At 54.8% G+C, this 114,479-nt stretch carries 107 protein-coding genes, 2 tRNA genes, 2 other RNA genes, 2 pseudogenes and 1 other annotated feature (2 of these 114 only partly in view); of the genes and pseudogenes, 60 read left to right on the forward strand and 53 right to left on the reverse strand.

From position 1 onward, the window contains the following. Positions 1 to 341, reverse strand: partial view of a pyruvate kinase gene (gene pyk / locus NYE85_RS14735; RefSeq protein ID WP_004962140.1) — the beginning only. Its footprint begins 1,102 nt before the window's first position; the window shows 341 of its 1,443 coding nt (coding positions 1-341); its start codon is at positions 339 to 341; the stop codon falls past the left edge of the window. 197 nt (positions 342 to 538) lie between these two features. Continuing rightward, on the reverse strand, positions 539 to 1,411 hold the full coding sequence (locus NYE85_RS14740) for a MurR/RpiR family transcriptional regulator (protein WP_259006336.1): 873 nt from the start codon (positions 1,409 to 1,411) through the stop codon (positions 539 to 541). 380 nt (positions 1,412 to 1,791) lie between these two features. On the opposite strand from NYE85_RS14740, the gene zwf reads away from it, so the two are divergent. The 11 genes from zwf to mdtI all read left to right on the forward strand — a co-directional run bounded on the left by zwf (position 1,792) and on the right by mdtI (position 12,974). After that, positions 1,792 to 3,267, forward strand: coding sequence for a glucose-6-phosphate dehydrogenase (gene zwf / locus NYE85_RS14745; protein ID WP_259005497.1), 1,476 nt, complete (start codon positions 1,792 to 1,794; stop codon positions 3,265 to 3,267). 145 nt (positions 3,268 to 3,412) lie between these two features. Continuing rightward, on the forward strand, positions 3,413 to 4,054 hold the full coding sequence (locus NYE85_RS14750; RefSeq protein WP_259006337.1) for a bifunctional 4-hydroxy-2-oxoglutarate aldolase/2-dehydro-3-deoxy-phosphogluconate aldolase: 642 nt from the start codon (positions 3,413 to 3,415) through the stop codon (positions 4,052 to 4,054). Between the two features lie 289 nt (positions 4,055 to 4,343). Then, entirely contained in the window at positions 4,344 to 7,154 is a 2,811-nt protein-coding gene (locus NYE85_RS14755; protein ID WP_259005498.1) for a transcriptional regulator DagR, read from the forward strand. A 128-nt stretch (positions 7,155 to 7,282) separates the two neighbouring features. Further along, positions 7,283 to 7,723 (forward strand): PTS sugar transporter subunit IIA, encoded by a 441-nt coding sequence (locus tag NYE85_RS14760; protein ID WP_405050689.1) that lies wholly within the window; start codon positions 7,283 to 7,285, stop codon positions 7,721 to 7,723. Between the two features lie 2 nt (positions 7,724 to 7,725). Further along, complete coding sequence (locus tag NYE85_RS14765; protein ID WP_259005500.1) at positions 7,726 to 8,211, forward strand: PTS sugar transporter subunit IIB; 486 nt, start codon at positions 7,726 to 7,728, stop codon at positions 8,209 to 8,211. A gap of 32 nt (positions 8,212 to 8,243) precedes the next feature. After that, positions 8,244 to 8,990, forward strand: coding sequence for a PTS sugar transporter subunit IIC (locus NYE85_RS14770; protein WP_259005501.1), 747 nt, complete (start codon positions 8,244 to 8,246; stop codon positions 8,988 to 8,990). After that, positions 8,990 to 9,850: a PTS system mannose/fructose/sorbose family transporter subunit IID gene (locus NYE85_RS14775; RefSeq protein WP_259006338.1), complete on the forward strand. Its 861-nt coding sequence runs from the start codon at positions 8,990 to 8,992 to the stop codon at positions 9,848 to 9,850. The genes NYE85_RS14770 and NYE85_RS14775 overlap by 1 nt, the downstream gene beginning before the upstream one ends. 7 nt (positions 9,851 to 9,857) lie before the next feature. After that, positions 9,858 to 10,985, forward strand: coding sequence for a D-glucosaminate-6-phosphate ammonia lyase (locus NYE85_RS14780; protein WP_259005502.1), 1,128 nt, complete (start codon positions 9,858 to 9,860; stop codon positions 10,983 to 10,985). Next, positions 10,972 to 11,718 carry a 2-dehydro-3-deoxy-phosphogluconate aldolase gene (locus NYE85_RS14785; protein WP_259005503.1) on the forward strand — a complete coding sequence of 249 codons (747 nt, stop codon included), beginning with the start codon at positions 10,972 to 10,974 and terminating at the stop codon, positions 11,716 to 11,718. The genes NYE85_RS14780 and NYE85_RS14785 overlap by 14 nt, the downstream gene beginning before the upstream one ends. A gap of 571 nt (positions 11,719 to 12,289) precedes the next feature. Further along, positions 12,290 to 12,658 carry a multidrug/spermidine efflux SMR transporter subunit MdtJ gene (gene mdtJ / locus NYE85_RS14790; RefSeq protein ID WP_259005504.1) on the forward strand — a complete coding sequence of 123 codons (369 nt, stop codon included), beginning with the start codon at positions 12,290 to 12,292 and terminating at the stop codon, positions 12,656 to 12,658. After that, positions 12,645 to 12,974 carry a multidrug/spermidine efflux SMR transporter subunit MdtI gene (gene mdtI / locus NYE85_RS14795; RefSeq protein WP_259005505.1) on the forward strand — a complete coding sequence of 110 codons (330 nt, stop codon included), beginning with the start codon at positions 12,645 to 12,647 and terminating at the stop codon, positions 12,972 to 12,974. Before mdtJ ends, mdtI begins: the two co-directional genes overlap by 14 nt. A gap of 59 nt (positions 12,975 to 13,033) precedes the next feature. Here mdtI and NYE85_RS14800 read toward each other — a convergent pair whose 3' ends face one another. Next, positions 13,034 to 13,378, reverse strand: coding sequence for a RidA family protein (locus tag NYE85_RS14800; RefSeq protein ID WP_259005506.1), 345 nt, complete (start codon positions 13,376 to 13,378; stop codon positions 13,034 to 13,036). Positions 13,379 to 13,501: 123 nt separating this feature from the next. Between NYE85_RS14800 and NYE85_RS14805 the strand changes: the two genes are divergently transcribed. From NYE85_RS14805 to rnd, 5 genes are all read left to right on the forward strand, one after another. Beyond that, positions 13,502 to 15,403 carry an ATP-dependent DNA helicase gene (locus NYE85_RS14805; protein ID WP_259005507.1) on the forward strand — a complete coding sequence of 634 codons (1,902 nt, stop codon included), beginning with the start codon at positions 13,502 to 13,504 and terminating at the stop codon, positions 15,401 to 15,403. Positions 15,404 to 15,461: 58 nt separating this feature from the next. Further along, on the forward strand, positions 15,462 to 16,163 hold the full coding sequence (gene tsaB, locus NYE85_RS14810; RefSeq protein ID WP_259005509.1) for a tRNA (adenosine(37)-N6)-threonylcarbamoyltransferase complex dimerization subunit type 1 TsaB: 702 nt from the start codon (positions 15,462 to 15,464) through the stop codon (positions 16,161 to 16,163). 99 nt (positions 16,164 to 16,262) lie between these two features. Continuing rightward, entirely contained in the window at positions 16,263 to 16,853 is a 591-nt protein-coding gene (locus NYE85_RS14815; protein WP_259005510.1) for a Slp family lipoprotein, read from the forward strand. A gap of 207 nt (positions 16,854 to 17,060) precedes the next feature. Beyond that, entirely contained in the window at positions 17,061 to 18,749 is a 1,689-nt protein-coding gene (gene fadD / locus NYE85_RS14820) for a long-chain-fatty-acid--CoA ligase FadD (RefSeq protein ID WP_259005511.1), read from the forward strand. Positions 18,750 to 18,830: 81 nt separating this feature from the next. After that, positions 18,831 to 19,952, forward strand: coding sequence for a ribonuclease D (gene rnd, locus NYE85_RS14825; protein WP_259005512.1), 1,122 nt, complete (start codon positions 18,831 to 18,833; stop codon positions 19,950 to 19,952). Between the two features lie 238 nt (positions 19,953 to 20,190). Here rnd and minE read toward each other — a convergent pair whose 3' ends face one another. Genes minE through minC form a run of 3 tightly spaced genes read right to left on the reverse strand, consistent with a single transcriptional unit; the run spans position 20,191 to position 21,997 of the window. Beyond that, complete coding sequence (gene minE / locus NYE85_RS14830; RefSeq protein ID WP_088499709.1) at positions 20,191 to 20,460, reverse strand: cell division topological specificity factor MinE; 270 nt, start codon at positions 20,458 to 20,460, stop codon at positions 20,191 to 20,193. Positions 20,461 to 20,463: 3 nt separating this feature from the next. Beyond that, positions 20,464 to 21,276, reverse strand: a complete 813-nt coding sequence (gene minD, locus NYE85_RS14835) for a septum site-determining protein MinD (RefSeq protein WP_259005513.1) — start codon at positions 21,274 to 21,276, stop codon at positions 20,464 to 20,466. 25 nt (positions 21,277 to 21,301) lie between these two features. Continuing rightward, complete coding sequence (gene minC, locus NYE85_RS14840) at positions 21,302 to 21,997, reverse strand: septum site-determining protein MinC (protein WP_004962202.1); 696 nt, start codon at positions 21,995 to 21,997, stop codon at positions 21,302 to 21,304. A 136-nt stretch (positions 21,998 to 22,133) separates the two neighbouring features. Between minC and NYE85_RS14845 the strand changes: the two genes are divergently transcribed. From NYE85_RS14845 to NYE85_RS14860, 4 genes are all read left to right on the forward strand, one after another. Further along, on the forward strand, positions 22,134 to 22,403 hold the full coding sequence (locus tag NYE85_RS14845) for a YcgL domain-containing protein (RefSeq protein ID WP_259005514.1): 270 nt from the start codon (positions 22,134 to 22,136) through the stop codon (positions 22,401 to 22,403). An 81-nt stretch (positions 22,404 to 22,484) separates the two neighbouring features. Next, entirely contained in the window at positions 22,485 to 23,585 is a 1,101-nt protein-coding gene (locus NYE85_RS14850; RefSeq protein ID WP_259005515.1) for a lytic transglycosylase domain-containing protein, read from the forward strand. A 58-nt stretch (positions 23,586 to 23,643) separates the two neighbouring features. Next, positions 23,644 to 24,300 carry a fumarylacetoacetate hydrolase family protein gene (locus tag NYE85_RS14855; RefSeq protein ID WP_259005516.1) on the forward strand — a complete coding sequence of 219 codons (657 nt, stop codon included), beginning with the start codon at positions 23,644 to 23,646 and terminating at the stop codon, positions 24,298 to 24,300. Positions 24,301 to 24,493: 193 nt separating this feature from the next. Continuing rightward, entirely contained in the window at positions 24,494 to 24,940 is a 447-nt protein-coding gene (locus NYE85_RS14860; RefSeq protein WP_259005517.1) for a YcgN family cysteine cluster protein, read from the forward strand. Positions 24,941 to 25,216: 276 nt separating this feature from the next. Here the strand turns inward: NYE85_RS14860 and dsbB are convergent, their stop codons facing one another. Together dsbB and nhaB are read right to left on the reverse strand one after the other, a co-directional pair. Beyond that, on the reverse strand, positions 25,217 to 25,747 hold the full coding sequence (gene dsbB / locus NYE85_RS14865) for a disulfide bond formation protein DsbB (RefSeq protein WP_259005518.1): 531 nt from the start codon (positions 25,745 to 25,747) through the stop codon (positions 25,217 to 25,219). 115 nt (positions 25,748 to 25,862) lie between these two features. Next, on the reverse strand, positions 25,863 to 27,425 hold the full coding sequence (nhaB, locus tag NYE85_RS14870; protein ID WP_259005519.1) for a sodium/proton antiporter NhaB: 1,563 nt from the start codon (positions 27,423 to 27,425) through the stop codon (positions 25,863 to 25,865). Between the two features lie 241 nt (positions 27,426 to 27,666). On the opposite strand from nhaB, the gene fadR reads away from it, so the two are divergent. Beyond that, complete coding sequence (gene fadR, locus NYE85_RS14875; protein WP_259005520.1) at positions 27,667 to 28,386, forward strand: fatty acid metabolism transcriptional regulator FadR; 720 nt, start codon at positions 27,667 to 27,669, stop codon at positions 28,384 to 28,386. A 214-nt stretch (positions 28,387 to 28,600) separates the two neighbouring features. Here the strand turns inward: fadR and NYE85_RS14880 are convergent, their stop codons facing one another. Beyond that, positions 28,601 to 30,136 (reverse strand): SpoVR family protein, encoded by a 1,536-nt coding sequence (locus NYE85_RS14880; protein ID WP_259005521.1) that lies wholly within the window; start codon positions 30,134 to 30,136, stop codon positions 28,601 to 28,603. A gap of 219 nt (positions 30,137 to 30,355) precedes the next feature. On the opposite strand from NYE85_RS14880, the gene NYE85_RS14885 reads away from it, so the two are divergent. From NYE85_RS14885 to dadX, 3 genes are all read left to right on the forward strand, one after another. Continuing rightward, positions 30,356 to 30,580 (forward strand): hypothetical protein, encoded by a 225-nt coding sequence (locus NYE85_RS14885; RefSeq protein ID WP_259005522.1) that lies wholly within the window; start codon positions 30,356 to 30,358, stop codon positions 30,578 to 30,580. A gap of 82 nt (positions 30,581 to 30,662) precedes the next feature. Further along, positions 30,663 to 31,967, forward strand: coding sequence for a D-amino acid dehydrogenase (locus NYE85_RS14890; RefSeq protein ID WP_259005523.1), 1,305 nt, complete (start codon positions 30,663 to 30,665; stop codon positions 31,965 to 31,967). Between the two features lie 62 nt (positions 31,968 to 32,029). After that, positions 32,030 to 33,100 (forward strand): catabolic alanine racemase DadX, encoded by a 1,071-nt coding sequence (gene dadX, locus NYE85_RS14895; RefSeq protein WP_259005524.1) that lies wholly within the window; start codon positions 32,030 to 32,032, stop codon positions 33,098 to 33,100. Here the strand turns inward: dadX and NYE85_RS14900 are convergent. The 7 genes from NYE85_RS14900 to NYE85_RS14930 form a co-directional block, all read right to left on the reverse strand. Further along, positions 33,097 to 34,290, reverse strand: a complete 1,194-nt coding sequence (locus NYE85_RS14900; RefSeq protein ID WP_259005525.1) for a multidrug effflux MFS transporter — start codon at positions 34,288 to 34,290, stop codon at positions 33,097 to 33,099. The genes dadX and NYE85_RS14900 overlap by 4 nt on opposite strands. A gap of 96 nt (positions 34,291 to 34,386) precedes the next feature. Then, a complete protein-coding gene (locus NYE85_RS14905; RefSeq protein WP_259005526.1) occupies positions 34,387 to 34,956 on the reverse strand; it encodes a 3'-5' exonuclease in 570 nt (189 codons plus the stop codon). Between the two features lie 29 nt (positions 34,957 to 34,985). Beyond that, positions 34,986 to 36,740, reverse strand: coding sequence for an ABC transporter permease subunit (locus NYE85_RS14910; protein ID WP_259005527.1), 1,755 nt, complete (start codon positions 36,738 to 36,740; stop codon positions 34,986 to 34,988). Then, positions 36,737 to 38,245 carry an ABC transporter substrate-binding protein gene (locus NYE85_RS14915; protein WP_259005528.1) on the reverse strand — a complete coding sequence of 503 codons (1,509 nt, stop codon included), beginning with the start codon at positions 38,243 to 38,245 and terminating at the stop codon, positions 36,737 to 36,739. Before NYE85_RS14915 ends, NYE85_RS14910 begins: the two co-directional genes overlap by 4 nt. Positions 38,246 to 38,256: 11 nt before the next feature. After that, a complete protein-coding gene (locus NYE85_RS14920; RefSeq protein WP_259005529.1) occupies positions 38,257 to 39,030 on the reverse strand; it encodes an ATP-binding cassette domain-containing protein in 774 nt (257 codons plus the stop codon). 2 nt (positions 39,031 to 39,032) lie between these two features. Then, positions 39,033 to 39,842, reverse strand: coding sequence for an ABC transporter ATP-binding protein (locus tag NYE85_RS14925; RefSeq protein ID WP_259005530.1), 810 nt, complete (start codon positions 39,840 to 39,842; stop codon positions 39,033 to 39,035). Between the two features lie 319 nt (positions 39,843 to 40,161). Next, a complete protein-coding gene (locus NYE85_RS14930) occupies positions 40,162 to 40,500 on the reverse strand; it encodes a hypothetical protein (RefSeq protein WP_259005531.1) in 339 nt (112 codons plus the stop codon). 316 nt (positions 40,501 to 40,816) lie between these two features. On the opposite strand from NYE85_RS14930, the gene NYE85_RS14935 reads away from it, so the two are divergent. Next, entirely contained in the window at positions 40,817 to 41,104 is a 288-nt protein-coding gene (locus tag NYE85_RS14935; protein ID WP_259005532.1) for a hypothetical protein, read from the forward strand. A 276-nt stretch (positions 41,105 to 41,380) separates the two neighbouring features. Further along, entirely contained in the window at positions 41,381 to 43,498 is a 2,118-nt protein-coding gene (locus tag NYE85_RS14940) for a TonB-dependent siderophore receptor (protein WP_259005533.1), read from the forward strand. Between the two features lie 60 nt (positions 43,499 to 43,558). Here the strand turns inward: NYE85_RS14940 and NYE85_RS14945 are convergent, their stop codons facing one another. Further along, positions 43,559 to 43,735, reverse strand: coding sequence for a GhoT/OrtT family toxin (locus NYE85_RS14945; protein WP_004962283.1), 177 nt, complete (start codon positions 43,733 to 43,735; stop codon positions 43,559 to 43,561). 365 nt (positions 43,736 to 44,100) lie between these two features. Between NYE85_RS14945 and NYE85_RS14950 the strand changes: the two genes are divergently transcribed. Together NYE85_RS14950 and NYE85_RS14955 are read left to right on the forward strand one after the other, a co-directional pair. Then, a complete protein-coding gene (locus NYE85_RS14950) occupies positions 44,101 to 45,144 on the forward strand; it encodes a YrzE family protein (protein WP_259005534.1) in 1,044 nt (347 codons plus the stop codon). A gap of 173 nt (positions 45,145 to 45,317) precedes the next feature. After that, positions 45,318 to 45,479 (forward strand): YqaE/Pmp3 family membrane protein, encoded by a 162-nt coding sequence (locus tag NYE85_RS14955; protein WP_259005535.1) that lies wholly within the window; start codon positions 45,318 to 45,320, stop codon positions 45,477 to 45,479. Between the two features lie 305 nt (positions 45,480 to 45,784). Here NYE85_RS14955 and NYE85_RS14960 read toward each other — a convergent pair whose 3' ends face one another. Both NYE85_RS14960 and yeaG read right to left on the reverse strand, forming a co-directional pair. Then, complete coding sequence (locus NYE85_RS14960) at positions 45,785 to 47,053, reverse strand: YeaH/YhbH family protein (protein ID WP_259005536.1); 1,269 nt, start codon at positions 47,051 to 47,053, stop codon at positions 45,785 to 45,787. Between the two features lie 109 nt (positions 47,054 to 47,162). Next, positions 47,163 to 49,097 carry a protein kinase YeaG gene (yeaG, locus tag NYE85_RS14965; protein ID WP_259005537.1) on the reverse strand — a complete coding sequence of 645 codons (1,935 nt, stop codon included), beginning with the start codon at positions 49,095 to 49,097 and terminating at the stop codon, positions 47,163 to 47,165. A 444-nt stretch (positions 49,098 to 49,541) separates the two neighbouring features. On the opposite strand from yeaG, the gene NYE85_RS14970 reads away from it, so the two are divergent. After that, positions 49,542 to 50,291, forward strand: a complete 750-nt coding sequence (locus tag NYE85_RS14970; RefSeq protein WP_259005538.1) for a MipA/OmpV family protein — start codon at positions 49,542 to 49,544, stop codon at positions 50,289 to 50,291. A gap of 105 nt (positions 50,292 to 50,396) precedes the next feature. Here NYE85_RS14970 and NYE85_RS14975 read toward each other — a convergent pair whose 3' ends face one another. Both NYE85_RS14975 and gapA read right to left on the reverse strand, forming a co-directional pair. After that, the gene (locus NYE85_RS14975; protein WP_259005539.1) at positions 50,397 to 51,272 is read right to left on the reverse strand and encodes a D-hexose-6-phosphate mutarotase; all 876 of its coding nucleotides are present in this window, start codon (positions 51,270 to 51,272) and stop codon (positions 50,397 to 50,399) included. 103 nt (positions 51,273 to 51,375) lie between these two features. After that, a complete protein-coding gene (gapA, locus tag NYE85_RS14980; RefSeq protein ID WP_259005540.1) occupies positions 51,376 to 52,371 on the reverse strand; it encodes a glyceraldehyde-3-phosphate dehydrogenase in 996 nt (331 codons plus the stop codon). Between the two features lie 347 nt (positions 52,372 to 52,718). Here gapA and msrB point away from each other — a divergent pair, with 347 nt between their 5' ends. Together msrB and NYE85_RS14990 are read left to right on the forward strand one after the other, a co-directional pair. Beyond that, entirely contained in the window at positions 52,719 to 53,132 is a 414-nt protein-coding gene (gene msrB, locus NYE85_RS14985) for a peptide-methionine (R)-S-oxide reductase MsrB (RefSeq protein WP_259005541.1), read from the forward strand. A gap of 58 nt (positions 53,133 to 53,190) precedes the next feature. Then, positions 53,191 to 53,463 (forward strand): YeaC family protein, encoded by a 273-nt coding sequence (locus tag NYE85_RS14990; protein ID WP_259005542.1) that lies wholly within the window; start codon positions 53,191 to 53,193, stop codon positions 53,461 to 53,463. Positions 53,464 to 53,498: 35 nt separating this feature from the next. On the opposite strand, the gene pncA is transcribed toward NYE85_RS14990, so the two are convergent. From pncA to sppA, 3 genes are all read right to left on the reverse strand, one after another. Further along, positions 53,499 to 54,128: a bifunctional nicotinamidase/pyrazinamidase gene (gene pncA / locus NYE85_RS14995; RefSeq protein ID WP_259005543.1), complete on the reverse strand. Its 630-nt coding sequence runs from the start codon at positions 54,126 to 54,128 to the stop codon at positions 53,499 to 53,501. 16 nt (positions 54,129 to 54,144) lie between these two features. Further along, positions 54,145 to 55,161 carry an asparaginase gene (gene ansA, locus NYE85_RS15000; protein ID WP_259005544.1) on the reverse strand — a complete coding sequence of 339 codons (1,017 nt, stop codon included), beginning with the start codon at positions 55,159 to 55,161 and terminating at the stop codon, positions 54,145 to 54,147. A gap of 93 nt (positions 55,162 to 55,254) precedes the next feature. Next, positions 55,255 to 57,108 (reverse strand): signal peptide peptidase SppA, encoded by a 1,854-nt coding sequence (gene sppA, locus NYE85_RS15005; protein WP_259005545.1) that lies wholly within the window; start codon positions 57,106 to 57,108, stop codon positions 55,255 to 55,257. A 161-nt stretch (positions 57,109 to 57,269) separates the two neighbouring features. Between sppA and NYE85_RS15010 the strand changes: the two genes are divergently transcribed. The 5 genes from NYE85_RS15010 (at position 57,270) to NYE85_RS15030 (ending at position 62,464) form a co-directional block, all read left to right on the forward strand. After that, entirely contained in the window at positions 57,270 to 57,821 is a 552-nt protein-coding gene (locus tag NYE85_RS15010; RefSeq protein ID WP_259005546.1) for an NAD(P)H nitroreductase, read from the forward strand. A gap of 278 nt (positions 57,822 to 58,099) precedes the next feature. Then, the gene (gene selD, locus NYE85_RS15015; RefSeq protein WP_259005547.1) at positions 58,100 to 59,143 is read left to right on the forward strand and encodes a selenide, water dikinase SelD; all 1,044 of its coding nucleotides are present in this window, start codon (positions 58,100 to 58,102) and stop codon (positions 59,141 to 59,143) included. Next, on the forward strand, positions 59,143 to 60,261 hold the full coding sequence (gene mnmH, locus NYE85_RS15020; protein WP_259005548.1) for a tRNA 2-selenouridine(34) synthase MnmH: 1,119 nt from the start codon (positions 59,143 to 59,145) through the stop codon (positions 60,259 to 60,261). The genes selD and mnmH overlap by 1 nt, the downstream gene beginning before the upstream one ends. After that, positions 60,261 to 62,183, forward strand: a complete 1,923-nt coding sequence (locus tag NYE85_RS15025; RefSeq protein ID WP_259005549.1) for a DNA topoisomerase III — start codon at positions 60,261 to 60,263, stop codon at positions 62,181 to 62,183. Before mnmH ends, NYE85_RS15025 begins: the two co-directional genes overlap by 1 nt. After that, positions 62,180 to 62,464, forward strand: coding sequence for a YnjH family protein (locus NYE85_RS15030; RefSeq protein ID WP_259005550.1), 285 nt, complete (start codon positions 62,180 to 62,182; stop codon positions 62,462 to 62,464). The genes NYE85_RS15025 and NYE85_RS15030 overlap by 4 nt, the downstream gene beginning before the upstream one ends. 39 nt (positions 62,465 to 62,503) lie before the next feature. Here NYE85_RS15030 and NYE85_RS15035 read toward each other — a convergent pair whose 3' ends face one another. The 9 genes from NYE85_RS15035 to NYE85_RS15075 all read right to left on the reverse strand — a co-directional run bounded on the left by NYE85_RS15035 (position 62,504) and on the right by NYE85_RS15075 (position 66,830). Then, the gene (locus NYE85_RS15035) at positions 62,504 to 62,908 is read right to left on the reverse strand and encodes a pyrimidine (deoxy)nucleoside triphosphate diphosphatase (RefSeq protein ID WP_259005551.1); all 405 of its coding nucleotides are present in this window, start codon (positions 62,906 to 62,908) and stop codon (positions 62,504 to 62,506) included. Positions 62,909 to 62,951: 43 nt separating this feature from the next. Further along, the gene (gene xthA, locus NYE85_RS15040; RefSeq protein WP_259005552.1) at positions 62,952 to 63,758 is read right to left on the reverse strand and encodes an exodeoxyribonuclease III; all 807 of its coding nucleotides are present in this window, start codon (positions 63,756 to 63,758) and stop codon (positions 62,952 to 62,954) included. 102 nt (positions 63,759 to 63,860) lie between these two features. Next, positions 63,861 to 64,433, reverse strand: coding sequence for a TIGR00730 family Rossman fold protein (locus NYE85_RS15045; RefSeq protein WP_259005553.1), 573 nt, complete (start codon positions 64,431 to 64,433; stop codon positions 63,861 to 63,863). A 186-nt stretch (positions 64,434 to 64,619) separates the two neighbouring features. After that, a non-coding RNA gene (locus NYE85_RS15050) (RtT sRNA) lies at positions 64,620 to 64,745 on the reverse strand. Between the two features lie 45 nt (positions 64,746 to 64,790). Then, positions 64,791 to 64,875: transfer RNA gene (locus NYE85_RS15055), tRNA-Tyr, on the reverse strand. Between the two features lie 105 nt (positions 64,876 to 64,980). Further along, positions 64,981 to 65,106, reverse strand: a non-coding RNA gene (locus NYE85_RS15060) — RtT sRNA. Between the two features lie 43 nt (positions 65,107 to 65,149). Continuing rightward, positions 65,150 to 65,234 (reverse strand) — tRNA-Tyr (locus tag NYE85_RS15065). Positions 65,235 to 65,447: 213 nt separating this feature from the next. Next, positions 65,448 to 66,296 (reverse strand): formyltetrahydrofolate deformylase, encoded by an 849-nt coding sequence (gene purU, locus NYE85_RS15070; RefSeq protein WP_259005554.1) that lies wholly within the window; start codon positions 66,294 to 66,296, stop codon positions 65,448 to 65,450. Positions 66,297 to 66,365: 69 nt separating this feature from the next. After that, positions 66,366 to 66,830 (reverse strand): YchJ family protein, encoded by a 465-nt coding sequence (locus tag NYE85_RS15075; protein ID WP_259005555.1) that lies wholly within the window; start codon positions 66,828 to 66,830, stop codon positions 66,366 to 66,368. Positions 66,831 to 66,976: 146 nt separating this feature from the next. Here NYE85_RS15075 and rssA point away from each other — a divergent pair, with 146 nt between their 5' ends. The 5 genes from rssA to NYE85_RS15100 all read left to right on the forward strand — a co-directional run bounded on the left by rssA (position 66,977) and on the right by NYE85_RS15100 (position 72,515). Continuing rightward, positions 66,977 to 67,873: a patatin-like phospholipase RssA gene (gene rssA, locus NYE85_RS15080; protein WP_259005557.1), complete on the forward strand. Its 897-nt coding sequence runs from the start codon at positions 66,977 to 66,979 to the stop codon at positions 67,871 to 67,873. A 105-nt stretch (positions 67,874 to 67,978) separates the two neighbouring features. Next, positions 67,979 to 68,992: a two-component system response regulator RssB gene (gene rssB / locus NYE85_RS15085; RefSeq protein WP_259005558.1), complete on the forward strand. Its 1,014-nt coding sequence runs from the start codon at positions 67,979 to 67,981 to the stop codon at positions 68,990 to 68,992. Positions 68,993 to 69,193: 201 nt separating this feature from the next. Beyond that, the gene (gene galU, locus NYE85_RS15090; protein ID WP_259005559.1) at positions 69,194 to 70,111 is read left to right on the forward strand and encodes a UTP--glucose-1-phosphate uridylyltransferase GalU; all 918 of its coding nucleotides are present in this window, start codon (positions 69,194 to 69,196) and stop codon (positions 70,109 to 70,111) included. Positions 70,112 to 70,151: 40 nt separating this feature from the next. Further along, positions 70,152 to 71,495 carry a UDP-glucose/GDP-mannose dehydrogenase family protein gene (locus tag NYE85_RS15095; protein ID WP_259005560.1) on the forward strand — a complete coding sequence of 448 codons (1,344 nt, stop codon included), beginning with the start codon at positions 70,152 to 70,154 and terminating at the stop codon, positions 71,493 to 71,495. A gap of 9 nt (positions 71,496 to 71,504) precedes the next feature. Further along, complete coding sequence (locus NYE85_RS15100; RefSeq protein WP_259005561.1) at positions 71,505 to 72,515, forward strand: NAD-dependent epimerase; 1,011 nt, start codon at positions 71,505 to 71,507, stop codon at positions 72,513 to 72,515. A gap of 120 nt (positions 72,516 to 72,635) precedes the next feature. Here NYE85_RS15100 and hns read toward each other — a convergent pair whose 3' ends face one another. Beyond that, positions 72,636 to 73,043, reverse strand: coding sequence for a histone-like nucleoid-structuring protein H-NS (hns, locus tag NYE85_RS15105; protein ID WP_004962351.1), 408 nt, complete (start codon positions 73,041 to 73,043; stop codon positions 72,636 to 72,638). Positions 73,044 to 73,742: 699 nt separating this feature from the next. On the opposite strand from hns, the gene NYE85_RS15110 reads away from it, so the two are divergent. Continuing rightward, positions 73,743 to 74,327, forward strand: coding sequence for a thymidine kinase (locus NYE85_RS15110; RefSeq protein WP_039992053.1), 585 nt, complete (start codon positions 73,743 to 73,745; stop codon positions 74,325 to 74,327). A 52-nt stretch (positions 74,328 to 74,379) separates the two neighbouring features. On the opposite strand, the pseudogene NYE85_RS15115 reads toward NYE85_RS15110, so the two are convergent. After that, a pseudogene (locus NYE85_RS15115) lies at positions 74,380 to 74,862 on the reverse strand (transposase); the annotation flags it as partial. Between the two features lie 248 nt (positions 74,863 to 75,110). After that, the gene (adhE, locus tag NYE85_RS15120; protein WP_259005563.1) at positions 75,111 to 77,783 is read right to left on the reverse strand and encodes a bifunctional acetaldehyde-CoA/alcohol dehydrogenase; all 2,673 of its coding nucleotides are present in this window, start codon (positions 77,781 to 77,783) and stop codon (positions 75,111 to 75,113) included. Between the two features lie 501 nt (positions 77,784 to 78,284). Here adhE and NYE85_RS15125 point away from each other — a divergent pair. The 7 genes from NYE85_RS15125 to oppF all read left to right on the forward strand — a co-directional run bounded on the left by NYE85_RS15125 (position 78,285) and on the right by oppF (position 87,085). Then, positions 78,285 to 78,929, forward strand: coding sequence for a YchE family NAAT transporter (locus NYE85_RS15125; protein WP_004962365.1), 645 nt, complete (start codon positions 78,285 to 78,287; stop codon positions 78,927 to 78,929). 786 nt (positions 78,930 to 79,715) lie between these two features. After that, positions 79,716 to 81,350: an ABC transporter substrate-binding protein gene (locus NYE85_RS15130; RefSeq protein ID WP_259005565.1), complete on the forward strand. Its 1,635-nt coding sequence runs from the start codon at positions 79,716 to 79,718 to the stop codon at positions 81,348 to 81,350. A gap of 146 nt (positions 81,351 to 81,496) precedes the next feature. After that, on the forward strand, positions 81,497 to 83,134 hold the full coding sequence (gene oppA / locus NYE85_RS15135) for an oligopeptide ABC transporter substrate-binding protein OppA (RefSeq protein ID WP_259005566.1): 1,638 nt from the start codon (positions 81,497 to 81,499) through the stop codon (positions 83,132 to 83,134). Positions 83,135 to 83,215: 81 nt separating this feature from the next. Further along, positions 83,216 to 84,136, forward strand: a complete 921-nt coding sequence (gene oppB / locus NYE85_RS15140; protein WP_004962376.1) for an oligopeptide ABC transporter permease OppB — start codon at positions 83,216 to 83,218, stop codon at positions 84,134 to 84,136. 14 nt (positions 84,137 to 84,150) lie between these two features. Further along, complete coding sequence (gene oppC / locus NYE85_RS15145) at positions 84,151 to 85,059, forward strand: oligopeptide ABC transporter permease OppC (RefSeq protein WP_259005567.1); 909 nt, start codon at positions 84,151 to 84,153, stop codon at positions 85,057 to 85,059. 11 nt (positions 85,060 to 85,070) lie between these two features. After that, a complete protein-coding gene (locus tag NYE85_RS15150; protein ID WP_259005568.1) occupies positions 85,071 to 86,087 on the forward strand; it encodes an ABC transporter ATP-binding protein in 1,017 nt (338 codons plus the stop codon). Further along, the gene (gene oppF, locus NYE85_RS15155) at positions 86,084 to 87,085 is read left to right on the forward strand and encodes a murein tripeptide/oligopeptide ABC transporter ATP binding protein OppF (protein WP_259005569.1); all 1,002 of its coding nucleotides are present in this window, start codon (positions 86,084 to 86,086) and stop codon (positions 87,083 to 87,085) included. The genes NYE85_RS15150 and oppF overlap by 4 nt, the downstream gene beginning before the upstream one ends. A 59-nt stretch (positions 87,086 to 87,144) precedes the next feature. On the opposite strand, the gene NYE85_RS15160 is transcribed toward oppF, so the two are convergent. Beyond that, positions 87,145 to 87,468 (reverse strand): HI1450 family dsDNA-mimic protein, encoded by a 324-nt coding sequence (locus NYE85_RS15160; protein WP_259005570.1) that lies wholly within the window; start codon positions 87,466 to 87,468, stop codon positions 87,145 to 87,147. 56 nt (positions 87,469 to 87,524) lie between these two features. Then, positions 87,525 to 88,985 (reverse strand): cardiolipin synthase, encoded by a 1,461-nt coding sequence (gene cls, locus NYE85_RS15165; RefSeq protein WP_259005571.1) that lies wholly within the window; start codon positions 88,983 to 88,985, stop codon positions 87,525 to 87,527. Positions 88,986 to 89,230: 245 nt separating this feature from the next. Here cls and NYE85_RS15170 point away from each other — a divergent pair, with 245 nt between their 5' ends. Beyond that, complete coding sequence (locus NYE85_RS15170) at positions 89,231 to 89,407, forward strand: YciY family protein (protein ID WP_071586710.1); 177 nt, start codon at positions 89,231 to 89,233, stop codon at positions 89,405 to 89,407. A gap of 43 nt (positions 89,408 to 89,450) precedes the next feature. On the opposite strand, the gene NYE85_RS15175 is transcribed toward NYE85_RS15170, so the two are convergent. Further along, positions 89,451 to 90,923 carry an MFS transporter gene (locus NYE85_RS15175; protein ID WP_259005572.1) on the reverse strand — a complete coding sequence of 491 codons (1,473 nt, stop codon included), beginning with the start codon at positions 90,921 to 90,923 and terminating at the stop codon, positions 89,451 to 89,453. A gap of 128 nt (positions 90,924 to 91,051) precedes the next feature. Between NYE85_RS15175 and NYE85_RS15180 the strand changes: the two genes are divergently transcribed. After that, positions 91,052 to 91,603 (forward strand): TetR/AcrR family transcriptional regulator, encoded by a 552-nt coding sequence (locus NYE85_RS15180; protein ID WP_259005573.1) that lies wholly within the window; start codon positions 91,052 to 91,054, stop codon positions 91,601 to 91,603. Positions 91,604 to 91,728: 125 nt separating this feature from the next. Here NYE85_RS15180 and NYE85_RS15185 read toward each other — a convergent pair whose 3' ends face one another. Beyond that, entirely contained in the window at positions 91,729 to 92,025 is a 297-nt protein-coding gene (locus tag NYE85_RS15185) for a YciI family protein (RefSeq protein ID WP_259005574.1), read from the reverse strand. A 167-nt stretch (positions 92,026 to 92,192) separates the two neighbouring features. Between NYE85_RS15185 and NYE85_RS15190 the strand changes: the two genes are divergently transcribed. After that, positions 92,193 to 92,846 (forward strand): epoxyqueuosine reductase QueH, encoded by a 654-nt coding sequence (locus NYE85_RS15190; RefSeq protein WP_259005575.1) that lies wholly within the window; start codon positions 92,193 to 92,195, stop codon positions 92,844 to 92,846. A gap of 240 nt (positions 92,847 to 93,086) precedes the next feature. Further along, the gene (tonB, locus tag NYE85_RS15195) at positions 93,087 to 93,839 is read left to right on the forward strand and encodes a TonB system transport protein TonB (protein WP_259005576.1); all 753 of its coding nucleotides are present in this window, start codon (positions 93,087 to 93,089) and stop codon (positions 93,837 to 93,839) included. Positions 93,840 to 93,906: 67 nt separating this feature from the next. Here tonB and yciA read toward each other — a convergent pair whose 3' ends face one another. From yciA to NYE85_RS15215, 4 genes are all read right to left on the reverse strand, one after another. Then, the gene (gene yciA, locus NYE85_RS15200; RefSeq protein WP_039992056.1) at positions 93,907 to 94,335 is read right to left on the reverse strand and encodes an acyl-CoA thioester hydrolase YciA; all 429 of its coding nucleotides are present in this window, start codon (positions 94,333 to 94,335) and stop codon (positions 93,907 to 93,909) included. A gap of 75 nt (positions 94,336 to 94,410) precedes the next feature. Continuing rightward, positions 94,411 to 94,950, reverse strand: a complete 540-nt coding sequence (locus NYE85_RS15205) for a septation protein A (protein WP_102991013.1) — start codon at positions 94,948 to 94,950, stop codon at positions 94,411 to 94,413. Positions 94,951 to 95,353: 403 nt separating this feature from the next. After that, positions 95,354 to 96,106 (reverse strand): YciC family protein, encoded by a 753-nt coding sequence (locus NYE85_RS15210; protein WP_259005577.1) that lies wholly within the window; start codon positions 96,104 to 96,106, stop codon positions 95,354 to 95,356. A gap of 32 nt (positions 96,107 to 96,138) precedes the next feature. Continuing rightward, positions 96,139 to 96,579, reverse strand: coding sequence for a YkgJ family cysteine cluster protein (locus NYE85_RS15215; protein WP_259005578.1), 441 nt, complete (start codon positions 96,577 to 96,579; stop codon positions 96,139 to 96,141). Positions 96,580 to 96,864: 285 nt separating this feature from the next. Here NYE85_RS15215 and ompW point away from each other — a divergent pair, with 285 nt between their 5' ends. Further along, a complete protein-coding gene (gene ompW, locus NYE85_RS15220; RefSeq protein WP_088499705.1) occupies positions 96,865 to 97,509 on the forward strand; it encodes an outer membrane protein OmpW in 645 nt (214 codons plus the stop codon). Positions 97,510 to 97,561: 52 nt separating this feature from the next. On the opposite strand, the gene NYE85_RS15225 is transcribed toward ompW, so the two are convergent. From NYE85_RS15225 to NYE85_RS15250, 6 genes and pseudogenes are all read right to left on the reverse strand, one after another. Beyond that, positions 97,562 to 97,876: a BON domain-containing protein gene (locus tag NYE85_RS15225; RefSeq protein WP_004962417.1), complete on the reverse strand. Its 315-nt coding sequence runs from the start codon at positions 97,874 to 97,876 to the stop codon at positions 97,562 to 97,564. A gap of 101 nt (positions 97,877 to 97,977) precedes the next feature. Then, positions 97,978 to 98,784 (reverse strand): tryptophan synthase subunit alpha, encoded by an 807-nt coding sequence (trpA, locus tag NYE85_RS15230; RefSeq protein ID WP_259005579.1) that lies wholly within the window; start codon positions 98,782 to 98,784, stop codon positions 97,978 to 97,980. Next, a complete protein-coding gene (trpB, locus tag NYE85_RS15235; protein ID WP_259006339.1) occupies positions 98,784 to 99,977 on the reverse strand; it encodes a tryptophan synthase subunit beta in 1,194 nt (397 codons plus the stop codon). The genes trpA and trpB overlap by 1 nt, the downstream gene beginning before the upstream one ends. A 34-nt stretch (positions 99,978 to 100,011) precedes the next feature. After that, positions 100,012 to 101,373, reverse strand: coding sequence for a bifunctional indole-3-glycerol-phosphate synthase TrpC/phosphoribosylanthranilate isomerase TrpF (trpCF, locus tag NYE85_RS15240; RefSeq protein ID WP_259006340.1), 1,362 nt, complete (start codon positions 101,371 to 101,373; stop codon positions 100,012 to 100,014). Between the two features lie 3 nt (positions 101,374 to 101,376). Continuing rightward, a pseudogene (gene trpD / locus NYE85_RS15245) lies at positions 101,377 to 102,972 on the reverse strand (bifunctional anthranilate synthase glutamate amidotransferase component TrpG/anthranilate phosphoribosyltransferase TrpD). Next, positions 102,972 to 104,528 (reverse strand): anthranilate synthase component 1, encoded by a 1,557-nt coding sequence (locus NYE85_RS15250; RefSeq protein WP_259005580.1) that lies wholly within the window; start codon positions 104,526 to 104,528, stop codon positions 102,972 to 102,974. Before NYE85_RS15250 ends, trpD begins: the two are co-directional and overlap by 1 nt. A 28-nt stretch (positions 104,529 to 104,556) precedes the next feature. Continuing rightward, positions 104,557 to 104,657: a sequence feature (Trp leader region), on the reverse strand. 265 nt (positions 104,658 to 104,922) lie between these two features. Between NYE85_RS15250 and NYE85_RS15255 the strand changes: the two genes are divergently transcribed. The 4 genes from NYE85_RS15255 (at position 104,923) to rluB (ending at position 108,540) form a co-directional block, all read left to right on the forward strand. Continuing rightward, entirely contained in the window at positions 104,923 to 105,795 is an 873-nt protein-coding gene (locus tag NYE85_RS15255; RefSeq protein ID WP_259005581.1) for an RNase RNM, read from the forward strand. Positions 105,796 to 105,867: 72 nt separating this feature from the next. Continuing rightward, positions 105,868 to 106,488 (forward strand): L-threonylcarbamoyladenylate synthase, encoded by a 621-nt coding sequence (locus tag NYE85_RS15260; protein ID WP_259005582.1) that lies wholly within the window; start codon positions 105,868 to 105,870, stop codon positions 106,486 to 106,488. Positions 106,489 to 106,600: 112 nt separating this feature from the next. Continuing rightward, the gene (locus NYE85_RS15265) at positions 106,601 to 106,960 is read left to right on the forward strand and encodes a Rap1a/Tai family immunity protein (protein ID WP_259005585.1); all 360 of its coding nucleotides are present in this window, start codon (positions 106,601 to 106,603) and stop codon (positions 106,958 to 106,960) included. Between the two features lie 686 nt (positions 106,961 to 107,646). After that, positions 107,647 to 108,540, forward strand: coding sequence for a 23S rRNA pseudouridine(2605) synthase RluB (rluB, locus tag NYE85_RS15270; protein WP_259005586.1), 894 nt, complete (start codon positions 107,647 to 107,649; stop codon positions 108,538 to 108,540). Between the two features lie 38 nt (positions 108,541 to 108,578). Here the strand turns inward: rluB and cobO are convergent, their stop codons facing one another. Together cobO and NYE85_RS15280 are read right to left on the reverse strand one after the other, a co-directional pair. Continuing rightward, a complete protein-coding gene (gene cobO, locus NYE85_RS15275; protein ID WP_259005587.1) occupies positions 108,579 to 109,169 on the reverse strand; it encodes a cob(I)yrinic acid a,c-diamide adenosyltransferase in 591 nt (196 codons plus the stop codon). A 12-nt stretch (positions 109,170 to 109,181) separates the two neighbouring features. Continuing rightward, a complete protein-coding gene (locus tag NYE85_RS15280; RefSeq protein ID WP_259005588.1) occupies positions 109,182 to 109,943 on the reverse strand; it encodes a YciK family oxidoreductase in 762 nt (253 codons plus the stop codon). Positions 109,944 to 110,337: 394 nt separating this feature from the next. On the opposite strand from NYE85_RS15280, the gene sohB reads away from it, so the two are divergent. Further along, the gene (sohB, locus tag NYE85_RS15285; RefSeq protein WP_259005589.1) at positions 110,338 to 111,384 is read left to right on the forward strand and encodes a protease SohB; all 1,047 of its coding nucleotides are present in this window, start codon (positions 110,338 to 110,340) and stop codon (positions 111,382 to 111,384) included. A 34-nt stretch (positions 111,385 to 111,418) separates the two neighbouring features. On the opposite strand, the gene NYE85_RS15290 is transcribed toward sohB, so the two are convergent. Then, positions 111,419 to 111,670 (reverse strand): YciN family protein, encoded by a 252-nt coding sequence (locus NYE85_RS15290; protein ID WP_259005590.1) that lies wholly within the window; start codon positions 111,668 to 111,670, stop codon positions 111,419 to 111,421. A 425-nt stretch (positions 111,671 to 112,095) separates the two neighbouring features. Here NYE85_RS15290 and topA point away from each other — a divergent pair, with 425 nt between their 5' ends. Next, positions 112,096 to 114,479: the 5' portion of a type I DNA topoisomerase gene (gene topA, locus NYE85_RS15295; protein ID WP_259005591.1), read on the forward strand. 214 nt of this gene lie beyond the right edge of the window; the window shows 2,384 of its 2,598 coding nt (coding positions 1-2,384); its start codon is at positions 112,096 to 112,098; its stop codon lies off the right edge, out of view.

The raw sequence follows: 114,479 nt of genomic DNA on the forward strand, positions 1-114,479 counted from the left end.
TAGTCGATACCGACTTTTTCTTTATCGCCTTCGCCTTTTGCCATGTTGGCATCGAGCAGGAATTTGTCGCCGATGTTCAGGAAGATCTTGCCTTCCTTGAAGGTGGAAACACGAATTTTTGGCCCTTGAAGATCGCCGAGGATAGCCACGTGACGCCCAAGTTTGGCGGCAATTTCACGCACCTTGTCCGCACGAGCCTGGTGATCTTCCGCAGTGCCGTGGGAAAAGTTGAGCCGAACTACGTTGGCGCCGGCGGCAATGATCTTTTCCAGATTATTGTCGCGGTCAGTAGCCGGACCCAGTGTGGTAACAATTTTGGTTCTTCTGAGCCGTCTGGACATGTCTTACTCCGTTGACTGGTGAAGCAAATAAGGTGTTGCGATAAACATCGGATAACAAAACCAGGTGTGAATGCTAATTTAACTACACTGATGTTTCACCCGGGTTACCCGCATGAGCGTATTAGTACGGTACAGACTATAATGCTGCCGATCAAATAGTCGGCATTGATCCTGTTTTCGACAGGTTTTGGTTTCGATTATGCATCGAAATTGTTTGGGATAACCGCGCCCTTATCAAAGCGCGATTCTTTCAGTGCTTCCTTGACCCGCTTCAAGTTATCTCTGAATTTATCCCCTCGACGCAAGGTAAATCCGGTTGCCAGCACGTCAATGAGCGTTAATTGCGCAATCCGCGATACCATGGGCATATAAACGTCGGTGTCTTCCGGCACGTCGAGCTGCAGGGCGAGAGTGGCTGCGTGCGCCAATGGCGTGTCGTGTGAGGTGATGGCGATGACGGTGGCGTCATTATCACGTGCCAGCTGCGCCATTTCCACCAGGTTTTTGGTTCGCCCGGTATGGGAGATAAGCACCACGACGTCGCCTTCGCTGGAGTTCATGCAGCTCATGCGTTGCATCACGATGTCGTCAAAGTAGACCACCGGAATATTGAAACGAAAAAACTTGTTCATGGCGTCGTGCGCTACCGCGGCAGAGGCGCCAAGGCCGAAGAACGAGATCTTTTTGGCCTGGGTAAGCAGATCGACCGCACGATTGATAGCGGCAACATCCAGACTTGCCTTTACAGTATCCAGACTGGCCATGACCGATTCAAAGATTTTGTTGGTGTAGGCGTCGACGCTGTCGTCTTCTTCAACGTTGCGATTTACATACGGCGTACCGTTCGCCAGGCTTTGTGCCAAATGCAGTTTGAAATCGGGAAACCCTTTGGTATCCAGCCGGCGGCAAAAGCGATTGACGGTAGGTTCGCTGACATCGGCCATGCGAGCCAGGGTGGCGATGCTGGAATGTATTGCCGTTTGTGGCGATGCGAGGATCACCTCGGCGACTTTCCTTTCAGACTTGCTCAGGATGTCCAGATGGCTCTGGATTTTTTCCAGCGTATTCATATAACGGGAGTCACTCATGGTTTTTTGCCCCAGAACTGAGATCGATTGGTGGTAACGATTTCAATCAAAGGAGACATCAATGCCGGTTTAATGAAAATATACTACGTGCTGGTAACCGTTGGCAGTAGCGACAGCGCGTTTGCTGGGATTTTTCACCAGAATATGAGCTGTGTCTAACTTTCATAATGGTAAAAGAGTGTCAAAAAAGACAGAAAATTACAGTTTGTGTCATCCTCAGCGGCATTCGTGCCGCCTGATGCTTAACCCTCGGGTTTCTCCGTCTTTTTTTCTGCTTTTGATCCGGGTTTACTGGCCGTAGGCAAAGAGAGTACATTAGTAATGTAAGAAAATTACAAATATCCTGCAACGAGGAGATGAACATGGCGGTAACCTCTACAGCCCAGGCGTGTGACCTGGTTATTTTCGGCGCGAAAGGCGATCTGGCGCGTCGTAAGCTGCTGCCTTCCCTGTACCAATTAGAAAAAGCCGGTCATATCCACCCGGACACCCGCATTATCGGGGTGGGCCGCGCCGAGTGGGATAAAGACGCCTACGTCAAGGTGGTAAAAGAAGCGCTCGCCACCTTTATGAAAGAAGAGCTGAACGAAGAATTATGGGCCACGCTGAGCGCTCGTCTGGATTTCTGCAATCTTGATGTTAACGACAGCAAGAATTTTTCCAAGCTCGGCAAAATGCTGGATCAGAAAAATCGTGCCACCATCAACTATTTTGCCATGCCGCCAAGCACCTTTGGCGCGATCTGCAAAGGGTTGGGCGAAGCAAAATTGAACGCCGAACCGGCACGCGTAGTGATGGAAAAACCGCTGGGTACCGATCTGGCTTCATCACGGGTGATTAACGATCAGGTGGCGGAATACTTCAACGAATGCCAGGTGTACCGCATCGACCATTACCTCGGTAAAGAAACGGTGCTGAACCTGTTGGCGCTGCGTTTCGCCAACTCGCTGTTCGCCTCCAACTGGGATAACCGCACTATCGATCACGTGCAGATCACCGTGGCGGAAGAAGTCGGCATCGAGGGGCGCTGGGGCTATTTCGACCAGGCCGGCCAGATGCGCGACATGATCCAGAACCACCTGCTGCAAGTGTTGACCATGATTGCCATGTCGCCGCCGGCGGACTTGACCACCGACCGCATCCGTGACGAGAAGGTCAAGGTGTTGCGTTCGCTGCGCCGCATCGATCAGACCAACGTGCGTGAAACCACGGTGCGCGGCCAGTACACTGCGGGCTTTGTACAAGGCAAGAAAGTGCCGGGATACCTGGAAGAAGAGGGTGCCAACAAAAGCAGCAATACTGAAACCTTCGTGTCCATTCGAGTGGATATCGACAACTGGCAGTGGGCTGGCGTACCGTTCTATTTGCGCACCGGCAAGCGCCTGCCGACCAAGTGTTCCGAAGTGGTGGTGTACTTCAAGAATCCACCGCTCAACCTGTTCAGCGATTCCTATCAGCAACTGCCGCAGAACAAGTTGACCATTCGCCTGCAGCCGGACGAAGGGATCGAAATCCAGGTATTGAACAAGGTGCCGGGTCTGGATCACAAACACCGTCTGCAAACCACCAAACTGGATCTGAGTTTCTCTGAAACCTTCAACCAGGAGCACGTGGCAGACGCCTACGAACGCCTGTTGTTGGAAACCATGCGCGGCATTCAGGCTCTGTTTGTGCGCCGTGACGAGGTTGAGGAAGCCTGGAAGTGGGTCGACTCCATCATGGACGCGTGGAAGGCCGACAACGAAGCGCCAAAGCCGTATCAGTCAGGTACCTGGGGCCCGGTTGCTTCGGTAGCGATGATTACCCGCGATGGCCGTTCCTGGAACGAGTTCGAATAAACCATCCGCCGGCAGCTGGTCTGCCGGTTTTTTTTGCCTGCAGTATGTGGCTTGAGGGTACGGCCGGAGGCTTGCGACCGATGTCGCAACATCCCGTGGCAGGGACGTGCCATACATTACACCTCACAAAGTGGAGATAACGATGATGACCAATTGGAAAACCAGTGCAGAGCAGATCCTGACCGCCGGCCCGGTGGTACCAGTGATTGTGATCAACAAATTGGAGCAGGCGGTGCCGATGGCCAAAGCGCTGGTTGCCGGTGGCGTGCGCGTACTGGAAGTGACTTTGCGCACCGACTGTGCGATGGATGCCATACGGGCGATCGCCAAACAGGTGCCGGAGGCGATTATCGGTGCCGGCACGGTGCTTAACGCCCGGCAGTTGCAAGAGGTGACCGAGGCTGGCGCGCAGTTCGCCATCAGCCCGGGTCTGACCGCTGAGCTGCTGCAGGCGGCAACCGCCGGTTCGATACCGCTGATTCCAGGTATCAGTACCGTGTCGGAACTGATGCTGGGCATGGATCATGGTCTGCGCGAGTTCAAGTTTTTCCCGGCGGAAGCCAACGGCGGCGTGAAAGCGCTGCAGGCGATTGGTGGCCCGTTCCCGCAGGTGCGGTTCTGCCCAACGGGCGGTATTTCGCCGAGCAATTACCGTGACTATCTGGCGCTGAAAAGCGTACTGTGCATTGGCGGTTCGTGGCTGGTGCCGGCAGAGGCGTTGGAAAAAGGCGACTACGCGCGCATCACCGAACTGGCGCGCGAAGCGGTCAGCGGCGCGTCCGCCTAAGTCTGCCGTTGCTTCAATCGATGCCAATCCTCTGTGATTGGCATTTTTTATGCCTGCTTTTCCGCAGATTTCTGCCTCAAAAGCCGGTTGGAAAATAATATCCCCCGATACCGGGCGTTGCCGGTTACCGGCAGAGCCCGGTATTTTTTACCTGCCTATCCCACAACGTGACACTTTGCAGTGGTTGTTTTCCATCTTCCTGTATTAGGATGACTTTTTCTCAGGTCGATTGTCAGCTTGTCAGTTGCCTTCTTTTCTTCTTAATAATTAATAATAACAATGGGTTAAAATGAAACGTAAAGATGCGGTTCGCCAGGAGCTGGAACGTCTTACCCTTACGCTTAACCGGGAAACCCTTGAACTCAGCGCTGGCGGCTTCGCCGCGGAGACTATCGCTTTCAACCTGGGGTTAGCACGTAACTCCGTCAGTAAAGATCTCAACCAGTTGCACGCTGAGCGGTTGGTGATCAAGGTTAAGTCCCGTCCGGTACTGTTTTTGCACCGGGCAGTCTGCGAGCAGTTGATTGAGCAGTCGCTGCCGGATGACCGGTTGGAAGCCAGGGATTTACTGGCGCTATTACCCGCCAGAACCTTGCCGCAGACAGCCAATGATGACCCTTTTCATGCGGTGATTGGTTACGATCGCAGCCTGCGGCTGTCGGTAGAAAAGGGAAAGGCAGCGGTGCTTTATCCTGGTGGATTGCATGTGTTGCTCACCGGGCCTTCCGGGGTGGGGAAAACCTTCTTTGCCGAGGTAATGCACCAATTTGCCATGACGCAACAGTCACAGCGCCAGATCCCGCTGGTGTATTTCAACTGTGCCGAGTATGCCCATAACCCGGAGCTGCTTTCATCCCATCTTTTTGGTCACAAGCAGGGCGCATTTACCGGTGCGATCGAAAGCAAGCGTGGTCTGATCGAACAGGCTGACGGGGGCTTTCTGTTACTTGATGAAGTACACCGCCTGCCCTACGAAGGGCAGGAGAAACTGTTTTCTATCCTCGATAAGGGCGAATACCGGCCGCTGGGTTCCAGCGACAAAGCCCGGCCCATCAGCGTACGGCTGATTTGTGCCACCACCGAAAGCCCTGACTCAACGCTGCTGCGCACTTTTCTGCGGCGTATTCAGGTGTCGATTGCCATACCGGCACTGCGCGAACGCTCGCTGGAGGAGCAGGTAGAAATCATTACCGGTTTCCTACAGTTGGAGAGCCGCAAGATTGGCCGTATTATCCGCCTGGATAAAGGGCTACTGCTGTATCTGCTGGAGAAACCGCTGAGCGGCAATATCGGCCAACTCAAAAGCGATATCCAGTTTCTCTGCGCCCAGGCCTGGGCTGGCGGCATGGGGCACAATAGCCCAAGATTGTTGCTGGATAAGCGGCTGATGGATGTGCCGCACTCCGCCAGCGCCAGCAGTCGCCTCTTGGTAGATGCGCTGTTTGGTCAGCAGGAGTATCTGGATATCAGTTCGCAGCCGCTGGAGCAGCTCAAGCAGCATCTGAGTGCACTAAGCAACGAGCAGGACAGCGATCTGTTTTATACCTATCTAACGCGTGAATACGTCAATCTGCGCAACAGTAACGTGCCGCCGCAGGAAACCCTGTCGATCCTGAAGAACAAGCTACGCACCATTTTTGAATATGGGTTGTACAGCCGTACCGCTGGGGAAAGCGAAGAGCGGTATTACGGCGGTCAGGTCGAGCAACGTATCACCTTGTTGAGCGGTTGTATCGAACAGGTGTTGGGGTTCTCGCTGCCGCAGAATATGGCAGGCCATCTGCGCAAACATCTGCTGGCGCTGCTGTCCTATGTACAGAAAGGATTGATCCCCAATCTGTACTCCTCGAGCCTGATCCTGGATTACTGCAAGGATGAGTACGACAACGCCAACCAGCTATGCCGCAAAATCAATGAAATCTTCCACATCCAATGCCCATCAACGGAAATCGTCTACCTGTGCCTGTTTTTGAAAGAGTGCCGTAGTTTCCGTCAGCGCAAACAGGTTAGTCCCGACTGTGGCGCCATGTTGATTGGCCACGGCACCACCACGGCCAGCAGTATGGCACACTATGTCAATCGCGTTCTGGAATGCGAGTTGTTTACCGCCATCGATATGCCGTTCGAACAGTCGGTGCATGACACTTTGGAATTACTGATCGCCACACTGCGGGAAAAGCGCTATCAACGCTTGATCCTGATTGTGGATATCGGCTCTTTGGTGCACTTTGCCAGCACCGTCAGCAAACTGTTCCACATCGACGTGCTGCTGGTCCAGAACATCACCATGGGGGCGTTGCTGGAGATTGGCCTGGACCTGACTTATGAAACCAGTGATTTCGCCCCCTTGATGGCGCTGATGGCCAGCAAGGGGATTGTTCATCGGCTTTACGATCAGCGAGAAGATGAGACCGGCAAGGTGTTGGCCATCTCCTGTATCACCGGGATGGGCACGGCGGTGAAGATCAAGAAGGTGCTGGAGGAAAGCTTCGGTGAACTGATGGCGGAAGACACCCGCATGGCGCTGGTGGATTACAACGACGTGCGTAGCCTGGAGCGTTTGCGTCAGGTCATCGGCGGTAACGAACGCCTGGTGGGCATCGTTGGCACCTTCCAGCCCGGTTTGCCAGATATCCCGTTTATCGCGCTGGAAGAGCTGTTCTCCGAACAGGGGCCGGAGCTGGTGCTCAGTCTATTGAACCCGGATCTTGGCAGTGCAGAACGCCAGTTGCAGGTTGAGCGCTGCTCAATGCGCTTCATCAGTGCGCTGACGTTGGAGAGTATTATCAACCATATTTCGGTGCTCAATCCCCAACGTATCCTGCAAGAAATCGAAGCGGTGTTGCACCAGATTTGCCGCTCGCTGGATCTGCAGCCTTCAAGACAGGTGACACTTCGCTTCCTGATCCACTGCTGTTGCATGGTGGAGCGTATCGTTTTAAGCCACAAACCGTTACAGATTACCCTGGATGCTCAGCAGGACATCGACCAACAGGCGTTTTCTGTCATTAAAGATGCGTTTTCGCCGATTGAGCGCGCCTATTTCATCCGCCTGTCAGATGCGGAATATTTTTATATCTACGAGCTACTCTATCGCTAAATCCCCCAATGACGGGCCTTGATGGCCCGTTTTCCCCGAATCTCCCCCGATGTGCCACAAAATTGGCACAGGCATTGCTATGTCTTTAACGCATAGCGTAGCGAGCAGAAATTTTTCGATGACTTTCAATAAATTGCCAGGAGGCCACTTTGGCTGCATTACCACAGATTTTACTACTGACCCACGGCGGCTGGGGCCAACAACTGCGCGAAAGCGTCCGCATGGTGATTGGCGAAACCAGCGGGGTAACCGCTATCGCGCTAATGCCGGTCGACACACTGGCGGAGTTCCAGGCGCGTGTTGAACAGCAGGTGAAGACCATGCCGGCGGGCTCATTGATCCTCACCGACTTTATCGGTGGCACCACCTCCAACGTGGCGGCACGTCTGAGCCGTGACTATGCCATCGGCGTGATTTCCGGCCTGAACGCCACCTTACTGCTGGCCGCCATCGATTTACGCGAACAGGGCAATCTTCTCAACCATCTCGATGAACTGGTTGAACTGGGGCGCAACAGCTGCCTAGACGTAGTTAAACAAATCAAATCAATAACATCAGGGGAAAAATAATTATGGCCAACATCGTGTTATGCCGCATTGACAGCCGTTTGATCCACGGGCAGGTCGTCACCAAGTGGGTTGGGCAGTCACAGGCAAATCGTATCGCGGTAGTCAGCGATGAGCTGGAAGCCGATCCGTTTATGAAAAGTATCTATCTGATGGCCGCTCCGCCGAATGTGAAAGTGGATTGCTATGGCAACCAGGGCTTTGCGGCGGCGTGGCGGGAGAACCAACTGGGAGAGGGCAACGTGTTGGTGCTGTTCCCTAACCTGGCTACCGTGCAACAGGCGGTGGTTGATGGGTTTGAGGTTAAGAATATCCAGGTAGGTGGTCTGGGCGGTGGGCCGACTCGTAAAGCAGTGTTCCAGAACATTACGCTGGATGAGGCGGATGTGACGATCCTGCGTGATCTACAGCAACGCGGTGTGACGGTGTTCTTCCAGACCATCCCGGAAGACAAGCCGCAGGCACTGGCAGATATTTTGAAGAAGTTCTGATATTCGGCATCTGATCGATTAGGAGCAATAACATGGATAACTTGACCGTTGCCATCTGTATGGGGCTGTATTACTGGTTTGCCCGCCTGCGCCTGGGCTATACCCTCTCGGGGATGTTGGTGCAACCAATCGCCATTGCAGTATTCGTCGGCTTCCTGCTGGGGGATATGAAAACGGCAATGATTATCGGTGCCGGTATGCAGTTGGTGTATCTGGGCGTCACCTCTACGCCGGGTGGCAACGTCCCTTCAGATCCGGCATTGGCGGCATGTATCGCACTGCCGATCGCCGTGAAGGCGGGGATGGATCCCAACCTGGCGATCGCGTTGGCAATCCCGTTTGGAGTGATTGGCGTGTTCGTCGACCAGTTACGCCGTACCGTAAACGCCGTCTGGGTGCATATGGCCGATAAACACGCGGAAGAAGCCAATATCAGCGGGATCATGCGTTGCGCCTTCCTTTATCCGGCACTGCTTGGCCTGGTGATTCGCTTTCCGGTGGTGTTCGCCGCCAACTATTTCGGCCAGGGCGTGGTCGAAAAGTTCCTGGCACTGATGCCACACTGGCTGACCCACTCGTTCGAAATCATGGGCGGCATCCTGCCTGCGCTGGGCTTTGCGATCACCATCATGGTTATTGGCAAGAAGAGCCTGCTGCCTTACTTCATTGCCGGATTCTTCGCGGTGTTGTACCTCAAGGTCGACATCATGGCGATGGCCATCTTCGGTACCTGCGCGGCATTCCTGGTTAAAAACATGGCTAAAGGTGAGGAGGCCTGATCATGAGCAGCGACATCATGCAACACGAACTGGTGGAAAAGGCGCGGCAAACCAACGTCCTGACCAAGCGGGACATCACCAAAGCCTGGTTTATTTACTGGCTGGGAGCCGAAGTCTCCAACTCTTACGAGCGTTTACAGAGCCTGATTTTCTGCGCCTCAATGACGCCGATTATTAAGAAGCTCTATCCGCAGAAGGAAGAGCAGGTCGAAGCGCTGAAACGCCACCTGAACTTCTTTAACAGCGAACAGACCTTCGGTGCGGTGATCCAGGGAGTGGCCATCGCCATGGAGGAGCAGAAGACCCGCGGTGAGCCCATTTCCGATTCGTCTATCACCGGGATCAAAACCGGTTTGATGGGGCCGTTGGCCGGGATTGGCGACTCGGTGGTCTGGGCGGCGATTATGCCGTTGCTGATCGCCATTTTCATTCCCTTTGCGGCCAACGGCAGCGCTATGGGCGGCATTATGCCGGTGGTGCTGTATACCGCCATTACCCTGGCGATCAGCTATGGTCTGGCCCACAAAGGCTACACGCTGGGGAGGGAGTCGATCATCGGTCTGCTGCAGGGGGGCAAGATAAAAGAGCTGATCTACGGGGCCAACGTACTCGGGTTGATCATGATGGGGGCACTGTCCGCCAGCTACGTCAAGATCACCACGCCGCTGAAAGTCAGCGCGTTGGAAGGTTCCGAAGTGGTGGTGCAACAGATCCTGGACTCCATCGCCCCCGGCCTGTTACCGCTGGCTGCGGTGTTTTCAATCTATTTTTATCTGGTCAAAAAAGGGCCCCGCTATACCACCATCCTGCTGTCGGTGGTGGTGCTGAGCGTGGTGTGTTCCCTGCTGGGCATTTTGTAACGGAGCAATGATGAACATTTATCAACGGCTCGGGCTGAAACGGGTGATCAATGCCAGCGGCAAGATGACCATCCTTGGGGTTTCTGCGGTGCCAAGCGAGGTAATGGCGGCGGCGGCCGAAGCGGCGTCAGCCTTTGTGGAAATCGATGCGCTGGTGGATCGGGTTGGCGAACTCATTTCTCGGCATACCGGAGCGCAAGATAGCTATGTGACGTCCTGCGCCTCTGCCGGAGTGGCTATTGCCGTCGCGGCAGCCATTACCCGGGGAGAGCCGGACCGGGTGGCGCAGATGCCGTGCAGTGAAGGTTTGGCCAATGAAATCGTTATGCTGCGTGGTCATAATATTGACTATGGCGCGCCGATCACGACCGCCATCCGGTTAGGGGGCGGCAGGGTGGTTGAGGTGGGGCAAAGCAATCTGGCGGCCCGTTGGCAATTGGCCAAGGCCATTACGGCGCAGACGGCGGCGCTGTTTTACGTCAAGTCACATCACTGTGTACAAAAAGGCATGGTTGCGCTGAGCGATTTTGTCGCGCTGGCCGGTGAGGCCGGAGTGCCGCTGATTGTCGATGCGGCCGCCGAAGAGGATCTGCGAGCTTACGTGGCTGCGGGGGCCCATATGGTGGTGTATAGCGGGGCGAAAGCGCTGGATGCACCTACTTCAGGTTTTGTGACCGGCGAGCGGCAATGGATTGCCTGCTGCAAGGCCCAGCATAACGGTATTGCCCGCGCGATGAAGATTGGTAAAGAGAACATGGTGGGGCTGGTGGTGGCGCTGGATCATTATCGGCAACATCAGCCGGACTGGAGCCGCCAATTATCCGCCCTAAATGAATTGGCGCTACAGATATCTGCGCTGTCGGGCCTGCAGGCGGAGATCGAACAGGATGAGGCCGGGCGGGCAATTTATCGGCTACGGGTGAGCGTAGACGCCTCCAAACTGGGCTTGACTGCCTATCAGGTAGAAGAGCAATTGCGTACGGGAGAGGTGGCAATCTATACCCGCCACTACTGGCTGAATCAAGGTATCTTCAGCCTCGATCCACGGGCGTTGCGGGATGATGACTATGGGGTGATCGTGGCGCGTTTGCAGGAAATTGTGCAACAGGCCAGGGGGCAATATGCAACAGCTTGATTTTTACCAGGGGCGCGTGGCTATCAACGTGCTGGCGAAGGATATTCCCAATGCGCTACAGGTACACCATGCCGCCGAAGGACATGCCGCAGTGGGAGTGATCTCGGCGCAGTTCACTGACGTTGAGCAGGGCGTGGCTGAGGTGAAGCGCTGGATTGAGCATATCCCGGCTATTTCCGTTGGCTTGGGGGCAGGATCGGCGGCACAGTTTTATAAGGCAGCAATGATTGCAGCGGCCACGGCGCCGGCACACGTCAACCAAACCTTCACCGGCTGTGGTTTTGCCGCTGGAGCACTGGCGGCGCGAGGTATCAGCAATACCTGCATTAATGCCCTGATCTCGCCAACCGGTACGCCAGGGAAGGTGATCATTTCCACCGGAGTTCACAGCAGCCGGGGCCAGCCGGCGGTGGTGAGCTGCGACAGTGCGGTGGCTATGATCCGCGATCTGGGGGGGCATGCGGCCAAGTTTTTCCCGATGGCGGGGTTATCGTCGTTGGCAGAACTGCGCGCATTGGCGGAAAGCTGCGTACGCCATGGCATGTCCATGATCGAACCAACAGGTGGCATTGATACGCAAAATTTCCGACCAATACTGGAAACCTGCCTTGATGCCGGGGTCGAAAAGGTGATGCCACACGTTTACAGTTCGATCATCGATCCGCATAGCGGAGCGACCCGAGCCGAAGAGGTCGCGTTGCTGTTGGACAGTATCAAACAGATGCTGCGCTAAGGCGCGTGGCGCAGGCTACCGCTGCACCACATGGCGCCGAATTTATCACAAGGCTCAGATGAAGCTCTGAGCCTTTTTTAATTTTTAAAAACATTAACTTTCTTATTTATAAACTATTTTTTTTATCTTAATGTCAAAATACCGGTTTGATTTATTAATTTACCTATGATACAAATATCTCGGTTAAAAATTTTACCTTGATGAGGATATTGAGCAAATCGCACGTGGTGTTACCCGTTAGTGTGCGGCTGAAGATAGAGAACAACATTATGATGATACTTAATCGAACTACCCGCAAAACTTCTCCTTGTCAGCTTTTCCTGTCTGCCATTCTTGCCAGTGAACATCACTGGTGTAGCGAGCTATAGCGCCTTTCTCCCTTAACCGGTAGCTCTGACGTTGCAATTGGTCATACGTCAATGGGCTTGGCCGGGCAAACCATTTTGTTACGTTTGGGTCAGTTTATCCCCAGGGATCTCTGCGTCCGCTGCGCCGACTTGTGCTGCTTGGACGAGATAAATCGGGATAAATACGCCTTTGCGTGCGTTATTCGCCGTTTGGGAGGTTTTTTATGATTTATTGGATTTTTTTAGGCATGGCCATCATGGCTGAAATCATTGGTACGCTGTCGATGAAATATGCCAGCGTCACCGACAGCATCACCGGCCACCTGGTGATGTATGTGATGATCACCACCTCATATGTGCTGCTGTCATTAGCCATCAAGCGGGTGGCGCTGGGCGTGGCCTATGCGCTGTGGGAAGGCATTGGCATCCTGTTTATTACTTTGTTCAGCGTTATGTGGTTCGATGAACCGATTTCTGCACTGAAGGTGGCAGGGCTGGCAATACTGATCGTCGGCATCTTGCTGGTAAAGTCAGGTACCCGCAAGACACCTGACTCGGCGAACGCGCGGGGTGACAATCATGCAACAGCTTGAGTGGTATCACATCGGATTTCTGGCGCTGGCCATCGTGCTGGAAATTGTCGCCAATATCTTCCTGAAAATGTCTGACGGTTTTCGTAAAATCTGGCTGGGACTGCTGTCATTGCTGTCGGTGTTAGGGGCATTTAGCGCGTTGGCGCAGGCGGTAAAAGGTATCGATCTGTCGGTGGCCTATGCGCTGTGGGGTGGCTTCGGTATCGCCGCGACGATCGCCGCCGGCTGGATCCTGTTTGGCCAGCGGCTGAATGCCAGGGGCTGGTTTGGCCTGGCGCTGTTGCTGACCGGCATGGTGATTATCAAACTGGCATGATAAAGCGCCGCCAGGGCGCTGTAATGTGACCGCGGACGGGGGATGCCGTCCGTGGTTTTTTATTGGGCCGCAATGATTTTGATTTCAACCTTGTACTTCGGGTTCATCAATTTGGCTTGCACCGTGCAGCGAACCGGAGCGCTGCCGGGAACCACCCAGGCATCCCATGCGGTGTTCATGGCGGCGAAGTCGGCGCTGTCAGCCAGGAAAATGGTGGCGTCGAGAATGCGACCTTTATCGGAACCAACGCGAGCCAGCAGCACGTCTATGGCTGCCAGCGCATTGGCGGTCTGCGCCGTGGCGTCGTCGTCCAGATTTTCCGGTACGCTGGTGTAGTAGATGGTACCGTTGTGGATGACCGCTTCCGACCAGCGCTGTTCAGGATCAATTCGTTCAATATTCATTCAGTTATCTCCATATCATCATCGCGTCTAGGGTAACACAGCGCAGCGTGGGTTGCTGCACCCTGCACGACGGCGCCGAATGTGTATATAATCACAGTTGAATTTTCCCGGTAGAGAGATAGCGTGGCAGACGATTTCGCAACAGACGGCGCCCTGGCGCAGGCAATCAGCGGCTTTAAACCGCGTGAAGCGCAGCGGTTGATGGCCGAAGCGGTTACCGAAGCGATTAATTTCAAACAGGAGCTGGTGGTGGAGGCGGGCACCGGCACTGGCAAAACCTTCGCGTATCTGGCACCGGCGCTGCGCGCCAAGCGCAAAGTGATCATTTCTACCGGTTCCAAAGCGTTACAGGATCAGCTGTATGCGCGTGATTTGCCAACCATGGCCAAGGCGCTGAAATTCAAAGGCAAACTGGCTCTGTTGAAAGGGCGTTCCAACTATTTGTGCCTGGAGCGGCTGGAACAGCAGTCGATGGCTGGCGGAGAGCTGGCCGGCCAGACGCTGATTGACCTGGTACGCTTGCGCGGCTGGTCTTCGCAAACGGTAGAAGGCGATATCAGCACCTGCAGCGACGTGGCGGAAGACAGTTTCGTCTGGCCGTTGGTGACCAGCACCAATGACAACTGCCTGGGCAGCGACTGCCCGCTGTACAAAGACTGCTTCGTGGTCAAGGCGCGTCGCCGGGCGATGGATGCCGACGTGGTGGTGGTCAACCATCATCTCTTTCTGGCCGATATGGTCGTCAAGGAAAGCGGCTTTGCCGAACTGATCCCCGAAGCGGATGTGATGATTTTCGATGAGGCCCATCAGATCCCGGACATCGCCAGCCAGTATTTCGGCAAGCAGCTCACCAGTCGTCAGTTAATGGATTTAGCCAAAGACATCACTATTGCCTATCGTACCGAGGTGCGCGATTCGGCCCAGTTGCAAAAAAGCGCCGACCGCCTGAACCAGAGCACGCAGGACTTCCGGTTGGCGCTGGGAGAACCGGGGTTTCGCGGCAATCTGCGTGAGGTATTGAACCAGCCCAACGTGCAGCGCGCCTTGGTACTGCTCGATGACGCGCTGGAGCTGTGCTATGACGTGGTCAAACTGTCCCTCGGCCGCTCGGCGCTGCTGGACGCGGCGTTCGAACGCGCCACCCAATACCGGGCTCGCCTCAAGCGCTTGAAAAATATCGACGAGCCGGGCTTCAGTTATTGGTATGAATGTAATTCGCGTCATTTTGTTTTGGCATTGACGCCGCTGACGGTCGCCGAACGCTTTCGCGAATTGCTGGACGACAAGCCGGGTACCTGGATTTTTACCTCGGCTACGCTGTCGGTAAACGAACAGATGAGCCACTTTACCGACAGGCTTGGCTTGAACAAGGCCAAAACGCTGCTGTTGCCCAGCCCGTTTGATTACGCCAATCAGGCGTTGCTGTGCGTGCCGCGCAATCTGCCTTCGCCCAATCAGCCCGGCGGGGCGCGCCAACTGGCGCGCATGTTGCGGCCGATGATTGAAGCCAACCAGGGCCGCTGTTTCTTTTTATGCACTTCGCACCAGATGATGCGCGAACTGGCCGAAGAGTTTCGCGCCACGCTGACGCTACCGGTATTGCTGCAGGGTGAAACCAGCAAAGGTCAGTTACTGGCGCAGTTTGTCGAGGCCGGCAATGCGCTATTGGTGGCGACCAGCAGTTTCTGGGAAGGGGTCGACGTGCGCGGTGATGCGCTGTCGTGCGTTATTATCGATAAACTGCCGTTCACCTCGCCGGACGACCCATTGCTGAAGGCGCGTATCGAAGATTGTCGTCTGCGCGGCGGCGATCCGTTCAATGACGTGCAGTTGCCGGATGCGGTGATTACCCTCAAGCAGGGCGTCGGCCGTTTGATCCGCGACACCGACGATCGCGGCGTGTTGGTAATTTGCGACAACCGCCTGGTAATGCGCCCCTACGGCGAAGTGTTCCTTAACAGCCTGCCGCCAACGCCGCGCACCCGCGATCTGACGCAGGCTATCGCCTTCCTCAAGGCGCAATAGTCGTGACTTTTGTGCTGTGCTACAATGCGCGCCCTGTTTTCTCCCGCCCGAGGTTGGCATGTCCCCGCGAATTTTAGCGATTGATACGGCGACGGAAGCCTGTTCCGTCGCCCTGTGGAATCAAGGCGAAACCCACGCCTTGTTCGAACTCTGCCCACGCGAGCATACGCAACGCATATTACCGCTGGTACAACAGATATTGGCGCAATCCGGTTTGGCGCTGTCCCAGCTTGATGCGCTGGCCTTTGGCCGTGGTCCTGGCAGCTTCACCGGTGTACGTATCGGCATTGGTATCGCGCAAGGGCTGGCATTGGGCGCCGATCTGCCGATGCTCGGTATCTCGACCCTGCAAACCATGGCGCAGGGCGCCTGGCGCATGACCGGCGCCCTGCGCGTGCTGGCGGCGATTGATGCTCGGATGGGCGAGGTATATTGGGGCGGTTTTGAACGCCAACCCGACGGTAGCTGGCATGAAAGCGAACCCGAAGCGGTGCTGTCGCCGCAGCAGGTGCTGGAACGTGCGCAACGGCTGCAAGGTGAGTGGGCGCATGTCGGCACCGGCTGGCAAACCTATCCCGATCTGCTGGCCGGCACGGCAGTTACGCTGCGCGACGGCCAAATGCTGTTGCCGCAGGCCGAGGACATGCTGCCGCTGGCGCTGCATGCCTGGCAGCAGGGTCTGGCGTGCAGCGTGGAAAACGCCGAGCCGACCTATTTGCGTAATGAAGTGACCTGGAAAAAACTACCGGGCCGTGAATAATTGCCTGTTATTGCGCCAACCTTGAATCAAGGATGAAATTGTCTGCAACTTGCTGCCAAAAGCGCAGTCGAAGTTACAGAAATTTCAGGAGATTGCCACATGATAATCCGTACTGCTACCAATAAACTGTCGCTGCTGGCTATGGCTTGCGGCGCGCTGTTGTTATCCGGCTGTGTAACGGTTCCGGATGCGATCAAGGGAAGCTCGCCGACCCCGGTGGTCGATCTTGCGTCGGTGCAAAACGCACCGAGCCTGTTTACCGGTGCCGAGGCGCGCTTTGGCGGCAATGTCATCAGCGTGCACAACGAACAGGGCAAAACGGTGCTGGAGATTGCGGCGGTCCCCCTGGACAGCGGCGCCCGGCCAACGCTGGGCGAACCTTCGCAGGGGCGGCTGCTGGCAACGGTGAACGGTTTCCTGGAGCCGACGGACTTCAAAGGGCAACTGGTCACCGTGGTTGGGCCGATAACCGGTGTGCGCCCCGGCAAAATTGGCGCCACGCCGTATAAGTTCATCACCATGAATGCTACCGGTTACAAGCGCTGGCACCTGACGCAGCAGATCGTCATGCCGCCGGCACCGATGGGGCCATGGGGATGGCGTAGCGGGCCATGGGGGCCGGGTTGGGGCGCAGGCTATGGCTGGTATAATCCAGGGCCAGCACAGGTGCAGACTATCGTTACCGAGTAAGTTACGCGAAGATTTTATTGTGAAAAGGGCGGCTTAGATGCCGCCCTTTTCTTTGGGCGCAAGGATCCGCCGGCAATTAGTGACCTACATCGCAACCTGAATATTGTTTAAAACGCAAACTGGTACGCTGAGTTAAAATATTGTTAAAGTTCGGCTGCGTGTTTGGGGGCTGCGATGATAATTAGTAATGATTTCAGGAGTAATACCTTGGATAAGGTCTGGTTAAAACGTTACCCGGCAGATGTTCCGGCAGAAATCGACGCCGATCGCCATTCCTCTTTGGTTGAAATGTTCGAAAGCGCGGCGCTGCGCTACGCGGACCAGCCAGCCTTTATCAACATGGGCGAGGTCATGACCTTCCGCAAGCTGGAAGAGCGCAGCCGAGCGTTCGCCGCCTATTTGCAAAATGAACTCGGTTTGCAGAAGGGCGACCGCGTGGCGTTGATGATGCCCAACCTGTTGCAATACCCGATTGCGCTGTTTGGCGTCTTGCGCGCCGGCATGGTGGTGGTCAACGTCAACCCGCTTTATACGCCGCGCGAGTTGGAACACCAGTTGAACGACAGCGGGGCGGTGGCGATCGTCATCGTGTCCAACTTTGCCCATACGCTGGAAAAAGTGGTGTTCAAAACCCAGATCAAGCACGTAATCCTGACGCGAATGGGCGATCAGCTTTCCGCCGCCAAAGGTACGCTGGTCAACTTTGTGGTGAAGTACATCAAACGACTGGTACCCAAGTATCATCTGCCGGATGCCATTTCGTTTCGCGCTGCGCTACAACGTGGCCGCCGGCTGCAATATGTAAAACCGGACATCATTAATTCCGATCTGGCGTTCTTGCAATACACCGGCGGCACCACCGGCGTTGCCAAGGGCGCGATGCTGACCCATCGCAACATGCAGGCCAATCTGGAACAGGCCAAGGCGGCCTATGCGCCCCTGTTCCGTGACGGCCAGGAGTTGGTAGTCACGGCGTTGCCGCTGTATCACATTTTTGCCCTGACGGTGAACTGCCTGTTATTCATCGATCTGGGCGGCCGCAATCTGCTTATCACCAACCCGCGCGATATTCCCGGCCTGGTAAAAGAGCTGGCTAAATACCCGTTTACCGCGATGAGTGGGGTAAATACCTTGTTTAATGCGCTGCTGAATAACGACGATTTCCACCAACTGGATTTCTCGACCCTGCGTTTCTCGGTCGGTGGTGGCATGTCGGTGCAGAAATCGGTGGCAGACAAGTGGGAAAAAACCACCGGCAAACATTTGCTGGAAGGCTATGGCCTGACCGAGTGCGCGCCACTGGTGGCCGGTAACCCCTACGATCTGAAACATTACAGCGGCAGCATCGGCTTGCCGGTGCCGTCGACCGACGTGCGCCTGGTGGATGACCACGGCAATGATGTTGCACCGGGCGAACCGGGTGAACTGTGGGTCAAAGGGCCGCAAGTTATGTTAGGCTATTGGCAGCGTCCGGAAGCAACGGATGAAGTGCTGAAGGACGGCTGGCTGGCGACTGGCGATATCGTTACGGTCGATAATGACGGGTTTATCCGTATTGTCGATCGCAAGAAAGACATGATCCTGGTGTCAGGTTTCAACGTATATCCGAACGAAATCGAAGAGGTAGTCAGCCAGCATGCCAAAGTGCTGGAGTGCGCGGCGATTGGCGTGCCGAGCGAGGTTTCCGGTGAGGCGGTGAAGGTATGCGTAGTGAAGAAGGACGCCTCACTGACCGCAGATGAACTGCTGACGCATTGCCGTCGGCACCTGACCGGGTATAAAGTGCCTAAAATTGTTGAGTTCCGCGACGAATTGCCAAAGTCCAACGTTGGCAAAATCTTGCGGCGAGAACTGCGCGACGAGCAGACCAAGCCAAAGGCCGCTGACGCCGCCTGACGCTTTGCTGGTCCCTTTGCATCAACAACGCCGGTGAATGCCGGCGTTGTTGTGTCTGAACCGAAATAAGAGAATGATGTTTTGAATTATACGTTGATCACTACCGACGCCGGATTGCAGCAGGTCTGCGAACAGGCAAGAAAACATGCGCAGATTGCGCTCGACACCGAATTTGTCAGAACGCGTACCTACTACCCGCAGTTAGGCCTGATCCAGTTATACGATGGTGAACAACTCTCCCTGATCGATCCACTGCCAATCAAACAATGGCAGCCGTTTGTCGATCTGCTGGCCGACAGTGCAGTGGTCAAGTACCTGCACGCCGGCAGTGAAGATCTGGAGGTGTTTTTGAACGCCTTCAATACCTTGCCTACCCCGCTGGTCGATACGCAGATCCTGGCCGCCTTTACCGGCAAGCCACTGTCGTGCGGTTTTGCCACTCTGGTGGCGCAATACATGCAGGTCGAGCTGGATAAAAGCGAATCGCGTACCGACTGGCTGGCGCGCCCATTGACCGAACGGCAGTGCGTGTACGCCGCCGCCGACGTGTTTTATCTGTTGCCGATGGCCAGGCAGTTGGTGCAGGAAACCGAACAGGCCGGCTGGACCGCCGCCGCAAGCAGCGAATGCCTGCTGTTATGCCAGCGCCGCAGCGAAACGCTGGCGCCGGAACTGGCCTACCGCGAAATTACCAATGCCTGGCAGCTGCGTGCGCGTCAGTTGGGCTGTCTGCAAAAACTGGCAGAGTGGCGGTTGCGGCAGGCACGCGAACGCGATCTGGCGGTTAATTTTGTGGTGCGCGAGGAAAATCTGTGGGCGGTGGCGCGTCATATGCCGGGATCGCTGGGTGAGCTGGATGCGCTCGGCCTGAGTGGCCCGGAAATTCGCTATCACGGCAAGACCCTGCTGGCGCTGGTCGAGGAAGCCAACCAGATGGACGAAAGCGCATTGCCGCCACCGGTCGTTAGCCTGATCGAGCAGCCTGGCTACAAGAAAGTATTCAAGGACATCAAGGCGGCGATCGTTGCCGTCAGCGAACAAAGCGGCCTCAGCAGCGAGCTGTTGGCATCGCGACGCCAGATAAACCAGTTGCTCAATTGGCATTGGAAATTGAAAACCGGCGACGGTCTACCGGAATTAATCAGCGGTTGGCGTGCGGAATTATTAGCCGAACCTTTGCAGGCTATTCTGAAGAATTATTAATTAAACGATAAAACTAACGGGGCAGGGGAAACAGTCTTTGCTCCGTACATTTGCTGCTGGATTATCTGGCGGGATATTTTTGGACCATTTTCAACTTTAAAGAAAGTTGGCGCGAAATTAACTGGGATTAATCTCAAACAATAAACGCGTGGGAATTACTGTCAAAATACGATTTATCTGGATGCATATACAGTTACCCCCTGCAAAAAATATACAGGGGGTAATTAATGCGTCGCAATCATTTAGCTGCTTCTTCCGATTCCGGCAACGTCACGTTAAGTTCAAGTACCGAAATATCGTCCCCTTTCTGCTCAAACTGAACGTGGAGCATTTCAGGGTCGATCTGAATGTATTTGCAGATTACCGCCAGAATGTCGCGTTTTAAATCAGGCAGATACGGGGGCTCACTGTCCCCGCGACGACGTTCTGCAACGATAATCTGCAGCCGTTCCTTGGCTACACTGGCTGTCGATTTTTTGCGGGACAGAAAAAAGTCTAACAAAGCCATGGTTTATCCCCCAAAAAGGCGTTTCAGGAAGCCCTTCTTCTCTTCTTCGATGAAGCGGAATGGGCGTTCTTCTCCTAACAAGCGGTTAACGGTGTCGTCGTAGGCCTTGCCGGCGTCAGACTCGTGGTCCAGGATAACGGGTTCGCCCTGGTTGGAGGCGCGCAGTACCGATTGATCTTCCGGTATCACACCGACCAGTGGAATGCGCAGGATTTCCAGCACGTCCTCCATGCTCAGCATATCGCCACGGCTAACGCGACCCGGATTGTAACGGGTGAGCAGCAGGTGTTCCTTGATGGCTTCCTTCCCCTGTTCCGCGCGGCGCGATTTTGACGACAGGATGCCCAGAATGCGGTCCGAGTCGCGTACTGACGACACTTCCGGGTTGGTGGTGATAATGGCTTCATCGGCAAAGTAGAGCGCCATCAGCGCGCCGGTTTCGATACCTGCCGGTGAGTCGCAGACCACGAAATCGAAATCCATTTCACCCAGTTCGTTGAGCACTTTCTCAACGCCGTCACGGGTCAGCGCGTCTTTGTCGCGCGTTTGTGACGCGGGCAGAATGAACAGGTTTTCGGTGCGTTTATCCTTGATTAACGCCTGGTTCAGCGTGGCATCACCCTGGATCACGTTAACGAAATCGTAAACCACGCGGCGTTCGCAGCCCATAATGAGGTCAAGGTTACGCAGGCCGATGTCGAAATCGATAACCACGGTTTTCTTGCCTTTTTGGGCCAAGCCGGTCGCAATGGCCGCGCTCGAAGTGGTCTTGCCAACGCCCCCTTTACCCGATGTAACAACAATAATGCGTGCCATGAAATGGATTCCTTGTCAAAAGGGCTTAATTTAAAGGTTGTATGGTTAAAGCGTTATCCAACAGGCTGAGTCGCACTGCCTGCCCGGAATACTCGGACGGGATTTGGTCGCTCAACCAGTACTGCCCTGCGATAGAGACTAGCTCAGCGCCCAGGTGCGTGCAAAAAATCTGACATTGCGTATCACCTGAAGCGCCCGCCAGCGCACGACCGCGCATCGAACCGTAGATATGAATGTTGCCGTCGGCAATCAATTCGGCACCGGCACTGACGCTGCTGGTCACGATTAAATCGCAGTTGCGGGCATAAATTTGTTGGCCGGAGCGGACAGGCGTGCTGATGGTGCGCGTTTTTGCCGGGGCATTTTCCGCTACCGGCGCTACGGCCGGCGGTGCGTCAACGGCCACTTTCTGGCCTTTACCCTCGCTCATCAACGGCAAGCCGGCGCGGGCAATGGCCCGTTTTTGCCGCTCATCCTTGCAACCGCTGATGCCCACCACGCGCAAGCCGGCAGCCGTAACGGCCTGTTGGAGTTCTTTCCAGTTCGCATCGCCGTTAAGCGTAGCAACGTTGATAACAACAGGGGCGTTTTTGAGAAAAGCGGGCGCTTGCTCGACTTTTTCCTGTAACGCCTGGCGAATTACCTCGGGTTGCGAATTATGCAAATGAACAACCGATAGGGTAAAACTGCTGCCTTTTAGCTCAATTGGCGATTGTGACATCTATCCTGACTCAGTCTCAGCAACTTTAAATCCCCGGAATACCACTCGGGGTGCGATATTCCGATGTACTAGAAGCATGTTATAGTCAGAGTTATATCCAGGCAAGATACTGTCCCAATTAAATAGAGTTAAAAAAATGCTTTGTGTGATCTATAGAAGCCCAAAACGTGACCAAACTTATCTTTATGTCGAAAAAAAAGACGATTTTTCTCGCGTGCCGGAAGATTTGCTGAAAAGTTTCGGTACGCCGCAATTTGCCATGATGCTTAATCTTGAAGGGCGCAAAAGATTAGCCAATGCGGATATTGAAAAAGTGAAAGAGGCCTTGCAGCAAGAAGGGTTTTATCTGCAATTCCCGCCGCCGGTAGAAAATTTATTAAACCAGCATCTGACCGGTGGGGAGTAATATTCGTCGGTTGTCTGCCCCGGCCGGGCGACGATGGCCTACAGGTGACGCTCCCGGTCTGCTTTGAGAAGGAACATTGCGATGAAATTGTCAGCTTCCGCCCTGATGATCACCACCCTGATACTGGCAGGCTGTGCCAGCAAGGACAATATCGCGGCGTCTGCGCCGGCAGCGGCGCCGGTGCCGATTGCTCATGCAGCGCCGACCTCAACGGGCGGTATGCTGAAGCCAGCGACCACTCCGGCGGAAACTACGCTGGCGGAGACAGGGCGCGATCCGGCCGAGTTTCCAGCCTATGTCGAGTCGCTGAAGCGCCAGGCATTGGCTCAGGGCATCGATCGGCAAACCGTCGACAGCGCGTTCGCCAATGTGCATTTCGTTGATCGGGTGATCAAGGCGGATCGCAACCAGCTCGAGAAAAAAATAACGCTGGATGTTTATCTGCAACGCGTATTGTCGCCAACGAAAATTCAGCAGGGGCGGCAGTTGCTGCGACAGTACCAACCGCAGTTGGCGCGAGCGACCGCGCGTTACGGCGTACCGGAGCGGTATATCGTGGCACTATGGGCGATGGAAAGCCATTACGGCAAAATACAGGGCAAGGAAGACGTGGTGTCGGCATTGTCGACGCTGGCCTTTGAAGGGCGGCGAGAAGCCTTCTTTAATAAACAGCTGATGGCGGCATTGCAGATCCTTCAGCAGGGGCATGTTCCTGCCGAGCAGTTGACCGGATCCTGGGCCGGAGCCATGGGCCAATGCCAATTTATGCCCAGCTCGTTTCTGACCTACGGTGCTGACGGCGATGGCGATGGGCGTATCGATATCTGGCATAACCTTGATGATGTCTTTGCTTCTACCGCCAACTATCTGGCAACCGAAGGTTGGCAGCCAGGGTTTGGCTGGGGGCGTGAAGTGACGCTACCGTCGGGCTTTGACAGCGGCAATCTGGGGCTGAAAAACGGCCAGGCGCGCAGCGTCAACCATTGGGCGGCGATGGGCATCCGGCAGGCGGATGGTTCAGCACTGCCGAGCGCTACTCTGCGCAGCTGGATCATTACACCGGATGATGCGCAGGGGCGCGCCTTCATGGTTTATGATAATTTCCGTACTATTATGCATTGGAATCGTTCATATTATTTTGCCATCAGCGTGGGCATGATGGCCGACGCTGTCGGACAATAATTCAGCTTATCAGGCCTTGGCCGCCAGATTGCCGGGGCACTTTTGTCAGGAGTCAGGTATGTATCAGCACAGAGACTGGCAGGGCGCGTTACTCGATTTCCCGGTCAACAAAGTGGTCTGCGTGGGCAGCAACTATGCCGATCACATCAAAGAAATGGGCAGTGCCAAATCGGCAGAGCCGGTGATTTTCATCAAGCCGGAAACCGCGCTATGCGATATGCGCCAACCGATAGCCATCCCGAAGGATCTGGGCGCCGTACACCATGAAGTGGAACTGGCGGTACTGATCGGTACGCCGCTCAAACAGGCCAACGAAGACCGCGTGGCCCGGGCCATTGCCGGCTACGGCGTGGCGCTGGATCTGACGCTGCGCGATTTGCAGGCCGGTTTTAAAAAGGCCGGGCAGCCGTGGGAAAAGGCCAAGGGCTTTGACGGTTCCTGTCCGATTTCGGGCTTTATTCCGGTGGCCGAGTTTGGCGACCCGCAGAATGCCGAACTGAAGCTGGTGGTGAACGATGTCGTGCGCCAGCAGGGTAATACCCGCGATATGATTACGCCGATCTTGCCGTTGATCGCCTATATGAGCCGTTTCTTCACCCTGCGTGCTGGCGATATCGTTCTGACCGGCACCCCGCAAGGCGTGGGTCCGATGACTTCCGGCGACATGCTCAACGTGTCCCTGAACGGTAAAACGCTCAACACCCGCGTCATTTAATCGCCGATGCCGCCGTGGCGGCATTATGCGTTCAGCGCTGGTCGTTTCTGGCGGCGATTGACGCGCGAGCCCACCCGCTTCATCACCCTGGACTAATCAGGGGATGATGCCATCGGCATTTGCACGTATAATAACGTCTACACACGCCGCCTGTTCTCAGGCAGAAGTTCAATTACCTATACCGGACGTCAACATGTCACAACTCCCTTTTTGGCAAACCAAAACGCTGGCTGAAATGTCAGAAAAAGAATGGGAATCGCTGTGCGACGGTTGTGGGCAATGCTGTTTGAATAAGCTGATCGACGAAGATACCGACGAAATTTATTTTACCAATGTCGCCTGCAACCAACTGAACATCAAATCTTGCCAGTGTCGCAACTACGAACGCCGTTTCGAGCTGGAAGAAGACTGCATCAAACTGACACGCGATAATCTGGTCACCTTTGACTGGCTACCGCCGACCTGCGCCTACCGCCTGATCGGTGAAGGTAAGCCGTTGTTCCCGTGGCATCCGCTGATCAGCGGTTCCAAGGCGGCAATGCATGGCGAACGTATTACGGTACGCCATATTGCGGTGCGCGAAAGCGAAGTGGTGGACTGGCAGGATCACATTCTCAACAAGCCTAGCTGGGCGCGTTGAGCGACGTTGGCGACAACCTAACTTAAGGTTATGTAAATTAAGCCTCTACGATACGCCGCAGGCTTCATATTTTCGGTAATGTCCGGTAGTTTGGCGGCACCCTAAGCTCGCTTTTGAGTAAAAAACATGAAGATGGTGCGGCTATTTGCCATTGCCGGAGCACTGATCGTGCTGGTTTATTACCTTACCCACTCCTGACGCGTTGTTATGTATAAAACAGCGGGTCATTACCAACAAAAAAGGCGCCAAACTGGCGCCTTTTTTATCGCGATGCGGTTAGCGGCCGAACAGATCACGGCGGCGTGGGCGAACAAACTGGGCGATCAGCACAATGACGGCGATCGCCAGATAGGCAGCGAAAATGCCGACCAGCCACTGCGGCATCTCCAGGCTCAGAAACTGCCACTGACGTACCGAACAGTCACCCGACGCGTGGAATACCGCCGGCAACCATTTGTCCAGCGGCAGCCATGAAGGGAAGCTGACAAAGAAATCACAGGTATTGAACGGCGACGGATGCAACTGGATCATGGTGTGTTTCCAGGCCAGCTGCACGCCTTCCCAGGCGCTGTAAATCCACAGCAGGATGGCGGCGTAGCGCAGCGGCGTCTTCGGCGCAATAGCGCCAAGCAGTGAAGCACCAAGAATGCCAAACAGCGCGCAACGTTCATAGATGCACATGACACAAGGTTGCAATAGCATCACATGCTGAAAATAGAGCGCAACCAGCTCAAGCACCAGCGCCGTCAGCGCCATCAGTAGCCAGGCACCGCGCCCCTGCGAGCAACGGTTAAAAAATTGCAACATATCTTTATTCTTCCATGCAGTAAGCAGTTGAACCGGCAGTGTAAACCAATTAAAACCTGCTGCCAGTATCTGGTGAGTAAATCAGTGCAAAATAAATCACTGCCATAATCGCCCGTCAGTCAAGATGAACGGGGGGTGTGAGCCAGTGCCATTGGGTTAACAGGTCGGTCATCGGTGCCAGGGTATATTCAACGCACAGCAGGCCGATAACGGTCAGTACCAGCGTATAGGGCAGCGCCATCCATACCATGCGGCCATAAGACAGGCGCACCAGCGGCGCCAAGGCCGAGGTCAACAGGAACAGGAACGCCGCCTGGCCATTCGGCGTGGCGACCGAGGGCAGGTTGGTACCGGTGTTGATCGCCACCGCCAGCATTTCAAACTGCTTGAGAGAAATGGCGCCGCTGGTCAGGGCGGTACGGGCTTCGTTGATGTACACGGTGCCGACAAAAACATTATCGGAAACCGAAGACAGCAAGCCATTGAACAGGTAGAACAACACCAGCTGCGCCGACGGTTCGGCCTGCAGCACGAAAGTGATCACCGGGGTGAACAGGTGCTGTTCTATAATAACCGCCACCACGGTGAAGAACACCGTCAGCAGGGCGGTAAACGGTAGCGCTTCCTGGAACGCCTTGCCGATGGCATGTTCGTCGGTCACGCCGCACAGGGAGGTGGCGAGAATAATCACCGACAGGCCGATCAGGCCAACTTCGGCCAGGTGCAGCGCCAGCGCCAGAACCAGCCATACGCCGATCAACGCCTGGATCACCAGTTTGACCTTGTCCTGACGGCTGCGTTTTTCTGTCGCTTTGATGTCATAGTCTTTCAGCACCTCACGCACGCGCTCCGGCAGCGCTGCGCCGTAGCCGAAGACGCCAAAGCGCTCAACCAGCAGACACACCAGCAAACCGCAAACGAAAACCGGTAGCGTAACCGGCGCCATGCGCAGGAAGAAATCACCAAAGGCCCAGCCGGCGCTCTTGGCGATGATCAGGTTTTGTGGTTCGCCCACCATGGTCATAACGCCGCCCAGCGCGGTTCCGACGCCGGCGTGCATCAGCAGGCTGCGCAGGAAGGCGCGGAACTGCTCCAGCGTTTGCTTGCGATCCTCGCCGTCAATATTGCTGTCGTCGCCAACGTCATGCTTGCCGTCGGGCTGGTTGGAGGCCACATTGTGATATATCGAGTAAAAGCCGGTGGCGACGCTGATCACCACCGCGACCACCGTCAGCGCATCCAGAAACGCGGAAAGCACTGCCGCTGCCAGGCAGAACGCCAGCGACAGGCGTATTTTCGAACGGATATTCAACAGCAGTTTGGTGAAGACGTACAACAGCAACTGCTTCATGAAATAAATGCCGGCGACCATAAAGATCAGCAGCAGCAGGACCTCCAGATTATTGGCGATCTCCTCGCCGACGTGAGCGGGACTGGTCATGCCGATGGCCACGGCTTCAATGGCCAGCAAGCCGCCGGGCTGCAGGGGATAACACTTGAGAGCCATTGCCAGAGTAAAGATGAACTCCACCACCAGCAGCCAGCCGGCAGCGAACGGGCTGACCAGGAAAAAGACCAGTGGATTGATCAATAAAAAGGCAATAATGGTCAGTTTGTACCAGTCGGGCGACTGGCCGAGAAAGTTTTTTATTAGCGCACTGCGCGTTGTCATGTCCATGCTGCTTCTACAACCCCTTACCAAATAGTAGTTACTACCCTACCAATGCCGCTTGCCGTGATGCAACCAAGACGCAAAATACCGACGAAAATCGGCACGCTTTGCTTTTTTTGCCTATTTTTTGCCAGGTTATGCACACTTTCGTTTATTGTTTTTCGCTCATGCTATGTCATGCCGGAGCGATCTGGTATGATCAGCAGACTACTAATTCTGATTATCGTCGCTACGGAACGTCAAAAACATGGTCATTAAGGCGCAGAGTCCTGCCGGTTTCGCGGAAGAATACATTATCGAAAGTATTTGGAATAATCGCTTCCCCCCTGGCTCTATTTTGCCCGCGGAGCGTGAGCTTTCAGAACTGATTGGGGTCACGCGCACCACGTTACGAGAGGTTTTGCAACGTTTGGCCCGTGACGGCTGGCTGACCATTCAGCATGGCAAACCGACCAAAGTGAACAACTTTTGGGAAACGTCCGGCCTTAATATTCTGGAAACGTTGGCGCGTCTCGATCATAACAGTGTGCCGCAGCTGATCGACAATCTGTTGTCGGTGCGCACCAACATTGCGTCGATCTTTATCCGCGCGGCGGTACGCAACCATCCGGAACAGGCGCAAGAAGTGCTGGCAAAAGCCAGCGAAGTGGAAGACCAGGCTGAAGCCTTCAACAAGCTGGATTACGAGATCTTCCGCGGGCTGGCATTTGTGTCGGGGAATCCCATTTACGGTTTGATTTTCAACGGCTTGAAAGGCCTATACACCCGCGTGGGGCGTTATTATTTCTCCAATCCGGAAGCGCGCAAGCTGGCGTTGAACTTTTACAGCAAGTTGTCGATGCTGTGCCACGAAAAGATGTACGATCAGGTGATGGAGACGGTGCGTAATTACGGCAAGGAAAGCGGTGCCATCTGGCACAGTATGCAGGGCACCATGCCAAGCGATCTGACGGAAGCACGCCGCTAGAACTGGATTGGCAATCGAAAGGGGCGCACTGGCGCCCCTTTGGTTGCTGACAAAGCAGCAAAAAGCGTGGTTTTTCCTGCTTTGTGGTGATCGGCCGAAATCAATAAATTGATTTCCTGATTTTTGACTTATTGACCTCTACTCGTTCTGTGCAGGAATGAGATTTGTCATCAGTCTGAGGGGCGCACCGGCGCCCCTTTTTTGTGGTGTTCAATTACAGCGTGTTGGGGCGAGGCGGGCAGCGCTCCAGCAACTCAATGCTGCCATCTTCGTTTTGCTGTTCCAGAATCACGTCGAATCCCCACAGGCGATGCAGATGCTTCATTACCTCGCGGCGGCTTTTGTCCAGAGGCGCACGCTCTTGTGGAACATAACGCATGGTCAATGAACGGTCACCGCGCAGGTCAACGTTCCAGATCTGGATGTTCGGTTCGTGATTGCTCAGATTGTACTGAGCTGATAATTCCTGGCGAATCGCCCGGTAGCCGGCCTCGTCATGGATCGCCGCGATCTCCAGATAATTGTTACGATCGTCATCCAGCACGGTGAACAGCCGGAAATCTCGCATCACCTTCGGCGACAGGAACTGGCTGATAAAGCTTTCATCCTTAAAGTCGCGCATGGCGAAATGCAAGGTGTCCAGCCAGTCTTTGCCGGCGATATCCGGGAACCAGTAGCGATCTTCCTCCGTCGGCGACTGGCAGATGCGTTTGATATCCTGGAACATGGCGAACCCGAGGGCATACGGGTTAATGCCATTGTAATAAGGGCTGTTGTACGGCGGTTGGTACACGACGTTGGTATGGCTGTGCAGGAACTCGAGCATAAAGCGATCGCTCACCCGGCCTTCGTCATACAGGTGGTTGAGAATGGTGTAGTGCCAGAAGGTCGCCCAGCCTTCGTTCATCACCTGTGTCTGTTTCTGCGGGTAGAAATACTGACTCACTTTGCGCACGATACGCAGCACTTCACGCTGCCAGGGTTCCAGCAGCGGCGCGTTCTTCTCCATAAAATAGAGAATGTTTTCCTGCGGTTCGGCGGGGTAGCGGTGAGCCTGCTCAGGCGCTTCTTCCCGTTCAACGCGCGGCAGGGTTTTCCACAGCGAATTGACCTGGCTTTGCAGGTATTCTTCCCGGCTTTTTTGCCGAGCCTTTTCCTCCTGCAATGAAATTTTCTGCGGGCGTTTATAGCGATCCACACCGTAATTCATCAATGCATGGCAGGAGTCGAGCAGTTTTTCCACTTCGACCACCCCGTAACGCTCTTCGCATTCGCTGATGTAGTGGCGGGCGAACAGCAGATAATCGACGATCGAACTGGCATCGGTCCAACTGCGGAACAGATAGTTGTTCTTGAAAAACGAATTATGCCCATAACAGGCATGCGCCATCACCAGCGCTTGCATGGTAATGGTATTTTCTTCCATCAGATAGGCAATGCAGGGATTGGAGTTGATAACGATTTCATAGGCCAGCCCTTGTTGCCCATGTTTGTAGCGCTGCTCGGTCTCGATGAATTTTTTGCCGAATGACCAATGGGTATAGTTGATCGGCATACCAACGCTGGAATAGGCATCCATCATCTGTTCGGAGGTAATCACTTCGATTTGATGCGGATAGGTGTCCAGTCGGTAATGCTTGGCTACGCGATCGATATGCTCCAGATATACTTGCAGCAACTCGAACGTCCAGTCCGGTCCATCGCTCAGACGTTTTTCATCCGTAATGTGATCATGTGTTGAAGTAGACATCAGCGCACCCCTCGTTATTAACGGATCCGGCTCATAGCGGCGACCCTGTAACAATCGTAGCTCAAAACCGGGCAGGGCGGATGGGTTATAAAGCCTAAAAATTCAACGCGCTGGCTTCTCGGTCGGCGTTGTCCGATTTGTGAGCGAATTTTTATGCTAATGCCGAGTCATCTCTCGGGCAAATGATATTGCGACAAGTGAGCAAGTTTGTGGTTTTTTATGCTGTTATTGGTGTGGGTGGTATTTTTATATTCTGTTAATGTGATGTTGCGCGTTAGGCCAATTTTCAGTGCTGTCAATGCTGTCATTGACGGCAAAAAAGGCGGTAATTGGCCGCCTATAGCGGCATTTACCGCAGGTTATCGCTATTTATCGCTGTCTATTGCAAAACAACTTCAGTTGAACGATAAATTAATTGTGAAATCAGTCACGTTTGATAATTAATTTGTTGGATGGTTTTTTCCTCTGAGTTAATTTCCTGTAAGCAGAAGATTATGCTTTATAAAACCTGGGGCCGGAGTCAACGATGCGAGTGTTAATTTTAGGTAGTGGAGTAGTCGGCGTAGCCAGTGCCTGGTATTTGGCGAAGGCCGGTCATGAGGTTACGGTGATCGACCGCCAATCGGGTCCGGCGATGGAAACCAGTGCCGCCAACGCCGGCCAGATCTCCCCCGGTTATGCCGCGCCCTGGGCAGCTCCCGGCGTGCCGTTGAAAGCGATTAAATGGATGTTCCAACGCCATGCGCCATTAGCGATTCGCCTGGACGGCAGCAGCTTCCAGCTCAACTGGATGTGGCAGATGCTGAAAAACTGCAATGTCTCCCATTACATGACCAACAAAGGTCGTATGGTGCGGTTGGCCGAATACAGCCGCGACTGCATTAAAGCACTGCGCCAGGAAACCGGCATTCAGTACGAGGGGCGCCAGGGTGGAACCTTGCAACTGTTCCGTACCCAGCAGCAATATGAAAATGCCGCAAAGGATATCGCGGTACTGGAAGATGCCGGTGTCCCGTATAAATTGCTCGACGCCAGTCAGTTGGCAAGCGCCGAACCGGCATTGGCCCAGGTTGCGCATAAACTGACCGGCGGTTTGCAACTGCCGAATGACGAAACCGGCGATTGTCAACTGTTTACCCAGCAATTGGCAGCGATGGCGCAACAGGCTGGCGTGACGTTCCTGTACAACCACAGCGTGGATCGCCTGTTGGTGGATGGTGACAAAATTAGTGGCGTGCAGTGCGGCGACCAGTTGCTGACCGCCGACAGCTATGTGGTTGCCTTCGGTTCCTATTCCACCGCGCTGCTGCACGGGCTGGTGTCGATACCGGTATACCCGCTGAAAGGCTATTCGCTGACCATTCCGATTACCGACGCGTCTGCGGCACCGTTTTCTACCGTGCTGGATGAAACCTACAAAATCGCCATTACCCGTTTCGATCAGCGTATCCGCGTTGGCGGCATGGCCGAGATCGTCGGGTTCAATACCGAGCTGGAACAAAAGCGCCGCGCAACGCTAGAGATGGTGGTGCGCGACCTGTATCCGAACGGTGGCAACGTCGAACAGGCAACCTTCTGGACCGGGTTGCGGCCGATGACACCGGACGGCACGCCGATAGTTGGCCGCACCTCGGTGAAAAACCTTTACCTGAATACCGGCCATGGCACGCTGGGTTGGACCATGGCCTGCGGTTCCGGCCAGTTGCTTGCCGATCTGATCTCCGGTACCACGCCGGCAATACCTTCCGATGATTTATCGGTGGCGCGTTATAGTACGGGGTTTCGCAACTCGCGTAGCGTGCCGTTGAAAGGCGTACACCCAGTACGTTAACCCTCGCCTTATTGCCGCTGGTAACCGCCAGCGGCCCATAAATCCAGTCCGAAGGAGAACCCATGCCCCGCCCGATTAGCGCCGCGCTGCATCTTGACGCTTTTGACAATAACCTGCAGGTGATCCGCCGTGTTGCGCCGACCGCCAAAATCTGGGCGGTAGTCAAGGCCAATGCCTATGGCCATGGGCTCAAACGCGTATGGCAAAGCCTGGCAAATACCGACGGTTTCGCCCTGCTGGACCTTGCCGAAGCGGTGATGTTACGTGAAGCTGGCTGGCAAGGGCCGATACTGTTGCTGGAAGGTTTTTTCCAGACGCAAGACCTGGCGCTGCTTGATCGTTACCGGCTGACGACCTCGGTGCACAGTGACTGGCAGTTGGCGGCCATTGCCGAGGCGCGACTGTCAGCACCGCTGGAGGTTTACCTAAAAATAAACAGCGGAATGAACCGTCTGGGATTTGCACCGGCGCGACTGCCGCAGATCTGGCAACAGACGCAACGGATCCGCAATATTGCTTCTACCACCTTGATGAGTCATTTCGCCACCGCCGACGGCCCGCAGGGCGTTACGCAACAGATGGCGACCCTCGACGCCGCTGCCGAAGCACTGCCATTACCGCGCTGCCTGGCCAATTCAGCCGCCACGCTGTGGCACCCGGCGACGCACGGTAGCTGGGTGCGGCCGGGTATCATTCTCTACGGCGCATCGCCGAGCGGTCAGTGGCATGATATCACCGATACCGGCCTTCAGCCGGCGATGTCGCTGCGCAGTGAAATCATCGCCGTGCAAACGCTTCAGCCCGGCGATCGCGTCGGCTATGGCTGGCGCTATGCCGCGTCTGCCGTACAGCGTATCGGCATCGTGGCCTGCGGTTATGCCGATGGCTATCCGCGCCATGCACCCAGCGGTACGCCGGTATGGGTGGATGGGGTACTGACGCACACCGTAGGGACGGTTTCCATGGATATGCTGGCGGTCGACTTGACGCCGTGCCCACAGGCGAATATCGGCACACCGGTGGAGTTATGGGGGCGTCATTTGCCAGTAGATGAGGTGGCCGCCGCAGCCGGTACTCTGGGGTACGAGCTGCTGACGGCATTGGCTCCGCGGGTACCAGTGGTGACCGGTTAACCGATCTTGTTCAACTGACCTTTAATCTGCTTGCTGCGCTGGCGCGCGTGCAATGCCAATACGCAACCTGCCAGCATTACCAGCGCCAGCGCCAGTTTGGGCTGCAACGGCAGTGCCATGGCCAACAAGCCCAGCGCGGCGCCGCCGGCCATCTGCACAAAGCCGACCAGCGCCGATGCGACGCCGGCCTCGTTGGAATACGGTTCCAGTGCATAACTGGTTGCCGGCCCCATCATGAAGGCCAAACCGGCACAGGCGCTGGCGACCGGCAACATATATACCAGCCAGTGAGTTTGTGCTGACGGCGTCAGCACCGCCACGCCGAACAGCAGACCGAGACAGCCAATCCCCATCAGCAGGCCGCCGGTTGCCAGGCAGAATGGGCGTCCGACCTTGCGAATCAGCCGGTTGGCGAAAAAACTCACCAGCATGATCCAGAAGCCGTTGGCGCCGAAGACCAGAGAAAACTGCAACGACGTCAGCCCGGCGCTACCCATCAGCACATTGGGAGCCAACGAAACGTAGGTCAGTGCCATACCCATTGCGCCGGAGTTCACCAGCGAAAACGACAGAAAGCGACGTTGGCGCAAAATACCGGCGTATTGGCGCAGCGGCAGACCTTTAACCGGCAGCGTATCGGCTGGGCGGGTTTCAGGCAGGCGCAGGGCGATCAGTATCAGAACCAGCAGTGCATAGCCGACCAGGAACCAGAACGGTGCGCGCCAGCCAAAGGCTTCCGCCAGCAGGCCGCCGAGCAATGGCGCTAGCGCCGGGATAATATTGAGCGTGCCGTTCAGAAAACCAAAGGCGCGGGCGGCATCGTCGCCGTTCATGCGATCTCGCACGCCACTGAATGCCACTACGGCGGTACAGCACACCGCGACGCCTTGCAACAGCCGCGAAGCGATAAACCAACCCGGGCTGCTTGCCAATGCCGCCATCGCTGCACCAATCATATAGATAACCACCCCGGCCAACGCGACCGGCTTACGGCCATAGTTATCCACCAGCGGCCCGGCGATGATCTGGCCCAGCCCCAGCACCAGGATAAACAGCGAAATCGTCGATTGGATCAGCGCCTCGCTGCTGTTCAGGCCGGCGGCAATGGCCGGAATGGTCGGCAGATAAAGATCGATGCCCAACGGGCCAAGTAACACCAGACTGAGAAGCAGTAACAGAAATTTTTGCATAACAAAAACAGCACATCCAAGTGACAAAGAGGGCTAGAGTAGTGGGTCTGGCGGCAAATGGAAAGTGCCAGCCAGCATGCGTCGCGCAATGGGGGATTATGGTGCCGGAATCGCTGGGCCTTGGCGGTAGTACAGAGCCGAAACCGTATCGGCGATGTAACGTGCCTGATGCTTGGCATCATCCAGCGCCCGGTGCGGGGTACCTTCAAACGGCCGCGTTTTTTTGGGGTTGAAACCGTGCAGTTCAGCTAATGTAATCACCGTGCGTACATCCTGGGTATTCCAGAATTTCCACGGGCAGGGCATCTCCAACTGCTGATAGGCGTGCTCAAGGATGGCACAGTCAAACTCTTTGCCGTTGCCCCAGACTTTGACGTCGTCGCTGCCGTTGATATGAATAAACCGACTGAAGCTGGTCAGCACGCGCTTGAGGCTGTCGCTGCCGCCAAACGCCAGTTTGCGTGCTTCATCCGCCTGTCTGGCCCACCAGGCGACGGTATCCAGACTGATGGTGCGTCCCGGCTGGGGCTTCTGACTGCTGACGGCGGTTTCGAACTCGGCACCCAACTGACCGGTACGCGGATCGAAGAATACCCCGGCCACCACCAGAATGACGGCGCTGGGTTTGATATCGAGCGTTTCAATATCCAACATCAAATGATGCATTGTCTGATCCCAATATTTATAACCTGGCGCTATGGTACTACAACCGTGGGATGACTGCGTGATCGACTATGGGGCACCCCGAGGGCACCGGCCAATGAGACCGCCAGTAATGACAACAGCAACAGCGCGCAGGCCGGCGCCAATACCGTCCACGGCGCACGCTCGAGATACGGCATGCCTTCTGCCAGCACCAGGCCCCATTCGGCGCTGGGCGGTTGCGGCCCTAGGCCAAGAAACCCCAAGGCGGCCAGCGCTAGCGCAATGCCCGGCAGGCGTAGCATGGCATGGCGCAGTAGCGGGCCGATCACCGCTGGCAGCAGATAATGTGTCAGGCTGCGCAGCGGGCCGACGCCCAATATTGGCAACATGCGAATGTAGGGCTGGCGGCGGGTTTCGTGCAGCAACGCGGCGCAGTGCGCTGCCAGCGGCGCCCAACTGACCAGCAGCACCGCGCAGGCCGCTCCGTAGGATGAGGGGCCGGTGACGGCGACAACCATCATCCCGGCAACGATCGGCGGCGTGGCGTTGGCCGTTTCAATAACGCCGCACAGCAGGCGTGGCATCAGGCCAAACAGCAAGCCCAACAGCAGCGAACAGACGCTGACTGCCAACGCCAGTAAGCTGGTGTGCAACGCGCCATAAGCCACGCGAGCCAGGATATCACGACCGGTGGCGTCGGCACCGAGCGGCAACGCCAGGCTGGGGGGTTGCAGGCGCAAGTGCAGTGATGCCAGCGGATCGCGTATCAAGCCGCTCAATATCAATAAACACAGAATGACGGTGGTAATACCGACCACCAGGTAACCACCGCTGCGCGGGGTGTCTATGGGGTGGGTATTGGGCAGTGTGACGCCGGTGCGCCCCAGCAACAGATAATGTAACGTTTGTGCCATCAGGCCGGCGACAAATGCGATGGTCAGCAGTAATAAGATACCGCACTGTAATGCCGGTAAATCCTGCGCGACGGCAGCGCCCAGCGTGGCGCGGCCAATCCCCGGAATGGCGAAGATCTTTTCTACCGCCACCGCTCCACCGGTAAGGCCGACCAGCACCAGCCCCAACTGCGGCAATAACGCCGGCAGGGTGCGTCGAAATACCGCCAGCAGGCGCTGATGCCAGGGAATGCCGGCGAGGCACCAGTTTAACAGCCAACGCTCGCTGAAGGTTACCGCCAACCCATCGTTGAGTAACAGGCCAAGCAGGCCGCCAGCGGGCAAGCCCAGCGCCAATGCAGGCAAAACCGCGTGTTGCCAGCCTTGCCAGCCAAACGGCGGCAACCAGCCTAACCAGACCGCGCCGACGATCAATAGCAGCGCCGCCAACAGAAACTCCGGCAGAGCGGTCAGGCTGGTGGCAATAACGCCGACGGAGGGACGGTTAACGCCACGCAAGCCGCGCCACAGCGTCGGTACGGCCAGCAACAAGGCGATGGCCAGCGCAACCGCCAGCGCGTACGCCATCAAGGTTAATGAAACGCCGGTGGCGCGTAGCATGCCAGGCAGTACCGGCTCGCCGGAAATCCACGAGTGGCCGGCATCGCCGTACATCAATCCGGACAGCCAATGCCCCAGCAGTGTCAAGGGACCGTCTTCCAGCCCGAAGCGCTGGCGTATGGCGTTCAAGGCTTCCGGAGTGGCGACCTGCTCCCCGGAACGTGCGCGCAGCAGGCTCAATGCCGGATCGCGTCCCGACAACCACGGCAGCAATCCTATCAACAACACCATACCCGCCAGTGCCAGTAAACGTGATGCCCATGGCAGCGCCGGTTGCAATATACGTATCATTGCGGCTGCGCCACTCGCGTTGCCGGCGTGATCAGCAAGCGTTCACGCGGATCGCGCGCCACCTGTTGTACGCCGGCAGCTTCACCTTGAATCACCCGTTCATGCAGCAGTGGTATCGCCGCATGGGTTGCCAGTATGCGGCTCTCTGCCGCGATGATGGCTTGCCGTCTTTCAGTCCCGGCAGGCATGACCGCGGCGCGCGCCAATGCGGCATCTACCTCGCTGTCACATAATTGTGCAATGTTAAAGGAACCGTGACAGGAAAAGTCGCTGTACATATAAGCGACCGGATCGCCGGAATCCAGCACGGTGGCGCGTGACAGGATAAATGCGTCGAACTTGCCCGCCAGCGCATCGGCTTCGATGTGTGCGTATTCTCGTACCTCTTGTTTGACCTCAAAGCCGGCGGCGGTGAGTTGTTGTGCCAGATATACCGCTACTTCGGGCAGTTCAGCACGATCGCTGAAGGTTGCCAGAGTAATAGCGGCCCGCTTGGTGGAGCTCGGGGACGTGATGGCAGGTTGCGGTTGACGTAGCGCAGCCGCCCAGGGCAACGCCGGGCCAAGCAGGCCCTCGGCGATGTCTGCCCGTCCTTCGTACACGTTTTCAACCAGTGGCTGGCGTTGAACCGCGGTTGCTGCCAGCGCGCGTAGCTGCGGATCGCTGAACGCGCCATACCGCGTATTGAGATACAGCGTGTTGGTGCGCGGCATCGGAACTTCCTGTACTCGCGTCGGATCGATCAGCGCCACCTGAGCCACCGGTACGGCTTCGACCACATCGGCCTCACCGGTGCGCAGTGCGGCGGCGCGAGCGGTGCCGTCGGGCACAAAACTGACGTCGATGCCTGGTGCAGCGGCGCGCATGCCCCAGTAGCCATCAAAGCGATCCAGCCTGGCGCTGCTGGTGCCGTTGACTGTGGTCAATACAAATGCTCCGGTGCCGGCACGCAGCGGGTTGACTACGCCGTCAGCGCCGTAGGCGCGCGCGGCCAGTATCGCCAATTGCGGGCTAGACAACCGTTGGGGCAGTAAGGGATCGGGCGTCGCGGTGCCAATCATGACCGCATACTCGCCATCCACGCTGACCTCCAGCTGCACGCCGTCAAGAATGCGCGGTTTGGGCGCGGCCTGCATGGCGGCAGTCAGGGAACGCACCACGCTGTGGGCGGTAAAGGGCGTGCCGTCATGGAACCTGACGCCCTGACGCAACTGAAAACGCCAGTGACGCGCGTCTATCTGCTGCCACTTTTCCGCCAGTGCCGGTGTGGCATCGCCGTCTGCGTTGAGTGTCACCAGCGTTTCGGCGTTGCTCCAGCGCGACAGTTTAAACGCGTCATCACTCAGCGGCGTCAGGCCGGATCGTGGCGGCTGCAGCATGGCCACCCGCAGGCGTTGCTCGCCGGCGTGGGTTTCCTGTGATTCTGGCGGGTCGAAACAGCCGCTCAGCAATAAGCTGCCGGTCAGTACATAGCCTAGCGGGCTTGGAAAACGCGGGAATGACATCAACAACTCCATTACATTTCAGCAGGGGGACAGGGAAGGGATGGGAGAGCGGCGATCAGCGCCTGGGTGGCGGCGTGACGCGGTGCCTGCAACAACTCGGCGGTAGGACGGTCTTCGACGATCCGGCCCTGATCCATTACCAGCGTGCGTTGGCACAAGGCGCTGACCAGCGAAATATCATGCGACACAATCAGCATGCCCATTTTTTGCCGTTGGGCGAGGTTCGCCAGCAACGTGATAATTTGCCGCCGCAGGGGCAGATCAAGCCCGCTAACCGGTTCATCGGCCAGTAAAAACCGTGGCTGCGTTACGATGGCTCGCGCCAGCGCCACGCGCTGTGCCTGGCCGCCGGACAGTTCGCCTGGCCGGGCTTGCATCAGCAGGTCATCGAGTTCCACCTGGCGTAACGCCTGGGTAACGCGAGATGCTACATTGCCCGCATCAGTCAGTTGACGCAGCGGTTCGGCAATCAGTTGCGCGACACTGTGGCGTGGATTAAGCGACGCCACGGCATCCTGCGGAACGTATTGCACCAATCGGCGATACCAGCGCAGTTTACCGCCAGATGCCGGAGCGACTCGTTGCCCTTGACAGAAGATGTGTCCATGATCGCTGGCATCGAGTGCCAACAGCAGCTTTAGCAGGGTAGTTTTACCGGCACCGGAGCAGCCGACCAACCCGACGCACTCATCAGCGCGCAGATTAATGTTGCAGGGCCATAGGCCGGTTTTCTGCGTGTCATAGAGTCGGCTGACGTTTTGCAGACTGATAAATGGCTCAAACATGGTTAACCTGCCTGACGTAAACGTTGGCTGTTACAGCAGGTCGATGCCTGTATCGCAGCCACCAACCGTTGGCTATAGGGGTGTTTCGGTTGTTGCAGTAGCTGGTTAAACGGGCCTTGCTCAACCAGACGGCCATGCGACAGCACCAATGCGCGCTGGCACAATCCTGCGGCAAGCACGATATCGTGAGTAATAAACAGCATCGCGGGGGCGGCGTGCGGCCGATGATAGCTGCGCAAGACCTCGAGCAGTTGGTGCTGGCTGACCATATCCAATGCGCTGGTGGGTTCATCGGCAATCAGCAACGACGGCTGGCCTGCCAGCGCCACAGCGGTACATATGCGTTGGCATTGTCCACCGGACAGTTGACCGGGGTAGCGCGCCAGCGTTTGTCGGGGTGATAAACCGAGAGTTTGCAGCATATCGCTGGCGCAGTGGCTGGCCTGACGGCGGGAAAGTGAGCGTTGATAACGTAGCGCCATCGTCAATTGCTGGCCAACCGTTGCCAACGGGTTCAGCGCGGTGAACGGATCCTGGAAAATTGCCGCTATCGGCAGGCGGCCGCGTTGTTGCAGACGTATGCCTGCCAATGGTTTGCCATGCAGGCTGATGGTGCCATCAACCACCGCGTTCGGCGCCAGCGTGCCAAGCAGCGCTGCGGCGGTCAGCGATTTACCGGCGCCGGAAGCACCGAGCAAACATACGCGCTCGCCGGCATGCAGTACGAAGCTCAAATCCTGTATTTTGCGTTCGCCATCGAGCGTGATGTTTAATTGTTGTACGGCCAAAACCGGGGGGTGGGGCTGTTCCATGTCACCGTCTGTGCAGAGTAAATTTTGATATGTGATAACATAACATTATTATTCTGGCGATGACCATCGTTATTCACCGGCGGGGCGGTATGCCAGCGATATAAAATCACGCTATGATGGCCGCTGTTTTGCTACCACAGTGGTTGTTATCGGTGAGAATGCTGATCTTTATTTTATGTATGTTGGTCTACCTGCTGCTATTGGGATACCTCGGTGCGTATGTCACTGACAAGATTTGCGAGCAATCCAGCAGCTACAGTAAAGTCTGTCGTATGGTTGATGTGTCTGAGCCGCATATTGCCAGCGAACGGCGGCCGCTTTACGACAAATAATCGAAGGTAACCAGCCTGGTCAACAGCGCTGCAATGGCGATCAGCGCGGCGGCCTGCTTCCACCCCAATGCCGCCAGCCAGTCCTGTTTTACCGGTGGTGTGGCCATTTGGCCGACCACCACGGTGCCAGTCAGTAGCAGAGTGATGATCAGCAACACCAGAGCACTGCCGATCGGGCCGAACTCGACGTGCAACACATTGGCGTAGTACAGGCGCATAATGATAAAGTAAATCAGCATTACCCAGGTAAAACGCGTCCGTTTCTTCAGGATTTGATGCAATAGGCAGGCGATGAACAAACTATGTGCTACAGAAATCAGGGGCATTTCGATCGGATGTCGCACGCAGGTGTTATAAACTGCCATGTAAATATTAAATATCAACAGCACGTAGATTGTATAAATATACCAACCGTAAATTATTTTCCGTTTTCTTGCGTTGGCCATGTTTGAATCATCGTCTGATTGCATGGTGCTCTCCTTGAGTTGCTCCGTTTTTAACATCGCAGAACTAAATGGATACTAAACATCCTGACGGATTTATTTCTTGACCGGCAAGGAACTCTACGACGTTCGTTTTGTCTGTTGATAACGGTGTGTTTATTGCGTTGGCTAACCAGTGGGAATGTGGTAACCTTTTGATATGAAAGATTTTAATAATAGTATTTTCACTCGAGTGGCCATGGTTGTGATGGTGCTGGTGTATTTAATACTGCCACCAGCATTAACCACCTATTACTTTCTTCAGCTTAATCTGAATCCTTTTGCCATTATTAAATTCTGGCATTACAACCCTTTTTCTGCCGATCGCGGTATTCCTGCCTATCAGCCATTTTTATATCTACTGGCGCTGTGGTTGGCTTTAAATGTAGTAATTTTTGGCTGTATGTTGCTTATTTCCCGCCTGATTGCGTTTTTTAACGCCCGCTAAAAGGGGCAGTTTTTGTCCCGCGCCGACGAGCTATATCCATATAAATTATAAGATTACTGTTAGGCCACTCATGTCAGAAAAATCTGATGGCCTCGACAAAAAGCGCAATGCTGCTTGAACTCAAACCATTATAAAGATAATAATTATCATTTGTATTCGTTTTATCTTTTGTTTTTTTGCGCCGATGCTTCGGGAACTTCTTTGCGGATGCGGCAGCCAGCGTTGCTGCCGGCAAGAGCATGCGGTGATTTTTTATCGCTTCTACAGGAATTAGCCATGTCTGGGATTTATCTCGCCAAACGCAGTGCCGTGTTTTGCTCAATTGCCTTGTTTATGCCACTGGCCTCATGGGCTGAAGATACCGTGGTGGTAACTGCTGCACCGGCCGATACGGCGGATTCAGCAACTCATGGGTACACCGCCACCACCAGCCGAGGGGCGACAAAAACCGATACGCCGTTGATGTTAACCGCGCAGTCGGTTTCGGTAATTACTCGTCAACAAATGACCGATCAAAATGCGCTCACCGTCAATGATGCGCTGAAGTATACGCCCGGTGTTTTCACCAACTTTGCCGGTGGTGCTACGCGCTATGACACCATTGCACTGCGCGGATTCCACGGCGGCGATGTCAACAATACCTTCCTGGATGGTCTTCGTCTGCTGAGTGATAGCGGCAGCTACAACGCGTTGCAGGTCGATCCCTGGTTCCTCGAACGTATCGACGTGATCAAAGGACCATCTTCGGTGATGTATGGCCAGAGCATTCCCGGCGGGCTGGTGGCGTTAACCAGCAAACAGCCACGTTTCGCCAGTGAAGGCCATGTCAATGTGATGGGGGGCAATAACGCCACCAAAGGCGGCGCTTTTGACGTTACCGGGCCGTTATCCGAGCAGTGGGCCTATCGTTTGACCGGCATGACCCGCAGCAGTGAAACCATGTACGATCATCAACGCGAAGAACGCTACGCCATTGCTCCTTCGTTGCTGTGGCAACCAACGGCCAATACCTCGCTGTTGCTGAAGGCTTACCTGCAAAAAGATCCCTCCGGCGGCTACCACAGCGCAGTGCCTGCCGACGGCAGCCTGTATTCCAGCCAGGGCGACAAGCTGGGACGTGGTTTCTTTGACGGCGACAGCAGTCATAACGTCTTCAAGCGCTGGGAGCAAATATACAGCTACGCATTTTCTCACAGCTTCAACGACGTGTGGACTTTCCGGCAAAACGGCAGCTATACCCATTCCAACGTAGCATTGGAACAGGTGTACCAGATTGGCTGGAATGACGATCACAGTATGCTGCACCGTTACTACAGCGGCTCCAATACCTCACTGGATGCCTATGCGGTGGATAATCAGCTGGAAGCCGATTTTGCCACCGGTCCGGTGGAGCATAAGGTGATGCTGGGACTCGATTATCAGCGCTTTCGCAACAACCTGTGGGATGAAAGTGCGCAGGCAACCGATTTGAACCCCTATACCGGTGCCGCGCTGCAGCCGGTGCTCAGTAACCTGGCGCGCACCGATTCGCGACGCCATTATGAACAGACCGGCGTGTATTTGCAGGATGAAATCAACCTGTATAACTGGTATCTCAATTTGTCGGGCCGTTACGATCGTCTGGAAAGCAAGAACGATAACCTGACGGCAGGCACCTCCGATGCGCGCAACGATCGCCACTTCAGCGGTCGTGCCTCGCTGCTGTACAGTTTCGACAATGGATTATCGCCTTATGCCAGTTACAGCTCCGCGGTAACGCCGGAAGCGTTGGCGGATCGGGACGGTCATATGCTCAAGCCGAGCACCAGCGAGCAATATGAGCTGGGCCTGAAGTACCAGCCGCCCGGCAGCCGCTCGCTCTACAGCGTGGCGTTGTACGACCTGACGCAGAAAAACGTGGCGAATCGCGTGGTGCAGCAAAGCTATTACGTCCCGGCGGGTAAGGTCCATTCACAAGGTATTGAATTGGAGGCCCGTACCAGGCTGTCCGAACGCCTGAACCTGATCGCCGGCTATAGTTACAATAAAGTGAAGTTCAAGGATGCGGTTGATGGCAATGACGGCAATACGCCTTATTTGGCGCCAGATCAAACGGCATCCCTGTGGGGACAATATGATGCAGGCTATGGCGTTAACCTGGGGGCCGGGGTGCGTTACATTGGTAAACAATGGGCTGATAACGAAAATACCCAGCGTATTCCTTCGGTGACGTTGCTGGACGCGTCGGTGAGAATGAATATGGACCAGGTGGCGCCCTCATTGAAAGGAGCCTATGTGCAGTTGAACGTTAATAACCTGACCGACAGAAAGTATGTCGCCGCCTGTTATGGCACGGGCTATTGCTATTGGGGACAGGAGCGTAGCGTCGTCGCTACCGTGGGCTACGATTTCTGATCGTTATGCCAACATAAACCATTAACACCCCGTCACGGTACGGGCGGGGTGAATCTCTGCTTAAAACAGCGAAAACAACAACACTACCGGCAGACTTAATGGCCAGGTCAGGCCGATGGTGAGCGCGCTGATGCAGCGAATTTTAACCGTGTCCCGGCTAACCAGATAGGTAAATACCATAGAAAATAACAGGCCAAACAAATAGAAATATTGTGTAGCAACCCACAGCGACGACATGAAACTGATTCCAATGACTTAATTTAGCCGCGCATTCTAGGAGTTTCCCCTCGTCGAATCAACGGTTGGCGCATGCTAAGCGCCGGCCTTTTTAGTGCCTGGCGTAATATCAATCGTGGTCAACCGCCACGACGTGCCCGACAATATAGGTCAAGCTTTCTTATCTAATAACAGCGCTGTAACGGTGGCGTTACATAACCGGATGAGATAAAAACATCCAATTACCAATTGATTATTAACATATTTATATGTTTTTTGTGGTGATAAAATGCAACTCGGCGCTTCGCCATATCATTAGAAACTAGACTTAATTGAGCTGGCGTTGCGTCAGATGATCAATGGTATGGCGAATAAGGAGTTAAAACATGGAAATAACCAATGAGTTGCGCGCAGTAAAAAAAGTCTCATGGGGCAGTATTATCGGCGGAGTGATTACCGTTCTGGCAATTTCACTATTACTTTCCACGCTAGGCACCAGTCTGGGCTTTGCCATTGTTGACCCGACGTCGAACGATCCGGTGAATGGCGCAGGCACCACGGTAGTCATCTGGTCGGCAATATCGATTATTGTCAGCCTGGCGGCAGGCGCCTTTGTCGCCGGACACTTAGCCGGTAACGACGGCTTGATACATGGTTTTCTGGTTTGGGCGACGGCGCTGCTGGTTGCCGCGGTGCTGGGCGGCATTGTGCTCGGGGGGACTATCAAGGCCACCGGCAATGCGCTGGGGTCGATCGCTTCCGCCACCGGTAGCGTAGTTTCTGGCGCCGGCTCCGTGGTTGGCGGCGGTATCAAGGGGGTGGCCAACGCCGGTCAGCAGGCTTTTGCCGAGCTGAATCTCGATACCAAACTGCAACCCGAGCAACTGGAAGATAATGTGGTCGCCGCCTTGCGTAAAAGCAAGATTGAAACGCTGCAACCGGAGTATATGCAGCAGCAACTGGATGGAGCCAAGAATGATATCGGCGAGGCGGTCAAGCAGTTGGCGGTCAATCCCGATAACAGCGATACGGTGATTCAAGGGTTGGTTGATCGGTTGAAAAAGCGTGGCGAGTCTCTGACGCAAGACGTCGATCGTGACAGCCTGACCACCGCGCTGAACCAGAACACCGATATGACGCCGGCTGAAGTGAACAAGACGGTGGATAATATCATTGTGGCGAAACAGAAAACTGCCCAGTTGGTGAACCAGCGTCTGAATGACATGCAGAGTAAAATCGAGCAGGCCAAACAACGCTATGCCGAACTGAAACAAAAAGCACGTGAACAGGCAGCCGCTGCCGCCGACGTGCTGGCGCGTTCTGCATTGTGGTCGTTCTTTGCTTTGCTGGCAGGGGCCGTTGTCAGCGCGCTGGCGGGGCTGTGGGGCGTCAAGCGTGGTCGTCATCACGTGAGTAGCGTAACGCACTAAGGCCATCAGCCAGTGACGAAAAAACTCCGGCGTTGCCCGGAGTTTTTTATCATCAAAACCGCTTCAACCGACAATGATAGCGCCAGTATCGTTACCGGCAGTATTGATCACTGATTGAAATTGTTAAATGGATATAATATGTTGGTAACTCATCAGCAAGTTAAGGAGTTATCATGGGTTTTTGGCGTATTGTGTTTACCATTATTATCCCTCCGCTGGGTGTACTGCTGGACAAAGGCATCGGTGGCGCGTTTATCCTTAATATCATCCTGACGCTGCTGGGGTATTTCCCGGGCCTGATTCACGCTTTCTGGGTGCAAACCAAGCAATCCTGATCCTTGCGATCCATGTCGCCCCGGCCGAGGCGGGCCGGGCTTCAGCCGCACTGCGGCGTTAAATATGCAGCATCTGAACAAATAACCACGCGAAAACGATCGCCAACGTGCCGGTAGTAACAAGAATGCACAGCATTTCCTTCACTGACGAAATCCTTTCTCTGGGCCGTTAAAACATTTGTTATTGTTTTTGTGGGGGATTCTAGATCTGTGTGGGTAAAATTCCTAGTAAAAATATAGGCTGGTGGTGGTGCTAATGGCAAAAAAACCGGCCACGAAGGCCGGCTGACTGCCGCGACGATGGTTTACGCGGTTTGCGTGCGGAACAGCTCGCGGAATACCGGATAAATGTCATCCGGCTCGCGGATATGCTGCATGGCGAAGTTATCAAATCTGGCCTGCAAGTCTTCATATTCCCGCCATAGCGTTTGATGCGCGCGGCGGGTGATTTCGATATAGCTGTAATAACGCACCATCGGCAGCAGTTTCTTGGTCAGCAGTTCATGGCATAGCGGTGAGTCGTCGGCCCAGTTATCACCGTCCGACGCCTGCGCCGCATAGATGTTCCACTGCGCCGGGTTGTAGCGTTCTTCTACTACGTCATACATCAGCTTCAGCGCGCTGGAAACAATGGTGCCGCCGGTTTCCTGCGAATAGAAGAACTCCTGTTCGTCGACTTCCTTCGCCTGGGTGTGGTGGCGAATGTAGACCACCTCGACGTTTTTATAGGTGCGGCTGAGGAACAGATAGAGCAGGATGTAGAAGCGCTTGGCCATGTCTTTGGTGGCCTGATCCATTGAACCTGACACGTCCATCAGACAGAACATCACCGCCTGGCTGGAAGGTTCAGGGCGGCGTTCGTAATTTTTGTAGCGTAAATCGAAGGTGTCGATAAACGGTACTTTCTTGATCTTCTGACGCAGCTCGGCGATTTCCTTGCGCAACCGCTCTTCCTCCAGCAATTGTACCGGCTCGGTATTTTCCAAATCGGTCAGCTGTTGTTCCAGTTGCAATAGCTCGCGTCGTTTGCCAGCGGTCATAGCGGTGCGGCGTGCCAGTGAATTTTGTAGCGAACGCACCACGCTGATATTGGCCGGCACCCCGTTGGCGGTATAGCCTGCGCGATGCGTTTTGAATTCGGTCAGCTGTTTGTACTGATTTTTCTTCAGGTTCGGCAGCGCCAAATCCTCAAACAGCAGATCGAGATATTCATCTTTGGAAATCTGGAAGATGAACTCGTCCTGGCCTTCACCGTCCTGGCTGGCATTGCCCTGGCCACTTCCGCCACCGCCACCACCTTGTGGTCGTTCGACGCGATCGTTCTGTACGAAATGGTCGTTGCCAGGATGAACGCGATGGCGGGTGCCGCCGCGCCCCTGATGGAACATCGGTTCGTTTATATCGTCAGTCGGAATCGATACCGATTCGCCACTGTCTACGTCGGTGACCGAACGCTTGTTGATGGCTTCGGCAATCGACTGTTTTATTTGTGACTTGTAACGGCGCAAGAAGCGTTGGCGGTTAACCATGCTCTTGTTTTTGCCGTTAAGCCGTCGATCAATAAAGTAAGCCATAGTTCCCCCAGACGACGTTGCCAACTTTTTCCTCACGCTTGCAGACTGCCGCCGGTTAATGCGCGGCAGTCTGCAATACGCTGAGATAGTTATAACGACCCACCAGACGTTATGATGATTTCCTGACCCGTAAATACCATTCACACAGCAGTCTAACCTGCTTACGGGTATAGCCTTTCTCCATCATGCGATCGACAAAGTCGTCATGTTTTTTCTGCTCGTCCGTTGAGGTTTTGGCGTTAAACGAAATTACCGGCAGCAACTCTTCGGTGTTTGAGAACATTTTCTTCTCGATCACCGTACGCAGCTTCTCGTAACTGGTCCAGTTTGGGTTACGGCCGTTGTTGTTGGCGCGGGCACGCAGCACGAAGTTGACGATTTCGTTGCGGAAATCTTTCGGATTGCTGATGCCGGCCGGCTTTTCAATTTTCTCCAGTTCAGCGTTAAGTGATTCACGGTCAAACAGTTGACCGGTATCGGGGTCACGGTACTCTTGATCCTGGATCCAGAAGTCGGCGTAGGTCACGTAGCGGTCAAAAATGTTCTGGCCATATTCTGAATAGGATTCCAGATAGGCGGTCTGAATCTCTTTGCCAATGAATTCGGCGTATTTCGGGATCAGATAGCCTTTCAGATGTTCAAGGTATTTTTCCGCCAGATCCTGCGGGAATTGCTCACGCTCGATCTGCTGCTCCAGTACGTAGAACAGGTGAACCGGGTTTGCTGCCACTTCGGCATGATCGAAGTTAAATACCCGTGACAGTATCTTGAAGGCAAAACGGGTTGAAAGGCCGTTCATGCCTTCGTCCACCCCGGCGTAATCGCGATACTCCTGATACGATTTTGCCTTTGGATCGGTATCTTTCAGGCTTTCACCATCGTAGACCCGCATTTTTGAATAGGTGCTGGAGTTTTCCGGCTCTTTCAGCCGCGACAATACGGTGAAGCGCGCCAGGGTTTCCAGCGTACCCGGTGCGCATGGCGCATGGGACAGTTCGCTGTGATCCAGCAGCTTGTCGTAAATCTTGATCTCCTCTGACACTCGCAGGCAGTAGGGCACCTTGACGATATAAACACGGTCGAGGAAGGCTTCGTTGTTTTTGTTGTTGCGGAAGGTGACCCACTCTGATTCGTTGGAGTGCGCAAGGATAATGCCGTTGAACGGCAGGGCGGAAATACCCTCGGTACCGTTATAGTTGCCTTCCTGGGTCGCGGTCAGCAGCGGGTGCAGCACTTTGATCGGCGCCTTGAACATCTCGACGAATTCCATAATCCCCTGGTTGGCCCGGCACAGCGCACCGGAGTAGCCATAGGCGTCCGGATCGTTCTGCGCATGGTTTTCCAGCTTGCGGATATCCACCTTGCCGACCAGCGCTGAAATATCCTGGTTGTTTTCATCACCCGGCTCGGTCTTGGCAATCGCGATCTGCTCCAGAATGGAAGGGCGCACTTTGACCACCTTGAACTTGGTGATATCGCCGCCAAATTCGTGCAAACGCTTCGCTGCCCATGGCGACATGATGGTGCCGAGGTAGCGACGCGGAATGTTGTATTCTTTTTCCAGAATGTTGGCGTCTTCCTGCGGATTGAACAGGCACAGCGGATGGTCGTTGACCGGGCTGCGTTCGCCGTTGGCGCTCAGGGTGTAAATCGGCACCAGTTGCATCAACGCCTTCAGGCGTTCCGCCAATGAGGATTTCCCGCCGCCCACCGGGCCCAGCAGGTAAAGGATCTGTTTCTTCTCTTCGAGGCCCTGCGCGGCGTGCTTCAGGTAAGAAACTATCTGTTCGATAGCTTCTTCCATACCGTAGAATTCCTCGAAGGCCGGATAGCGTGCGATCACGCGGTTGGAGAACAGGCGAGACATGCGTGACTCAAGCGCGGTGTCGACCATGACCGGTTCACCGATAGCCATGAGCAGACGTTCCGCGGCATTGGCGTAGGCACTGCGATCTTGCCGGCAAATGGTAAGAAATTCCTGCAGTGTGAACTCTTCGTCCTTGGCAGCTTCGTAGCGCTGGCGATAGTGGTCAAATATGTTCATGGCGATGCCCGTCCTTTCGTTATTAGCACAGGTTAAAGGGAGCGTTTCATAGTCTTCTGGCCCCCGAAAGAAGAAGTTAATACCTGAGTACAGCAACCCGTATGCCAACCTGGTGCGCTTATTATCGCGAGTTGCGCTGTATTGCCACTGGGCTCAGGGTAATTTCACCTTCTGATTTAAGCTTAGTTGGCATAGCGGAAAATTTCCTGTCAACGAAAAAGCTTTTTTTAAGTCATATCAATGACTCAGTTATTGCAGGGTTTGCGGAGGACCTTGTCGGGCGCGGGCTGCGCGGTAAAACGTCATACATCTGACATTCTTTATACATATTTCAGAATTAACTTAACGGATCTTGCTAATTTTCAAATGTAAATTTAAAGCGCGTAACCGAAATTTCACATACACTATCGCCGCTATTAATCTGTCATTTATGGAAGAGAACCCGTGAAGATATTTCAATTCAAAACGCTAGCGGTTATCGCGTCTGCTGTGGTGTGTGCACAGAGTGCCCAGGCGGGAACCTGGTCGCTCGGTGCGTCTGCATTGGTGAGCCCGGACCCTTATCGCGGCAATCAGACTCGCGTTTATCCGGTACCGGTGATCAACTATGAAGCCGATGACTTCTACTTCCGTACGCTGACCGCCGGTTACTACCTGTGGAAGGATCAGGAAAACCAGTTGAGCGTAATGGCGTTCTATTCGCCATTGCACTACAAACCGGGCGACAGCGACGACGACCGCATGAAGCAGTTGAACAAGCGTCGGGCGACTTTGATGGCAGGGGTTGCGTATTCGCATAACGCGGAGTGGGGCACCATTCGTACCACCTTCGCCGGCGATACCCTGGATTACAGTAACGGCATGATCGGCGATCTGGCCTACCTGTACAAGTTCCAACTGGATGCCTGGACTTTGACGCCGGGCGTTGGCGTGACCTGGAACAGCAAAAATCAGAACAAGTACTACTATGGCGTCAGCGAGGGTGAATCGCGTCGCAGCGGCCTGAATAGCTATACGCCGAACGACAGTTGGACGCCGTACGTTGAGCTGAGTGCCAACTATCAGATTAATGAAGCGTGGAACGCCTTCTTTATGGGCCGTTACGTACAATTGTCTGATGAGGTCAAAGACAGCCCGATGGTAGATAAATCCTACACCGGCATGCTGTGGACCGGTGTCAGTTACAGTTTCTAAGCTTTCTGCACGATTTTCGTGCGTTATAGGCATTAAAAAGGGGCGCTGGCGCCCCTTTTGCTTAACTGACATCGAGAAAACGGCGGTGTACCGGTTGTACGCCGCTCAAACCCCTTTGCGGCAACGCAAGGTCACGCCGAGCCGTGCCGGCTGTTCGTCACGGGCAATCAACGGCTTGTTGATACGGCCGGTTTCCACACAAACCATGGTTTTATAACCGTCGTTCGCCATATCGGCCATGCTGCAAGACAGTTCAACGCCAGGGTTCCAGGCAATCACATCGCTCATATGGTGGTGATGTACTTCAATACTGCGTTGCAGAATTGGGTCTTTTATCACACTGTAAGGCTCTGGTTGGGTATAAACGCGGTCGGTTTGGCCGACAAATACCACATCGCCCAGCTGACGCGCTTTGGCACCATTGGCCACTTTATCCAGATAATGCTCGCCCAGTCCGGCCACTTTCACCGTTTCGATATCGCCAACCTGAAAATAGGTATGAAGTGCGGCAGTCGCCTGGTAATCCCCGTGTGACTCCAACTCGATCTCACACTCTTCACCCAGTTTGAAGCGGGCGATCAGCGTGAATGGGTGTGGCCACAGCTTGCGGGTCTGTTCATTGTCTTGCAGGGTAAAGGTCAGGATCACGCCGTCCTGGTCTTCGTCGTGCGCAGTCAGCGACCACGGCATATTACGTGCAAAACCGTGCGAAGGTTTACCCGCCGGGCCAAACCATGGCCAACAGATCGGCACGCCGCCGCGAATGGCATTGCCTGGCGTGAAGGGCGTATTTTTGCTAAGCCACACCACCGGTTGCTCACCGCTGGGTTGCCAGGCTACCAGATGGGCGCCTTGCAGGGTTATCGCAGCGCGTACCTTGGGGTGCGAAACGACGATCACCGGTAGCGCATCCAGCTGGCGTTGGCTGATGTAAGGGGAAATTTGTTCCACTACGGGAAGGGTAAACAGTTTATCGTTCATCGCGTTGCCTTATATTTGCCATACCCGTCAGGTTATCGGCTATACAGAAAGCAAAAAAGGGCGACAATAATGTCGCCCTCATGATCAGCAGTACATCATTCCATTACTTGGAGATGTGAGCGATCAGATCCAGAACCTTGTTGGAGTAACCGGTTTCGTTGTCGTACCAGGAAACCAGTTTCACAAAGTTGTCGTTCAGTGCGATACCTGCTTTGGCATCGAACACGGAAGTCAGTTTTTCACCGTTGAAATCGGTAGAAACAACGTCGTCTTCAGTGTAGCCCAGTACGCCTTTCAGCTCGCCTTCAGCCGCTGCTTTGATTGCCGCACAGATTTCTTTGTAAGACGCAGATTTTTCCAGACGCGCGGTCAGGTCAACCACAGACACGTTTGGCGTTGGAACGCGGAACGCCATACCAGTCAGTTTGCCGTTCAGCTCAGGGATAACTTTACCTACAGCCTTGGCAGCACCGGTAGAAGAAGGGATGATGTTCTGAGATGCGCCGCGGCCGCCGCGCCAGTCTTTGTGAGACGGGCCGTCAACGGTTTTCTGGGTAGCGGTAGTCGCGTGAACGGTGGTCATCAGCGCTTCAACGATACCGAATTTGTCGTTGATGACTTTAGCCAGTGGAGCCAGGCAGTTAGTGGTGCAAGAAGCGTTGGAAACGATTTCCTGACCCGCGTAGGACTTGTGGTTTACACCCATAACGAACATTGGGGTATCATCTTTGGATGGGCCGGTCAGAACAACTTTCTTGGCGCCAGCTGCGATGTGTTTACGTGCGGTTTCGTCGGTCAGGAAGATACCGGTTGCTTCAGCAACTACGTCAACGCCCACTTCGTTCCACTTCAGGTTAGCCGGGTCTTTCTCTGCGGTAACACGGATGGTTTTGCCGTTAACAACCAGATGGCCGTCTTTAACTTCTACGGTACCGTCGAAACGGCCATGCGTAGAGTCATATTTCAGCATGTAAGCCATGTATTCAGCGTCCAACAGATCGTTGATTGCAACGATTTCGAGGTCAGAACGTTCCTGAGCAGCACGGAAAACAATGCGACCGATACGGCCAAAACCGTTGATACCTACTTTGATAGTCATATATTCCACCAGCTATTTGTTAGTGAATAAAAGGTTGGTTGTAAAATTACAAAAACCTTACCTAGCGTCAAGCGGAATCGTGTCAATTATTGCGGCAAGTCAAAGCAGAGGCCTGGATTTGCACGCTTATTGCACGTTCCGTTTGCGTTCGGCCTCATTAGGATATGGGGTCAAAATGCTAAGTTTAAAGAGCGTCGCAATAATATATGTGATCGGCATCACATATGGCCGCGACCTGAACTTTATGGCGTACAGTTTAGGCCAAAAATGCCTGCAACGCTGTTAATTTTTTGTTATCATTAATCATTGTTTTCGTTGACATTATCCATAACTTGGGAATCGCACAAATGGCTAAAGAGCACACCCCCAACCAACCGGTCACGGAACTGAATGAAATACAACGTTATGTGACCCAACAGCGCGGCACAGAAGCGCCGTACACTGGCAAATTGCTGCATAATACCCGCGACGGCGTTTACCATTGCCTGTGTTGCAATGCGCCACTGTTTTACTCGGATACCAAGTTTGACGCCGGCTGCGGCTGGCCTAGCTTCTATCAACCGGTTTCGGACGAGGCAATCCGCTATCTTGATGATAATTCACATAATATGCACCGGGTGGAAATCCGTTGCGGCCAGTGTGATGCCCATCTCGGTCACGTTTTCCCCGATGGTCCCAAACCTACAGGCGAACGTTTTTGCGTTAATTCGGCATCGCTCAGTTTTACCGATAGCGAAAGCGGCGAAAATACTGCCGGTTAAGCGGTAAAACAATAACAAAATCGATTCAGCTATTATTCATGTGAGCGAGGAACAAGCGATGGACGTGAAGGATTTGATTGCGGCGATGACGCCCGAAATTTATCAGCGCCTGGTGCAAGCCGTTGAATTGGGTAAATGGCCGGACGGTGTTGCGCTGACGGCGGAACAGAAGGAAAACAGCTTGCAGGCGGTAATGCTCTGGCAGGCGTTGCATAATGACGATCCGCAGCATATGAGCATCGGCAAGGATGGCCAGATCGTCATGAAGAGCAAGCAGGAGCTGAAACAGCAGTTCGCTGCCGAACCGCTCATCAAGTTGAAGCCGCAGTAAGTGGCAGGAAAGGGCGCCGAGGCGCCCGGTTTGGTTTAGCTCAGGTATTGTGACAGTGTCACTAGTTTGGCGCCGGCCTGCTGCATGGACCGTAGTGCCTGTATGCTGTCATTGGCCTGCAGGTTCACCCCGCGACAGCCGTCGGTGATTACCGTGGTCTGATATCCCTGGTTCAGAGCATCAAGCACGGTAAACTTCACACAGTAGTCAGTGGCTAACCCCATTACCGTCAATTCAGTCACGCCCCGATCGCGCAGCCAGTCGTCAAGCTCGGTTTTTGCCCGGTGTCCATTGTCGAAGAACGCGCTATAGCTGTCGATGGCTGGGTCCTGCCCCTTGCGGAAAATTGCGGCTATCCCCTGCCGCTGCAATTGTCGGTGTAGTTCGGCTCCGTTGCTGCCTTGCACGCAGTGTACCGGCCACCACACCTGCGGCAAACCATCAAGTTTGCCCAGTTCACCGACCTTGGCGGCAGAATTAACCGCAAAACTTCTATGAGTGGCCGGGTGCCAGTCTTGACTGGCTATCACCGGCACGCCACGCGCCAGACAGGCGGCGATTGCCTGATTGGCTACCGCGATAGTGGCGTCACCATCTACTACCGCCAGCGCGCCGCCGGGACAGAAATCATTTTGCAAATCGATCAATAACAGGGCCGCGCTCATGAAACCTCCTGATGCATTAACCGACGGTGCTTAATTCGCCGCGCAGATCCAGCTGCATCTGTTGGCGGATTTGCGCTGGCGACAGCGGCTGGCTCAACAAATAGTGCAGCTTGGTCAATGCGGCTTCCACCGTCATGTCGAAACCGCTGATCACGCCGGCATGCGCCAGCGCATTGCCGGTGGCGTAACCTTCCATATTGACTCGCCCGGAAATGCACTGGGTCAAGTTGACCACCACAATGCCGCGCTCGGATGCAGCACGCAGTTCGTCAACCAGTTCGGCTTTCTGCGGCGCGTTGCCGACGCCGTAAGAGCGCAGAATCAATGCCTTGACCGGTTGCAACAGGAAGTTGCGCACCACCGCGCCGGAAATCCCCGGATAGATGGTTACCACGCCAATCGGCTGCGGCGTTATGTTATGTACCTGCAATTCACCGTGACACGCCGGGGAGTCAATGCCGTTTTGACGGCGAATATGAATACCTGCTTCCAGTAGTGGCGGCAGGTTAGGCGAAGCAAAGGCGTCGAAACCGTCGGCATGCGCCTTGGTGGTACGGTTACCGCGGAACAGTTTATTGTTGAAGAATAGACTTACTTCGTTCACCGGATGGTTGGCCGCCAGATACAGTGCGTTCAGCAGATTGGTCTGGCCGTCGGAACGCAACTCCGCCAGCGGGATTTGTGACCCGGTCACGATTACCGGCTTGGCGAGATTTTCCAGCATGAACGACAGCGCTGAAGCGGTGAACGCCATGGTATCGGTGCCGTGCAGGATGACGAAGCCATCGTATTGCTCGTAGTTTTTCTTGATGTCATCGGCAATGTGCTGCCAATCTTCCGGCGTCATGTCGGAGGAGTCGATCAGCGGGGAGTATTCATGGATGGTGAAGTTGGGCATTTCCGTACGGTGGAACTCTGGCATTAACGCCAGTTGCCGTTGCAGGTGGCCAGAAACCGGGATGTAACCATGTTCGGAGCGCTGCATGCCGATGGTACCGCCGGTGTAAGCGACGTAGATAGATTTCTTTTGCATTGTAGGGTTTTGGCTAATGATAAGATGGGCTGAATTATAGGGCGATTAGCGCAGAAAAAAAGCCCGGCGAGCGCCGGGCTGAAGATTAATTTGTTAGCGTACGTCACCGCAGTTCAGACAGATGGCGTAGCGGTTTTGCGGATCGTTCAGATTATTGAATAATCCCGGCTGTTCTTTCATCGCCATGGCTACCGAGGCCAGCGGCGCCGGTAGCATCGATTGCAGTGCGGCCGGCAGCATGGCGTGGATCGAGACGCCAAACTGGCTGAGCACCATGTCTGCCAGGCTTGGGGAGTCGACAAACCAGTTCAGATGCCACTGTTTCAGCTTGGCCAACTCTGCGGCTTTCTGTACCGCATCATCGAAATCCCCCAGTTGGTCGACCAACCCGTTATTCTTGGCGTCGCCACCGGTCCAGACGTGACCCTGAGCAATTTTATCAACCTGTTCTGGCGACATTTTACGCGCGCCAGCCACCAGATCGATAAAGTTTTTGTAGCCATTCTCGATGTTCAACTGCATCATTTGCGCAAACTCGGTCGGCAATGCCTTGGTAACCGCCAAATCGGCCAACGGCGAGGTCGCGACGCCATCGGTGTGTACGCCAACGCTGTCCAGCGTGTCCTGATAGGTGTTGATCACGCCGAAAATGCCGATAGAGCCGGTAAGGGTGCTTGGACTGGCAACGATATAGTTGGCAGGGGTAGAAATCCAGTAGCCACCGGAGGCCGCCATACCGCCCATGGAAACCACCACCGGTTTGCCAGCAGCACGCACCGCAGCCAGTTCGGAGCGGATCACCTCAGACGCGCTGACGCTGCCGCCTGGGCTGTTAACTCGTAATACCACCGCTTTGATTTTAGGATCCAGACGGGCCTGACGCAGCTGTGCGGCAGTGGTGTCACCGCCAACCGTTCCCGGCGTTTGCGGGCCATCCATTATTGCGCCATTAGCGAACACTACGGCAATCTGGCCGCCCTGATCCGCTGCCGGTGTCGGCTGATAGTCATAAATACTGACGGCGTTGAAATCGTTGTTTTGCTTATCCCAGCCAAAGGTCTTGACCAACTGGTTTTCCATCACGGTACGCGAAGCCAGTTCATCCACCAGCTTGCCGTCAAGCGCGTATTTCGCCGTATCTCCGCCGGCCGCTTGCAGACCGCTCAGCACGCCGGCTGCCCCAGGGAACAATTGCTGGGTGGTGATTTGGCGGTTGGCCGCCACCGTGGTGAGGTAGTTCTGCCACAGGTTGCCGATCCAGCGGCTGTCCGCTTCACGCGCCGCCGGTGACATATCGTCACGGATCATCGGCTCCACCGCCGACTTGTAGGTACCAACGCGGAAGATATTGGTGGTGACCTTCAGCTTGTCGAGCAGCGACTTATAGTACAAATTGTTGGTGGCGAAGCCGTGCAGATCGACGTTGCCCTGCGGTGACAGATAAATCTTGTTCGCGAAGCTGGCTAAATAGTATTGGGTTTGGTTATAACTGTCGCCAATGGCATAGATCGGTTTGCCGCTGTCGCGGAACTCACGCAGTGCCTTGCCGATATATTGCAGTGAAGGCTGGTCGGCGCCAGCAAAATCATTCAACTGCAATACCATGCCGGTAATGTTTTTATCATCTTTGGCGCTACGGATGCTGTCGACTACGTCAAACAGCGAGTTTTCCTGCAGTTCGCTGGCGGAGGCACCAAGGAACTCGCGGCTGCGCTGTAGCAGCCGGTTCTTCATGCTGGGTTGGTCAACCACCACGCCGCTCAGGTTCACCAGCAAGGCGCCGCGCGGCGTCTCGGCGGGCGTACTGCTCTGGAAGGAAAAGTAAATGCCGACACCGACCAAAATCAGCAGGATCAGAAACAGGTTAAGAATCAATTCCCTGATGAAGTTCAGCAGACGCCATGTCCACCTGAAAATACCGGCAATGGTACGCCACAATATATGCATGTTCTCTCCAAACATGAGCCGAGGATGTCACGCTATCCTAATGAGCAGCCAACGAAATGTCAGCTTTAAATCATCGGTCACAGCCGTAATTGCCCAGACTGTAACTCGTTGTTTAGCTATGTTACCGTGATCGTAATGAAAATTGTTATCGGGAGCTTACTATGGATGCACTGGAACTATTATTGAATCGCCGTTCGGCCTCACGTTTAACGGCACCGGCGCCAACGGGTGAAGTCCGGCAGAATATCATTAATGCCGGCTTACGCGCGCCGGATCACGGAGCGCTGCAACCATGGCGTTTTGTGATGATTGAAGAGCAGGGCCTGGAGCGCTTCAGTCAATTGTTACAAGCTGCGGCCAAACAGGATAACCTCGACGACGCGGCGATTGACAAGGCCAGACAGGCGCCGTTTCGTGCACCACTGATCATTACCGTGGTGGCGCATTGCAGCGAAAACCCCAAGGTACCGCGCTGGGAGCAGGTGGTTTCCGCCGGTTGTGCGGTACAGGCGATGCAGATGGCGGCGCTGGCGCAAGGCTTTAACGGCATCTGGCGTACCGGCGCATGGACCGAACATCCTATGGTGCGCAGCGCTTTCGGCTGCCGCGAGCAGGACGAAATTGTCGGTTTCCTCTATCTGGGTACCCCGCAGTTAAAAGCCGCCACTAAAGTTATCGCTCCCGACAGTGGCCCGTTCGTCAGCCACTTCTGATCCCGGCGGGTTTTCGTCAAAAAATGCGCGATAACCCGCAGATCTGTATTGTTTATGAGCAGGCCGTTCGCAGAAAGTCGGCTCGCTCTTATCAATCCCTTCACTAAGCGCTACCCTATACCCACATAGCGGGCGGTGCGCCGCCACGGCAAGCTAACGCATCCCGCATCGCCGGCTCGTTACCGGCGACTCGGCACCCAACGCCGCCAATGTGCAGACAACCCCGGCTATACCCGGGATATGTTATCTTGAAGGCCGATAACCGAAGGAAGTGGATCATGACATCGCCAGCAATCCGTTTGACCCAGTACAGCCATGGTGCTGGCTGTGGTTGCAAAATCTCACCGCAAGTTCTCGAAACCATCCTGCACAGCGAACAGGCGAAGTTTGTCGACCCGCGATTGCTGGTCGGCAATGAAACCCGTGACGATGCAGCGGTGTACGACATCGGTAACGGCGTTGGCATTATCAGTACCACCGATTTTTTCATGCCGATCGTTGATGATCCCTTTGACTTCGGCCGCATTGCCGCTGCCAATGCCATTAGCGATGTGTATGCCATGGGCGGCAAGCCGATCATGGCGATTGCCATTCTGGGCTGGCCGATAGCCAAGCTGGCGCCGGAAGTGGCGCAGCAGGTGATCGACGGTGGGCGTTATGCCTGTCAACAGGCCGGTATTGCCTTGGCGGGCGGTCATTCGATCGATGCGCCGGAGCCGATCTTCGGTCTGGCAGTAACTGGCATGGTCAACACCGACCGCGTCAAGAAAAACAGCGCGGCACAGCCTGGAACGCAGCTATTCCTTACCAAACCGCTCGGTATTGGCGTGCTGACCACCGCCGAGAAGAAGAGCCTGTTGCGGCCGGAGCATGCGGGCCTGGCCACCGAAGTGATGTGCCGGTTGAATACGCCGGGTGCGGAATTTGCCGATCTTGCCGGTGTAACGGCGATGACCGACGTGACCGGCTTTGGGCTACTGGGCCATCTGAGCGAAATGTGTCAGGGGGCCGGGTTGCAGGCGACGGTATGGTTCGACAAGGTGCCAAAATTGCCGGACGTCGAGCGTTATATCGCCGAAGGTTGCGTTCCCGGCGGCACGGGGCGTAATTTTGACAGTTACGGTACGCTGATTGGTGCAATGAGCGATGTGCAGCGTCAATTATTGTGCGATCCGCAAACTTCCGGCGGCTTGTTGTTGGCAGTGTTGCCGGAAGGCGAGGCCGAACTGCAGGCCATTGCCGCACGCCATGGCATTGAACTGGACGCCATAGGTGAACTGCGATCGCCAATAGCAGGGAAACCAATGATCGAGGTTGTGTAGTGGCAACGTTGCGACCACGGGTAGACACCAACGACTACCGACATATTTTTCTGCATGACGTGCCGTTGATTGACGTGCGTGCCCCCATTGAGTTCAAAAACGGCGCTTTTCCACACGCCATCAATTTGCCGCTGATGAATGACAGCGAACGCCAGGCGGTCGGTACCTGCTATAAACAGCAGGGGCAGCAGGCGGCGATTGCCTTGGGACACAAACTGGTTGGCGGCAAGCTGCGTCAGCAGCGAACCGATGCCTGGTTGGCCGCCTGCGGCCGTCAGCCCGAAGGTTATATCTATTGCTTCCGTGGCGGTTTGCGTTCTCAACTGGTACAGCAATGGCTGCGCGAGGCCGGCGTGGATTACCCGCGCGTGGCGGGTGGCTACAAGGCGTTGCGACATTATTTATTGAACGTGCTGGAGTACAGTGCTGCAATGCCGATGGTGGTGGTCGGCGGCAATACCGGCTGCGGCAAAACAATTTTGATTAATCAACTGCCTGCCGGGGTCGATCTGGAAGGCGCGGCACGCCATCGTGGTTCGTCGTTTGGTCAAACCTTGGCCGGCCAGAGCGCGCAGATCGATTTTGAGAATCGTCTGGCTGTGTTATTGCTTAAAAAACAGCATGGTGGCTGCCGCCATTGGATCCTGGAAGACGAAGGGCGGATCATCGGTTCCAATAATCTGCCGTTGCCGATTTTCAATCGCATGCAGCAGGCGCCGGTGGTGGTGATTGACGATCCGTTCGAGGTACGCGTGGCGCGCCTGCAGGCTGAATATATCGATCATATGCGGCTGGCGTTTGCCCAGGCATATGGTGAAGACGCCGGTTGGCAACGCTATGACGAATATCTGCATCACGGACTGTTCGCCATTCGGCGTCGCTTGGGCATGGAGCGTTTCCAACAGTTGACACAGCGGCTGGAGTGGGCGTTGCAATTCCAGCGCGCCAGCGGCAACAGCGATGCGCATCAGGAGTGGCTGGTGCCGCTGTTGCAGCATTATTACGACCCGATGTATCACTATCAATTAACCAAGAAAGCCCAGCGGATCGTATACCGCGGGAACTATGCTGAAGTAAGAGAATTCCTGATGACGTATAGCCATAATAACGGTGAATAATGCGACTGTTTATAGCCGAAAAACCGAGTTTGGCACGCGCCATTGCTGATGTTCTACCTAAGCCGCATCGCCGTGGTGATGGGTTTATCGCCTGCGGCAACAACGATGTGGTGACCTGGTGTGTAGGCCACCTGTTGGAGCAGGCCCAGCCTGACGCCTACGACAGCCGCTATGCGCGCTGGTCGCTGGCAGACTTGCCAATCATTCCCGAAAAATGGCAGCTACAGCCGCGACCCTCCGTCAGCAAGCAATTGAACGCGATTAAAAAACTGCTGTTGGAAGCCGATGAAGTGGTACACGCCGGTGACCCGGATCGCGAAGGGCAACTGCTGGTGGACGAAGTGCTGGATTATTTGTCGTTGACGCCGGAAAAACGGCAGGCGGTACGGCGTTGTCTGATCAACGATCTCAACCCGCAGGCGGTAGAACGGGCGGTTGAGCGCTTGCGCGATAACCGGGAATTTATACCGCTGTGCGTTTCTGCCCTGGCACGCTCTCGCGCCGACTGGTTGTACGGCATTAATATGACCCGTGCTTATACGCTGTTAGGCCGTAATGCCGGTTACGATGGCGTACTGTCGGTTGGTCGAGTACAAACGCCGGTGCTGGGGCTGGTGGTGCGCCGTGACGAAGAAATTGAAAACTTCGTGTCGAAGGATTTTTTTGAGGTCAAGGCGCATATCGTTACGCCGAAAGACGAGCGCTTCGTGGCGCTGTGGCAACCGAGCGATTCGTGTGAGCCGTATCAGGACGAAGAGGGGCGGTTGCTGCATCGACCGCTGGCAGAGCATGTGGTGGCGCGCATTGAGGGCCAACCGGCGCTGGTCACCTCCTATAATGATAAACGGGAATCAGATACCGCGCCGCTGCCGTTTTCGTTATCGACCTTGCAGATTGAAGCCGCCAAACGGTTTAACCTCAGCGCGCAGCAGGTACTGGACATCTGTCAGCGGCTGTATGAAACCCACAAGCTGATCACCTACCCGCGTTCAGATTGCCGCTACCTGCCGGAAGAGCATTTTGCCGGCCGCCACGCAGTATTGAATGCCATCAGTGCCCATCAGCCGGATCTGTACCCTCAGCCGGTGATCGATAGCGATCGCCGCAACCGTTGCTGGGATGATAAAAAAGTCGATGCCCACCACGCCATTATTCCTACCGCTCGAGCCAGCAAAGTCAATCTTACCGCTGATGAATTGAAGGTCTATGGCTTGGTGGCGCGGCAGTATCTGATGCAGTTCTGTCCGGATGCGGTGTTCCGCAAATGCGTGATCGAACTGGATATCGCCGGTGGTAAATTCGTCGCCAAGGCGCGTTTTCTGGCGGAAGCCGGTTGGCGCACGCTGCTTGGCAGTAAAGAGCGCGACGAGGAGAATGAAGGCGCGCCACTGCCAGTGGTTGCCAAGGACGATAGGCTGCTGTGCGAGCGTGGCGAAGTGGTGGCGCGTCAGACTCAGCCGCCGCGTCCATTCACCGATGCCAGCCTGCTTTCCGCCATGACCGGGATTGCGCGCTTCGTGCAAGATAAATCATTAAAGAAAATCCTGCGAGCGACCGATGGTTTAGGTACCGAGGCTACGCGAGCGGGAATCATTGAATTGTTGTTCAAACGGTCGTTCCTGTACAAAAAAGGGCGCTATATCCATTCCAGCGAAACCGGTCGGACGCTGATTCATTCGCTGCCTGATATCGCGGCGCGTCCGGATATGACCGCCCATTGGGAAGCCACGTTGACGCAAATCAGCGAAAAGTCCTGTCGTTATCAGGACTTTATGCAGCCGCTGGTGGGCACCTTGCAACAGCTGATTTATCAGGCCAAGCAGAGTCGGGCGAGTATGGCGTTCCGTGGTTTACCTGCGCCGAACGCCGGGGCGAAAAAGCGCAAAAAAAGCGCCGGCAAGGCGCGGGAGAAGAGCGAATGAAACAGCTGATGTTGGCGTTGGTAGCGGGGGTATTGTTGTGTTCCGCCAAGGTCCACGCTCATCGTGGTGATGTGGATGTGCAGTTACCGGTTTCGCCGGAAATCTGGGGCACCGCAAAAAGCGCACCAGCGCCGCAACCGTGCGCACAATGCTGCGTATATCAGGACCAGAATTATTCGCAAGGTGCGCTGCTGAAGGTCGAAGGGGAGTTGTTGCAATGCACTCGCGACCCTACGGTGGTCGGTAGCGCTTCGCCAGTCTGGGTACGGCTGAAAAAGTGACCGCGTAACTCGAAGGTTGATAAATGCGTTAATAATCAGTTATTTTGACATGATTGATTGCTGCTTGAGATAGCATGCCAGCAAGGGAACGTCGGCGGGTGCCAGCGGATACTCGCTGGCCTGGGCTGGCGTTACCCAGACAAGTTGCGTGTGGCAGCGCAGTTGTAATTCGCCGCTAAAATGCGTTACCCGCCAGGCATGCAGGCGAATGGTTTTCTCGCCCCGTTGCCACTGATTGCTGGCAACGTAATCATCAATTTGCGCCTTGATAGTCAACTCTTCGGCCAGTTCTCGCGCCAGCGCCTGGGGCTGGCTTTCGCCGGCTTCGACTTTGCCACCCGGAAACTCCCAGAGCCCGGCCTGATCGCTCTCGGCATCCCGTTGAGCCAACAGTATTTTTCCGTCACGTTCAACGATCGCGGCGACTACATCGATAACTTTCATACCGTGCACTTATAGAAAACCCCGGTCAGGCCGGGGTGGGCAATTAGAGATCGAATTCGGCCCACACCGGAGCGTGGTCGGAGGGTTTTTCCATACTGCGGGTTTGGTAGTCAATGCCGGTGGCCACGCAGCGTGCTGCTAGCGGCGTGCTGGCCAGTAACAGATCGATACGTAAACCGCGGTTGTCATCGAACCCTTTGGAGCGATAGTCGAACCACGAGAACTGGTCGTTACGTTCCGGGTTGGCCTGGCGGTAGGTATCTACCAGGCCCCAGTTGAGCAGCCGTCCCATCCATTCTCGCTCTTCCGGCAGGAACGAACATTTGCCGGTGCGCAGCCAGCGCTTGCGATTTTCTTCACCGATACCGATATCGTAATCCGACGGGCTAATATTCATATCGCCCATGATCAGCACCGGATTTTCTACCGACAATTGCTGCTCCAGATAATTTTGCAAATCCTGGTAGAAACGGGTTTTTGCCGGGAACTTGACCGGATGGTCTCGGCTCTCTCCCTGCGGGAAATAACCGTTAATCACCGTCAGCATGCCCTGCGGCGTTTGCAGATCGGCCATGATGATACGGCGCTGTGCGTCGTCATCGTCGGTTGGGAATCCGCGGCGCACGGCAATTGGCGCCTCTCTGGTTAACAGGGCGACGCCATAATGGCCTTTTTGCCCGTGATAGAACACGTGGTAACCGTGCTTGCTGACCTCTTCCAGTGGGAACATGTCATCATGAACTTTGGTTTCTTGCAGGCCGATAACGTCAGGCTGGTGCTGTTCGATGATGGCGGCCAACTGATGCGGTCGCGCGCGCAGTCCATTGATATTAAAAGAGACAAACTTCATGAGCGGTGCCGTTTTCACGAGAAAAATGTGTTGAGATAGTAGCAGAGTTTGGCTGGAAATGTAACGCAGACCAGCGACCTCAGGCCGCTGGCTGATGGCGGATTATTTTGCCCAGCGATCGTAGTTTTTTGGTTGGTAGTCGTCGAACTGTTGCAGCAACGTAAGTGGCGAATCGCTCAGGTGCAGGGTGCCAAGATAGTCGTGACGCATAAACCCCTGATCGGCGACGTGTTGCAAGAAGGTGTTCAACGGTCGGTAGTAACCGTTAATGTCCAACAGACCGACCGGTTTGCTGTGATAACCGATTTGACCCCAGGTCCAGATTTCGAACAGCTCTTCCAGCGTGCCTATGCCGCCGGGCAGCGCAATAAATCCATCGGCCAGTGCCGCCATTCGTGCTTTGCGAGTGTGCATATCCGGCACCACTTCCAGTGCGGTCAGACCACGGTGTGCCGTTTCCGCTTCCACCAAGCGTTGCGGAATAATGCCGACCGCTTCACCACCGGCCTCCAGCACCGCATCAGCCACAATGCCCATCAGACCTTTCTTACCGCCGCCATAGATTAATCGACGCCCTTGTGTCGCCAATGTGTGCCCCAGCTTACGAGCATTTTCGGCATAATCAGGCGACACGCCTTCGCTGGCGCCGCAAAAAACGCAAATGTTATTACGCATGCACTTTTCCTTACTGCATCAAAGAAGCCAGTGGTATAGCGAATTGTGCATTGTAGTTCAAGCTTGGCGACCAATGAAAAACCAAACCTGTGCGTGATGGCATAACTCACGGCTGATTGGGTTACCGTGTCGTCCCCGGTGCTAGGCTTGGGATGGCGTCTGGTAGTTTGGGGAACTTTGCAAGGATGGTGGTGGGGGAAGGATAACTCGTCGCTTCGCTCCTCACCCTACGGGCCGCGCTGAAGCGCGTTGTTTCGCTGCGCTCAACTCGAACCTGTCGAAGCTTCTCATCCTTCCCCAGTGCGCAGTGCATTAAGCTTGGGATGGTGTCTGGTAATTTGGGGAACTTTGCAAGGATGGTGGTGGGGGAAGGATTCGAACCTTCGAAGTCTGTGACGGCAGATTTACAGTCTGCTCCCTTTGGCCGCTCGGGAACCCCACCATGGTATTCATGGATTTTCTGATTGTAGTCGAAGGTTGTTACCTTCCCCGCTCGGCGCTCATCTTGACTCGTCTTACGGTTTAACCTTATTGCCAAGGTTAAGAATGGTGGTGGGGGAAGGATTATTCGTCGCTTCGCTCCTCACCCTACGGGCCGTGCTGGCGCACGTTGTTTCGCTGCGCTCAACTCGAACCTGGTCGAAGGTTCTTACCTTCCCCGCTCGGCGCTCATCTTGACTCGTCTTGCGGTTTAACCTTATTGCCAAGGTTAAGGATGGTGGTGGGGGAAGGATTCGAACCTTCGAAGTCTGTGACGGCAGATTTACAGTCTGCTCCCTTTGGCCGCTCGGGAACCCCACCACGATAATTCGTGGATTTAACGAATTTTAACGCTCAGAAAGCTGACCGGCTTTCTGGCCACCGTGACTGCATAAGCGCTGTCTCGGTAAGCGGGGCGCATCATATCAAATGAAGCGGGAGTGTAAAGCATTGAAATGCAGAAAATGAATCGTTTGCCGGTTTTTTATGCGTGGCGGTGCATCTGTAAACAGAATGCACCGCCAGCAAGCGTAATTACAGGATCACGGTACGGTTGCCATAGACAAACACTCGCTGCGCCAGCACGCGATACAACGCGCGGCTGAGCACGTTCTTTTCAACGTCGCGGCCTGCGCGCATCATATCGTCAGCGGAATAGGTATGATCGACGTGGATCACGTCCTGCATGATGATTGGCCCTTCATCCAGGCTATCATTGACGTAATGCGCGGTAGCGCCGATGATCTTCACCCCGCGCTCGTAGGCCTGGTGATACGGACGTGCACCGATAAATGCCGGCAGGAATGAATGGTGAATATTGATCACCTGGTTCGGATAGTGCTGAACAAACGCCGGCGTCAGTACGCGCATATATTTGGCCAGAACTACATAGTCCGGCTGGTACTGATCAATTTGCGTAATCAACTGCTGATCGTGCTGTTCACGCGTCAGCCCTTCGTGACTCACCAGGTGGAATGGAATATCGAAACGTTCAACCAGCGTTTTCAACGTGTCGTGATTGCCAATCACCGCGGCAATTTCTACATCCAGACCGCCGTAGGCGCTTTTCATCAATAAATCACCCAGGCAATGGGCTTCTTTGGTCACCAGAACCACAATACGGCGTCGACCGGCACTGTGCAGTTCGCGTACGGAACCTTCCGGCAGAGCGCCATCCAGGTCGGCCAACAGGGTGGTATCGTTGAAAATGCCTTCCAGTTCGGTGCGCATAAAGAAGCGCCCGGTAAGGTGATCGACAAATTCATTGTTTTGCACAATATTAAGTTGATGTTTGTAGCAAATATTGGTGATTTTGGCGATCAGCCCTTTGGCGTCCGGGCAGATGGTGCGTAATACTTTTCGTTGTACATTTTGATGTGGCATGGCAGTGCTAATCCTGTCAGATACTGAACGCCTGACCCAGCAGGCGATAACGAGCTTCAGACCGAGGGCTTATTGCCCGCAGCATTTTTTATATTTTTTGCCTGAGCCGCAGGGGCAAACCGCGTTTCTGCCCGGCTGTGGCTTGACTCCGTCAATATAATACCAGCGTTGGTCAAGGCGAAGAAAGCGTGAACGTTCATGCATCGCCTTGACGTCGCCACTGGCGCTATCGACAAAGCGGGCGATAAACTCAACGAAGCCTTCGTCGGGTGCATTGCCAGCCTTTTCTTCAATGACCGTTAAATCCAGCCATTGGGTATCTTGAAAGCTGTCGACAATCGCGTTGCGCCATTCGTCGGCGTGGCAATCCGGATGCCAACTGGCGATCAGGTAATCCACATGCTGTTTAACATAGGCGCTGAAGCGGGAGCGCATCAACAGGCCTGGCGTGGCGGCCGTTCGGACACTGTTGATATACGGCTCGCAGCATGCGTTATACTCCAGCCCGCTGCCGCAAGGGCATAATTCAGACAAATTAACTCCTCAAAAGAGCGAACGATATGAATACTGACCAAAGTCAGGGGAAATGTAGCGCATAGGCTACCTAACCCGGCTCGATGGTGACAATGTACCCTGAGGTTACACTTGACACAATTCACCGATGACAGAGGCAAGCTATAATGCGACAAATAAAAGTAGGGCTGGCGCTAGGGGCAGGTTCGGCCAAAGGCTGGGCGCATATTGGCGTTATCAATGCGCTCAAGAAAATGGGCATTGAGGCCGATATAGTTGCCGGTTGCTCCGTCGGCTCGCTGGTTGGTGCGGCCTATGCCAGTCACCGTTTGCCTGCGATGGAAAAGTGGGTGCGCTCGTTCAGCTATTGGGACGTAATACGTCTGATGGATCTGTCTTGGCAACGCGGTGGTTTGCTGCGCGGGGAGCGGGTATTCAATGCGGTCGGCCAACTGTTAAGCATTAACGATATTGCGCAATGTTCGGTGAAGTTTGGTGCGGTCGCGACCAATTTGAGCACAGGTCGTGAACTGTGGCTGACCAAGGGCGATATTCACCAGGCGATACGTGCGTCGTGCAGTATGCCCGGATTACTGGCGCCGGTCTGGTTTGACGGCTATTGGTTGGTGGACGGTGCGGTGGTCAATCCGGTGCCGATTTCGTTAACCCGCGCCATGGGAGCCGATATCGTTATTGCCGTGGATTTGCAGCATGACGCACATCTGATGCAACAGGATCTGTTTTCAGTGCGCAGCGAGCCGGACGAAGCGCCGATCGCGCGCAACTGGCGGGGGCGACTGCGTGAGCGGATCGGCAAAATGACGGTGAAAAAACCGAACATTACCCCCACGGCAATGGAAATCATGAGCACCTCGATCCAGGTGTTGGAAAACCGGCTAAAACGTAACCGCATGGCGGGGGATCCCCCCGACGTGTTGATTCAACCCTATTGCCCGCAGATCTCAACGCTGGATTTTCATCGGGCAGAAGAAGCCATTGAGGCAGGGCGGCTGGCGGTAGAGAAACAGCGCGATATGTTGCTGCCGCTGGTAAAAAACAAATAGTTACGCGTTGCTATCGCCAGGGAGCACTTTCATGTCAATTTCCGGCAAGCATAACTGTCCATTTTGAGCCACTATTACATCATGACAAGGGAAGAGGTCCGGCCAATGGCATTACCACTGACAGACAAGCGCATTCTGATCGTTGAGGACGAGCAGGTATTTCGTTCGGTGCTTGTTGGCTACCTGCAATCATTAGGCGCAGTCACCCATGAAGCGACTAATGGATTGCAGGCGTTGAGTGCCGTTGATGATATCGACCCGGATTTGATCCTGTGCGATCTGGCGATGCCAGAAATGGGCGGCATCGAGTTTGTTGAACATCTGCGGCTGCAGGGAGTAAAAATCCCGGTGTTGGTCATCTCGGCCACCGATAAAATGGCTGATATCGCCAAGGTGCTGCGGCTGGGCGTACAGGATGTGTTACTCAAACCGTTAAGCGATCTCAATCGTCTGCGTGAAGCGGCATTGGCCTGTCTGTACCCGAACATGTTCACCTCGCCGGCAATCGAAGAGGTTGAATTGCTGCAGGATTGGGATGCGCTAAGCAAAAATCCGTCGGAAGCGGCCAGATTGCTCAAGCAGTTGCAACCGCCGGTACAACAGTCGATTGCCCATTGCCGGATTAACTATCGCCAATTGACTACCGGCGAAAACCCAGGGCTGGTGCTGGATATTGCTGCATTATCAGAAAAGGATCTGGCCTTCTATTGTCTGGATGTGACTCGCGCCGGTGATAATGGCGTATTGGCGGCCTTATTATTACGGGCGTTATTTAATGGCTTGCTACAGGACCATTTAGCTAATCAACAGCATCGGCTGCCGCAAATGTCCACATTGTTAAAACAAGTTAATCAATTATTGCGCCAAGGCAAGTTGGAAGGGCAATTTCCGCTGTTGGTTGGCTATTATCACGCCGAATATAAAAACCTGATCCTGGTTTCCGCTGGCTTACATGCCAATGTAAATACCGGCGACAATCAAATTCAGCTTAGCAACGGGGTGCCGTTGGGTACGCTGGGTGCGACCTATATGAATCAAATCAGCCAGCGCTGCTCGGCGTGGCAATGCCAGGTCTGGGGCTCCGGCGGGCGATTGCGCCTGATGCTCAGCGCAGAATAGCGGCTTATTGTAAGCAACTATTAACGGCAATTCAGCCGGTTGAAAATATTATTCCCATCCGAAAACCCGCGATTAGGTAATAGTCTTAAAGTGATTGTATTTGATGGCTGTGTAATGCTCAGCGGTATTTAACTGGTATACTCCGGGAGTTTGTATAGCGAGTGACGTTCATAATTTGAGCGCGCATCAAGAGAGGAAATAATGTCAGCGTTAAATCGTAAAGTCAGGAAAGCGGTCATCCCGGTTGCGGGCTTGGGCACACGGATGCTGCCAGCGACGAAGGCCATTCCCAAAGAAATGTTGCCGCTGGTTGACAAGCCCCTGATTCAGTACGTGGTCAATGAATGCATTGCGGCTGGAATCAGTGAAATCGTTCTAGTGACGCACTCCTCTAAGAATTCCATTGAAAACCATTTTGACACCAGTTTTGAACTGGAAGCGATGCTGGAAAAACGCGTAAAACGCCAGTTGCTGGACGAAGTCCAATCCATTTGCCCGAAAGGCGTAACGGTGATGCAGGTTCGCCAAGGCGTAGCAAAAGGCCTCGGCCATGCGATCATGTGCGCTTATCCAATGGTGGGCGATGAGCCGGTGGCGGTAGTTCTGCCGGACGTTATTATCGACGAGTACAGCGCCGATCTGAGCAAAGACAATCTGCATGAGATGCTGGCACGTTTTGAACAAACCGGTGTCAGTCAGATTATGGTTGAGCCGGTGCCGCAAAAAGACGTCGGCAACTATGGCGTAGCAGACTGCCAGGGCTACCAGTTGCAACCGGGCGAAAGTGCGCCGATGGTCAGCGTGGTCGAGAAACCATCGCCGGCTCAGGCTCCGTCCAATCTGGCCATTGTCGGCCGCTACGTATTATCTGCCGATATCTGGGCGTTGCTGGCGAAGACGCCGCCCGGTGCCGGTGACGAGATCCAACTGACCGATGCGATTGATATGCTGATGAAAAAGCAACCGGTCGAGGCTTACCACCTGAAGGGGGTCAGCCATGATTGCGGTAATAAGCTCGGTTATATGCAGGCATTTGTCGAGTATGGCATGCGCCATGCCAGCCTGGGCAAGGATTTTTCTCAGTGGCTGCAACAGCTGACAATCACTGAACAAAAATAAGTTTCTTTTCCGTATTAATTTGAAAAACTAGGATTTTCCCATGAAAGTAACAGTTTTTGGTATTGGCTACGTTGGCCTGGTGCAGGCTGCTGTGTTGGCTGAGGTTGGCCATGACGTTATGTGTATTGACGTTGACGAGCGTAAAGTCGAAAACCTGAAAAAAGGGAATATCCCTATTTTTGAACCGGGTCTGACGCCGCTGGTGCAGCAAAACTTTGAAGCTGGTCGTTTGCATTTTACCACCGATGCTCGGGCCGGCGTAGCGCATGGCACCATTCAGTTCATTGCGGTCGGTACGCCGCCGGATGAGGACGGCTCAGCCGACCTGAAATACGTTACCGCCGTGGCTCGTACCATCGCTGAACACATGACCGATCATAAAGTAGTGATCGACAAGTCTACCGTACCGGTTGGCACCGCTGACAAGGTGCGTCAGGTGATGACCGAAACCCTGGAAAAACGCGGTAGCAAGGTAGCATTTGACGTGGTTTCCAACCCGGAGTTCCTGAAAGAAGGTGCTGCGGTTGCCGACTGTATGCGTCCTGAGCGCATTGTTATCGGTACCGATAACAAAGATGTGATTGAGCCGATTCGTGAACTGTACGAACCGTTCAACCGCAATCACGACCGCATGATCCTGATGGATATTCGCAGTGCGGAGCTGACCAAGTACGCCGCCAACTGCATGCTGGCGACCAAAATCAGCTTTATGAATGAAATTTCCAACCTGGCAGAGCTGCTGGGAGCAGACATTGAAAAGGTGCGTCAGGGGATCGGGTCCGATTCGCGCATTGGTTATCATTTTATTTACCCTGGCTGCGGTTACGGCGGTTCATGCTTCCCGAAAGACGTTCAGGCGTTGATCCGCACCTCCGAACACATCGGTTATCAGCCGAAGCTGTTGCAGGCGGTCGAGCAGGTTAACTATCAGCAGAAATACAAGCTGCCCACCTTTATCAAGCACTATTTTGGTGAAGATCTGGCGGGAAAAACCTTTGCGCTATGGGGTCTGGCATTCAAACCGAATACCGACGACATGCGTGAAGCATCGGCACGCGTGCTGATGGAAACGCTGTGGGAAGCAGGCGCCAAGGTGCAGGCTTACGATCCGGAAGCGATGAACGAAGCGCAGCGCATTTATGGCCATCGTGACGATCTGAAGCTGATGGGAACCAAAGAAGCCGCGTTGCAGGGGGCTGATGCGTTAGTTATCTGTACCGAATGGCAAAACTTCCGTGCGCCCGACTTTGATGTCATCAAATCCACGCTGAAGCAGCCGGTGATCTTTGATGGTCGTAACCTGTACGATCCGGAGCGTCTGGAAAGCCGCGGTTTCACCTATTACGCGATTGGCCGCGGCGCATCGGTGCAACCGGTCATTTAAGAGGTGTGTATGAAAATTCTTGTTACCGGTGCCGCAGGGTTTATTGGTTATCACGTTGCCGAGCGTTTGTTGGCGGCCGGGCATCAGGTTGTCGGTATCGACAACCTGAATGACTATTATGATGTCAGCCTGAAAACTGCGCGTCTTGATTTATTGGCCGGGAAACCGGCCTTCCAATTTCTCATGCTGGATCTGGCCGACCGCGATGGTATGGCCGCATTATTTGCCGAGCAACAATTCCAGCGGGTCATTCACCTTGGGGCGCAAGCCGGGGTGCGTTACTCGCTGGAAAACCCGATGGCATACGCTGATTCCAATCTGATCGGGCATTTGAACGTGTTGGAAGGCTGCCGGCATAATAAGGTCGAACATCTGCTCTATGCTTCGTCCAGTTCGGTTTACGGCTTAAATCGCAAGCTGCCTTTTTCGACAGAAGATTCTGTTGACCATCCGGTGTCGCTGTATGCAGCGACGAAAAAGGCCAATGAACTGATGTCGCACAGTTACTCGCATTTATATGGTTTGCCAACCACCGGACTGCGTTTCTTTACCGTCTATGGTCCGTGGGGGCGCCCGGATATGGCGCTGTTTAAATTCACCAAGGCCATTTTGGCCGGCGACAGCATTGATGTATATAATCACGGTGAGATGCAACGTGACTTCACTTACATTGATGATATTGCCGAGGCGATTGTTCGTTTGCAGGACGTGATACCACAAGCGAATGCCGATTGGAGCGTTGAGCAGGGGTCGCCTGCGACCAGTTCCGCGCCGTATCATGTTTATAATATCGGCAACAGTAGCCCGGTAAAACTGATGGAATATATTCAGGCACTGGAGAATGCTTTAGGCATCACAGCACGTAAAAATATGCTGCCTATGCAACCAGGTGACGTATTGGATACCAGCGCCGATACCGTCGAGCTTTACCGGGACATTGGTTTTAAGCCGGCTACCAGCGTTGAGGACGGGGTAAAACGCTTCGTTGACTGGTACAAAGCGTTTTATAAAGTGCAGTAAGCGAACAATCTTAAGGCGATATAAAGGGGCTTTAGCCCCTTTTTTATTCACAGAACATTCTGTGGTTGCAAACAAAAAGGCTCCCAATGGGAGCCTTTAAGATGCACGGCAGAATCGCTATTACAGCAGGAAATCGTCCAGCGATTTACCTTGCTCTTCGATAGCTTTCTTAATTACTGCTGGCGTACGGCCTTGGCCAGTCCAGGTTTTCATCTCGCCGTTTTCATCTTTATATTGGTATTTAGCCGGGCGTGCTGCACGCTTCGCTTTACCAGCGGCTTTATTTGCCGCCATGGTTTGCAGCAGTTCGTTAGGATCAATACCATCTGCAATCAGCATTTCGCGATATTGTTGCAGTTTACGCGTACGCTCTTCGATTTCCGCTTGAGCCTGGCTATCTTCTTCGCGACGTTCGTTCACTACAACTTCCAGTTTCTCAAGCATCTCTTCCAGCGTCTCCAGGCTGCATTCTCTTGCCTGTGCGCGTAGCGTGCGGATGTTGTTCAAAATCTTTAATGCTTCGCTCATTGTCCTACTCTCAAATTATATTGGTGGGGGGCGTCTCGATAATAATAGAGTGCTCTTTTCCTTTCTGCAATAGCCAAATTGAGATGAATACTCAAATTTACCATTTAAAAATGCCTTAATCAGAACTGTTCGGGTAATAACATCGACTCCGCCAAGTTTTTACCGTTGGGATGTTAAGACAAATTTTCAACAGTACCATTCGGCATTTTTTTGCTTAAAAGGCTTTCATCGCAAAGATATAATTGTGTTTTATATGGTTTGCTCAGCTGAAATCTGTGGCGTTAATCACGTATATCAACATGCAAACATTGTAAACAATAGGGGTATATTGGCAAAGATAACCGCAAAAGCGCCATGGTAGCAGCGTGTCGATAGTAATCACGCTTGCCGGCGATAATTGATTTAAACAGGGGGGTAACGGGTTACAGGCTATTCGGCGCCGCGCTTTAGCCGTGGAGGAGGATAAAGGATATCGTTAATAGTTTGGCTAAATCATTAGCACTAATTAATGATGCTGTGCGCGCCGGGAGTGGTAATAGCGTTAAAATCCTACTTATGGCGCTATAAGTTTCATTCGACGCTTGTCGATCTGCACCAAGATTATTGCCGCCGGGATGCTGAGCGTCGGGAAAGCCTATGGTACACTTGCACGCTGAATCGCCCACCTGGATGTTTCTTATCCCATTGGAATTACTGGCTATGGCTCAACTCTATTTTTATTACTCTGCAATGAATGCAGGAAAATCCACTGCCTTGTTGCAATCTTCATATAATTATCAAGAGCGTGGTATGCGTACCCTGGTGTTTACCGCCGAGATCGACCATCGTTTTGGCGTTGGCAAGGTCAGCTCGCGAATCGGTTTGTCGTCCCAGGCGCAGCTTTATAATAATGAGACAGCGTTGTTCGCCATGATCAATCAGGAACACCAACAACAGCCGGTACACTGTGTTTTATTGGACGAAAGCCAGTTCCTTACCAAAGCGCAGATTGAACAGTTGTGTGACGTTGTCGACCAGTTGGATATCCCGGTGTTGTGTTATGGGTTACGTACTGATTTTCTTGGTGAGCTGTTTATTGGCAGCCAATATCTGTTGGCCTGGGCGGACAAGTTGGTGGAGTTGAAGACCATCTGTCATTGCGGCCGCAAAGCGAATCGGGTGTTGCGTCTTGACGAAAATGGCCAGGCGATGCAGGCAGGGGAGCAGGTGGTTATTGGCGGTAATGAGAGTTACGTTTCGGTCTGCCGCCGCCACTATAAAGAAGCCATGCACGCGCTCGATTAGGTGAGCCGCGTTGTCGACACGCCCAGAACCCCGCCCAAGGGCGCAATGCCGTTCACTTAAGCGGAGCGGCATGGGAGTTCACCGGATAGCGGGTTTTTGACATATTAACCGCCCTCGGCCTTGATAGCCGGGGGCGTTTTGTTATGAAAACGGCTTCTAAATTCTCCCGCAGGTGCTCCAGGCGTTTCGGGATTGTTCCCGGCGATACCGTATTTCCCAGTATTATCATTTCCGTCGCAATAAACTGGAACGCGCACTTAAAGCTGATTTCTGTGGGCGCTTTTTTGTGTTTCTCCGCCGTCCTTGTCGCCTTTCGTCGTATCAGGTTATAGGCCAGTAACATCCCCCATACCTCCTGCTCCAGCAGATTTACCTTCCGGCTTCTCAACACCAGCGCATTATCCAGCAGACGGCTTTTCAGGTTTCTGAACCTGACCTCAATTTCCCATCGTGAATGATAAAGCTCTGCCATACCCTTCGCCCGGTAACGGTCTGCCGGAAGTGAGGTCAGCGCCGTTTTCTCCACTCCGTTTACGTTGCGTGCTCAGAGAGCGTCAGGCAGTGTTGTATCCACTCGGCAGGCAGATGTTCCGCAAACATCTGAGCTGAAGGTGGTGGCATAAGAGGGGGGCGCTGAACTTGAGCAGGTCATTGAGAAGTGGCATAAGAAAACGGCTCCCTGTATTGGAAGCCGTTATAGTGCCGCAGTTTAAGGGTCGGTCAACCGTTCCTTAACCGATCGGCATTGCGCCGATTGGCGGTTTTGTTCATATCAGCATAGCGTTACTTTTTGAGCTTCTTTGCCGCTTTGACAACGACGGGCGCTGCCGTTTCCTCTACCTCTTCGAACTCGCTGAATTTGCGGCCGTAGAAGGTATCCAGCATGATTTGTTTCAATTCGGCTATCAGCGGATAACGTGGGTTGGCGCCGGTACACTGGTCGTCAAACGCATCTTCGGACAGTTTGTCGACTTTAGCCAGGAAGTCGGCTTCCTGCACGCCAGCTTCGCGAATAGAGGCAGGGATCCCGAGCTCGGTTTTGATTTCATCCAGCCAGCCCAGCAGTTTCTCGATTTTCTGCGCGGTACGGTCGCCTGGTGCGCTCAGGCCGAGATGATCGGCGATTTCAGCGTAGCGGCGGCGTGCCTGCGGACGATCGTACTGGCTAAACGCCGTCTGCTTGGTTGGGTTGTCGTTGGCGTTATAGCGAATAACGTTGGAAATCAACATCGCATTGGCCAGGCCGTGCGGAATGTGGAATTCAGAACCCAGTTTGTGGGCCATTGAGTGACAAACCCCAAGGAAGGCGTTGGCAAAAGCGATACCGGCGATGGTGGCGGCATTGTGAACGCGTTCACGTGCTACCGGGTTCTTCGCGCCTTCCTTATAGCTGGCCGGCAGATATTCCTTCAGCAATTTCAACGCTTGCAGCGCCTGGCCGTCGGAGTATTCATTGGCCAGTACCGAAACATAGGCTTCGAGAGCGTGAGTCACCGCATCCAGGCCACCGAAGGCGCACAGCGATTTCGGCATGTTCATTACCAGATTGGCATCGACAATCGCCATATCCGGCGTCAGGGCATAATCTGCCAGCGGATATTTCTGACCGGTTTCATCGTCGGTGACCACGGCAAACGGCGTGACCTCAGAACCAGTACCGGAGGTGGTCGTGATAGCAATCATTTTTGCCTTCACGCCCATTTTCGGGAATTTGTAGATGCGTTTGCGGATATCCATAAAGCGCAGCGCCAGATCTTCGAAATGGGTTTCAGGATGTTCGTACAAGACCCACATGATTTTGGCAGCATCCATCGGCGAACCGCCTCCCAGCGCGATAATCACGTCTGGCTTGAAGGAGTGCATCTGCTCGGCGCCTTTGCGCACGATGCTCAGGGTTGGATCCGCTTCAACTTCAAAGAACACTTCGGTTTCGATGCCATGTGACTTCAGCACGTTGGTGATCTGGTCGGCATAACCGTTGTTGAACAGGAAACGGTCGGTCACGATGAATGCGCGTTTGGCACCGTCGGTAGCCACTTCTTCCAGTGCGATTGGCAGGGAGCCACGACGGAAGTAGATAGATTTCGGAAGTTTATGCCACAACATGTTTTCTGCTCGCTTCGCTACAGTTTTCTTGTTGATCAAGTGTTTTGGACCGACGTTCTCGGAAATGGAGTTCCCCCCCCACGAGCCGCAGCCCAGCGTCAGCGATGGCGCCAGTTTGAAGTTGTACAGATCGCCGATCCCGCCTTGCGATGCTGGCGTGTTGATCAGAATACGTGCGGTTTTCATCTTGTCGCCGAAGTAGGCGATGCGTTCCTGTTGATTGTCCTGGTCGGTATACAGGCAGGAAGTGTGGCCGATCCCGCCCATTGCCACCAGTTTTTCTGCTTTGTCGACGGCGTCTTCAAAGTTCTTGGCTCGGTACATGGCCAGCGTTGGCGACAGTTTTTCGTGTGCGAACGGCTCGGATTCATCAACCAGCTTCACTTCCCCAATCAGCACTTTGGTACTGCTTGGAACGGTAATGCCGGCCATTTCTGCAATTTTGACCGCCGATTGGCCGACGATGGCGGCGTTAAGCCCACCATTTTTCAAGATGATATCCTGCACGGCTTTCAGTTCTTTGCCTTGCAGCAGATAACCGCCGTGGGTGGCAAAGCGCTCACGCACTGCATCGTAAACCGAATCCACCACGATAACCGACTGCTCTGAGGCGCAGATAACGCCGCTATCGAAGGTTTTCGACATCAGAATGGACGCCACGACGCGTTTGATGTCAGCGGTTTCATCAACCACTACCGGAGTGTTGCCGGCACCAACGCCGATGGCCGGCTTGCCAGAGCTATAAGCGGCTTTCACCATGCCAGGACCGCCGGTGGCCAGAATCAGGTTCAGATCCGGGTGGTGCATCAGTTGGTTGGACAGTTCGACGGACGGTTGGTCGATCCAGCCGATGATGTCTTTTGGCGCACCCGCAGCGATAGCCGCTTGCAGCACAATGTCTGCCGCTTTATTGGTGGCGTTTTTGGCACGTGGATGCGGTGAGAAGATGATGCCATTACGCGTCTTCAGACTGATGAGTGCCTTGAAGATTGCGGTGGAAGTCGGGTTGGTTGTCGGGACGATGCCGCAGATCAGGCCGATCGGTTCGGCGATGGTAATGGTACCGAACGTGTCGTCTTCAGACAGCACGCCGCAGGTTTTCTCATCTTTGTAGGCGTTATAAATATATTCGGAAGCGAAGTGGTTTTTGATGACCTTGTCTTCAACGATACCCATTCCGGATTCTTCGACGGCCATTTTAGCCAGTGGAATACGTGCATCGGCGGCGGCGAGGGCAGCAGCGCGGAAGATCTTGTCAACTTGCTCTTGGGTAAAGTTGGCATATTCGCGCTGGGCTTTTTTGACACGCGCTACAAGCTCGTTCAATTCAGCAACGTTTGTTACAGCCATGGTGCTCTCCTGATAATGTTAAACTCTTTCAGTAAATCAGCCGTGCGAGCAACCAGTATAGTCAATGTTCGGAAGGTATTTGCAAAAATCAAATAATTTCCGGTGGTTAGCCTCACTTGCTGCTGATTTGCTTAAAGAGCTTTTCCAGGGCCGGAGCCGATAATAATGACCGGTTTGCAAAACGGTCCTACTCCCTGGCTACGACTAATAGCTTAACTATTCCTGAGTAGTCATTTTGTGATTTAAATCATAAAAAGTGTCAGCTGACACCATTCAGCACGCCATTGTTGATAGCTATTCTCATTTGCGCGCTGGGATATATTTTTCGCAACAATAAATTACCTTGGTGACCCGTTAATTTAACGTAGATCAAACATTTATTTAGCATGGTTGCGCCGGCAGAAAAATGCCGGCGCGGCGGATGGATTACCCTTGGCATTTCTATTACATTAGCGCGCGTGGGCAACATCTCTTTTTACAGCTATTACTGCGGAGTGGTTTGTGGGCCAATCTTTGCTGGATTTTTCCGGCTATATAAAATTCTTTGTCGGTCTGTTTGCGCTGGTCAACCCGGTGGGGATCCTGCCGGTGTTCATTAGCATGACCAGCTACCAGGCGGAAGCAGGGCGTAATAAGACCAACCTGACGGCCAATCTGTCGGTGGCGATCATCTTATGGACCTCTCTGTTTCTCGGTGAAGGGATATTGCACCTGTTTGGCATCTCGATTGATTCATTCCGCATTGCTGGCGGTATCTTGGTGGTCACCATCGCCATGTCGATGATCAGCGGCAAGTTGGGCGAGGATAAACAGAACAAACAGGAAAAATCAGAGAGCGCCATCCGTGAGAGCATCGGCGTTGTGCCGCTGGCATTGCCGTTGATGGCCGGGCCGGGGGCGATCAGTTCTACCATTGTCTGGAGTTCGCGTTACCACAGTTGGCAAAACCTGCTTGGTTTTACGCTGGCGATTGCGCTATTTGCCTTCTGCTGCTGGCTGTTGTTCCGTGCGGCACCGCTGTTGGTCCGATTGCTGGGGCAAACCGGCATTAACGTTATCACGCGTATTATGGGGCTGTTATTGATGGCGCTAGGTATCGAATTTATCGTCACTGGCATCAAGGCCATTTTCCCCGGTCTGCTGTAAGCCTCTTCTCCGTTACCCTCCCGGTTATTTCCTGTTTGCCAACCCCGGTCGCTCGAGCTCATCAGCGTCCGGGGAGTGTCATGTCATACGGGCTCGCCGTACTGCTAATCGGCAGTAACAGGTCGCTAATGCCTAAAATTATTTTTAACTTTTAAACTTATTTTTTTGCGCGCATTAAATAGGTGCAAATTGTGAGCATTTAGTCAGCAAACGCACTGTTTTGTGGCATAAATTCCACTTTGTTGCCAATCAAAAGCCCTGATCGCTATTTTTGTGCCTTTAATAGCGGCATATTTGCCCTTTATACCCAGTTTTACTGCCATTTCGCTGTTAATTTAGTCACATAATTCTGTAGGGCTTGTCTGTCTACAATCCAGGTGTTATTAGTGATTAATACCCTATCGGCAGGTGTTTGTTCTTTGAACAGCGCGTTTGTTAACTGAATGTTTGTTTTTTGTCGGCGTGTCAATTTTATCGCTGTGTTACTCGGGGTTTTCTCTATTTATGTTATATATATCAATGCCTTGAATTTCCACTCTTGATGCTGCGCCACCGGGCTCTGACCCGCGCCACGGCTAATAAAAGAGAATTGCTTAACATTTTCGTAAAAATTATTGGCTAAGGATTTTTGCATCTGCTAATTTCCGAGCAACTTTCCCGACGATAATTTGTGGCGCAGCGAGCAAAGTAGGAACGAATTTTGCTGAGGTTGGTTAATCGCGAATTCCTATAAATATTTCGTACAAATCGTTAAGCCCTGGTGTTGGGCAAAAAGGAGCCTCGACTATGCAGCAAATCTTGAAGCGCACGCCGCTGTCTTGTGTCATCACACTATTGAGCATGGCGGCGCTGCCTATCGTGCAGGCGGCGGACGTACCTGCTGGCGTTGAATTGGCCGCGCAGCAGAACATCGTGATCAATAACGGTTCGGAAGTCGCTTCATTGGATCCGCATAAGGTCGAAGGTAATCCGGAAAGCAATATCATTCTTAATCTGCTGGAAGGTCTGGTCAGCACCGATGCCAACGGTCACGTGACGGCGGCGGTTGCCGAGCGTTGGGAACAGCGTGATTTCAAGGTATGGACCTTCCATTTGCGCCCGGCGGCGGTGTGGAGTGATGGTTCGCCGGTAACCGCTCAGGATTTCGTTTACAGCTGGCAGCGTCTGGCCGATCCCAAAACCGGCTCGCCTTACGCCAGTTATTTGCAGTACGCAAAGATTGAAAATGCGGAGGCCATCCTAAATGGCAAGCAAGCGCCGCAAACGCTGGGCGTCAAGGCGATTGACGAGCATACCTTGCAGTTGACCTTGAGTGAACCGGTCCCGTACCTGCTCAGCATGTTGACCCATACCTCGATGAAACCGGTCAAACAGTCGGTGGTCGAGAAATATGGCGATAAATGGACTCTGCCGCAACATTATGTCGGCAATGGCGCCTACCGCCTGAAACAATGGGTGGTAAATGAACGCATTGTGCTGGAACGCAGCGCAAGCTATTGGAACAACAAGGCGACGGTGATCGCGCAGGCGACCTTCTTGCCGATTGCTTCGGAAGTCAGTGATGTAAACCGCTATCGCAGCGGCGAGATTGATATTACCAACAGCGCCATTCCACCAACGCTGTTCGGCAAGATGAAGCGCGAGGTTCCCGATCAACTGCACGTTAACCCCTACCTATGCACTTTCTATTACGAAATCAACAACCAGCGAGCACCGTTTACTGACGCTCGCGTGCGGGAAGCGGTAAAACTGACGCTCGATCGTGACATCATCGCCAACAAGATTATGGGACAAGGGCAAATTCCGGCCTACGCCTTTACCCCGAGCTTCACCGACGGAGGGCGTTTCACGCCGCCCGAGTGGGCCGGCTGGACGCAGCAGCAACGTAACCAGCGTGCGAAGCAACTGCTGGCTGAAGCCGGGTTCGGCGCCGATAAGCCACTCAAGTTCAGGTTACTGTACAACACCTCCGATCAAAACAAGCAGCAGGCGATTGCCGCCGCCTCGATGTGGCAAAAAAACCTTGGTGCCGATGTCACGTTACAAAATCAGGAATGGAAAACCTCGCTGGAAAGCCGCCATCAGGGGCAGTTCGACGTAGCACGCGCCACCTGGTGCGGTGATTACAACGAGCCCAGCGCCTTCCTTAATCTGGCGCTGTCCAACAGCAGCAACAACACACTGTTTTATAAAAATGCCCATTTCGATGCGTTGATGGCTGCTAGCCTACAGGCACCGGACGCGGCGGCGAGGGCGCTGATTTATCAACGGGCGGAAAACCAGCTGGATAAGGATTCGGCGCTGATCCCGGTGTACTACCGCGTCAGCGCGCGTTTGATCAAACCCGCGGTTGGCGGCTTTACCGGAAAGGATCCGCTGGACTACACCGATGTGAAGAACCTGTACATCATCAAGCAGTAAGGGGTATTACGTCACGACAACCGCGTGAGTAATACGGGGAAGACCGGGTGCCGCATTCGTTCCGCGGCAACGGATAAACAGGCCTGACTAATGGGCAACGCGGGTGCACCGAATGGCCTGTGATAATAATAAACTGGAGTAGATCAATGACCAACATCACGAAAAAAACGCTACTGGCTGCCGGCATTATGGCCGCGCTGGGCATCACCACCGCCGGCAGTACGTTTGCCGCGGTGGTGCCTGCGGGTGTTCAACTGGCGGAGAAGCAAGAGATCGTCAAGAATAACGGCTCGGAAGTGCAATCGCTTGACCCGCACAAAATCGAAGGGGTACCGGAAAACAATGTCACCCGCGATTTGATTGAAGGCCTGGCCAACAACGGCGTAAACGGTGAAATCGAACCGGGCGTGGCGGAAAGCTGGGATAATAAAGATTACAAAGTGTGGACCTTCCACCTGCGCAAAGATGCCAAATGGTCGAATGGCCAACCGGTGACGGCGCAAGACTTCGTTTACAGCTGGCAGCGGGTGGTTGACCCGAAAACCGCATCGCCATACGCCAGCTACCTGCAATATGCCCACGTAGAAAACGTTGATGACATCATCGCCGGCAAAAAAGACAAATCGACGCTGGGCGTGAAGGCGATTGACGATCACACGTTCCAGGTCACGCTGACCGAACCGGTGCCATATCTGGTTGAAATGACTCCACACTACGCGATGAAGCCGGTGTACAAAGACGCGGTAGAAAAATTTGGTGAAAAGTGGACTCTGCCGCAGAACTACGTCAGCAATGGCGCGTATAAATTAAAAGATTGGGTCGTCAACGAACGCATCGTCCTGGAACGTAACCCGGAATATTGGGATAACGCGAAAACCATCATTAATAAAGTCACGTTCCTGCCTATTTCATCGGAAGTTACCGATGTGAACCGTTACCGCACTGGCGAAATCGACATGACCTATAACAACATGCCGATTGAACTGTTCCAGAAGCTGAAAAAAGACATTCCGCAGGAAGTGCATGTGGATCCGTACCTGTGCACTTACTACTACGAGATTAACAACCAGAAAGCGCCATTTACCGACGTGCGCGTGCGCGAAGCGCTGAAACTGGGGATGGATCGCGACATCATCGTCCACAAGGTAAAAAATCAGGGCGATCTGCCGGCCTACGGCTTTACCCCGCCGTACACCGATGGCGCCAAGTTGACGCCGCCGGAATGGTTTGGCTGGACGCAGGACAAGCGTAACGAAGAAGCGAAGAAACTGCTGGCGGAGGCTGGCTACGGCCCGGACAAGCCGTTGACCTTCAACCTGCTGTATAACACTTCCGATCTGCACAAGAAGCTGGCGATTGCCGCTGCGTCAATCTGGAAGAAGAATCTGGGCGTCAACGTCAAACTGGTCAATCAGGAATGGAAAACCTTCCTCGATACCCGTCATCAGGGCAATTACGACGTCTCGCGTGCCGCCTGGTGTGCCGATTACAATGAGCCGAGCACCTTCCTGAACATGATGCTGTCGGACAGCAGCAGTAATACCCCACACTACAAGAGCGAAACCTTTGACCGCTTGATGGCCGACGTGCTGACGGCGAAAACCAAAGAAGAACGCGCCGCGCTGTACCAGAAGGCCGAAGTTCAACTGGACAAGGATTCGGCCATCGTGCCGGTCTACTACTACGTCAACGCCCGTCTGGTGAAGCCTTACGTTGGTGGCTATACCGGTAAGGACCCGCTGGACAACGTGTACGACAAAAATCTGTACATCATTAAGCACTGATACGGTGAGGGCCGCGGGCGTTTGTCTGCGGCCCAGTCAAAATAATAAGCCGTCCTCAGGCTGTAGCACAGGGTTAGGGCAATGCTGAAATTTATACTTCGACGCCTGTTAGAGGCGATCCCGACGTTATTTATCCTTATTACCATTTCATTCTTCATGATGCGTCTGGCTCCCGGCAGCCCGTTCACCGGTGAGCGCGCATTACCACCGGAAGTATTGGCGAACATTGAAGCGAAATACCACTTGAATGACCCGATCTGGAAACAGTACGGCCATTATTTATTGCAGCTTTCACAGGGCGACTTTGGCCCGTCATTTAAATATAAAGACTATTCGGTCAACGATCTGGTTGCCAGTTCATTCCCGGTCTCGGCCAAGCTGGGAGCTGCGGCGTTTATTTTGGCGGTGTTGTTTGGGGTGAGCGCCGGGGTTATTGCCGCGCTCAAGCAGAATACCAAATGGGATTATACGGTGATGGGCTTTGCCATGACCGGGGTGGTGATACCCAGCTTTGTAGTTGCGCCGCTGTTGGTACTGGTGTTCGCCATCACCTTGAAATGGTTGCCGGGCGGGGGGTGGAACGGCGGGGCGCTGAAATTCATGATCCTGCCGATGGTGGCGCTGTCGTTGGCGTATATTGCCAGCATCGCGCGTATCACCCGCGGCTCGATGATTGAAGTGCTGCATTCGAACTTTATCCGTACCGCGCGCGCCAAAGGCCTGCCTATGCATCGCATTATCTTCCGCCACGCGCTGAAGCCGGCGCTGCTGCCGGTGCTGTCCTATATGGGGCCGGCGTTTGTCGGCATTATCACCGGTTCGATGGTGATTGAAACCATATACGGTCTGCCGGGCATCGGCCAGCTGTTCGTTAATGGCGCATTGAACCGCGATTACTCGCTGGTGCTGAGCCTGACCATTCTGGTCGGCGGCCTGACCATTTTGTTCAATGCGATCGTTGACGTGCTGTATGCCGTTATCGATCCGAAAATTCGTTATTAAGCTGGAGCACGCCAATGATGTTGACTAAAAAGAACAGCGAAGCTCTGGAGCATTTCAGCGAAAAGCTGGAAGTGGAAGGGCGTAGCCTATGGCAAGACGCACGCCGTCGTTTCATGCACAACCGTGCGGCGGTCGGTAGCCTGTTCGTGCTGGCGCTGATCACGCTATTCGTGATCGTGGCGCCCTGGTTGTCGCAATTTACCTATGACGATACCGACTGGGCGATGATGTCGGCGGCGCCGAGTATCGAGTCTGCCCACTATTTCGGTACCGACTCTTCCGGCCGCGACCTGCTGGTGCGGGTGGCAATCGGCGGGCGAATTTCGTTGATGGTCGGCGTGGCCGCGGCGATGGTGGCGGTGATCGTCGGCACGCTATATGGCTCGCTTTCCGGTTATTTGGGGGGCAAGACAGACTCGGTGATGATGCGTTTGCTCGAGATCCTCAACTCCTTCCCGTTCATGTTCTTCGTCATCCTGTTGGTGACCTTCTTCGGGCAGAATATCCTGTTGATCTTCGTGGCGATCGGCATGGTGTCGTGGCTGGACATGGCGCGTATCGTGCGCGGGCAAACGCTGAGCCTCAAGCGTAAGGAATTTATCGAAGCGGCGCTGGTGGGCGGGGTATCAACCCGTAATATCGTGCTGCGCCACATCGTGCCGAACGTGCTCGGGGTAGTGGTGGTGTATGCATCGCTGTTGGTGCCAAGCATGATCCTGTTCGAGTCATTTCTTAGCTTCCTGGGGCTGGGCACGCAGGAGCCGCTGAGCAGTTGGGGGGCGCTATTGAGCGACGGTGCCAACTCGATGGAAGTTTCACCATGGTTGCTGCTGTTCCCGGCCGGTTTCCTGGTTATCACCCTGTTTTGTTTCAACTTTATCGGCGATGGCCTGCGTGACGCCCTCGACCCCAAAGATCGCTAAGGAGTGCCACCATGAGCACCATTGAAAACCCGCAGCTGCAAACCCGGGACACGGCAGCAACTCCGCTGCTGCTGGATGTGCAGGATCTGCGCGTCACCTTCGCGACGCCGGACGGTGATGTGACGGCGGTCAACGACCTCAACTTTGATCTGCGCGCCGGCGAAACGCTGGGTATTGTCGGTGAATCCGGTTCTGGCAAATCGCAGACGGCGTTTGCACTGATGGGCTTGTTGGCCAGTAATGGCCGTATCGACGGTTCCGCCAGGTTCAACGGCCGTGAAATACTCAACCTGCCGGAAAACCAGCTCAACAAGTTGCGGGCAGAAGAAATTTCGATGATCTTCCAGGATCCGATGACTTCGCTCAACCCGTACATGCGCGTTGGCGAACAGCTGATGGAAGTGCTGATGCTGCACAAGAACATGAGCAAAAGTGCAGCGTTCGAAGAGTCGGTGCGAATGCTCGATGCGGTGAAAATGCCGGAAGCGCGTAAGCGCATGCGTATGTATCCGCACGAGTTTTCCGGTGGTATGCGCCAGCGCGTCATGATTGCCATGGCGTTGCTGTGCCGGCCGAAACTGCTGATTGCCGATGAGCCAACCACCGCATTGGACGTTACGGTGCAGGCGCAGATCATGACTTTGCTGAACGATCTGAAACGTGAATTCAACACCGCCATTATCATGATCACCCACGATCTTGGAGTGGTGGCCGGTATCTGTAACAAGGTGCTGGTAATGTATGCCGGCCGTACCATGGAATACGGCAGTGCGCGCGACGTGTTTTATCACCCAAGCCACCCGTACTCGATTGGCCTCCTCAATGCGGTGCCGCGTCTGGATGCGGAAGGTGAATCGTTGATGACCATTCCCGGTAATCCGCCCAATCTTCTGCGCTTGCCGAAAGGCTGTCCGTTCCAGCCGCGTTGCCCTTATGCCATGGAACAGTGCGCCAGCGCTCCGCCATTGGAACAATTTGGCGAAGGGCGCTTGCGCGCCTGCTTCAAACCGCTGGAGGCATTGGTATGAATACTGTAACCGACAAGAAAGTTCTGCTAGAAGTCGCCGATCTGAAGGTGCACTTCGACATTCATGATGACAAACAGTGGTTCTGGCAGCCGCCTAAAACGCTGAAGGCGGTTGACGGCGTAACGCTACGCCTGTTCGAAGGGGAAACGCTGGGTGTGGTGGGGGAATCCGGCTGCGGCAAGTCAACGTTCGCCCGCGCGCTGATTGGCCTGGTAAAGGCCACCAGCGGCAAGGTGGCATGGCTGGGCAAGGATCTGCTCGGTATGAGCGACGCTGACTGGCGTAAAACCCGCAGCGATATTCAGATGATTTTTCAGGATCCGCTGGCATCGCTCAATCCGCGCATGACCATTGGCGAAATCATCGCCGAACCTCTGCGAACCTACTATCCGAAGATGCCGCGCCAGGAAGTAAAGGATAAGGTCAAGGCGATGATGCTAAAGGTCGGGCTGTTGCCAAACCTGATCAACCGTTATCCGCATGAGTTCTCAGGTGGTCAATGCCAGCGTATCGGCATTGCGCGTGCCTTGATATTAGAGCCGAAACTGGTGATTTGCGATGAGCCGGTTTCCGCCCTCGACGTCTCGATACAGGCGCAGGTGGTGAACCTGTTGCAGCAACTGCAGCGCGAAATGGGCCTGTCATTGATCTTTATCGCTCACGATCTGGCGGTGGTGAAGCACATTTCCGACCGGGTACTGGTAATGTATCTGGGCCACGCGGTGGAGTTGGGCACCTACGATGAGGTGTATCAGAACCCGCAGCATCCTTACACCAAGGCGCTGATGTCGGCGGTGCCGATCCCCGATCCGGACAAGGAGCAGGTCAAGCAGATCCAGTTGCTGGAGGGGGAGTTGCCGTCACCGATCAATCCGCCGTCCGGCTGCGTGTTCCGCACCCGTTGCCCGATTGCCGGGCCCGAGTGTGCCAAAACGCGGCCGCTGCTGGAGGGCAGTTTCCGACATGCGGTGTCTTGCCTGAAGGTTGATCCGCTGTAACCACCCGCGAAAAACAAAAAACCTGCCGTTTGGCAGGTTTTTTTATGCGCCAGAGGCGATTATTCTTTCCACAGAATATGGCACAATTTGTGATCTTTTTCACGGCAGATCAATACGCGGGCATACACGTCGTTGAGCGGTTCGCCGTCGGCGTCGGCCAGGCCGATAACCACTTCGGCAAAGAAGTCCGGGTTCAGATCGTAATCGACGTGTTCCCGCCAGTCTTCGGCCGGATCGTACAGTTCCGCACCGCCGCGTTCTTCAAACTGCAGGTTGAACAGCAGAATATCCGCCGGATCCAGATTGTCGCCGGCCAGCTCCAGGAATATGTCATATGCCTGTTCCAGCGTTTCGTCTTCAGTAAGGCGGTTATTCAAGTCCATAAAAAAATCCTGATAACAAATGATTTGGCGTTATTAAACCACGCCCGCCATGCCATTTACAGCAGCGGACTGAAAAAGTAAAACAACCGTTCGACGATACGATGCCAAAACGGCCGCTTGAGCCACTGCCGGGCTTCCAGCAGTCTGGATCGGGCGATGTAATCATCCTGTACGCAGGCCAGATCGCTGCCGAAACCGTCATCGTCGATCACCAGGGTGATTTCAAAGTTGAGCCACAGGCTGCGCATGTCGAGATTTACCGTGCCGACCAGGCTCAGCTGGCCGTCGACCAGTACGCTTTTGGTATGCAGCAGGCCGCCTTCGAATTGGTAAATTTTCACCCCGGCCTCAAGCAACTCGGAAAAGAACGCGCGACTGGCCCAGCGTACCATCATCGAATCATTGTCGCGCGGTACGATAATGCTTACCTCGACGCCGCGCAGCGCGGCGGTGCAAATGGCGTGCAGCAAGTCATCGCTCGGAACGAAGTAGGGGGTGGTCATGATCAGTTGCTCACGGGCAGAGTACACCGCGGTCAGCAACGCCTGATGGATCATTTCTTCCGGGAAGCCGGGCCCGGAGGCGATCACCTGAATGGTGTGGCCGCTCTCCTGCTCAAATGGCATGATGTTCATGTCCGGCGGCGGCGGTAGAATGCGCCGGCCGGTTTCAATTTCCCAATCGCAGGCGTAGACAATACCCATGGTGGTGGCTACCGGGCCTTCCATACGCGCCATCAGGTCAATCCATTGGCCAACGCCGGCGTCCTGCTTGAAGTAACGTGGATCGACCATGTTCATGCTGCCGGTATAGGCAATATAGTTATCAATCAGCACTACTTTGCGGTGCTGGCGTAAATCCATACGGCGTAGGAAAACGCGCAGCAGATTGACCTTTAGCGCTTCGACCACCTCAATGCCGGCGTTACGCATCATGCCGGGATAGGGGCTGCGGAAGAACTGCACGCTGCCGGCTGAGTCCAGCAACAGGCGGCAATGGACCCCACGGCGTGCAGCGGCCATCAGGGATTCGGCAACCTGATCGACCAGGCCGCCCGGTTGCCAGATGTAGAACACCATTTCGATGTTGTGACGCGCCAGTTCGATATCACGGATCAGCGCCTTCAACGTGGAGTCGGTGGTGGTCAGTAACTGCAACTGATTACCTTTGACGCCGTCGATGCCCTGGCGGCGATCGCAGAGTTGAAACAGCGGACGTGCCACTTCGCTGTATTCGGTGGCGAAAATTCGTCGACTTTCTTTCAACTCCTTGAGCCAGCGGGCGGTCGATGGCCACATGGCCTTGGCGCGCTCAGCCCGCCGTTTGCCGAGGTGCAATTCGCCAAACGATAAATAAGCCACGATGCCGACCAACGGCAGAATGTAGATAATCAGCAACCACGCCATGGCAGAAGGCACCGCGCGACGCTTCATCAAAATACGCAGTGTGACACCGGCAATAAGCAGCCAGTAGCCGAATACCATGAGCCAACTGATTACGGTATAAAATGTTGTCATAAAGGCGAAAAATCCCGTTCGCAAACCACCAACGATGAGTGTACGCACAGAACGGAAAAGGGGAAACCTTTTCCCAACGGTTAAGTGACATAAATATGATTGCTCTAAGGCACTTGGCGAAAGCAAAAGCGGTACTTTTGTTTCTGTTGGCCACTGCGAGTCTTAGCGACGCCTGACTTGGATCGTTGGCAGAAAAGTCTATAATGCCGGCGGTTGGCATCGTAAGCAGAAGTGGCGAAGTAATTATGAGACGCAGTAGAAATGAAGTAGGTCGTTGGCGTATGTTGCGGCAGAGTCAACGCCGTAGACACCGCTGGCTGGAGCGCCAGTCATGTCATTACCGGCACATCATTCGCGTGCGGCGGCGATTGGACGATCAGCACCGTCGGGCGTTGCTGTTTACCGTATCCTGCGAATGGTAAGACTAAAACAGTCCCTGCGGGGACTGTTTTGTTGTTTGCCGATTCATTTGCGCATGATGTAGCTGAGTGCTGCGCATCCCAGAGCCATCAGCAGCGCGGCCGCCGTCAACACGGCAACAAAGGCCCTATCGAAGGCGGCACGCGCCAGGCCGAGCAGTTGAGCGGCCTGTTCCGTGCTCATTGCCCATGCCAGACGCAGTGCTTCATCCAGACTGTCATACGCCAGACGGGAGACCGGCATATCGGTCGGTAGATGCAAACTGTGGCTATAGATTGCCGTCATTAGTCCCCCCAGCAACGTCACACCCAATACGCCGCCCAATTCGTAGGCAACGTCTTCAATCGACGCCGCCATGCCGGACTTTTCTTCCGGGGCGTTGAGCATGATGGCGGTTGACGCGGCGGTAATTGCGCCCCCGAGACCAAAACCGGCAACAAACAGCCATGTCAGTTGCCACAGCGGCGAGGACTGGTGGCACCACACCAGGCCGACAAAGGCGACGGTAGTCAGCGCACAGCCGCTCAGAATCAGGCGTGATTCTCCAAAGCGCGGCAGTAGCAGGCCCGCCAGCGGACCGGCCAACGCCGATGCCAGTGGGATTGGCAAAATAAACAGCCCGGCCTGCAATGGGGTCAGGCCGTTGACCAACTGCAAACGTTGGCTTAGCACCAGTTCGACGCCGACCAAGGCTACCATTGACAGAATGGCCACGGATACGCCGCCGGCGAACAACCGGTTATGAAACAGCGTGAAGTCGATCATTGGAAATTCGGCACGTCGTTGACGTCGCACGAACAGCGTCAGGAACACTATGCCCAGCGCGCCGGCACAAACCAGAGCGACCAGAGACGGTTGGCTTTTACTGAGCTCTTTCAGCGCGTAAATGGTGCCAACCAGACCGATCATGATTTGCAGGGAGCCGATGATGTCATAGGGGCGTTTATTATCCCCACCGCAGTGCGGAATCAGCCACCAGGCGAAGGGTAATACCGCTAAGACCACCGGTACGTTGATCAGGAACACCGAACCCCACCAGAAATACTCCAGCAACATGCCGCCAACCACCGGACCGACCGCCGCACCGCCCGACGCCACCGCAGCCCAGATGCCGATTGCCAGGGCGCGTTCCCGCGGTTGGCAAAACACATGGCGTACGATAGATAAAGTGGCGGGCATCATCATTGCCGCACCAACGGCCAAAAAGGCGCGGGCTGCGATCAACCACTCGGCGCTGATGGAAAAGGCGGCGCATAGAGAGGCGAGGGCGAATACCGGCAACCCGGCGATAAACATTTTTTTATGGCCAATACGGTCGCTGAGCATGCCGGCGCCCGGCAGCAGGCCGGCCACCACCAACGGATAAGCATTTACGATCCATAATTTTTCTGACGCGCTGGCGTCGAGCGCCTGTGTCAAACGTGGCAAGGCGGTATACAGCACCGTCATGTCGATGATGATCAAAAAAAGTGCGGTGGAGACCATCGCCAGGATCAACCAGCGATTATTTGCATGCATAATAACGTCCTAATAGCAGGAGACAGCGCGAACCCTATCGTCGCTGGGCGCTGAGCCATGGCCATCGGCCACGGTTAACGATTATAATATAAATCCATACGTATGTATTGAAAAGAGGGTATTCCCTAATGGGACGTCAACGAAGCATCGATCGCGACCGGGTGTTGGATGCCGCCGAAGAGATCGTGGCCACTCAGGGAGCGGCAGGACTGACCATCGATTCCGTTGCCAAAGCAATGGGGATTTCCAAAGGGGGCGTACAGTATTGTTTTGGCAATAAGGATGCGCTGATTGATGCGATGTTTGAACGTTGGGGCAAGGCGTATGATGCGGTTTTCGCTCAGATAGCCGGTAGCGATCCTTCGCCGCTAACCAGGGTGCAGGCGCATATGCAGGCGACATGCAGCTCCGATCAGGCCTCGAGCGCCAAAGCCGCCGGGCTGATGGCTACGCTGATACAAACGCCGCAACATCTTGACAGCACTCGCGAATGGTATCGTGGGCGCATTGAACAACTGGATGTCACCAGTGAGCAGGGCAAGCGTGCCCGCCTGGCTTTCCTGGCCACTGAAGGGGCGTTTATGCTGCGATTTTTTGGCCTGATGGAGATCGATCAGCAACAGTGGGAGGCGATGTTTGCCGATATGCAACGCTACCTCCTTGCCGCTAAGGAAGAATAACCAACGTTACCCTATGCCTATCGCACTGATAGCTGGCGAGAGAAATGGCTGACGGTTAAGGTAATCGGACAAAATATTCCCTCGAAGACCTTGGCCAGCGACCTCCGCGCTGGCTTTTTTTGTGCTCAGAATACCTGTTTGAACGGTTTGACTACCACCTCGCCATACACGCCTGCGGCGACGTAGGGATCTTGCTGGGCCCAGGCCTGAGCCGCTGCCAGAGAGGCAAATTCGGCGATCACCGTTGAACCGGTGAAACCCGCAGTACCGGGATCGTTGCTGTCGATAGCCGGGTTGGGGCCGGCTACCAGCAAACGGCCTTCGTCACGTAGGGCCTGCAGTCGGGCAAGATGGGCCGGGCGAACCGACAGGCGGTTTTCCAGCGAGCCTGGTACGTCTTGTGCATAGATCAGATAAAGCATTTTTCACCTTTAAAATCATTGCCATACAACGGTAAAAACAAAGTAGCGCAAAATGGGCATCAAGGAAACCGTTTTTGCCGTGGCCGGCGCTTATGCCTTGAAGCGACTACCCTTTATTCGTATAGTGCCGAGCGCATGATGGACACCATAAATCAAAGGGTAGCGAAATGACGGAACTGGTCAGAGAACAACTTCATCTGCCGGAAGGCAAGCGCAAATTGCTGCTGCATTCCTGCTGCGCGCCATGCTCTGGCGAAGTGATGGAAGCGATACAGGCATCCGGCATCGATTACGCCATTTTCTTTTATAACCCGAACATTCATCCGCAAAAAGAGTATCTGCTGCGCAAAGAGGAAAATATTCGTTTCGCTCGGGAGCATGGGGTGCCAATTATTGACGCTGACTATGATACCGACAATTGGTTTGCCCGTGCGAAGGGCATGGAAAACGAACCTGAGCGCGGTATCCGCTGCACCATGTGCTTTGACATGCGCTTTGAGCGCACGGCGCTGTATGCCCATGAACACGGTTATGACACCATTTCCAGTTCGCTCGGCATATCCCGCTGGAAGAATATGCAGCAAATCACCGACTGCGGTATTCGCGCGGCCGCGCCGTATCCCGAGCTGGTGTATTGGGACTATAACTGGCGTAAAAAGGGCGGCGCTTCACGAATGATCGAGATCAGCAAACGCGAGCGCTTTTATCAACAGGAATACTGCGGCTGCGTTTATTCCCTGCGTGATACCAACCTGCACCGCAAAGCGCAGGGACGGCCATTGATCAAACTTGGCGTGTTGTATTACGGCGATGATGAATAAGCCGAACGCCCTGACAGAACAACCCGCTGCGGCGGGTTTTTTATCGTGTTGAATCGGTACCATCAAGGTTAAAAATTGGTGTATTGGTGGCAATAAAAGCGCATGGAAAGTTAATGTTTTTGGGGCTCGTAGCAGCTAAAACGACGAAACATGCCGATTGAAGCGATAGTTTGTCTTTCGTTATTGAATATGATTGCTATTTGCATTTAAACTTGGCGAACCAGAGGAAACAGAATCATTATGCCGCTAAAAAAGATGTTCCTTATTCGCCGTTTGTCAGTGCCGATTGTCCTCTCCGTTGGCTTGCACAGTGCCTTGGTTGCCGCGTTGCTCTATGCGTCCGTCAAGGAAATGATGGATTTGCCGAAACCGGAGGACGCGCCTATCAGCGTCATGATGGTCGATACCGCCGCCTTGGCCGAGCCTCCGCCGCCGGCTCCAGCACAGTCGGAGCCGGAGCCAGAAGTACAGCCGGAGCCGGAGCCGGAGCCAGAACCGATTCCTGAGCCGCCTCCGGTACCCAAGGCAATTCCAAAACCAGAGCCGGTGAAGCCGAAACCGAAGCCAAAGCCCAAGCCGAAGATCGAAAAACCATTGAAGCGCGAACCGAAGAAGGCTGAGCCGCGTGAACCGTCGCCGTTTGAAAACGATGCGCCGACAAAACCGGTTGCCAAAGCGCCGGTGAAACAGGCTCCAACCGCACCGGTGACCGGTAATTCGCACAATCAGGGGCCAAAGCCGCTGAACCGCGTTGCTCCGTTATACCCGGCGCGTGCGCAAGCGTTACAGATTGAAGGGCGAGTCAGAGTGCAGTTTGACGTAGATAGCGATGGTCGCCTCAGCAACGTGCGCATCTTGTCCGCGCAACCGCGCAACATGTTTGAGCGGGAAGTGAAGCAGGCGATGCGCAGATGGCGCTATGAAGCCAAAGAGGGCAAGGATCTTATCGTCAACATTCAGTTCAAACTGGATGGCAGCGCTTCACTGGACTGATACTTACTCGGCTGCAAATGAAAAGGGTCGCGATTATCGCGACCCTTTTTACTGTCTGGCAGTCAGGCTATTCGGCAAAACCGACGCGGAAGTTGCGCTTGCCGTCAGGTAACGCGCGCGAGTTGCCCTCGTCATCGACCGCAACATAGGTAAATACCGCTTCGGTAGCGCGATAGCGTTGACCGATCGGTGCGGAAGAAACCTTCTTTACCCATACTTCGACGTTAATGGTAATGGAACTGCGACCGGTGCGGATGCATTGCGCGTAGCAACATACTACGTCACCGACGGCAACGGGCTTTAGAAAAGTCATGCCGTCAACGCGTACCGTGACCACACGGCCCTCGGCAATCTCTTTCGCCTGAATGGCACCGCCGATATCCATCTGCGACATCAGCCAGCCGCCAAAAATATCGCCGTTGGCGTTGGTATCTGCCGGCATCGCCAGCGTGCGCAGTACCAGTTCTCCACTGGGTAAAGGTCGTTGTTGTGTCATAGCTGTCTGCTTTTTGAGAAATGGATCACATTATACTGCCCGCGGCAACGGCAACGGGCATTAACAAATTTGTAACTATTTTTTCTGTTCTTCGGGCATGTGCTTATAAATATAGACGCCGCTCAGCAAGGTGAACACCAGCGTCAATGCGGTCAGGCCAAACACTTTGAAATTGACCCAGACGCTTTGCGGCAGCCAAAAGGCGACGTAAATATTGGCCAGACCGCAGGCCAGGAAGAACAGCGCCCAAGCCAGATTGAGGCTGTTCCACACCCCTTGCGGCAGCGTCAGTTCTTTACCCAGCATGCGCTGGATCAGCGGTTTCTTCAGCACCAGTTGACTGACCAGTAATGCCAGTGCGAACAGCGCGTAAATGACTGTGACCTTCCATTTAATAAACAAATCATTATGGAAAACCAGGGTTAAAGTGCCAAATACCGCCACCATGACGAAGGTGATCAGCGTCATTTTCTCGACCTTGCGGTATTTAACCCAGGTGAAGACCAGCGCCAGTGCGGTGGCGACGATCAGCGCACCGGAAGCGACATAAATATCGTAGAGCTTGTAAAAAGCAAAAAAAACAATCAGCGGGAGGAAATCAAGAAACTGCTTCATAAATCAATCCATCATCTATTCATCGGTCGACTATACCGGATTCGGCCAGATCTGTGTACCGCGGCAAGCTGTCGATTATCGGCGTTTGGCGGCAGAATTTCTGCCGGTTTGGCAAGAATTTGCATGAATTTACCTAGCGTCGTCGCTGATACTGTGGGCCGCACGATATACCCAATAATAATCAGATCGTGCCGCGTGGCAACGTCGGCTAACGCAGGGCCGTTTTCTGGGCGCTGCTTCAACACCGATGGCTGTCGCTACCAATGGCAAAGTGGCGGCGCAAACTGTGGCAGGAGAACTCGCCGAGGGGCAGACGCTCTGGTGTTGACGTTGGTATTGCTTCGGGCGGCAATACAATAAAAAGGGCACGCCGTGGCGTGCCCTTGTGCAAGTCTGTTGTTTATCAGCCGCGTAGCAGCATATACAAACGGAACAGGTAAATCAGCAACAGCGCAGAAACCAGGTTGCTCAGCGCGGTCAGCACCACGCTGGCGACGTTCGGGGTCAGCACCGACAGATGACTGACCAGGAACAGCACCAGCAATTTGGCCGCCAGCCACAGCATCATCGCCGGCACGATCACCCGTGCATTGGCGAAGGCCAGCTTGGCGCTCAGTTTCAACGAGGCGAACACGCCTTTCTTGTCGGCAGAGCTTATCACCGGCGCCAAAGAAAATGCGATGGCCAGAATCACCCCGGGCACCACGAACAGCGTCAGGCCGAGCTGGATCACCAGGGTGCAGATGAACAGCAGCAACAACAGTCGCGGCAATTCCGGCGCTGCCGCGCCGATGGCACGCAGTGCACTGACCGGCTGGCCTTGTGACACCAGACGAATCAGCGTCAGCATACCGCCGACCAACAGCACGTTGCCGACCAGTGCCGAGAAGGTGGCGGCAGCCGACACTTTCAGCAACACCATTTGCTGTTCAGGCGTCATTTGCTGAATGATGTCCTGAATACCCATCCCTGCGGATGTAGCAAAATCGCTTTCCGTTGCGGTCAAAATCTTCAACTGCTCGGCATCAGGGCTGAAAACCTGATTAAGCAATACCGAAATGAATGCGGTCAGCAGAGCCATCAGCAAGATGCTGGCCAGCTGATTACGGAAAAAGTTAAAACTGTCACGGTACAATGTGTTAGCCGTGATAGGCATGCAGACTCCTTGGCGTCGAGAACAGAGACAAATCAGTGGGCGATTGTACCCTGTTCCGGCTCACTGTGGCACCCCGCAAGTGACATGACGCTGATTTCTTCGACGATTGTCGTTGGCGGCAATGATAACGGCATGACAACCGGCAGCGGCGGCAGGCCATAACGTGCGCGAGCCCGATCGCAGGCTTCGTTGCGAATACCGTTTTCTCCGGATTGATCGAACTCCCGACACGGCGAAGGTCGATTAAGATAAATGGAACAGGACACTGCGTTACCGATCTCGCCTTCCAGCGCGGTACAGCGTGGGGACTTGCTATTGGTCCCCTGCATACAACGCAGAAACGGGGTTAACGGCTCGGTAAGGTGTGAAGGGACGATGCCGCCGCCGTCATCGGCTTCAGCCCAGTAGAATGACACTCGAAAATAGGCGCAGCAGGCGCCACAACTGACACAGGGATTGAGTATTTCGCTCATCTTGATTGCCCACCGACTCCTTACGGCCACCAACCAAAACCAACATGAAGCGAAGAAACTACCCAGTCGCCCGATCTTTGGCAACTGAAATTTTGCGTTTCACACCGCTGGCGGCTCACGGCGTTTTTTGATTCAGATCAATTCTTGATTTATTAACCAGTTAAGTAACCTTGTTTTTGGTAGGAATTAATTTATTTACACATAAGATGTGATCTCGATTGGATCATAAATACCCTGAAGTAGGTATATTCATCGAGTCTGTAAACCACACTAATGGAATGGATAATGAAAAAGACAACTCTGGTGGTATTGGCGGCCATGATGGCCCCGATGGTGGCAAGTGCACATCAAGCGGGTGATTTCCTGTTCCGTGCGGGTACCGCAACGGTGCGTCCGACAACCGGCTCGGATGACGTGCTGGGGCAGGGATCGTTCAAGGCGGATAATAATACTCAGCTCGGCCTGACCTTCGGTTATATGGCCACCGACAATATCGGTATCGAGCTGCTGGCAGCCACGCCGTTTCGGCATAAGGTGTCGCTGAACGGCAAAGCCGTCAATGGTGACATTGCAACGGTGCATCAACTGCCGCCAACCTTGATGGCGCAATACTATTTTGGTGACAGGCAGGACAAACTGCGGCCATATCTGGGGGTCGGCGTCAACTACACCACGTTCTTTGACGAAAAGTTCAATGACAACGGCAAGGGTGCCGGGTTGAGTAACCTAAGCCTGAAAGACTCCTGGGGCGTGGCGGCGCAGGCCGGTCTGGACTACAACCTGGACGAGCACTGGATGTTGAACATGTCGGTGTGGTGGATGAATATCGAAACAAAAGTTCGCTTTGACGATGCCGCCGGTGAGCATCACAGCATCGATACGCGTCTGGATCCATGGGTGTTCATGTTCGGTGCCGGTTACCGCTTCTGATTTGTGCCATGCTTGAAGCAGGGGGGCCGTCCGGCTCCCCCTGTTTGCATAGTTACTTGACTTGCATCACGTTTTCCACCGATTTCACGCCGGCAACGCCGCGCGTAACCTGTACCGCGCGGTTGGCATCGGCACTGGAGCTGACGAAGCCGCTCAGCTGCACGCGTCCCTTGAAGGTTTCTACGCTGATTTCTGTCGACTTGATCGATTTGTCCGCCAGCAGCGCTGATTTTACTTTTGTCGTCACAACCGTGTCATCAATATACCCGCCAGTTCCTTCAGAGGTTGCCGTCGGCGCACAGGCGCTTACCGCCATTGCCATCACCGCCGCCGCACACAGGGCTGAAAGGGTTTTGAATAGCTTCATAAATTACTCTCCATGCAATGTTATTTTTTTTGAAACTACGGACAGGATCTATTGTGTGACAAGACGCGCATGAGTTCAAATGCGCGCCGTGTTTTTTGTGCCTAGCTGCGGGTAGCGGCCTTCATTTCGCTGACGAACGCGCCCAGCCTGGCGAGCATCTCGGCCGGTTGTTGCTGGTGCTGTTCAATGATTTTTACTATCGCCGAACCGGAAATCGCGCCGGCGGCACCGGCCTGTAATGCATCGCGCACCTGTGACGGTTCGGAAATGCCGAACCCCTGCAACGGCGGCGCGGCGTGGTATTCACGCAGCGTGTTGACCAAATGGTGCAGCGGCAACTGGGCGCGGCTTTCGGTGCCGGTCACCCCGGCACGCGACAGCAGATAGGTATAACCGCGGCCGTGTGAGGAAATTTCGCGTAGCAGGTCGTCACTGGCGTTCGGCGGGCAGATGAAGATTGGCGCGATATCATGGCGCAACGCCGCCGCGCGGAACGGTGCAGACTCTTCAAACGGCACGTCGGCGATCAGGACCGAATCGACGCCGACTTGCGCACAGCGCTGATAAAACGCGTCAATTCCTTTATGGAATACCAGGTTGGCGTACATCAGCAGACCAATCGGTATCTGCGGATGCTTTTGGCGAATGGTCGCCAGCATTTCGAAGCACTGGGTGGGCGTTACGCCGGCGGCAAATGCCCGCAGCGCGGCGTTTTGAATCGTCGGGCCATCGGCCAGCGGATCGGAAAACGGGATGCCCAGCTCCAACGCATCCGCGCCGTTTTCGATCAGGGTATCGATAATTTGCAGTGACAGCGCCGGATTGGGATCGCCCAGCGTGACGAAGGGTACGAAAGAGCCTTCCCGCTGGCTCTCCAGGCGCTTGAACAGTTGCTGGTAACGTTCCATCAGATTTCTCCCCGTGCTTTCAAAATATCGTGAACGGTAAATATGTCCTTGTCGCCGCGGCCGGACAGGTTAACCACCAGAATCTGCTCTTTTTGCGGCGTTTCACGGATCATTTTCAGCGCATGGGCCAGCGCATGAGAAGATTCCAGCGCCGGAATGATACCTTCATGGCGGGAGAGCGCCTTGAACGCATCGAGCGCTTCGTCATCGGTAATTGACACGTATTCCGCACGGCCGATGCTATTGAGATAGGCGTGCTGCGGCCCGACGGAAGGGAAATCCAGCCCGGCGGAAATCGAGTACGACTCTTCGATCTGCCCTTCGGCGGTTTGCATCATCGGCGCCTTCATGCCGAAATAGATGCCAACGTGGCCATGCTTCAGCGGCGCGCCATGCTGGCCGGTTTCGATCCCGAGGCCGGCCGGTTCCACGCCGATCAGCCCGACGCTGGTTTCGTCGATAAAGTCGGCGAACATGCCGATGGCATTGGAGCCGCCGCCGACGCAGGCCAGAACCGCATCGGGCAGGCGTCCTTCGCGTTCCAACACCTGTGCCTTGGTCTCTTCGCCGATCATCCGCTGGAATTCACGCACAATGGTTGGATACGGGTGCGGGCCGGCGGCGGTGCCGAGCATGTAGTGCGCTTTGTCGTAACTGCCGGACCAGTCGCGCAGCGCTTCGTTACAGGCGTCTTTCAGGGTAGAAGAACCGCTGTGTACCGGGATGACCTCTGCCCCCATCAGCCGCATGCGAAACACGTTTGGCGACTGGCGTTCGACGTCCTTTGCGCCCATGTACACGCGGCATTTCAAGCCTAGCAGGGCGCTGGCCAGCGCCGAAGCTACACCGTGCTGACCGGCGCCGGTTTCGGCAATAATTTCCTTTTTGCCCATTCGTTTGGCCAGCAGCGCCTGTCCCAGCACCTGGTTGGTTTTATGCGCGCCGCCGTGCAGCAAGTCTTCGCGCTTCAGATACAGCTTGGTGTTGGTGCCAGCGGTCAGATTCTTGCACAGCGTCAGCGCCGTTGGTCGCCCGGCATAGTTTTTCAGCAGATCGATAAATTCAGCCTGGAATTCTGGGTCGCGCTGGGCGCTGACGAAGGCTTCTTCCAATTGATTCAGGGCCGGCATCAGAATTTGCGGTACGTACATACCACCAAATTCACCGAAGTAGGGGTTAAGCAGCGTCATTATGTATCCCGTCAATTAACTTGGTTAAATATCGTCATCAGTAGGCACGCAGCGTCTGGAACACTGCGGCGATACGATCGGCATCCTTGATGCCAGGCGTACTTTCAACGCCGGAATTGAAGTCCAGGCCGGCACAGCCGAGCTGGGCAGCTTCGACGCAGTTGTCGGCGCTCAAGCCGCCGGCCAGCATCACATTATCGAGGTTTTCTCCGTGCAGCACACTCCAGTCGAAGCGTTGGCCGGTGCCGCCGGCGCCGTTGTCCAGCAGATAGCGATCAACATGTTGCAGCTCACGAGCCGGCACGCGGTCTTTTACGCTCAGCGCTTTCCAGATTTGACATGAGGACGGCAGTTTGGCGCGCAGCGTAGTGATGTATGGCTGATCTTCCGTGCCGTGCAACTGCACTGCCTTCAGGCCCAGGCGTTCAACGGTTTGCGCCACGGTATCTACCTGTGCATCGCAGAACACGCCGACATAGTCGAGCGGGGCGCCGGAAATCACTTCGCGCGCGCGGCTGATGTCCACATAGCGCGGTGAGCGGCCGACGAAAATCAATCCGCCATAGTTGGCACCGGCCCGATAGGCCGCCGCAGCGTCTTGCGCCCGCGTCAGACCGCAGACCTTGTTATCGCCAAGCAACACGCGGCGCACGGCGTTACGCAGATCGCTTTCCGACATTAGCGCGCTACCGATCAGAAAACCGTTGGCAAAGCGGCTGAGTTCGCGGATCTGGCCGTAATTGTTGATGCCGGATTCGCTGATTACCGTCACGCCGTGCGGCACCCGCGGTGCCAGCGTGCGAGTGCGATCCAGATCGATGCTCAGATCGCGCAGATCGCGATTATTGATGCCGACCACTTTGGCCTCCAGCGCAATCGCACGCTGTAATTCCTCTTCGCTGATCACTTCTGTCAGCACGCCCATGTCGAGGCTGTGCGCTACCGCCGCCAACTGGCGGTATTGATCGTCATCCAGCACCGACAGCATCAGCAGAATGGCATCGGCCTGATAATAGCGCGCCAGGTAGATTTGGTACGGATCGATGATAAAGTCTTTGCACAGTACTGGCTGGCTCACGGTTTTGCTGACCAGCGGCAAAAAGTCAAAGCTGCCCTGGAAGTATTTTTCATCAGTCAGTACCGAAATCGCCGACGCATAATCCCGGTAGACGCCGGCAATTTCCACCGGATCGAAGTTTTCGCGAATCAGCCCCTTGGAGGGCGACGCTTTCTTGCATTCAAGAATAAACGCCGTTCTGGTGCCCTGCAGCGCATGGTAGAAACTGCGTGTGCTGGGGGTGATGTCCTGCTGGAAGCTGACCAGCGGCTGTTGTTGCTGTCGTGCTGCGACCCATTGCGCCTTGTCACGAACAATCTTGTTGAGCACGGTTTCCTGCATCATTTATCCTCTTGCTGCCAGAGCGATCACACGCTCATAGGCCTGTCCGCTATGAATCATCTCCAATGCCTGCTGCGCATTATGGCGCAGGTCTTCCTGTCCGAATAACTTCAGCAGTAACGCCACGTTAGCCGCCACCGCAGCGGCGTGTGCCGGGTCACCTTTACCTTGTAACAACCGTGTCAGAATGTCACGGTTTTCTTCCGGCGAACCGCCCAGCAGCGATGCCAGCGGATAGCTGTCCAGACCGAAGGAAGCCGGCGTCAGACTGTAGCTGACAATTTCGCCGTTGTTCAGTTCGGCCACCTGGGTGGTGGTGTGGATGGCGACCTCGTCCATACCGCCGCCGTGCACCACCGCAGCGCGCTGATAACCCAGCACGCGCAGAGTTTCGGCAATCGGCAGCACCAGTTCCGGGCTGTAAACGCCAATTAGCGCCAGCGGCGGGCGTGCCGGGTTAATCAACGGGCCCAGCACGTTGAACACCGTACGGGTTTTCAACTGCTGGCGAACCGGCATCGCATGGCGGAACCCGGTGTGATACTGCGGCGCAAACAGGAAACATACGCCGAGTTCGTCCAGCGCCTTGCGCGCCTGCTCTGCCGGCAGATCCAGGCGAATGCCAAATGCCGCCAGCAGATCGGAAGAACCTGAACGGCTAGAGACGCTGCGATTGCCGTGTTTGGCGATCTTGGCACCGCAGGCCGCCGCCACAAATGCGCTGGCGGTGGAAATATTAATACTGTTGGTGCCGTCGCCGCCGGTGCCGACGATATCGGCAAATGCGTAGTCGGGCCGTGGGAACGGTTGGGCATCGGCCAATAACGCCTGCGCTGCGCCGGCGATCTCTGCCGGGCGTTCACCACGGATCTTCATGCTGATCAGAGCGGCGGCCAACTGGCTTGGCTCCAGCTCACCGCGCACGATGGCGCTGAATAACTGCTGGCTTTCCTGCTGGTCCATTGATTCTGAACGGTACAGCTTCTCAAGAATAGATTGCATCAATGTGTCCTCTGCTTACTTCGCCAGCGCCCAGGCCAGAGTTTGCTCCAGCAAACGTGCGCCCTGGGTGGTCAGAATAGATTCGGGGTGGAACTGGAAGCCGCATACGCGATCGGCCTCGTGCCGTACCGCCATTACCATATCGCCGAACTGGGCGTTGACGGTCAGTGCTGCCGGGATGTTGCTGCCGACCAGCGAGTGGTAGCGTGCCACCGGCAGCGGGTTGGCCATGTCGTTGAACATCGCCTCGCCGTCGTGGCTGATGGCAGACGCTTTGCCATGCAGGATCTCGCCGGCCTGACCGACATGGCCGCCATAGGCTTCGACAATCGCCTGGTGACCAAGGCAGATACCGATAATTGGCAACCGGCCGCGCAGGTGTTGCAGCAGTGTCGGCATACAGCCGGCGTCGGCCGGGGTTCCGGGACCGGGCGACAGCATCAGCACCGGCTGCGTCATCTGCTGTAAACGGTCAATGATCACCTCGGCAGCAACCTGATTACGGTAAACCACCACTTGATGGCCGCTGGAACGCAGTTGATCGACCAGGTTGTAGGTAAAGGAATCGACGTTGTCGAGCAGCAGAATATCGGCCATCAGAATACCTCCTTGGCATGATGCGCGGTGGCGATGGCACGCAGCACGGCACGGGCTTTGTTACGGGTTTCATCGGCTTCCGCCTGGGGTATGGAGTCCAGCACCACGCCGGCGCCGGCCTGTACGGTGGCAATGCCGTCTTCGACATAGGCCGAACGAATGACGATGCAGGTATCGAGATCGCCGGTGGCGGTGAAGTAACCCACCGCGCCGCCGTAGCTACCGCGACGACTGCCTTCGGAGGCGGCAATCAGTTGCATGGCGCGTACTTTGGGCGCACCGCTCAGCGTGCCCATATTCATGCAGGCCTGATAGGCGTGCAGCACGTCGAGATCGCTACGCAGGCTGCCGACCACCCGAGACACCAGATGCATGACGAAAGAATAGCGGTCGACTTTGGTCAGGTCGGCGACGTAACGGCTACCGGCGGTACAAATGCGTGCCAGATCGTTGCGCGCCAGGTCAACCAGCATCAGATGCTCCGCCAGCTCTTTATGGTCGGTGCGCATTTCCAGTTCAATGCGGCTGTCGAGATCCAGATCGAGCGAGCCGTCCTGACGCCGCCCGCGAGGACGGGTGCCGGCGATCGGGTAGATCTCGATCTGACGGTTGCTGGCGTCATATTTCAGCGCGCTTTCCGGCGAGGCGCCGAACAGCGTGAAGTCGTTGTCCTGCATGAAGAACATGTAAGGGCTTGGATTGCTGTCCTTCAACGTTTGGTAGGCTGCCAACGGTGCCGGGCACGGCAGCGAGAAGCGGCGCGACGGCACCACCTGGAATATTTCACCCTGACGGATAGCCTGTTGCATGTGGCTGACCACTGCGCTGTATTCTTCATCGCTCTGGTTGCAGCTCAACTGCATGTCTGCCAATGTCTGATGCGGGATTGGCTGCGGCGCCTGCTTCAGCTGTTGCTGAACCTGTTGCAGGCGCTGTTGCAGGCGTTGCCGTTCGGCATTGTCGCCGGTGAATACGCTGGCTTGCAGGCGGGCAACGCCATGCTGGTGGTCCAGTACCAGCAGCGTTTCCGCCAGGTAGAAGCAGAAATCAGGGCAACGCTGGTCGTGGCGCAGCTCAGGCAAATCTTCGAAACCGGCGACCAGATCGTAAGCAAACAAGCCGCCAAGCATCATGGCTTCACGCTCGTCTGCCGGTGAGTCCACCACCTTCAGCAGCGTACGCAATGCGTCGAACACCGACAATGAACGCAGACGGGCATCTTCGTCCTGTACCGCGTCAATACGCGGGAAGGTTAGCTCACGGCCATTTGGCCGCGCTTGATTATTCACTTCTGCCGGTAACGCTTCGTCCAGCAGCGGCAGCAGGGCCGCGCCATTGGCGGTCAGGGCTTGCATGCTGACCCGAGGGCCCAGCGCGGTGATGCGCAGCGCGCTGTCGATCACCAGTAGGCTCTGCAGGTTTTGCTTGCTGTTGATTTCCGCGGACTCCAACAGCAGGGTGGCTGGACGTGCGCCGCACAGCTGGTGAAAAATGGTGGTGGGATCGCCGCGATAACTGGCTTCGGCCTTCAGCAATGTCAGTTGTGGTTTGGTCATTATCGGTGGTTCCAGTTAAATTTTGTCCATAAAAAAGCCCGCGTAACGGCGGGCTTGGAGAATCTGCAGTGTCAGATGACAGGTATGCGATTACACCGCCCGCGAAAGGGAGGTACGCCACCAACGAAGAAGAGAAGTCTGTTTGCTCATTTTTATGCTCTCTCTGGTTATCATCCGACGGGATATTCAACACGGTCAATGCCGTGAACTTGTGTACTAGTTAACTGGTTCGCGGCGGTAATGTCAACCCTCTTTTTACACAATATGATAGCGCCATCGGGTATTTTTCCCTTCCACCGCCCGTGCAGCCCACCGGCGTAGGCGCAGAATAGATTTCCGTCCAACCGGCAATAGAGGCTATGATGACCGCCCAAGCCATAGCCGGATATTTCTTTTGACTGACAGTAACCCTCAGCCCTCCGCATTTACGCTGTACGACCTTCATAGCCATACCACCGCCTCTGACGGCTACCTGACGCCAACGCAACTGGTGCAAAGGGCGGTGGAGATGCGGGTAGGCGTATTGGCCATTACGGATCATGACACCACTGCCGGCCTGGCCGAGGCTGCTGCGGCCATCGCACAGCTGGCGCTACCGCTGCAATTGGTCAACGGCGTTGAAATCTCGACGCTGTGGGAAAATCACGAAATTCACATCGTCGGCTTGAACATTGATGTTACACACCCGGCAATGGTGCAATTGCTGGCCGAACAAAGTGAACGGCGCACGCTGCGCGCGCAGGAAATCGGCCTGCGGCTGGCCAAGGCACGCATCGACGGCGCCTATGAAGGTGCTCAGCGCCTGGCTGACGGCGGCGCGGTGACCCGTGGGCACTTTGCCCGTTATCTGGTGCAGAAAGGCGTAGCGGACAACATGGCGCAGGTATTCAAGAAATATCTGGCGAAAGGGAAAACCGGCTACGTTCCGCCGCAGTGGTGTACAATAAAACAAGCTATTGATGTGATTCATCAATCCGGTGGACAGGCGGTAATGGCTCACCCTGGGCGTTACGATCTGACGGCCAAGTGGCTGAAACGTTTGTTGGCACACTTTGCCGAACAGCACGGGGATGCGATGGAAGTCGCGCAATGCCAACAGGCGCCGAACGAGCGCACCCAATTGGCCGCCTATGCGCAGGATTTCCAACTACTGGCATCTCAGGGTTCGGACTTCCATCAGCCCTGTTCGTGGATTGAACTTGGCCGCAAGCTGTGGCTGCCAGGTGGCGTAGAGCCAGTCTGGCGCGATTGGCCACTGGCGCAGTAGCGATCCTGACGTAAGGCGTCGGGCGAACAACGTGGGCGGGGCCGTCCGCGAGTACCATTTTAGGAGCAATACATGAGCCAGCTTTTTTATATTCATCCAGATAACCCTCAGCCACGTTTGATTAATCAGGCCGTGGAATTACTGCGCAAGGGCGGGGTAATCGTCTACCCGACCGATTCAGGCTACGCGCTAGGCTGCAAGCTGGAAGAAAAAGCCGCAATGGAACGTATTTGTCGCATTCGTCAATTGGACGGCAATCATAATTTTACCTTGATGTGTCGCGATCTTTCCGAACTGTCTACCTATGCCTATGTGGATAACAGCGCGTTTCGCCTGATCAAAAACAACACGCCGGGCCATTACACCTTTATTCTCAAGGCGACCAAGGAAGTGCCGCGCCGCCTGATGAACGACAAGCGCAAGACCATCGGGTTACGTGTGCCGTCCAACCCGATCGCGCTGGCGTTGCTGGAAGAGCTCAACGAGCCGATGATGTCGACCACCTTGATGCTGCCGGGCAATGACTTTGCCGAATCCGATCCGGAAGAAATCAGCGATCATTTGGGCAAACAGGTCGATCTGGTGATTCATGGCGGGTTCCTGGGACAACAACCAACCACGGTGATCGATCTAACTGAATCTTCGCCGGAAGTGGTGCGTGAAGGGGCAGGCGATCCTACGCCATTTCGTTGAAAATCGCCGCCGTGCCATCAACAAATTCTGAAAAATAGCGCCCCACGGCGGCAAGCGCCGTGAAAAGCGCTATTCTACTAGGACAAAACTGATAACGGCAGGATGCGTGGCGATGATTAAACAGGCTTTTATGGCGGCGGTATTACTGGTTTCGTTTGCGGCAAACGCCGGTTTTTACTCCGGTAGTGCGTTGCTCTCCGAAAGTGAAGGTTACGTAAAAAACAAAAACGGTGCGGCAACCGTGGCACAAGCGCTGGATGGCGGCATGTTCATGGGGTATGTCGCCGGCGTATTTGATACTTACTCAATGCAGGGTAACCGCAATATTTGCCCCGATACCGGCATGAGTGTCGGTATGGCGTCGGATGCGGTGATGCAATATTTGAACGAACACCCAGAGCAACTTCATTATTCGGCACCTTCGGTGATCATGCTGGCACTGTCATCCGCTTTCCCGTGTCAACGGCACTGATGCCAGTGCATTTCGTGCCGATTGTGCCATTCGGCGCGATTCGCAAATTCCAGATTTTTATTCAATCACTTAGCTTGCCTGGCGCTGTCATTTTAACTCCGACATTCACCTCGAACCGTTCGAGCAAGGAGGGAATATGACAGCGTTTGTTCGTGACAATATCACGGGGATCATCAGCAATGCGGCAGTGGGCCAATGACGCTGCCGCTGTTGCCTGGCTGGTGCGAGCCTGCGCTAGCCTCTGAACGTTACCGGATTATCAGCCTGGACTGGCACTGTCATGAACGATCGCCGGATGACGTAACGTTGGCACTTGACGCTGTGGATTTGCTGGCGGATTTACACGCTCTGTGGTTAACGCTACGCGTCGACCGCTTGATTTGCCGGTTCCACCGGTGGTACTGCCGCCCTTGAAGCGCTCAGGTGACCGCCTTGCGCCGATATCTCGACCAGGTGCCACGGCCAGTCGCCAGGCCGGCTTCAGGTCGATTTATTAGAACCCTTTAGCTTAAAATTCGTGTAGTATGTCTGACCCCTGAGCATCGGGCGTGGCATCTGCCGTGACGCCCTTTGGCGTGCTTTTTTAAAAAATTCTTATAATCCGGCAGGTTAGCGATTTTTCAAGCTAACTTGTTGATGAAGCTATTATATACGACGCCTGTGAAGGCGACACTAGAGGTTGCTCAATGAGCGAAAAGTTACAGAAAGTTTTAGCGCGTGCCGGCCACGGTTCGCGCCGTGAAATCGAAACCATGATAGAAGCCGGGCGCGTCAGCGTTGACGGTAAAATCGCCAAGCTGGGCGATCGGGTTGAAGTTGTCCAGGGGATGAAAATCCGTTTGGACGGGCACGTTGTTTCGATCAAGGAATCTGAAGAAGCGGTTTGTCGCGTATTGGCCTACTACAAGCCAGAAGGTGAACTCTGCACGCGTAGCGATCCGGAAGGCCGCCCAACGGTGTTCGATCGTCTGCCTAAACTGCGTGGGTCACGCTGGGTCGCCGTTGGCCGCCTGGACGTAAACACCTCGGGCCTGCTGCTGTTCACCACCGACGGCGAGTTGGCCAACCGTTTGATGCACCCAAGCCGCGAAGTCGAGCGAGAATATGCGGTGCGTGTCTTCGGCCAGATTGACGACGACAAAGTAAAGCAGCTCAGCCGTGGCGTGCAGTTGGAAGATGGCCCGGCGGCGTTTCGCACCATCAGTTTTCAGGGCGGCGAAGGCCTCAATCAGTGGTATAACGTTACCCTGACCGAAGGACGCAACCGCGAAGTACGTCGCCTGTGGGAAGCGGTCGGCGTGCAGGTCAGCCGCCTGATCCGCGTCCGCTATGGCGACATCAACTTGCCGAAGGGCATTCCACGCGGCGGTTGGACCGAACTGGATCTGCCAGCCATCAACTACCTGCGTGAACTGGTCGACCTGCAACCGGAAACCGTCAGCAAACTGCCGGTGGAACGCGAGCGTCGCCGTGTCAAGGCGAACCAGATCCGCCGCGCGGTCAAGCGTCACAGCCAGGTATCATCCGGCCGTCGTAGCGCCTCGGGCGGCAAGCCGGGCAAACCAAGCAAGCGTAACTAAGCGCTGCCACGTAGCCGCAGGTGGCGGCTACGTGGATATCACCAATCAATTCCCTGCTGCGCTTTGATGCCGGCATCAAACGCATGTTTTACCGGGCGCATCTCGGTCACGGTATCTGCCAGTTCCAGCACATCTCGATGGCAACCACGCCCGGTAATAATCACCGTCTGATGGGTAGGGCGTTGCGCCAATGCCGTCAACAGTTCTTCCAGTGCCAGATAGCCATAGCTGACCATATAGGTCACTTCATCCAATAACACCAGATCCAGGGCGCTGTCGGCCAACATTCGCTTGCCGTGTTGCCATACCGCCTGGCAGGCGGCGCTGTCGGTGTCTCTGTTCTGCGTTTCCCAGGTAAAGCCGGTGGCCATCACCTGAAACTCCACGCCGTGTTGCTGGAGCAGATTTTTTTCGCCGTTTGGCCATTCGCCCTTGATGAACTGGATCACCCCGGCGCGCATGCCATGGCCGACCGCGCGCGTAACCGTGCCAAACGCGGCGGTGGTCTTGCCTTTACCGTTGCCGGTGAATACCAGCACTAAACCGCGTTCGTCCTGTGCACTGGCGATACGGGCGTCGACCTGTTCCTTCAGGCGCTGTTGCCGTTGCTGGTGGCGATCTTCGGCCATGTGGGCTTTCTCCTATTCGGCAGCGCCGGGTTTGCGATTGGGTTGGGCATCAAAGCTCATGCCGGTTTTACGGCGGCTGTCATCGCCCATTAAATATAGGTAAAGCGGCATGATATCGGCCGGAGTCTTGAGCTTGTTGCGATCCTCGTCTGGGAAGGCGTTTGCCCGCATGTTGGTGCGTGTTCCCCCCGGATTGATGCAATTTACCCGCAAGTTGCGACTTTTATATTCTTCCGCCAACACCTGCATCATGCCTTCGGTGGCGAATTTGGAAACCGCATAGGCGCCCCAGTTGGCGCGGCCCGTCCGACCGACGCTTGAGCTGGTGAACACCAGGGAACCGGCGCTGGATTTCAGCAACAGCGGCAGCAGTGCCTGAGTCAGCATAAAGGTGGCGTTGACGTTGACTTGCATCACCTCGTTCCACATCTTCATGTCAATGTCGGCCATCGGCACGATGTCGCCCAGCAGACCGGCGTTATGCAGCACACCGTCTAGGCGCGGCACCTGGGTCGCCAGCTCGTCAGCAAGCTGTTGGCACTGTTGTGGCGTGGCATGGAGCAGATCCAGCGTGATGGTATACGCCGGTCGACCGCCGAGGGCGGCTATTTCGTGTTGCACCGCCTGCAGTTTGCTTTCGGTACGTCCAAGCAGCACCAGCTGCGCGCCGAAACGGGCATAGGTCAGCGCGGCTTCTCGGCCGATGCCGTCACCGGCGCCGGTAACGAGAATGATGCGTTGGTCGAGCAGGTCGTGTTTGGGGTTGTAGTGCACAATAATTCCTCGCGCCGAGATTGCCTTCCCGCGTGGTTGGGGGAAATGCAGTAGGTGAGGAGGCCAGTCAAGGGGGAGCAAAGGCTCGACCGCCAGGCTGGCCCCGCAGCGAATTTGTTCGATCAATTTGATGAATAATGCGTGTTATATGCCTGAAATGGATCGTATTTTCAATGATTAGCCGGTAGAAACGGCATTCTTTTGTAACAAAAACGGAACAATCTCAGCTTGGTTGCGCATAAAATGCCCCCATTACCTCCGATTCTCGCCCGTTTGACGTTGTTGGCGCGTTGCATCTTGATGCAGGTAATTTTTCATTTGCCCGCGACAGTCGCAGCGTCGGTTGGCTAGAATGAGCGGAGCATACTAACAACCTGTAAAAAAGGCGGAATCTGTGGAGTTTATATCTGTTTACGGCCTGTTTTTGGCCAAGGTCGCCACGGTGGTGATTGCCATCGCCGCGCTGGCGCTGTTGGCGGTGAGTCTGGGGCAACGTAAAAGTCAGCAAAAAGGGGAGTTGCAACTCACCGATCTCGGTGAGCAGTATCGTGAAATGCAGCGTGAAATGCGTCTGGCGCGGATGGGTGCGGCAGAACAAAAGATGTGGAGTAAACAGTTCAAGAAGCAGACCAAGGCCGACGACAAGCTCAAAAAGCAGCGTGCGAAATCCGGTGCAGCGCAAGCGAGCAAGCCCTGCCTGTACGTGCTGGATTTCAAAGGTAGCATGGATGCCCATGAAGTGACCTCGCTGCGGGAAGAAATTTCGGCGGTGCTGGCGGTGGCCACGGCGGAAGACGAAGTGCTGCTGCGACTGGAAAGCCCAGGTGGCGTGGTACACGGTTATGGCTTGGCAGCGTCGCAGCTCGAGCGCCTGCGCAAGGGCGGCATCCGTCTGACGGTCGCGGTGGACAAAGTGGCGGCCAGCGGCGGTTACATGATGGCCTGCGTGGCCGATCGTATCGTGGCAGCACCTTTCGCCATCATCGGTTCGATCGGCGTGGTGGCGCAGATACCCAACTTCCATCGCCTGCTGAAAAAGAACGATATCGATGTCGAACTGCATACCGCCGGCCAGTTCAAGCGTACGCTGACGCTGTTTGGTGAAAACACCGAACAGGGGCGCGACAAGTTTCGCGAAGACCTGAACGAAACTCACGAGTTGTTCAAACAGTTTGTGCATCAGCAGCGACCGTCGCTGGACATTGACAGCGTGGCGACCGGCGAGCATTGGTTTGGTACCCAGGCGAAGGAAAAGGGGCTGATTGACGCAGTGGGCACCAGCGATGACTTGCTGATCGCCGAGATGGAAAATCATGAAGTGGTCGGGGTACGTTACAGCCGGCGCAAGCGCTTGATGGACAGATTCACCGGCAGCGTGGCGCAAAGCGCCGATCGCCTGCTGTTGCGCTGGTGGCAACGTGGGGAAAAACCGTTATTGTAAGGTAAAAGGGGGGGCTTTCGGCCCCCTGTTTTTTCTAGTCGACCAGATGATATTTATCAGAAAGCAGGTGCGCCAGATGTTTAAACATATTAAACACCGCCGTCGTTTTTGCGGTTGGCAAGCCGTCCTTATCTAGAAAGAATTCACCGCGAAAAACTAAAACCCCACTTTTTTGTTCCACCTCGGTGGCTTCCATCCCGTGAAGATAATCTTCATGCTGGCGAATGATGTTATTTGCTTCTGACAACAGACGTTGTCGGGTGATTGGGGATGTATTAGTGCGCATTTATTACACTCCAGACATATACTCTGCGCATATTCTAACGCCGGTTGGCGTTTGGCCGCAAACCGAGTCGGGTTTATTTGCCATCTGGATGGCCAGTTGTTGTTACCGATTGGCGAAATCATCCTTTCCGTGCTAATTAGGTTGCGTGGCGTTTTTTATCAGGTACAGTGTGGGATTTTGTGGTATCGGGTGGAAGATTTTGTTTACGCTGCCAATGGGCCAGCGTCGTTCATGCCTCTGGGACGTGAGCGGAATGCAGGGATTTTCAGTAACTTGCCTTTAGGTTGAGCAGTTAAGCAGCCAACGGGAAAAAATATGTTGATCTCCTGCCAGACTGCCGCAATATAAAAAAGAGATGTGAATTGCTGCGATACGGCAAGATAAAAGGCTTCTTTTTAGAAGAAATAAATTAGGTAAAGGTAAATATGGGTAAAGCTCTCGTAATAGTTGAGTCCCCGGCAAAAGCCAAAACTATTAATAAATATTTAGGAAATGACTACGTGGTGAAGTCCAGCGTGGGTCATATCCGTGATTTGCCGACCAGTGGCTCAGCCAGCAAAAAGAGCGCTGACTCAACAGAAAACAAAGCCAAGAAAAAAGTTAAAAAAGACGCAACGTCGGCGCTGGTTAATCGAATGGGCGTTGACCCGTATCATGGCTGGAAAGCGCATTATGAAATTCTGCCAGGTAAAGAAAAAGTTGTTGCCGAGTTAAAAAATCTGGCGGAAAACGCCGATCACATCTACCTCGCAACTGACTTGGACCGCGAAGGGGAAGCCATTGCCTGGCACCTGCGGGAAGTGATCGGTGGCGACGATACGCGTTTTAGCCGCGTGGTATTTAACGAAATTACCAAGAACGCCATCCAGCAGGCCTTTAAAGCACCGGGCGAACTGAATATCGATCGTGTGAACGCGCAGCAGGCGCGTCGCTTTATGGATCGTGTGGTGGGCTACATGGTTTCTCCACTGCTGTGGAAGAAAATCGCCCGCGGCCTGTCCGCCGGGCGTGTGCAGTCCGTTGCGGTGCGGCTGGTGGTAGAGCGCGAGCGCGATATCAAGGCCTTCGTGCCGGAAGAATTCTGGGAACTGCACGCCGACCTGCTGGCGAAGGGAGATACCGCGCTGCGCATGGAAGTGACCCATGCCGGCGGCAAACCGTTTAAACCGGTCAACCGCGATCAGACCCATGCGGCGCTAAACCTGTTGGAAAAAGCCCGTTATACGGTGCTCGATCGTGAAGACAAGCCGACCAGCAGCAAGCCGGGCGCGCCGTTCATTACTTCTACGCTACAGCAGGCCGCCAGCACGCGCCTGAGCTTTGGCGTGAAGAAAACCATGATGATGGCGCAACGGCTATATGAAGCCGGCCACATTACCTACATGCGTACCGACTCTACCAACCTGAGCCAGGATGCGCTGAACATGGTGCGTGGTTACATTGGCGATAACTACGGCGATAAATATCTGCCGAAAGCGCCTAACCACTACAGCAGCAAAGAAAACTCGCAGGAAGCGCACGAAGCGATTCGTCCTTCCGACGTTAGCGTGGTGGCGGAACAGCTGAAAGACATGGAGGCGGATGCGCAGAAGCTGTATCAGCTGATTTGGCGGCAGTTCGTGGCCTGCCAGATGACGCCGGCGCAATACGATTCCACCACTCTGACGGTACAGGCCGGCGACTATCAGTTGCGCGCCAAGGGCCGAACGCTGCGCTTCGACGGTTGGACCAAAGTAATGCCGGCACTGCGCAAAGGCGATGAAGATCGTACCTTGCCGTACGTCGAAATCGGCAGCGAGCTGGATCTGCAACAGCTGATCCCAAGTCAGCACTTCACCAAGCCGCCGGCGCGTTACAGCGAAGCGTCATTGGTCAAAGAGTTGGAAAAACGCGGTATCGGCCGTCCGTCGACCTACGCATCGATCATTTCGACCATTCAGGATCGTGGTTACGTGCGGGTGGAAAACCGCCGCTTCTACGCCGAAAAAATGGGTGAAATCGTTACCGACCGGCTGGAGGAAAACTTCCGCGAACTGATGAATTACGACTTCACCGCGCGCATGGAAGATGGCCTGGATCAGGTGGCAAACAATCACGCCGAATGGAAAGCGGTGCTGGATGAGTTTTTTGCCGAGTTCAGTGAGCAACTGGAAAGGGCAGAAAAAGATCCGGAAGAAGGCGGCATGCGGCCAAACCAGATGGTGCTGACCAGCATCGCCTGCCCGACCTGTGGTCGACAGATGGGGATTCGTACCGCCAGCACCGGTGTGTTCCTCGGTTGCTCCGGCTATGCGCTATCGCCAAAGGAGCGCTGCAAGACCACCATCAATCTGATTCCCGAAACGGAAGTGCTCAACGTTCTCGAAGGGGACGATGCGGAAACCAACGCCTTGCGGGCTCGTCGCCGCTGCCAGAAGTGCGGTACGGCAATGGACAGCTATCTGATTGATAACCAGCGCAAGCTGCACGTCTGTGGTAACAACCCGGCTTGTGACGGTTATGAGATTGAAGAGGGTGAGTTCCGCATCAAGGGCTACGATGGCCCGGTTGTGGAATGCGAAAAGTGTGGCTCTGAGATGCACCTGAAAATGGGGCGTTTCGGCAAGTACATGGGCTGCACCAACGAAGACTGTAAAAACACCCGCAAGATCCTGCGTAACGGCGACGTTGCGCCACCGAAGGAAGATCCGGTTCCGTTGCCGGAGCTGCCGTGCGAGAAGTCTGACGCCTATTTCGTGTTGCGTGACGGCGCGGCGGGCGTGTTCCTGGCTGCCAATACCTTCCCTAAATCGCGCGAAACCCGTGCGCC

Source organism: Serratia sp. AKBS12, assembly GCF_024793895.1.
In the GTDB taxonomy this organism is placed as follows: Bacteria; Pseudomonadota; Gammaproteobacteria; order Enterobacterales; family Enterobacteriaceae; genus Serratia_F.

Coding starts and splice junctions, on each gene's coding strand:
- NYE85_RS14740 (WP_259006336.1), bottom strand. CDS start 1,411: ATGAATACGCTGGAAAAAATCCAGAGCCATCTGGACATCCTGAGCAAG.
- zwf (WP_259005497.1), top strand. CDS start 1,792: ATGGCGGTAACCTCTACAGCCCAGGCGTGTGACCTGGTTATTTTCGGC.
- NYE85_RS14750 (WP_259006337.1), top strand. CDS start 3,413: ATGACCAATTGGAAAACCAGTGCAGAGCAGATCCTGACCGCCGGCCCG.
- NYE85_RS14755 (WP_259005498.1), top strand. CDS start 4,344: ATGAAACGTAAAGATGCGGTTCGCCAGGAGCTGGAACGTCTTACCCTT.
- NYE85_RS14765 (WP_259005500.1), top strand. CDS start 7,726: ATGGCCAACATCGTGTTATGCCGCATTGACAGCCGTTTGATCCACGGG.
- NYE85_RS14770 (WP_259005501.1), top strand. CDS start 8,244: ATGGATAACTTGACCGTTGCCATCTGTATGGGGCTGTATTACTGGTTT.
- NYE85_RS14780 (WP_259005502.1), top strand. CDS start 9,858: ATGATGAACATTTATCAACGGCTCGGGCTGAAACGGGTGATCAATGCC.
- NYE85_RS14785 (WP_259005503.1), top strand. CDS start 10,972: ATGCAACAGCTTGATTTTTACCAGGGGCGCGTGGCTATCAACGTGCTG.
- mdtJ (WP_259005504.1), top strand. CDS start 12,290: ATGATTTATTGGATTTTTTTAGGCATGGCCATCATGGCTGAAATCATT.
- mdtI (WP_259005505.1), top strand. CDS start 12,645: ATGCAACAGCTTGAGTGGTATCACATCGGATTTCTGGCGCTGGCCATC.
- NYE85_RS14800 (WP_259005506.1), bottom strand. CDS start 13,378: ATGAATATTGAACGAATTGATCCTGAACAGCGCTGGTCGGAAGCGGTC.
- tsaB (WP_259005509.1), top strand. CDS start 15,462: ATGTCCCCGCGAATTTTAGCGATTGATACGGCGACGGAAGCCTGTTCC.
- NYE85_RS14815 (WP_259005510.1), top strand. CDS start 16,263: ATGATAATCCGTACTGCTACCAATAAACTGTCGCTGCTGGCTATGGCT.
- minE (WP_088499709.1), bottom strand. CDS start 20,460: ATGGCTTTGTTAGACTTTTTTCTGTCCCGCAAAAAATCGACAGCCAGT.
- minD (WP_259005513.1), bottom strand. CDS start 21,276: ATGGCACGCATTATTGTTGTTACATCGGGTAAAGGGGGCGTTGGCAAG.
- minC (WP_004962202.1), bottom strand. CDS start 21,997: ATGTCACAATCGCCAATTGAGCTAAAAGGCAGCAGTTTTACCCTATCG.
- NYE85_RS14845 (WP_259005514.1), top strand. CDS start 22,134: ATGCTTTGTGTGATCTATAGAAGCCCAAAACGTGACCAAACTTATCTT.
- NYE85_RS14850 (WP_259005515.1), top strand. CDS start 22,485: ATGAAATTGTCAGCTTCCGCCCTGATGATCACCACCCTGATACTGGCA.
- NYE85_RS14855 (WP_259005516.1), top strand. CDS start 23,644: ATGTATCAGCACAGAGACTGGCAGGGCGCGTTACTCGATTTCCCGGTC.
- NYE85_RS14860 (WP_259005517.1), top strand. CDS start 24,494: ATGTCACAACTCCCTTTTTGGCAAACCAAAACGCTGGCTGAAATGTCA.
- dsbB (WP_259005518.1), bottom strand. CDS start 25,747: ATGTTGCAATTTTTTAACCGTTGCTCGCAGGGGCGCGGTGCCTGGCTA.
- nhaB (WP_259005519.1), bottom strand. CDS start 27,425: ATGGACATGACAACGCGCAGTGCGCTAATAAAAAACTTTCTCGGCCAG.
- fadR (WP_259005520.1), top strand. CDS start 27,667: ATGGTCATTAAGGCGCAGAGTCCTGCCGGTTTCGCGGAAGAATACATT.
- NYE85_RS14880 (WP_259005521.1), bottom strand. CDS start 30,136: ATGTCTACTTCAACACATGATCACATTACGGATGAAAAACGTCTGAGC.
- NYE85_RS14885 (WP_259005522.1), top strand. CDS start 30,356: ATGCTGTTATTGGTGTGGGTGGTATTTTTATATTCTGTTAATGTGATG.
- NYE85_RS14890 (WP_259005523.1), top strand. CDS start 30,663: ATGCGAGTGTTAATTTTAGGTAGTGGAGTAGTCGGCGTAGCCAGTGCC.
- dadX (WP_259005524.1), top strand. CDS start 32,030: ATGCCCCGCCCGATTAGCGCCGCGCTGCATCTTGACGCTTTTGACAAT.
- NYE85_RS14900 (WP_259005525.1), bottom strand. CDS start 34,290: ATGCAAAAATTTCTGTTACTGCTTCTCAGTCTGGTGTTACTTGGCCCG.
- NYE85_RS14905 (WP_259005526.1), bottom strand. CDS start 34,956: ATGCATCATTTGATGTTGGATATTGAAACGCTCGATATCAAACCCAGC.
- NYE85_RS14910 (WP_259005527.1), bottom strand. CDS start 36,740: ATGATACGTATATTGCAACCGGCGCTGCCATGGGCATCACGTTTACTG.
- NYE85_RS14915 (WP_259005528.1), bottom strand. CDS start 38,245: ATGTCATTCCCGCGTTTTCCAAGCCCGCTAGGCTATGTACTGACCGGC.
- NYE85_RS14920 (WP_259005529.1), bottom strand. CDS start 39,030: ATGTTTGAGCCATTTATCAGTCTGCAAAACGTCAGCCGACTCTATGAC.
- NYE85_RS14925 (WP_259005530.1), bottom strand. CDS start 39,842: ATGGAACAGCCCCACCCCCCGGTTTTGGCCGTACAACAATTAAACATC.
- NYE85_RS14930 (WP_259005531.1), bottom strand. CDS start 40,500: ATGCCCCTGATTTCTGTAGCACATAGTTTGTTCATCGCCTGCCTATTG.
- NYE85_RS14935 (WP_259005532.1), top strand. CDS start 40,817: ATGAAAGATTTTAATAATAGTATTTTCACTCGAGTGGCCATGGTTGTG.
- NYE85_RS14940 (WP_259005533.1), top strand. CDS start 41,381: ATGTCTGGGATTTATCTCGCCAAACGCAGTGCCGTGTTTTGCTCAATT.
- NYE85_RS14945 (WP_004962283.1), bottom strand. CDS start 43,735: ATGTCGTCGCTGTGGGTTGCTACACAATATTTCTATTTGTTTGGCCTG.
- NYE85_RS14950 (WP_259005534.1), top strand. CDS start 44,101: ATGGAAATAACCAATGAGTTGCGCGCAGTAAAAAAAGTCTCATGGGGC.
- NYE85_RS14955 (WP_259005535.1), top strand. CDS start 45,318: ATGGGTTTTTGGCGTATTGTGTTTACCATTATTATCCCTCCGCTGGGT.
- NYE85_RS14960 (WP_259005536.1), bottom strand. CDS start 47,053: ATGGCTTACTTTATTGATCGACGGCTTAACGGCAAAAACAAGAGCATG.
- yeaG (WP_259005537.1), bottom strand. CDS start 49,097: ATGAACATATTTGACCACTATCGCCAGCGCTACGAAGCTGCCAAGGAC.
- NYE85_RS14975 (WP_259005539.1), bottom strand. CDS start 51,272: ATGAACGATAAACTGTTTACCCTTCCCGTAGTGGAACAAATTTCCCCT.
- gapA (WP_259005540.1), bottom strand. CDS start 52,371: ATGACTATCAAAGTAGGTATCAACGGTTTTGGCCGTATCGGTCGCATT.
- msrB (WP_259005541.1), top strand. CDS start 52,719: ATGGCTAAAGAGCACACCCCCAACCAACCGGTCACGGAACTGAATGAA.
- NYE85_RS14990 (WP_259005542.1), top strand. CDS start 53,191: ATGGACGTGAAGGATTTGATTGCGGCGATGACGCCCGAAATTTATCAG.
- pncA (WP_259005543.1), bottom strand. CDS start 54,128: ATGAGCGCGGCCCTGTTATTGATCGATTTGCAAAATGATTTCTGTCCC.
- ansA (WP_259005544.1), bottom strand. CDS start 55,161: ATGCAAAAGAAATCTATCTACGTCGCTTACACCGGCGGTACCATCGGC.
- sppA (WP_259005545.1), bottom strand. CDS start 57,108: ATGCATATATTGTGGCGTACCATTGCCGGTATTTTCAGGTGGACATGG.
- NYE85_RS15010 (WP_259005546.1), top strand. CDS start 57,270: ATGGATGCACTGGAACTATTATTGAATCGCCGTTCGGCCTCACGTTTA.
- selD (WP_259005547.1), top strand. CDS start 58,100: ATGACATCGCCAGCAATCCGTTTGACCCAGTACAGCCATGGTGCTGGC.
- NYE85_RS15025 (WP_259005549.1), top strand. CDS start 60,261: ATGCGACTGTTTATAGCCGAAAAACCGAGTTTGGCACGCGCCATTGCT.
- NYE85_RS15030 (WP_259005550.1), top strand. CDS start 62,180: ATGAAACAGCTGATGTTGGCGTTGGTAGCGGGGGTATTGTTGTGTTCC.
- NYE85_RS15035 (WP_259005551.1), bottom strand. CDS start 62,908: ATGAAAGTTATCGATGTAGTCGCCGCGATCGTTGAACGTGACGGAAAA.
- xthA (WP_259005552.1), bottom strand. CDS start 63,758: ATGAAGTTTGTCTCTTTTAATATCAATGGACTGCGCGCGCGACCGCAT.
- NYE85_RS15045 (WP_259005553.1), bottom strand. CDS start 64,433: ATGCGTAATAACATTTGCGTTTTTTGCGGCGCCAGCGAAGGCGTGTCG.
- purU (WP_259005554.1), bottom strand. CDS start 66,296: ATGCCACATCAAAATGTACAACGAAAAGTATTACGCACCATCTGCCCG.
- rssA (WP_259005557.1), top strand. CDS start 66,977: ATGCGACAAATAAAAGTAGGGCTGGCGCTAGGGGCAGGTTCGGCCAAA.
- rssB (WP_259005558.1), top strand. CDS start 67,979: ATGGCATTACCACTGACAGACAAGCGCATTCTGATCGTTGAGGACGAG.
- galU (WP_259005559.1), top strand. CDS start 69,194: ATGTCAGCGTTAAATCGTAAAGTCAGGAAAGCGGTCATCCCGGTTGCG.
- NYE85_RS15095 (WP_259005560.1), top strand. CDS start 70,152: ATGAAAGTAACAGTTTTTGGTATTGGCTACGTTGGCCTGGTGCAGGCT.
- NYE85_RS15100 (WP_259005561.1), top strand. CDS start 71,505: ATGAAAATTCTTGTTACCGGTGCCGCAGGGTTTATTGGTTATCACGTT.
- hns (WP_004962351.1), bottom strand. CDS start 73,043: ATGAGCGAAGCATTAAAGATTTTGAACAACATCCGCACGCTACGCGCA.
- NYE85_RS15110 (WP_039992053.1), top strand. CDS start 73,743: ATGGCTCAACTCTATTTTTATTACTCTGCAATGAATGCAGGAAAATCC.
- adhE (WP_259005563.1), bottom strand. CDS start 77,783: ATGGCTGTAACAAACGTTGCTGAATTGAACGAGCTTGTAGCGCGTGTC.
- NYE85_RS15130 (WP_259005565.1), top strand. CDS start 79,716: ATGCAGCAAATCTTGAAGCGCACGCCGCTGTCTTGTGTCATCACACTA.
- oppA (WP_259005566.1), top strand. CDS start 81,497: ATGACCAACATCACGAAAAAAACGCTACTGGCTGCCGGCATTATGGCC.
- oppB (WP_004962376.1), top strand. CDS start 83,216: ATGCTGAAATTTATACTTCGACGCCTGTTAGAGGCGATCCCGACGTTA.
- oppC (WP_259005567.1), top strand. CDS start 84,151: ATGATGTTGACTAAAAAGAACAGCGAAGCTCTGGAGCATTTCAGCGAA.
- NYE85_RS15150 (WP_259005568.1), top strand. CDS start 85,071: ATGAGCACCATTGAAAACCCGCAGCTGCAAACCCGGGACACGGCAGCA.
- oppF (WP_259005569.1), top strand. CDS start 86,084: ATGAATACTGTAACCGACAAGAAAGTTCTGCTAGAAGTCGCCGATCTG.
- NYE85_RS15160 (WP_259005570.1), bottom strand. CDS start 87,468: ATGGACTTGAATAACCGCCTTACTGAAGACGAAACGCTGGAACAGGCA.
- cls (WP_259005571.1), bottom strand. CDS start 88,985: ATGACAACATTTTATACCGTAATCAGTTGGCTCATGGTATTCGGCTAC.
- NYE85_RS15170 (WP_071586710.1), top strand. CDS start 89,231: ATGAGACGCAGTAGAAATGAAGTAGGTCGTTGGCGTATGTTGCGGCAG.
- NYE85_RS15175 (WP_259005572.1), bottom strand. CDS start 90,923: ATGCATGCAAATAATCGCTGGTTGATCCTGGCGATGGTCTCCACCGCA.
- NYE85_RS15180 (WP_259005573.1), top strand. CDS start 91,052: ATGGGACGTCAACGAAGCATCGATCGCGACCGGGTGTTGGATGCCGCC.
- NYE85_RS15185 (WP_259005574.1), bottom strand. CDS start 92,025: ATGCTTTATCTGATCTATGCACAAGACGTACCAGGCTCGCTGGAAAAC.
- NYE85_RS15190 (WP_259005575.1), top strand. CDS start 92,193: ATGACGGAACTGGTCAGAGAACAACTTCATCTGCCGGAAGGCAAGCGC.
- tonB (WP_259005576.1), top strand. CDS start 93,087: ATGCCGCTAAAAAAGATGTTCCTTATTCGCCGTTTGTCAGTGCCGATT.
- yciA (WP_039992056.1), bottom strand. CDS start 94,335: ATGACACAACAACGACCTTTACCCAGTGGAGAACTGGTACTGCGCACG.
- NYE85_RS15205 (WP_102991013.1), bottom strand. CDS start 94,950: ATGAAGCAGTTTCTTGATTTCCTCCCGCTGATTGTTTTTTTTGCTTTT.
- NYE85_RS15210 (WP_259005577.1), bottom strand. CDS start 96,106: ATGCCTATCACGGCTAACACATTGTACCGTGACAGTTTTAACTTTTTC.
- NYE85_RS15215 (WP_259005578.1), bottom strand. CDS start 96,579: ATGAGCGAAATACTCAATCCCTGTGTCAGTTGTGGCGCCTGCTGCGCC.
- ompW (WP_088499705.1), top strand. CDS start 96,865: ATGAAAAAGACAACTCTGGTGGTATTGGCGGCCATGATGGCCCCGATG.
- NYE85_RS15225 (WP_004962417.1), bottom strand. CDS start 97,876: ATGAAGCTATTCAAAACCCTTTCAGCCCTGTGTGCGGCGGCGGTGATG.
- trpA (WP_259005579.1), bottom strand. CDS start 98,784: ATGGAACGTTACCAGCAACTGTTCAAGCGCCTGGAGAGCCAGCGGGAA.
- trpCF (WP_259006340.1), bottom strand. CDS start 101,373: ATGCAGGAAACCGTGCTCAACAAGATTGTTCGTGACAAGGCGCAATGG.
- NYE85_RS15250 (WP_259005580.1), bottom strand. CDS start 104,528: ATGACCAAACCACAACTGACATTGCTGAAGGCCGAAGCCAGTTATCGC.
- NYE85_RS15260 (WP_259005582.1), top strand. CDS start 105,868: ATGAGCCAGCTTTTTTATATTCATCCAGATAACCCTCAGCCACGTTTG.
- NYE85_RS15265 (WP_259005585.1), top strand. CDS start 106,601: ATGATTAAACAGGCTTTTATGGCGGCGGTATTACTGGTTTCGTTTGCG.
- rluB (WP_259005586.1), top strand. CDS start 107,647: ATGAGCGAAAAGTTACAGAAAGTTTTAGCGCGTGCCGGCCACGGTTCG.
- cobO (WP_259005587.1), bottom strand. CDS start 109,169: ATGGCCGAAGATCGCCACCAGCAACGGCAACAGCGCCTGAAGGAACAG.
- NYE85_RS15290 (WP_259005590.1), bottom strand. CDS start 111,670: ATGCGCACTAATACATCCCCAATCACCCGACAACGTCTGTTGTCAGAA.